This window comes from Novosphingobium sp. MD-1 (assembly GCF_001014975.1).
Classification (GTDB): Bacteria; Pseudomonadota; Alphaproteobacteria; order Sphingomonadales; family Sphingomonadaceae; genus Novosphingobium.
In genome coordinates this window covers 188,946-302,563 of the sequence record NZ_BBXA01000030.1, presented here as the reverse complement: position 1 = coordinate 302,563, position 113,618 = coordinate 188,946, and the positions used below count along the sequence as shown (strand labels likewise).

103 protein-coding genes and 1 tRNA gene (2 of these 104 cut by a window edge) are annotated in these 113,618 nt (G+C 64.2%); 40 read left to right on the top strand and 64 right to left on the bottom strand.

The features are described 5' to 3' along the window. The 4 genes in view from NMD1_RS14520 to NMD1_RS14505 are tightly spaced (each overlapping or abutting the next) and all read right to left on the bottom strand, a layout consistent with a single transcriptional unit that may run on beyond the window. Window positions 1-1,335 carry the 5' portion of a site-specific DNA-methyltransferase gene (locus NMD1_RS14520; RefSeq protein WP_125955291.1) on the bottom strand. 681 nt of this gene lie to the left of the window's left edge, so only the first 1,335 of its 2,016 coding nucleotides appear in the window; its start codon is at window positions 1,333-1,335; its stop codon lies off the left edge, out of view. Beyond that, window positions 1,328-2,095 carry a DUF4391 domain-containing protein gene (locus NMD1_RS14515; protein WP_125955290.1) on the bottom strand — a complete coding sequence of 256 codons (768 nt, stop codon included), beginning with the start codon at window positions 2,093-2,095 and terminating at the stop codon, window positions 1,328-1,330. The genes NMD1_RS14520 and NMD1_RS14515 overlap by 8 nt, the downstream gene beginning before the upstream one ends. Further along, window positions 2,092-5,361, bottom strand: a complete 3,270-nt coding sequence (locus NMD1_RS14510) for a helicase-related protein (protein WP_125955289.1) — start codon at window positions 5,359-5,361, stop codon at window positions 2,092-2,094. Before NMD1_RS14510 ends, NMD1_RS14515 begins: the two co-directional genes overlap by 4 nt. Further along, a complete protein-coding gene (locus NMD1_RS14505) occupies window positions 5,348-6,202 on the bottom strand; it encodes a WYL domain-containing protein (protein ID WP_125955288.1) in 855 nt (284 codons plus the stop codon). Before NMD1_RS14505 ends, NMD1_RS14510 begins: the two co-directional genes overlap by 14 nt. Before the next feature lie 408 nt (window positions 6,203-6,610). On the opposite strand from NMD1_RS14505, the gene NMD1_RS14495 reads away from it, so the two are divergent. The 5 genes from NMD1_RS14495 to NMD1_RS21570 are packed head-to-tail and all read left to right on the top strand — an operon-like array spanning window position 6,611 to window position 8,425. Further along, the gene (locus tag NMD1_RS14495; protein ID WP_007688341.1) at window positions 6,611-7,252 is read left to right on the top strand and encodes a S24 family peptidase; all 642 of its coding nucleotides are present in this window, start codon (window positions 6,611-6,613) and stop codon (window positions 7,250-7,252) included. 12 nt (window positions 7,253-7,264) lie between these two features. Further along, a complete protein-coding gene (locus tag NMD1_RS14490; RefSeq protein WP_125955286.1) occupies window positions 7,265-7,690 on the top strand; it encodes a thermonuclease family protein in 426 nt (141 codons plus the stop codon). Continuing rightward, the gene (locus NMD1_RS14485) at window positions 7,687-7,992 is read left to right on the top strand and encodes a DUF5818 domain-containing protein (RefSeq protein ID WP_125955285.1); all 306 of its coding nucleotides are present in this window, start codon (window positions 7,687-7,689) and stop codon (window positions 7,990-7,992) included. The genes NMD1_RS14490 and NMD1_RS14485 overlap by 4 nt, the downstream gene beginning before the upstream one ends. Next, the gene (locus NMD1_RS21575; RefSeq protein ID WP_125955284.1) at window positions 7,992-8,189 is read left to right on the top strand and encodes a DUF6961 family protein; all 198 of its coding nucleotides are present in this window, start codon (window positions 7,992-7,994) and stop codon (window positions 8,187-8,189) included. Before NMD1_RS14485 ends, NMD1_RS21575 begins: the two co-directional genes overlap by 1 nt. Then, the gene (locus NMD1_RS21570; protein WP_233497716.1) at window positions 8,123-8,425 is read left to right on the top strand and encodes a hypothetical protein; all 303 of its coding nucleotides are present in this window, start codon (window positions 8,123-8,125) and stop codon (window positions 8,423-8,425) included. Before NMD1_RS21575 ends, NMD1_RS21570 begins: the two co-directional genes overlap by 67 nt. Before the next feature lie 97 nt (window positions 8,426-8,522). Here NMD1_RS21570 and mobF read toward each other — a convergent pair whose 3' ends face one another. From mobF to NMD1_RS14460, 3 genes are read right to left on the bottom strand one after another with little or no spacing between them, the layout of a single operon-like run. Continuing rightward, a complete protein-coding gene (mobF, locus tag NMD1_RS14470) occupies window positions 8,523-11,450 on the bottom strand; it encodes a MobF family relaxase (RefSeq protein WP_125955282.1) in 2,928 nt (975 codons plus the stop codon). Window positions 11,451-11,487: 37 nt separating this feature from the next. Next, entirely contained in the window at window positions 11,488-13,884 is a 2,397-nt protein-coding gene (locus NMD1_RS14465) for a type IV secretion system DNA-binding domain-containing protein (RefSeq protein ID WP_125955281.1), read from the bottom strand. Further along, the gene (locus NMD1_RS14460) at window positions 13,874-14,206 is read right to left on the bottom strand and encodes a hypothetical protein (RefSeq protein WP_066275457.1); all 333 of its coding nucleotides are present in this window, start codon (window positions 14,204-14,206) and stop codon (window positions 13,874-13,876) included. The genes NMD1_RS14465 and NMD1_RS14460 overlap by 11 nt, the downstream gene beginning before the upstream one ends. Window positions 14,207-14,644: 438 nt before the next feature. Between NMD1_RS14460 and NMD1_RS14455 the strand changes: the two genes are divergently transcribed. Further along, entirely contained in the window at window positions 14,645-14,839 is a 195-nt protein-coding gene (locus NMD1_RS14455; RefSeq protein ID WP_011445834.1) for a hypothetical protein, read from the top strand. A gap of 102 nt (window positions 14,840-14,941) precedes the next feature. On the opposite strand, the gene NMD1_RS14450 is transcribed toward NMD1_RS14455, so the two are convergent. Next, on the bottom strand, window positions 14,942-15,178 hold the full coding sequence (locus NMD1_RS14450) for a hypothetical protein (RefSeq protein ID WP_030092316.1): 237 nt from the start codon (window positions 15,176-15,178) through the stop codon (window positions 14,942-14,944). 323 nt (window positions 15,179-15,501) lie between these two features. On the opposite strand from NMD1_RS14450, the gene NMD1_RS21565 reads away from it, so the two are divergent. Next, on the top strand, window positions 15,502-15,732 hold the full coding sequence (locus NMD1_RS21565) for a DUF6437 family protein (protein WP_233497653.1): 231 nt from the start codon (window positions 15,502-15,504) through the stop codon (window positions 15,730-15,732). A gap of 115 nt (window positions 15,733-15,847) precedes the next feature. Here the strand turns inward: NMD1_RS21565 and NMD1_RS14440 are convergent, their stop codons facing one another. From NMD1_RS14440 to NMD1_RS14410, 7 genes are all read right to left on the bottom strand, one after another. Continuing rightward, window positions 15,848-16,237, bottom strand: a complete 390-nt coding sequence (locus tag NMD1_RS14440) for a single-stranded DNA-binding protein (protein WP_007688363.1) — start codon at window positions 16,235-16,237, stop codon at window positions 15,848-15,850. A 361-nt stretch (window positions 16,238-16,598) separates the two neighbouring features. Continuing rightward, window positions 16,599-17,027, bottom strand: coding sequence for a DUF6915 family protein (locus tag NMD1_RS14435; protein WP_125955279.1), 429 nt, complete (start codon window positions 17,025-17,027; stop codon window positions 16,599-16,601). Window positions 17,028-17,037: 10 nt separating this feature from the next. Then, entirely contained in the window at window positions 17,038-17,499 is a 462-nt protein-coding gene (locus NMD1_RS14430) for a DUF6878 family protein (RefSeq protein WP_125955278.1), read from the bottom strand. Between the two features lie 121 nt (window positions 17,500-17,620). Beyond that, a complete protein-coding gene (locus NMD1_RS14425; protein WP_125955277.1) occupies window positions 17,621-18,574 on the bottom strand; it encodes a DUF2493 domain-containing protein in 954 nt (317 codons plus the stop codon). 300 nt (window positions 18,575-18,874) lie between these two features. Beyond that, window positions 18,875-19,297 carry a hypothetical protein gene (locus NMD1_RS14420; RefSeq protein ID WP_125955276.1) on the bottom strand — a complete coding sequence of 141 codons (423 nt, stop codon included), beginning with the start codon at window positions 19,295-19,297 and terminating at the stop codon, window positions 18,875-18,877. Between the two features lie 11 nt (window positions 19,298-19,308). Beyond that, a complete protein-coding gene (locus NMD1_RS14415; protein WP_125955275.1) occupies window positions 19,309-20,250 on the bottom strand; it encodes an ArdC family protein in 942 nt (313 codons plus the stop codon). A gap of 167 nt (window positions 20,251-20,417) precedes the next feature. Beyond that, complete coding sequence (locus tag NMD1_RS14410) at window positions 20,418-22,406, bottom strand: ParB/RepB/Spo0J family partition protein (RefSeq protein WP_125955274.1); 1,989 nt, start codon at window positions 22,404-22,406, stop codon at window positions 20,418-20,420. A 362-nt stretch (window positions 22,407-22,768) separates the two neighbouring features. Here NMD1_RS14410 and NMD1_RS14405 point away from each other — a divergent pair, with 362 nt between their 5' ends. From NMD1_RS14405 to NMD1_RS14385, 5 genes are all read left to right on the top strand, one after another. Then, window positions 22,769-23,785 (top strand): nucleotidyltransferase, encoded by a 1,017-nt coding sequence (locus NMD1_RS14405; protein WP_125955273.1) that lies wholly within the window; start codon window positions 22,769-22,771, stop codon window positions 23,783-23,785. After that, window positions 23,782-25,470, top strand: coding sequence for a ThiF family adenylyltransferase (locus NMD1_RS14400; RefSeq protein WP_125955272.1), 1,689 nt, complete (start codon window positions 23,782-23,784; stop codon window positions 25,468-25,470). The genes NMD1_RS14405 and NMD1_RS14400 overlap by 4 nt, the downstream gene beginning before the upstream one ends. Further along, window positions 25,448-25,912 carry a Mov34/MPN/PAD-1 family protein gene (locus tag NMD1_RS14395; RefSeq protein WP_125955271.1) on the top strand — a complete coding sequence of 155 codons (465 nt, stop codon included), beginning with the start codon at window positions 25,448-25,450 and terminating at the stop codon, window positions 25,910-25,912. The genes NMD1_RS14400 and NMD1_RS14395 overlap by 23 nt, the downstream gene beginning before the upstream one ends. Beyond that, entirely contained in the window at window positions 25,905-27,326 is a 1,422-nt protein-coding gene (locus tag NMD1_RS14390; protein ID WP_206065453.1) for an SAVED domain-containing protein, read from the top strand. The genes NMD1_RS14395 and NMD1_RS14390 overlap by 8 nt, the downstream gene beginning before the upstream one ends. A 121-nt stretch (window positions 27,327-27,447) precedes the next feature. After that, window positions 27,448-28,062 carry a DUF6933 domain-containing protein gene (locus NMD1_RS14385; protein WP_233497650.1) on the top strand — a complete coding sequence of 205 codons (615 nt, stop codon included), beginning with the start codon at window positions 27,448-27,450 and terminating at the stop codon, window positions 28,060-28,062. A gap of 65 nt (window positions 28,063-28,127) precedes the next feature. Here the strand turns inward: NMD1_RS14385 and NMD1_RS14380 are convergent, their stop codons facing one another. The 4 genes from NMD1_RS14380 to NMD1_RS14365 form a co-directional block, all read right to left on the bottom strand. Then, window positions 28,128-28,862, bottom strand: coding sequence for an RES family NAD+ phosphorylase (locus tag NMD1_RS14380; RefSeq protein WP_125955269.1), 735 nt, complete (start codon window positions 28,860-28,862; stop codon window positions 28,128-28,130). Beyond that, entirely contained in the window at window positions 28,859-29,272 is a 414-nt protein-coding gene (locus NMD1_RS14375; protein ID WP_094472550.1) for an MbcA/ParS/Xre antitoxin family protein, read from the bottom strand. Before NMD1_RS14375 ends, NMD1_RS14380 begins: the two co-directional genes overlap by 4 nt. Window positions 29,273-29,325: 53 nt before the next feature. Further along, window positions 29,326-33,567 carry a bifunctional class I SAM-dependent methyltransferase/DEAD/DEAH box helicase gene (locus NMD1_RS14370; protein ID WP_125955268.1) on the bottom strand — a complete coding sequence of 1,414 codons (4,242 nt, stop codon included), beginning with the start codon at window positions 33,565-33,567 and terminating at the stop codon, window positions 29,326-29,328. 75 nt (window positions 33,568-33,642) lie between these two features. Then, on the bottom strand, window positions 33,643-34,539 hold the full coding sequence (locus tag NMD1_RS14365) for a toprim domain-containing protein (RefSeq protein WP_125955267.1): 897 nt from the start codon (window positions 34,537-34,539) through the stop codon (window positions 33,643-33,645). 125 nt (window positions 34,540-34,664) lie between these two features. On the opposite strand from NMD1_RS14365, the gene NMD1_RS14360 reads away from it, so the two are divergent. Continuing rightward, window positions 34,665-35,321 carry a lytic transglycosylase domain-containing protein gene (locus NMD1_RS14360; protein WP_125955266.1) on the top strand — a complete coding sequence of 219 codons (657 nt, stop codon included), beginning with the start codon at window positions 34,665-34,667 and terminating at the stop codon, window positions 35,319-35,321. 96 nt (window positions 35,322-35,417) lie between these two features. On the opposite strand, the gene NMD1_RS14355 is transcribed toward NMD1_RS14360, so the two are convergent. Together NMD1_RS14355 and NMD1_RS14350 are read right to left on the bottom strand one after the other, a co-directional pair. Beyond that, window positions 35,418-36,329 carry a HEPN domain-containing protein gene (locus tag NMD1_RS14355; RefSeq protein WP_039337781.1) on the bottom strand — a complete coding sequence of 304 codons (912 nt, stop codon included), beginning with the start codon at window positions 36,327-36,329 and terminating at the stop codon, window positions 35,418-35,420. A 64-nt stretch (window positions 36,330-36,393) separates the two neighbouring features. Continuing rightward, on the bottom strand, window positions 36,394-37,269 hold the full coding sequence (locus tag NMD1_RS14350) for a hypothetical protein (protein ID WP_082013504.1): 876 nt from the start codon (window positions 37,267-37,269) through the stop codon (window positions 36,394-36,396). 395 nt (window positions 37,270-37,664) lie between these two features. On the opposite strand from NMD1_RS14350, the gene NMD1_RS14345 reads away from it, so the two are divergent. The 7 genes from NMD1_RS14345 (at window position 37,665) to NMD1_RS14315 (ending at window position 43,310) form a co-directional block, all read left to right on the top strand. After that, entirely contained in the window at window positions 37,665-38,435 is a 771-nt protein-coding gene (locus tag NMD1_RS14345) for a LuxR family transcriptional regulator (protein WP_125955265.1), read from the top strand. Window positions 38,436-38,494: 59 nt separating this feature from the next. Beyond that, window positions 38,495-39,136, top strand: a complete 642-nt coding sequence (locus NMD1_RS14340; protein WP_125955264.1) for an acyl-homoserine-lactone synthase — start codon at window positions 38,495-38,497, stop codon at window positions 39,134-39,136. Further along, the gene (locus NMD1_RS14335) at window positions 39,136-39,999 is read left to right on the top strand and encodes a phytanoyl-CoA dioxygenase family protein (protein WP_125955263.1); all 864 of its coding nucleotides are present in this window, start codon (window positions 39,136-39,138) and stop codon (window positions 39,997-39,999) included. The genes NMD1_RS14340 and NMD1_RS14335 overlap by 1 nt, the downstream gene beginning before the upstream one ends. Then, entirely contained in the window at window positions 39,996-40,631 is a 636-nt protein-coding gene (locus NMD1_RS14330) for a GntR family transcriptional regulator (protein ID WP_158453964.1), read from the top strand. The genes NMD1_RS14335 and NMD1_RS14330 overlap by 4 nt, the downstream gene beginning before the upstream one ends. 85 nt (window positions 40,632-40,716) lie before the next feature. Next, complete coding sequence (locus NMD1_RS14325; RefSeq protein WP_118074434.1) at window positions 40,717-40,848, top strand: benenodin family lasso peptide; 132 nt, start codon at window positions 40,717-40,719, stop codon at window positions 40,846-40,848. Window positions 40,849-40,914: 66 nt separating this feature from the next. Further along, entirely contained in the window at window positions 40,915-41,592 is a 678-nt protein-coding gene (locus NMD1_RS14320; RefSeq protein ID WP_125955261.1) for a lasso peptide biosynthesis B2 protein, read from the top strand. Then, complete coding sequence (locus NMD1_RS14315; protein ID WP_125955260.1) at window positions 41,589-43,310, top strand: asparagine synthetase B family protein; 1,722 nt, start codon at window positions 41,589-41,591, stop codon at window positions 43,308-43,310. The genes NMD1_RS14320 and NMD1_RS14315 overlap by 4 nt, the downstream gene beginning before the upstream one ends. A gap of 52 nt (window positions 43,311-43,362) precedes the next feature. Here NMD1_RS14315 and NMD1_RS14310 read toward each other — a convergent pair whose 3' ends face one another. The 7 genes from NMD1_RS14310 to NMD1_RS14280 form a co-directional block, all read right to left on the bottom strand. Next, window positions 43,363-45,387, bottom strand: a complete 2,025-nt coding sequence (locus tag NMD1_RS14310; RefSeq protein ID WP_125955259.1) for an Atxe2 family lasso peptide isopeptidase — start codon at window positions 45,385-45,387, stop codon at window positions 43,363-43,365. Continuing rightward, complete coding sequence (locus NMD1_RS14305) at window positions 45,381-48,317, bottom strand: TonB-dependent receptor (protein WP_158453963.1); 2,937 nt, start codon at window positions 48,315-48,317, stop codon at window positions 45,381-45,383. The genes NMD1_RS14310 and NMD1_RS14305 overlap by 7 nt, the downstream gene beginning before the upstream one ends. A 283-nt stretch (window positions 48,318-48,600) precedes the next feature. Continuing rightward, window positions 48,601-49,563 carry a FecR domain-containing protein gene (locus NMD1_RS14300; RefSeq protein WP_125955257.1) on the bottom strand — a complete coding sequence of 321 codons (963 nt, stop codon included), beginning with the start codon at window positions 49,561-49,563 and terminating at the stop codon, window positions 48,601-48,603. Between the two features lie 6 nt (window positions 49,564-49,569). After that, a complete protein-coding gene (locus NMD1_RS14295; RefSeq protein WP_125955256.1) occupies window positions 49,570-50,226 on the bottom strand; it encodes a sigma-70 family RNA polymerase sigma factor in 657 nt (218 codons plus the stop codon). A 438-nt stretch (window positions 50,227-50,664) separates the two neighbouring features. Next, window positions 50,665-52,188 carry an IS66 family transposase gene (locus NMD1_RS14290; RefSeq protein ID WP_125955255.1) on the bottom strand — a complete coding sequence of 508 codons (1,524 nt, stop codon included), beginning with the start codon at window positions 52,186-52,188 and terminating at the stop codon, window positions 50,665-50,667. A 31-nt stretch (window positions 52,189-52,219) separates the two neighbouring features. Continuing rightward, window positions 52,220-52,546: an IS66 family insertion sequence element accessory protein TnpB gene (gene tnpB, locus NMD1_RS14285; RefSeq protein ID WP_199558133.1), complete on the bottom strand. Its 327-nt coding sequence runs from the start codon at window positions 52,544-52,546 to the stop codon at window positions 52,220-52,222. A gap of 29 nt (window positions 52,547-52,575) precedes the next feature. Beyond that, entirely contained in the window at window positions 52,576-52,998 is a 423-nt protein-coding gene (locus NMD1_RS14280; RefSeq protein WP_125955253.1) for a transposase, read from the bottom strand. Window positions 52,999-53,112: 114 nt separating this feature from the next. Here NMD1_RS14280 and NMD1_RS21250 point away from each other — a divergent pair, with 114 nt between their 5' ends. After that, complete coding sequence (locus NMD1_RS21250) at window positions 53,113-53,364, top strand: DUF5818 domain-containing protein (RefSeq protein ID WP_125955252.1); 252 nt, start codon at window positions 53,113-53,115, stop codon at window positions 53,362-53,364. A gap of 73 nt (window positions 53,365-53,437) precedes the next feature. Here NMD1_RS21250 and NMD1_RS14270 read toward each other — a convergent pair whose 3' ends face one another. Next, entirely contained in the window at window positions 53,438-54,727 is a 1,290-nt protein-coding gene (locus NMD1_RS14270; RefSeq protein ID WP_125955251.1) for an integrase arm-type DNA-binding domain-containing protein, read from the bottom strand. A gap of 156 nt (window positions 54,728-54,883) precedes the next feature. Then, window positions 54,884-54,973, bottom strand: a tRNA-Ser gene (locus tag NMD1_RS14265). 163 nt (window positions 54,974-55,136) lie between these two features. On the opposite strand from NMD1_RS14265, the gene hspQ reads away from it, so the two are divergent. Next, entirely contained in the window at window positions 55,137-55,523 is a 387-nt protein-coding gene (gene hspQ, locus NMD1_RS14260) for a heat shock protein HspQ (protein WP_124809830.1), read from the top strand. Window positions 55,524-55,581: 58 nt separating this feature from the next. Here the strand turns inward: hspQ and NMD1_RS14255 are convergent, their stop codons facing one another. Next, window positions 55,582-56,451, bottom strand: a complete 870-nt coding sequence (locus tag NMD1_RS14255) for an ABC transporter permease (protein ID WP_125955250.1) — start codon at window positions 56,449-56,451, stop codon at window positions 55,582-55,584. A gap of 158 nt (window positions 56,452-56,609) precedes the next feature. On the opposite strand from NMD1_RS14255, the gene NMD1_RS14250 reads away from it, so the two are divergent. From NMD1_RS14250 to NMD1_RS14240, 3 genes are all read left to right on the top strand, one after another. Then, on the top strand, window positions 56,610-57,311 hold the full coding sequence (locus tag NMD1_RS14250) for a GcrA family cell cycle regulator (protein WP_125955249.1): 702 nt from the start codon (window positions 56,610-56,612) through the stop codon (window positions 57,309-57,311). Window positions 57,312-57,406: 95 nt separating this feature from the next. Then, the gene (locus NMD1_RS14245) at window positions 57,407-58,588 is read left to right on the top strand and encodes a diguanylate cyclase (protein ID WP_124809819.1); all 1,182 of its coding nucleotides are present in this window, start codon (window positions 57,407-57,409) and stop codon (window positions 58,586-58,588) included. 195 nt (window positions 58,589-58,783) lie between these two features. Then, entirely contained in the window at window positions 58,784-61,696 is a 2,913-nt protein-coding gene (locus NMD1_RS14240; protein WP_124809818.1) for a TonB-dependent siderophore receptor, read from the top strand. Window positions 61,697-61,864: 168 nt separating this feature from the next. Here NMD1_RS14240 and NMD1_RS14235 read toward each other — a convergent pair whose 3' ends face one another. The 5 genes from NMD1_RS14235 to NMD1_RS14215 all read right to left on the bottom strand — a co-directional run bounded on the left by NMD1_RS14235 (window position 61,865) and on the right by NMD1_RS14215 (window position 67,318). Next, window positions 61,865-63,070, bottom strand: a complete 1,206-nt coding sequence (locus tag NMD1_RS14235) for a type III PLP-dependent enzyme (RefSeq protein ID WP_125955248.1) — start codon at window positions 63,068-63,070, stop codon at window positions 61,865-61,867. 173 nt (window positions 63,071-63,243) lie between these two features. Continuing rightward, a complete protein-coding gene (locus NMD1_RS14230) occupies window positions 63,244-64,470 on the bottom strand; it encodes a serine hydrolase (RefSeq protein WP_125955247.1) in 1,227 nt (408 codons plus the stop codon). Between the two features lie 70 nt (window positions 64,471-64,540). Then, on the bottom strand, window positions 64,541-65,734 hold the full coding sequence (locus tag NMD1_RS14225) for a carboxynorspermidine decarboxylase (RefSeq protein ID WP_125955246.1): 1,194 nt from the start codon (window positions 65,732-65,734) through the stop codon (window positions 64,541-64,543). Between the two features lie 10 nt (window positions 65,735-65,744). Next, the gene (locus tag NMD1_RS14220) at window positions 65,745-66,107 is read right to left on the bottom strand and encodes a hypothetical protein (RefSeq protein WP_125955245.1); all 363 of its coding nucleotides are present in this window, start codon (window positions 66,105-66,107) and stop codon (window positions 65,745-65,747) included. Next, window positions 66,107-67,318 (bottom strand): saccharopine dehydrogenase family protein, encoded by a 1,212-nt coding sequence (locus tag NMD1_RS14215; protein WP_125955244.1) that lies wholly within the window; start codon window positions 67,316-67,318, stop codon window positions 66,107-66,109. The genes NMD1_RS14220 and NMD1_RS14215 overlap by 1 nt, the downstream gene beginning before the upstream one ends. A 75-nt stretch (window positions 67,319-67,393) precedes the next feature. On the opposite strand from NMD1_RS14215, the gene NMD1_RS14210 reads away from it, so the two are divergent. The 5 genes from NMD1_RS14210 to NMD1_RS14190 all read left to right on the top strand — a co-directional run bounded on the left by NMD1_RS14210 (window position 67,394) and on the right by NMD1_RS14190 (window position 71,320). Then, complete coding sequence (locus NMD1_RS14210; protein WP_125955243.1) at window positions 67,394-68,395, top strand: threonine/serine dehydratase; 1,002 nt, start codon at window positions 67,394-67,396, stop codon at window positions 68,393-68,395. Window positions 68,396-68,473: 78 nt separating this feature from the next. Further along, window positions 68,474-69,691 (top strand): DUF3419 family protein, encoded by a 1,218-nt coding sequence (locus NMD1_RS14205; RefSeq protein ID WP_124809811.1) that lies wholly within the window; start codon window positions 68,474-68,476, stop codon window positions 69,689-69,691. Then, window positions 69,688-70,353 carry a class I SAM-dependent methyltransferase gene (locus NMD1_RS14200; protein WP_125955242.1) on the top strand — a complete coding sequence of 222 codons (666 nt, stop codon included), beginning with the start codon at window positions 69,688-69,690 and terminating at the stop codon, window positions 70,351-70,353. The genes NMD1_RS14205 and NMD1_RS14200 overlap by 4 nt, the downstream gene beginning before the upstream one ends. Window positions 70,354-70,431: 78 nt before the next feature. Beyond that, window positions 70,432-70,860: an MAPEG family protein gene (locus tag NMD1_RS14195; RefSeq protein WP_125955241.1), complete on the top strand. Its 429-nt coding sequence runs from the start codon at window positions 70,432-70,434 to the stop codon at window positions 70,858-70,860. A gap of 31 nt (window positions 70,861-70,891) precedes the next feature. After that, complete coding sequence (locus NMD1_RS14190; protein ID WP_124809808.1) at window positions 70,892-71,320, top strand: MAPEG family protein; 429 nt, start codon at window positions 70,892-70,894, stop codon at window positions 71,318-71,320. A 4-nt stretch (window positions 71,321-71,324) separates the two neighbouring features. Here NMD1_RS14190 and NMD1_RS14185 read toward each other — a convergent pair whose 3' ends face one another. From NMD1_RS14185 to NMD1_RS14155, 7 genes are all read right to left on the bottom strand, one after another. Continuing rightward, complete coding sequence (locus NMD1_RS14185) at window positions 71,325-72,530, bottom strand: class I SAM-dependent RNA methyltransferase (protein WP_125955240.1); 1,206 nt, start codon at window positions 72,528-72,530, stop codon at window positions 71,325-71,327. After that, window positions 72,527-73,936 (bottom strand): NAD(P)H-hydrate dehydratase, encoded by a 1,410-nt coding sequence (locus NMD1_RS14180; protein WP_125955239.1) that lies wholly within the window; start codon window positions 73,934-73,936, stop codon window positions 72,527-72,529. Before NMD1_RS14180 ends, NMD1_RS14185 begins: the two co-directional genes overlap by 4 nt. Window positions 73,937-73,972: 36 nt before the next feature. Beyond that, complete coding sequence (gene ilvD / locus NMD1_RS14175) at window positions 73,973-75,838, bottom strand: dihydroxy-acid dehydratase (RefSeq protein WP_124809805.1); 1,866 nt, start codon at window positions 75,836-75,838, stop codon at window positions 73,973-73,975. A gap of 121 nt (window positions 75,839-75,959) precedes the next feature. Beyond that, the gene (locus NMD1_RS14170) at window positions 75,960-76,682 is read right to left on the bottom strand and encodes an N-formylglutamate amidohydrolase (protein ID WP_125955238.1); all 723 of its coding nucleotides are present in this window, start codon (window positions 76,680-76,682) and stop codon (window positions 75,960-75,962) included. Next, a complete protein-coding gene (locus tag NMD1_RS14165) occupies window positions 76,679-77,503 on the bottom strand; it encodes a 4-(cytidine 5'-diphospho)-2-C-methyl-D-erythritol kinase (RefSeq protein ID WP_375600803.1) in 825 nt (274 codons plus the stop codon). Before NMD1_RS14165 ends, NMD1_RS14170 begins: the two co-directional genes overlap by 4 nt. Next, a complete protein-coding gene (locus NMD1_RS14160) occupies window positions 77,500-77,931 on the bottom strand; it encodes an endonuclease domain-containing protein (RefSeq protein ID WP_125955236.1) in 432 nt (143 codons plus the stop codon). The genes NMD1_RS14165 and NMD1_RS14160 overlap by 4 nt, the downstream gene beginning before the upstream one ends. Window positions 77,932-77,991: 60 nt before the next feature. Beyond that, the gene (locus NMD1_RS14155) at window positions 77,992-79,641 is read right to left on the bottom strand and encodes an electron transfer flavoprotein-ubiquinone oxidoreductase (RefSeq protein ID WP_125955235.1); all 1,650 of its coding nucleotides are present in this window, start codon (window positions 79,639-79,641) and stop codon (window positions 77,992-77,994) included. Window positions 79,642-79,751: 110 nt separating this feature from the next. Between NMD1_RS14155 and NMD1_RS14150 the strand changes: the two genes are divergently transcribed. The 4 genes from NMD1_RS14150 to NMD1_RS14135 all read left to right on the top strand — a co-directional run bounded on the left by NMD1_RS14150 (window position 79,752) and on the right by NMD1_RS14135 (window position 84,139). Next, entirely contained in the window at window positions 79,752-80,531 is a 780-nt protein-coding gene (locus NMD1_RS14150; protein WP_125955234.1) for a uracil-DNA glycosylase family protein, read from the top strand. A 66-nt stretch (window positions 80,532-80,597) separates the two neighbouring features. Continuing rightward, window positions 80,598-82,319 (top strand): lytic transglycosylase domain-containing protein, encoded by a 1,722-nt coding sequence (locus NMD1_RS14145; RefSeq protein WP_124809829.1) that lies wholly within the window; start codon window positions 80,598-80,600, stop codon window positions 82,317-82,319. After that, complete coding sequence (gene moaB, locus NMD1_RS14140) at window positions 82,309-82,836, top strand: molybdenum cofactor biosynthesis protein B (RefSeq protein ID WP_124809800.1); 528 nt, start codon at window positions 82,309-82,311, stop codon at window positions 82,834-82,836. The genes NMD1_RS14145 and moaB overlap by 11 nt, the downstream gene beginning before the upstream one ends. A gap of 223 nt (window positions 82,837-83,059) precedes the next feature. Beyond that, window positions 83,060-84,139 carry a PA0069 family radical SAM protein gene (locus NMD1_RS14135; RefSeq protein ID WP_125955233.1) on the top strand — a complete coding sequence of 360 codons (1,080 nt, stop codon included), beginning with the start codon at window positions 83,060-83,062 and terminating at the stop codon, window positions 84,137-84,139. Window positions 84,140-84,305: 166 nt separating this feature from the next. Here NMD1_RS14135 and NMD1_RS14130 read toward each other — a convergent pair whose 3' ends face one another. From NMD1_RS14130 to dnaE, 5 genes are read right to left on the bottom strand one after another with little or no spacing between them, the layout of a single operon-like run. Continuing rightward, window positions 84,306-84,596, bottom strand: coding sequence for a hypothetical protein (locus NMD1_RS14130; protein WP_124809798.1), 291 nt, complete (start codon window positions 84,594-84,596; stop codon window positions 84,306-84,308). Beyond that, window positions 84,593-84,913 carry a YbjQ family protein gene (locus NMD1_RS14125; protein WP_125955232.1) on the bottom strand — a complete coding sequence of 107 codons (321 nt, stop codon included), beginning with the start codon at window positions 84,911-84,913 and terminating at the stop codon, window positions 84,593-84,595. The genes NMD1_RS14130 and NMD1_RS14125 overlap by 4 nt, the downstream gene beginning before the upstream one ends. A gap of 4 nt (window positions 84,914-84,917) precedes the next feature. Continuing rightward, window positions 84,918-85,331 (bottom strand): DUF1330 domain-containing protein, encoded by a 414-nt coding sequence (locus tag NMD1_RS14120; protein ID WP_125955231.1) that lies wholly within the window; start codon window positions 85,329-85,331, stop codon window positions 84,918-84,920. Window positions 85,332-85,334: 3 nt separating this feature from the next. Beyond that, a complete protein-coding gene (locus tag NMD1_RS14115) occupies window positions 85,335-86,939 on the bottom strand; it encodes a long-chain fatty acid--CoA ligase (protein WP_233497644.1) in 1,605 nt (534 codons plus the stop codon). 21 nt (window positions 86,940-86,960) lie between these two features. Continuing rightward, complete coding sequence (dnaE, locus tag NMD1_RS14110) at window positions 86,961-90,551, bottom strand: DNA polymerase III subunit alpha (RefSeq protein ID WP_125955230.1); 3,591 nt, start codon at window positions 90,549-90,551, stop codon at window positions 86,961-86,963. Between the two features lie 186 nt (window positions 90,552-90,737). Here dnaE and NMD1_RS14105 point away from each other — a divergent pair, with 186 nt between their 5' ends. After that, entirely contained in the window at window positions 90,738-91,910 is a 1,173-nt protein-coding gene (locus NMD1_RS14105) for a Yip1 family protein (RefSeq protein WP_125955229.1), read from the top strand. Between the two features lie 151 nt (window positions 91,911-92,061). Here the strand turns inward: NMD1_RS14105 and NMD1_RS14100 are convergent, their stop codons facing one another. The 5 genes from NMD1_RS14100 to NMD1_RS14080 form a co-directional block, all read right to left on the bottom strand. Then, the gene (locus tag NMD1_RS14100) at window positions 92,062-92,550 is read right to left on the bottom strand and encodes a glutathione peroxidase (protein ID WP_125955228.1); all 489 of its coding nucleotides are present in this window, start codon (window positions 92,548-92,550) and stop codon (window positions 92,062-92,064) included. Continuing rightward, window positions 92,547-92,783, bottom strand: a complete 237-nt coding sequence (locus NMD1_RS14095) for a hypothetical protein (protein ID WP_233497643.1) — start codon at window positions 92,781-92,783, stop codon at window positions 92,547-92,549. The genes NMD1_RS14100 and NMD1_RS14095 overlap by 4 nt, the downstream gene beginning before the upstream one ends. 46 nt (window positions 92,784-92,829) lie before the next feature. After that, a complete protein-coding gene (locus NMD1_RS14090; protein WP_124809792.1) occupies window positions 92,830-93,096 on the bottom strand; it encodes a hypothetical protein in 267 nt (88 codons plus the stop codon). A 94-nt stretch (window positions 93,097-93,190) separates the two neighbouring features. Then, window positions 93,191-93,880: an ABC transporter ATP-binding protein gene (locus NMD1_RS14085; protein WP_125955227.1), complete on the bottom strand. Its 690-nt coding sequence runs from the start codon at window positions 93,878-93,880 to the stop codon at window positions 93,191-93,193. A 7-nt stretch (window positions 93,881-93,887) separates the two neighbouring features. Then, complete coding sequence (locus tag NMD1_RS14080; RefSeq protein WP_125955226.1) at window positions 93,888-95,129, bottom strand: lipoprotein-releasing ABC transporter permease subunit; 1,242 nt, start codon at window positions 95,127-95,129, stop codon at window positions 93,888-93,890. Window positions 95,130-95,330: 201 nt separating this feature from the next. On the opposite strand from NMD1_RS14080, the gene NMD1_RS14075 reads away from it, so the two are divergent. Beyond that, entirely contained in the window at window positions 95,331-97,091 is a 1,761-nt protein-coding gene (locus NMD1_RS14075) for a methyl-accepting chemotaxis protein (protein ID WP_158453962.1), read from the top strand. A 12-nt stretch (window positions 97,092-97,103) separates the two neighbouring features. On the opposite strand, the gene NMD1_RS14070 is transcribed toward NMD1_RS14075, so the two are convergent. Next, window positions 97,104-98,855 (bottom strand): sensor domain-containing diguanylate cyclase, encoded by a 1,752-nt coding sequence (locus NMD1_RS14070; RefSeq protein ID WP_125955224.1) that lies wholly within the window; start codon window positions 98,853-98,855, stop codon window positions 97,104-97,106. A gap of 203 nt (window positions 98,856-99,058) precedes the next feature. Between NMD1_RS14070 and purF the strand changes: the two genes are divergently transcribed. After that, entirely contained in the window at window positions 99,059-100,543 is a 1,485-nt protein-coding gene (gene purF, locus NMD1_RS14065; protein ID WP_124809786.1) for an amidophosphoribosyltransferase, read from the top strand. Beyond that, window positions 100,544-101,263: an SDR family NAD(P)-dependent oxidoreductase gene (locus NMD1_RS14060; protein WP_125955223.1), complete on the top strand. Its 720-nt coding sequence runs from the start codon at window positions 100,544-100,546 to the stop codon at window positions 101,261-101,263. 4 nt (window positions 101,264-101,267) lie between these two features. Here NMD1_RS14060 and NMD1_RS14055 read toward each other — a convergent pair whose 3' ends face one another. The 6 genes from NMD1_RS14055 to NMD1_RS14030 all read right to left on the bottom strand — a co-directional run bounded on the left by NMD1_RS14055 (window position 101,268) and on the right by NMD1_RS14030 (window position 108,296). Beyond that, window positions 101,268-102,527, bottom strand: a complete 1,260-nt coding sequence (locus NMD1_RS14055) for a cyclopropane-fatty-acyl-phospholipid synthase family protein (RefSeq protein ID WP_125955222.1) — start codon at window positions 102,525-102,527, stop codon at window positions 101,268-101,270. 57 nt (window positions 102,528-102,584) lie between these two features. Continuing rightward, window positions 102,585-103,955 (bottom strand): deoxyribodipyrimidine photo-lyase, encoded by a 1,371-nt coding sequence (locus NMD1_RS14050; RefSeq protein WP_125955221.1) that lies wholly within the window; start codon window positions 103,953-103,955, stop codon window positions 102,585-102,587. A gap of 80 nt (window positions 103,956-104,035) precedes the next feature. Continuing rightward, entirely contained in the window at window positions 104,036-104,995 is a 960-nt protein-coding gene (locus NMD1_RS14045; protein WP_125955220.1) for a metal-dependent hydrolase, read from the bottom strand. A gap of 28 nt (window positions 104,996-105,023) precedes the next feature. Then, entirely contained in the window at window positions 105,024-106,052 is a 1,029-nt protein-coding gene (locus NMD1_RS14040) for a 2-oxoacid:ferredoxin oxidoreductase subunit beta (RefSeq protein WP_124809782.1), read from the bottom strand. 3 nt (window positions 106,053-106,055) lie between these two features. Further along, window positions 106,056-106,397 (bottom strand): hypothetical protein, encoded by a 342-nt coding sequence (locus NMD1_RS14035; protein WP_124809781.1) that lies wholly within the window; start codon window positions 106,395-106,397, stop codon window positions 106,056-106,058. Between the two features lie 12 nt (window positions 106,398-106,409). Beyond that, window positions 106,410-108,296 (bottom strand): 2-oxoacid:acceptor oxidoreductase subunit alpha, encoded by a 1,887-nt coding sequence (locus NMD1_RS14030; protein ID WP_124809780.1) that lies wholly within the window; start codon window positions 108,294-108,296, stop codon window positions 106,410-106,412. A gap of 240 nt (window positions 108,297-108,536) precedes the next feature. Here NMD1_RS14030 and NMD1_RS14025 point away from each other — a divergent pair, with 240 nt between their 5' ends. Continuing rightward, window positions 108,537-109,505 (top strand): alpha/beta hydrolase, encoded by a 969-nt coding sequence (locus NMD1_RS14025; protein WP_125955219.1) that lies wholly within the window; start codon window positions 108,537-108,539, stop codon window positions 109,503-109,505. Then, window positions 109,502-109,987: an RNA pyrophosphohydrolase gene (locus tag NMD1_RS14020; RefSeq protein WP_124809778.1), complete on the top strand. Its 486-nt coding sequence runs from the start codon at window positions 109,502-109,504 to the stop codon at window positions 109,985-109,987. Before NMD1_RS14025 ends, NMD1_RS14020 begins: the two co-directional genes overlap by 4 nt. A gap of 18 nt (window positions 109,988-110,005) precedes the next feature. Here the strand turns inward: NMD1_RS14020 and NMD1_RS14015 are convergent, their stop codons facing one another. The 4 genes from NMD1_RS14015 to NMD1_RS14000 all read right to left on the bottom strand — a co-directional run. Then, on the bottom strand, window positions 110,006-110,512 hold the full coding sequence (locus tag NMD1_RS14015) for a tetratricopeptide repeat protein (RefSeq protein WP_223806657.1): 507 nt from the start codon (window positions 110,510-110,512) through the stop codon (window positions 110,006-110,008). Window positions 110,513-110,574: 62 nt separating this feature from the next. After that, window positions 110,575-111,756, bottom strand: coding sequence for an RsmB/NOP family class I SAM-dependent RNA methyltransferase (locus NMD1_RS14010; protein ID WP_125955217.1), 1,182 nt, complete (start codon window positions 111,754-111,756; stop codon window positions 110,575-110,577). Then, window positions 111,753-113,210, bottom strand: coding sequence for an IMP dehydrogenase (gene guaB / locus NMD1_RS14005; RefSeq protein ID WP_125955216.1), 1,458 nt, complete (start codon window positions 113,208-113,210; stop codon window positions 111,753-111,755). The genes NMD1_RS14010 and guaB overlap by 4 nt, the downstream gene beginning before the upstream one ends. Window positions 113,211-113,275: 65 nt before the next feature. Further along, a protein-coding gene (locus tag NMD1_RS14000) for a M28 family metallopeptidase (protein ID WP_125955215.1) crosses the window boundary here: on the bottom strand, window positions 113,276-113,618 show its 3' end. Its footprint extends 1,205 nt past the window's final position; 343 of the gene's 1,548 nt are visible here — the last part of the coding sequence; the start codon falls outside the window, past its right edge; it ends in the stop codon at window positions 113,276-113,278.

The following is a 113,618-nucleotide window of genomic DNA, read 5'->3' as shown; positions in this document are numbered from 1 at the left end:
GTCCAGAACAATATCCTGCTCTTTTACCTGCATTGCCTTAAATAGATCAGCCAAGAGATTTTCGTCTTTGGGGTTTGTGAAGACTTTATCTCCAAACATGTCCTTCAGGCGGTTGGACGCCGCCCGGCCATCGACATACCTCATGCTGGTAAGGCTTTGATTTTCAGTGTTTTTAAGATAAGTTTTATTGTTTGGGACGGTCGTGTGATCTTTGCCAAAGTGAATACGTTTCTCTTTGATCCGTTGCTTCATAGTTTCTTCGGGGAAACGCCAGCCGGTTGATGGCGGCTTGCAAATTTCACCAGTTTCGGGGTGTTGGACATCATAAACGTACTGCCCGTCGTTCGGCCCTGCGATGTTATCTGGGAAGTACACCCCGCGCTCATCCATCCAGCTGTAATGCTTGCTGTCGCTAATTGGATTGGAAGGCGGAAACGACTTGAACCAATCTAGTGCGGCCTGATGTATGGCGCCCCAATCATCGCCGTGCTCGTTCCGGAAAACTTCGAAAGCTTTGTAGATTTCCTCCAAGCCCTGCTTGCGCTCTGTCCATTCACCTGAGTTTGTATTTTTATCTTTCACGTAAACAACAAGATACTCATGCTGAATAGAAACGTAGGCTTGGTCGTTTTTGCTGCTGTTCTTCCAGACAATTTCGCCACAAAAATTACCCGCGCCAAATACCTCGTCGCAAATCTTCTTCAGATTTGCATGCTCTTTCTCGTCGATTGAAACGACGACGATCCCATCCTGCCGCAATAGGTTGCGGGCGATAACCAAACGGCTGTAGAGCATACTCAGCCACTCTGAGTGGAAGCGACCTGCGGCCTCGCGATTGGCAAGCAACCTGTTGCCTTCGTCGTCCTCTTGGAGAGATTTTTTGAGGAACTCGGATGAGCCCTGAGTGAAATTATCCTGATAAACAAAGTCCTTACCGGTGTTGTATGGCGGATCGATGTAAATCAACTTGACCTCCCCAAGGTATGCTTCCTGCAGAAGCTTGAGCGCCTCGAGATTGTCACCCTCGACAAAGAGGTTCCTTGTCCTTTCGAAGTCGACGCTTTCATCGACAGCAGGAAGAAGGGCTTTTCCGATTGGCGCGTTGGCGACAACCAGCGCCTCCCGCTTACCCGGCCAGTCCAACCGGTACCGCTCCTGCGGCCCGTCCACGATATGGTCGCTTAACTCCTGGCGTAGCTGATCGAAGTCCACCGCTAGACGCAACGCCCCCGTCGCCTCGTCCCGCGCCTCGGTCACGCAGCCTGGGAACAGCGCGCGGATTTTCGCGATGTTGTCCTGGCTCACGTCGAGGCTATGCATCTTAAGCTTATCCATGGTCGTCCTCTTGGTAGTTCGCTACAGCAGTGCCGGCAGTCCCCGCCGTCAGCCGCTCAAATTCCTGTTTGGCCACCCGCAGCTCCGCATTGATCGCCACACGCTTGTTGAATTGCTTTTCGCGCACCAGTCGCGATTTGATCCGCTCGACCTCGCGCAACTGCGCCTTGATCGCCTCTGCGTGCGCGATGCGGTCTTCCAGCGACACGGAGTGGTCCGCCTCGCCAGAGGTCAAGGGTTTCTGCGGCGCCTGGCCTATGCTTGGGATCAGTCGAGCCGTCTGCCCCGCCACCAGCGGCTCGAGTAACCGCTCGTACAGCGCGCCGATGTTTAGAGCCACTGGAAGCGGCGTTCGCGGTGCGCCCTCGGGTAGCCAGCCGCCTAGGAAATAGTCGCCCACCACCCAACGGGTACCATCGGCCTCGCTCGGCCGCTTGTAGGCTGCGGCGAGCCTTACCCGACCAGCATGGACCACCTCGAAAATGAGCGGGAAAGGAATGGCCTTGTCGATCGCCCGTAGCACTTCGTGGTCCAGGGACGGGGTGCGGGTAGTAATGCGGAAGACCTGGATCTCAGTCACTGACTTCGTTGCCGTCAGGTTGACCGTCTCCGGCGCTAGCTTGTGCGACCAGACGATCTGATCAACCTCGCGCACAAAGAGGTCCTTCAGCGCCGTGTTGGCACCAGCATGTTCGTAGATCTTGTTCTTGGGGATCACGCGTCCGAAAGCGGCAGCGCGAGGCCATTCGTAAGGGATCATGACCCACCTTCGATGACCAGGAACGCGATCAGCTCGAAGTCGTCCAGACCCTTGATAGTATGGGTGAGCGCCGTAGTGCGACCGCCGCTGAACAGGCTGTCGATGTCCTTTTCTTCCTTCACCTCGATCATGGACCGGATCGCGCTAGAGAGCAGGTCGGAATAGAGGCGCATCTGGCGCCCATCATCAGTCCGCTCATTGAACACCCGGCAAACCTCGCGGATCGGCTCTACCTGCCCCTTACAGCTGGTGCGGATCAGATCGAGCAGCCTTTTGACTTCGGTATGGTCGACGGCGATTTCGCCATCATCACCGATATAGACCAGGTAGAACGGGTGAAGCCGGTTCTGCTGGTTCACATTCACGCTGTCATGGATGTTCTTCAAGGCGAAGATAACGCCCGGATGCAATCCAAGCTCTGGCTGTGCCGGGACGATGGCGTGCATACCGAAGGGCACGTTGTCGAGCTCGCCATGCTCCTTGACGTAGTTGAGCAGGTCCATGCGGAAGTCGTTCAGGCCGAGATCGGTGATGGAAATGCCGGCCTTCACGTCCTCGAGCTCGATCACCTCCTCCTGCATCCGTTTCAGCTGTTCCTTGCGGTATGCAATGTCGCTCGACTTGGCGGTCAGCACATTGTCGTCGCCCGTCGCCGTGACGTCCGCGATCACCATCCGGTTTTCGACGCGCTCCTTGAGGTTGATGTACTCGTCCAGCGTGATGTCCGGCCAATAGTTAACCAGCTGAATCTGGCTGTTGGGTGAGCCGATGCGATCGATCCGGCCGAAGCGCTGGATGATGCGTACCGGGTTCCAATGGATGTCATAATTCACCAGGAAGTCGCAGTCCTGAAGGTTCTGGCCTTCCGAGATGCAGTCGGTGCCGATCAGGATGTCCAGCTCGCCCGGCTCATTGGGCAGAACAATGACCTTGTCTTTTGAAAGAGGGGAAAACAGCGTCAGCACACCCTGGAAGTCGTAGGATTTCTTCAGGGTGGTCTTCGGTGAATCTGATCCGGTGACCTTGCCGACGTGCAGCCCCAGCTGGTGCGCGAAGGGCGCGAGATTGTCGTATAGATAATTGGCGGTATCGGCGAAGGCCGTAAAGATCAGGACCTTGCGGTTACCGGTATTCAGCGGCGCTTCGACCTTCTGACCGATGAGCGAAAGCAGGTGCTGAAGCTTCGTGTCATCTGCGGGTGTCACCTTGTCCATCGACGCGATCAGGTCGTCGATCAGAACAAGGTCGGCAGCAAGGTCGTGCTTCCACGACGGCAAATCCATGTCGCCAAGGCTGATCTGGACTTTCTTGCCCACGGTGAACTCATCAAGGCCGGCCAGATCGTCGTCTTCAGGATCGAAGGCGCTCATCTCCGCGAGATGGTCGCTAACGCTGTCCGCTCGCCCAGTTCGCTCAAACTCTTCGATAGCGCTCAACGTGCGTGAAATGTTGGCGCCGAGGGATCGCAGCGTCAGTCGGAATGCAGCGACCGAACTCTCGAGCCGCTTTAGAAGATTGGTGGTCATCAGCGCCTGGAGGCTGCGCTCCCGGTCTGCCTGACGCAGTTTGCCGCGGCCACCCTCGACCTGCGTGTCGTAGATTTCTTCGTACTTCCGCAGGCGGCTAGGTAGGATGTAGCTGATGGGCGCATAGACCGCGAGCTTCAACACCGACAGCTGCGTGAAGATGTCGTTCAGCCCCATCACGTCGGGCCGCTGGGTAATCGGGCAATGGAACGAGAGCGGCTTCCGGCGCTGCGGGAATTTGCCGATATCTTTCGTGTCGTAGAAGGTCTCGATGTGCTTGCGGGACCGGGCAATGGTCACGGAATCAAGCAGTTCGAAGAAGTCGAAGTCCAGCGTCTTGAGGATTGAGGCCGCCGTCCGCTCCTCGGGAGGCAGCGATGTCCATTCGTTGAATGCCTTCTGAGCCCGGCGGAAGATCTCTTCAATGCTGGTGTCGGTCTTCAGGTTCTTGCTGAGCGCCTCGGACTGCCCCTCGTAGGCCAGTGCGAGCTGGTTGCGCAGATCGGTGAAGCGGTTGTTCACCGGCGTTGCCGAGAGCATCAGGACCTTGGTCTTCACGCCCGCGCGGATGACCTTGTTCATCAGCTTCTGGTAGCGCGTCTCCCGATCCTTGAAGACGTCATTGTTCCGGAAGTTGTGGGATTCGTCGATGACGACCAGGTCGTAATTGCCCCAGTTCACCCTGTTCAACGGGATGCCGAAGGATTCCCCGGAGGTGCGGGACAGATCGGTGTGGCATAGGACATCATAGTTAAGCCGGTCCCTGGCGAACATGTTAGTGGTCAGGTTGGTGTTGTAGTTGCGCCAGTTGTCCGCGAGCTTCTTGGGGCAAAGCACCAGGACAGACCGGTTCCGGAGCTCATAATATTTGATCACTGCAAGCGCGGTGAAGGTTTTGCCTAGACCCACAGAGTCAGCCAGAATGCAGCCGTTGTAGGTCTCGAGCTTGTTGATGATGCCGGTCGCTGCATCCTTCTGATAATTGAACAGCTTATTCCAGACCACGCTATCCCGGTAGCCGGTAAGGTCGTTTGGCAGGACATCTTCATCGACCTCCTCGAGGAAGTCCCGGAAGATATTGTAGAGCATCATGAAGTAGATGCGCTCGGGCGCATTCTCCTGATAAACGGACTCGATATGGTCGCAGATGGCGTTCGTGACGTCCTGCAACTTCTCCGGGTCTGCCCAGATCTGGTCGAACAGCTGCAGGTACATCTGCGCATGGCTCGGGTCGTCAAATCGCGTGACGAAATTCGAGACGGCATCGCCCTTCTGGTAGCCCAGGTCGACCGCAGTGAATCCGCTGATGGGCATGTAGGCCACAGCATCAGCCGCGCCGCCCACATGCATGAACTGCTGCATCGGCGCCTTGGTCCCGTTGGACCGGAACTTTGCCTTCTTGCGGATCCAGTCGGCGCATTCGCGTGCCACGGCGCGCTGCGTCAGCTTGTTACGAAGCTGGATCTCAAATTCGGTTCCATACAGCCCGCTCTCTCGCCGAGCTTTCGGGATGAAGAACTCCCGTCGTTCCTTGGTGAGCCGATCGGTTGCACCGTTCGGAGTGAACGTAGGTGCGGTAAAAATGAACTGTAGACTGTCAATCCTGGAGAGCTCGGACTTGAGCGCCTCGAAGGCATAGATCGAGAAACAGGAGGCGGCGATCTTCACCCGCGAGCCCTTGGTCAAGGCCCGTTTGAGATCGTCACCCCACAGATGGGAACTGTTATCAATGATCTGCATGGATCGCCTCCCGATTTAGCAGGACGATTTGCTGATCCTGTGGTGACCTGGCAGCTGGGTCGGTGTCGAGGCCCAGACGCTTCAGTGCATAGTAGAGAAGAGCCCTTCGGACCGGGATGGTCGTCACGCCCCTTTCCATTCCGTAATCGAGCTCGATCGCCTTGCGCTGACCGGCACTCAATGCGGGATGAGGCGCGATCTGGAGCTCGACCTGCTCTTCCCATTCGCTATCGCCGGAAGGCATAGCATCTGCCGGCTTCGATAAGCGCGTATCGGTGATGCGCGAGAGAACAAAGTCCTTGAAGGTGCTGCTGCGTGGGCAATGCGCCCGAGCATGCCATCTGAAGCCGTCAAACACCAAGGCATGAGGTTCGATCCACCGCCAAGCAGGCTCAGGGGATGACATCGATTGGTAGAAGACCTCAATCGCCTCGTGCCGCTTGATCGCCGTTACGATGGCCCTCAGAATTTTGGGCGAGACACCACGGGCGGGCGCCGGTGCACAGGCGAAACTCGGCAAGCCCCCAATCCAGCTGTCGTCGGCGGCAATGATCCCATCCGAGAGCGATCTGAGCTGGGAGAGATATTGGGCTGCGTCGGGCTGGTGGAATACGGGAGTGAAAGACGAGGTACGAACGTAAGTTCTGGCGCTCTTGTCGTAGACCATGTTGGCTTCGGCCAGGCCGAGATATCTGTTCAGATCCGTCGAAGCCTGGTTGATCGAAACGCCGAAAACGTCGATCAAGTCACTGCGGTTGACATGCCCTTCCCAGAAGAGCCTGAATTCGATGAATTCGAGGCGGCTCTCAACCCCGCGCCTCAATCCCGAATCGCTGTCCATCCCCAGATCCCCCAAGAAACTGGGCTAAACCAGTTTCTGTATGGGTAGGCGTAATGGATGCTTGATGGCAAGGCAACGAGATTCGGAAAGCTGATGGCCCCGGTTTCGCTAATCTACCTGCGGCTAACTGCCTCTGAGCTAGCAAGAAATTCGGACACTTTCTGGCAGGTCTTGCGGCGCGGCCTGCGCCCATCCCGAAGGTCGTGAACGAAGCGAGGATCTGCCACGACGTGCCGACCAAAGGTGCTCGGCGACGTCCGTGTTTGCGCCAGATATGCCTCGATCTGCTCCAATAGCTCCATCGCCATAGACTCGCTTTAAGCTTGCGTTCTTGTTATGTTCTTACTAGGAAGGCTTCCTAGAGTCTAGGATCGTTTTTCCTAGGTGCCCGCGATAGGACTAGCAGTCATGGACGACGCACGCAGAGCCCTGGACGAACTGATCCAGCAACGAGGGGTGAATTACTCTTCGGTTTCGCGCCTGTTGGGGCGCAATGCCGCTTACATCCAGCAGTATATTCGGCGCGGCAGCCCGAGGCAGCTGGACGAGCAGGACCGCTCGGTTCTGGCACGATTTTTCGGGGTCGATGAGAAGGTTCTTGGAGCCCCTGCCCGCCGCTCAGGCCCGGTGGTCGAACTGGTCCATGTGCCTTTGCTCAATGTCGAGGCATCGGCCGGCCATGGCGCTCTGGCCGAAATGGAAGCCAAATCCGCGCAGTTCGGCTTCGACGAGAAGTGGCTTCGCCGACTGACCGCGAGCAAGGCATCGAGCCTCTCGATTATCGCGGTCCATGGGGACTCCATGGAGCCCACCCTCCACGATGGCGACGAGGTTATGGTCGATCTCGGAGATGGCCAGTCGCGGCTGAGAGACGGGATCTATGTCCTGCGGATGGACGACATGTTGAGCGTAAAGCGCATTGCCCTCGAACCGCAGGGCAAGCGGGCGTCGGTTCTGAGCGACAACCCGGCCTATCCAAGCTGGCGCGGCCTCGAGAAACGCACGCTCAATATCGTCGGACGGGTTCTCTGGTTCGGACGGGCGCTCTAAGGTGGTTCTCTGATGCTTGCCCTCCTTGCCGCTTCGATCGTCGCTTCCGGACAGACCTTTACCTGCACACCGACTCATGTCTGGGATGGAGACGGTCCGGTCTGGTGTGCGGAAGGCCCTCACCTGCGGATCGCCGGCATCGCGGCCCGGGAAATGGACGGCACCTGCCGCACCAATCAGCCCTGCCCAAATGCCAAGGCAATTGAGGCGCGCGACGCCCTTGTACAGCTAATGGGCGGCGCGAAGGGAACAATTTCGACCGGTCATGTGGTGGTCAGAGGTCCGCGGCTGACATGCCGCTCCGAGGGGTCCGCAGGCGGAAACAGGACCGCTGCCTGGTGCCGTCTGCCGTCAGGTGCCGATCTGTCATGCGCCATGATCAAGACCGGCACTGTCCTGCGCTGGGATCGCTACTGGAAAGGCCCGGCTTGCCGGTGAGCAGCACCACGCATCTGACCGGCATCGTCGAATGGGCGGCCAACGGTCCGGTGCTGCGCACCGATGGTGGCGGGACTTGGGAACTCGACAACACCCGCCAGGTACGGAAATTCATCGGTGCCCGCGTCGAAGTGGTCGGGGAGCGTTCAGGGTTCAACGGATTTGCCTGCGACCAGATATGGCCTGCCGGAAAGCCTCGACCGACTGCATTCAAACTCCGGCTCGAATTCCTCCTTGCCGCAGCCTTCGTCGCCTATGGCCTATATGCGACGGTTGGCGGTGTCGTCAGCCTGCTGGGCTGATGCTGAGCGACTGGGAGCTCTGGGCCTGCGCCAACGATGTCTTGCAAACTCATGGGGACAAGGCTCCCTTGCACGTCGCCGAGCAGATTGGGGCGCTCGCACTTGCTGGCGACGAGGCGGGCATTCGGACATGGCAGGCTATCGCCGAGCGAATTGTCCAGCTGAGCTCCAACGCCCCGGACCGGCCACTACAGTAACCCTCCTCGACAAGACGACCAGTTCATCCGATCGGCGACAGATCGCCCGGAAACAGGCACGGCTGCGCGCCTGGGCAGCCCTGGCTGTCGCCTTCGATGGTGAAACCGCGCATGCGTTCGACCAGATGACGAGCCAGATCGACCCTGGCGCTGCGCTGGGCGCGTGGATCATCGGCATTGAGACGGACGAGCGTGTGCTCCGGCGCAACGGCCAGCGCGACTTCGAGATGAGTTAGGAGGATATCATCGGAGATTCGGGGCATGGGTCAATGAGAACAAATAAAGAACTTCACGTCAACCGGCCATGTGCGGACGCATGAGGCTAGTGGGACGCTAGATGCCGATCTCGAACGGCTTCGTGATCGACCGGTCAAGTTCTGGCGGCTTGCGTTCCGGTGCTGGAGCCACACGATCTTTGGCCTGCCCTTTGGCTGCCGCATCGCGGAGAAGATCGACCGTTTCGAGTGCCGAGCGCTTCATGCCGGCATTGTGCTCGACCGCCGCTTCGAGCTTGCCAGCATTATCGACATATAGCGTGAGACCATCGCGCAGGCGCGTGACTGTCACCAGGAACGTCTGCTGATTGGCCAGATTGCGCTCGCGGCTGTCCATGACAGCAATGCCGCGATCAGAGGTCAGCCCCTGAGCCATATGGGCATTGAGCGCATAGGCAAGATCGAGACGGCGAAGCATCGGGTCGCCCTGTTCCAGCCTGTGCTCTGCGCCCAAGGATGTCTTTACCACGACAGCCTCATTGTCGATTGCGACAATCCGGGCCTGGTCGGCATTGAGGAGGCCCCGCTGGTGATCGGTCTCGGTCCACCGGACCTTGTCTCCGGTGTAAATGTCGAGGGCGCGAACTTCGAACAGGCGCAGCGGATCCTGCTCACCTTGCGGCCTGATCTGACCGGGACGAAACTCGAACTGGCGGCCACGCGCGTTCTCCAGCGTGACCCGCTCGCGTGCCACATCGGTTCCGACCACACGGTATTCGCCTGCTGCAAGGCCCTGGCTGCGCTGACGCCGCGCGACATCGACCACCATGCCGGGCGCATAGGTGCTCGCATAGCGCAGCTCCTCGCGGGTCACATTGACGCGCGAAAGGGTCCGGAGCTGCATGGTTTCAGGACCAAGCTCGCCGCTGGATTTGAGGCCGGTCTGCACCGCATCGTTCACGGCGCTGCGCAGGTTTCGGCCTGAGGCATAGATTGCGGTTGCCTCGCGCTCGGCTGTCGACAGGGACAGCCAGGCTGCGGCAGCTTCGACAGCAGCATCATTCCCCGCCTCAATCACCTGGGGTGCCAAATGGCGCATGGCGTCTTCGATGCGCCCTTCTTGCGCTGCCAGTTGGGCTTCACGCAGGCCTTCGCTGCGCGCGCGAAGATTGGTGCCCATCACCGCAGTCTCGATGCCGGCCTGCTGCATCACATCGAATGGCTTTCCAGCATCGACGGCACCCAACTGCTTGCGGTCGCCAATGCTGGCAAAGCGGCCGAGCTCGAGCAGGTTTGCCAGCCGCACGAGCTTCTCCTTGTCGGCATTGCCGACCATTGATGCCTCATCGAGCAGCACGACGGTGCCGCGCATGTCGGCCCGCGCCTCGGCGAGACGGTCCGCATCGGCCCCTTCAAGGAGATCGCGGTGCCGGGCGAGGAACCGCGACACCGTCATCGATGGAATACCCGTGTCGCGCTCGAGCATCTGGACCAGCGTGTTCTGCACCGCGAGCCCAAGCACACCCCTGCCCTCCTCGCGCAGGATATCGGCGACAGGTTTGAGGACCGTGCTCTTGCCTGCCCCCGCGACGCCCTGGATCGCGACGATGCGGTTGTTCGAGCCAAGCAGCAAACGCCCTGCCCCTTCCTGTCCCGCGTTCAAGGTCATGCCGTATTTGATCTGGGACAGGGCCTGCAGACGGGCCCCGGCGAGGTCGGGAGAAACAATCGCCGGAGCGGCGCCGCGCCCGTCTTCAACCCCGGCGATGATGCGCTGTTCGAGGCTGATGGCATCGCGTGTCGTCAGCAGTTCCCGGTCGGCGCCCCTGCCCTTCTCCAGATGTCCCTGGCGGAGCAGCTGGTCGACGCGGTGCTCAATGTCTGCAAGTGAAGTCGGGAGCGCAAAGCCAAGCGCTGCGCGGAAGATCTCGGCCCGGGTGAAGGCCGCCTCCCGCTCGCCCAAATGCCGCACAGCCGAGGCGACTGCATGAATTGCAGCGACCTGCTCGACACTGCGATTTGTCAGCCGGGCCGGTATCAGCGGGTCGCCTTCCCGCAGGCCGAGCCGTTCGGCAAAGGTGGTTGCGAGGGCCTGAACATTGCGGACGAGCGCGCGCATCGTGGACCCAACACCAGTCAAATTGCCAAGGTCCTGCGCGCTGCGGGCATTGGCCCTGGCAATGACCATGGCGGGATCAAAGCCCAGCCTTGTGGACGTATCCCGCCACTGCTGCCGCAGTGCATCGCGATCCTCGATCCGCCCCTTGTCGGCCCGGGTCATGAGGTTTGCTGCGTTGCGAGCAGCGAGCCCCCTTCCTTCCATCGTTGCCAGGCGGTCGAGAATCTCCACCCGCCGCGAACTGAAGGCATCGCGCACGTCTTTGGGTACACCGACGGCCTCGAAATTGCCGTGCTTGCCGAACTCCCCGACCTCGTAACCGAGCTTCTCGACGCTTAGCCGAAACCGCGCCATCGTCATGGCATTGAGCAAAGTATTGTGCTGCCAGAGCTTGTCATTGCGCAGCGCCCGCCATTTACCATCGGCCCCTCGCGTCACATTGGCAATGACGGCATGGAAGTGGGCGTTGGGCTCCTGGTTGCGGTTGGTGTCGTGCTGGAAGAGCGCGATCGCAAGGTTGCCGGTCTGGACCGCACGCTCTCTGCCTCGAACCTCCATCCGGGTCTCGGCAAGGTTCTTCTCGGCCCAGCGCAGGGTTTCCCGGATGGCCGACGCATAGACATCGAGGATCCGTTTGTCGCCACCCACCAGAGCGAGGACTGACCAGCTTTTCGGCATCGAAAAGGTGAGGTCGGTCCCCGCCCGGTGCGCCCGGTTGTCACTGCCGACGCGGCTACCATCGGGCAGCAGTCCTTTAAGGACCGCCTCGAACTGCCGCGCGTCTACGGAACCAGTAAGCCCGAGCGCCGCAGCGCCCTTGCCCAGCCATTCACCCGAACGATCTGCATCAGCCCGCGTGTAGTAATTGTCGGCAGCGAAGTAGTTGGCCGCACCGCCTGCGGTGCGGACATTGGCTACCGACAGCATCGATCAATCCGCCATCCCGAGGCAGTCAGCGACATGTTCACATCTCCATGTCGCCAAGATCGGGACCAGTGATCGGCGGAGGCTCGTGCTCCCGCAGACCATCCTCGATCATCAGCTTGCGCGCGGCGGCATCGCTGGAGCCTTGGCTCTTCGGGTTGTCCGGCTTGCCCTCTTGCAGCGCCTTCGTGTCGGGCGTGCCGGGCCGGGCAGCGCTCTTTGCAGCAGCCGTCTGATCCGGGACTGCAGCGGCTTCGCCTGTCGGGAGAAGTGGGCGGGCGGAAGGTCCAGCCTTTTGCGGCGGAGCATCGGTTCTGGTATTCGATCGCTCCTTCCTGGCCTTGCCCGCCTTCTCCTGCCCGGAACGAGCTGCCGGTTCCCGCTCTTTGGTCCGCTTGCCGGGTGGGTGTTCCACTGCTCGACCAAGATCCTTGGCAGGCGCGTCAGGCTCCTGTCTCGGCGCGGCTTTCGGTCCCTGATCCAGGGCCAGTTCTCCCTGCTTCGGGACGACCGGCTTGCCCGCTCCGTCATCGTTGGACGAGGGATGCTCGCTGCCTGTTGGCGCTGCCTTCTGCTCGGCCTGCTCCACCGCCGGATGGGGCACCGTGACCCTTGCCTTCGGGCTTTCCTTGACCCTAGCAATGAAGGTCTCCGCCCGCTTGGGTCGGTCGACGGGCTTCAGCTTGATCGGTGCGGCGGGAAAGCCGTCGGGGAACTTGATGTACCCTGACAGGCGCGGCAGGTTCATCAGCTGGTCGGGTAGCAGGAGCGGCTCGATGTGCTTGCGCGGGGTAAGGCTGACCGCATCACGGGCATTGTTGTAGCCGTAGGTGTAGCCCTCTTCCATGTCCCTGACCTGGCGATGGCCAATGAAGTCGGAGCACCAGGTGGCCGTTTCGCGGTCGGCGGTTCCAAGGATCAGTTTGGTCCGGGCAAGCGATGCCAGCGTCATCGCCATGTTCTCGCCGTAGACCTCCTTGAGCTTGGCATAGGCGTGCAGGCCAAGAACAATCGCGCCGCCGAAATTGCGCGCCGTCTGCAAGCCTTTCTCGAGGGCCGGCAGGCGGTGCAATGCGCCCAGCTCATCGACGAAGAACCAGCACTTGAGATCGCGGGTGCGGGGCATCGTCATCAGCGTGTTCATGGCCGTGTCGAGCCAGAGCGTAAGCAACTGCGCGCAGACGCTCATGTCGACATAGCGAGCCGAAATGAACAGGATCGAGCCTTTGCCTCGAGCGCTATCGGCCCCGTCCTCGATCCACTGGCGAACCGAGAAACGAGGTCCGGCAGCCGGCAGCAGCTTGAGCGCCTTGGCGTTCACGTTGAAAACGGCCCGGATCGATTCCGCCATGCGGGCGGCTTCCGGCGCGGTCAGCGGATCGGCGATAGTACCGCGCATCATGGCATGCACGCGCGACAGGTCCGCAGTCATGAGCTCACGGGCCAGGGCGTCGTTAGTCGCTCTGCCCTCGGCCACGAGTTTGAGGCAGAATTCGACGAACAGGGCCCGTGCAGCGATCACCCAGAACTGGGCTTCACCGCCCCCGTCGTGGGGCACGAGGGCGTCCGCTGCGGCCCAGAACTCACCTTCAGAACGGCATTCGTCAAACAGGCTCCACTGGGGGCAACGCGCATCGAGCGGGTTCAGGATGATGTCGCAATGGGCCGCATGGAAGTGCTCGATAAAGGCGCCGGTCAGGTCGAAGACCACGCAGCGCTGGCGCTTTGCTCTTGCCTCCGCAATCATGTCGGAGATCGCCACGGTCTTGCCCATGCCGGTGGTGCCAATGAGCATTGCGTGGCTTTGTTCGAGCCGCCACGGATAGGAGACCGTGGCGATATGCGATGGCCGATAGGGAAAGACCTGGGCGATCTCTCGCGGCAGACTGAGCCGCCATTTCCAGCCCAGCGCGGAATCGAGCTCACGGGTGCGCTCGCGCCGGTTGTGCGCGGTCAATTCATCGACGAGTTCGGGAAGCGTAACCAGCATCGCGCCGCGCTCATGTTTGCGTTCCTTGGAGCGGCCGCCGAACCGCTCGGCGAACCAGTAAAAGACGGCAAAGGCGGGGACCAAGAGGAAGCCGGACCGCCATAAGGCACTGGTCAGAAGCGCAGTCAGCTTCTCCCACGCATGGACCACCGGCGGATAGCTTTCGAGCTGGGCAATCGGAAACTGGATGGTCGCGCCAAAGGCAGTTTCCAGGGTGATCCGCTTGGCGGGATCGAACTCCATGAAGCCGTAGATGGCAGCATAGATCCGCATCCAGACGAGGTAGACTTCATGGTCGGTGAGGCCTGCCGAAATGGTCCACCAGGAGGTCCATGAGATCACGAGCGCGGCGACAATCAATGGGCCCTTGAGACCCGCCGCGAACATGAAGCTGAAGTGTCCGAGCAGCTGGCTGCCACGAGTGAAGTTGACGAGATTACGCTTCATCGGAGCCTCCCTCGCCAGCGGCTGTGGAAAGACCGAGTTCCTTACATTTGCGCACGTACGCCTGGTGAGCCCGACCGCGCAGCGCGTGGTCGGGGTGCCCTGCCAGCAGCGCATCAACCCCGACCATGAGGAACACCGAGCGGCGGGAAATTCGCTCAATGGAAGCGTCGAGCCGCGAGGCAAGCTCGTCCTCGGTGCAGGCATTGGCGAGCAAGGCGCGAACCCACTCGCTCATGCTGATCCCTTTGGCCTTGGCAGCCTTGCGGATCATCGAGCTGAGCTCGCTGGAGATGTAAACCTGGAGACAGATTGGCCGTGTCATGCACGGACTCCTTGTGGTCAGGAGCCCGGTTCACACTGCGAAAGGCGAGGTAGAAGCTAAGTCAGATTCAAGAACATGTCAAGAACATATAGGACTGCCGAATTCCGCCATTCTCGGCCTCGCTTTGGTCAAATCCACGTAACTCCCCTCGCCCACGTCATTTTTGACGGAGAAGCTGCCATTTCGCAGATTTCGATCCATGCATCTGGAATTTCGTGTTTTTCTGCCAGTTGATCCAGCGATTTGTCGCGTACGGTGTGCCCAACTGTCCCCAACTGCGAGGACAGGAACCAGCTATTGATCCTGTAACGGATGATGCGTTTAGCGATCCCCATTCCCAGGGTCCTCGGCAACTAGCCGATCAGCGGATCGCGATAGGCACAGACGGGATCGACGCCTATGTTGCAGCCAATATTCCGGACAGAAAGGAGGCGCCGCATGGGCCAGGTCACATTGAGTGCGACACCGAAGGGCAACGGCTTCCAGGCGACAGTCACTTACCCGAACGGGGTGTCGATCAGTTCTTCCGAGGCCTTCCCGACACAGGCAGAAGCCATTGAGGCCGCAGCGTTGAAGGTTCTGGGTATGCCGGAACGGCTCGCCGATCTCGACCGTCCCGATACCCCCGACTGACGCTGGTAATCCGCCTCCCCGTACCGGCCGAGGGATGCCGAAACGGTCTACGAGCAAAAAGAAAGGAGGAAGCCCTGACGGACTTCCTCCCAAACCGGCGAGTCAGAATTCATCGCTGAGACGGCCCGGCACAGTATCGATGACACGGTCCAGCATGGCCTTGGGCAAGGCGCCGTAGTCGCCTTCATCGACCGCGATATAGCCTGCCTCGTCATCGGTCAGGACGTACTGTGTGAAGTAGCTGTGAAGGGACCGGGCATGGGCCTGATCCAGGGCAGCAACGAAGGCTGCCTGATCGGCGGCGGGACCAGCAGCGGCAATGTTCAGTGAAGCGTACATGTTCTTTCCTCCTGATGTTCGATGCGTCGCATCAGGAGCTGCGAAGGATGTGGGTGACGGGCTGGGTCAGGGACCGCGATAGCGGCCGCGAAGCGGCGATGGGGGCAACGATTTTTGCCGGGCTTGCCCGGTAAAAATGGTGGGGCCCCGTCGTCCTTGACGCAGCCCCAAAGCCCGCATCACACTTGGTCTTTCTGCGAGAGAGACCTCTCCAACGCCTGCGCAGAAGCGCAACGCCTGCCCCACAAAACATTTTCCTACATGCGCCCGCAGTGCCAAGATCGGCAGCGGAGGGGACCAACGGCCAGCAAGAAGGAAGCACTATGGCCAGGTCCAAACCTACTGCCCGCGATGCCTTGAAGAAGCTGCGTGAACAGCGTGCCCAACTCGAGAACGAGGAGGCGCGTCTCCGCGAAGAAGCAGCGACCGAACTCGGAAAGCTACTGATCGAGTGCGGCGCGGAGACGATCGATCCGGCGCAGTTGCGCCAGATCGTTCGCGCATCGATGGCGCTCGGGGTCGAGGAAACGCTGAAGCGGATTGCTCCCTCGTAAAACCCATCCGGCGGCGGCAAGGGGTTCGATGCCCCGCGCCGCCGCATCGCCGGCGTACAAAAGAAAAGGCCCCGATGGCGTCTGCCACCGGGGCCTTGTCGTGAGGCAAGGACATTCAGTCCTCATCGATATCGGGAGCACCTTCGTTGCTGCCGGAGCGGCCCTTGGTGAGGAAGTCGACCTTGTCGGCGATGATCTCGCAGCCGTAGCGCTTGGTGCCGCTCTGATCTTCCCACTGGGTGTAGTGGATGCGCCCTTCGACCGTCACGAGCTGGCCCTTGGTGCAATACTTGGCCACATTCTGGCCGAGGCCGTTGAAGCAAGTGATCCGGTGGAATTCGCTGTCCTTGGCGGTGTAGCCGTTTTCGTCCTTGTAGGTCTTGCCATCCTTGCGGGCGGGACGGTCGGTCACGACCGAGATCGAGGTGATGCTGGTTCCACCCTGGGTGGTGCGGGTTTCGGGGTCGCGAGCGATGCGGCCAACGAGGATAACGAGATTGGTCATGGGCTTTCTCCTGATCGAGCAATCCGGGGCCATCCCGGCTGCAAAACCCGAGCAGAAGCGCCCCGCGGCGAAGCGCACCGAAGGGAAACCCGGAACTGGTTCGGGTGGTGCGGGCAGTCGGGCACGCAGCATCGCGCCGAAAAGTGGGAACCGGTTTTCGGCACCAGCGATGCGCAAAATCGTGCCCGGCAACTCGGTCGGACCTGATCCGGGTTGCGCGTCTCGACGGGGGGTGGTTCAGGGACAGGTTTGCATCGAAGCCGGGTGGAGCTGGATGCCTTGAACAGGTTTGCCCCGACTCGTTTTCCATCCGGTCTTGGCTGGATCATCCCTTTCCGACCTTCCACGGGAGAACCCCTTCCTAGATTACGGTACTGACCGCTCCTCCAACCGGTGTCTCATTCCTGGACGAAACTGCTTCGTCGGGGAGAGGCATGTCGACCGTCACCCCTTCAGCGCCGTCCAGATGGTTGCCTCGAAGCATCCAGGCCTGCGGCGTGATCAAGCGCGCCCAATCGGCAAAGGAGGGGATCGAGCCCAGGTCTTCGCGTACGTGCTGTTCGCCGACCAGACGCACCGGAACGACCCGGCCATCGGCATTGACGAGGGTCTCGCCGAACAGGGTTTCGAGCATGAATATCCCCTCGGCATGGTGCCGCAGCGCGCGGTGCCGTGGGTCTGCCAGGATTGCCTTGGACTGGTCGAACCACTGGTGCAGCGGGAGATAGTCATCGACCGTGCCGCCCCATTTCCGGACCGACGAGAGAGCGTGGTAGTAGCAGTGGGCCATGCTTGATCTCCTAGAGCTCGGTCGAATGATCATCGGTGGCGATGAAGCGCAGACTGCAGTCGAGCACGAAAGTCGCCTCAGCCACATCAATCACCAGTTCGCCGCAGGCACCGTCGTTGATCTCCCAGCCAGGATGGTGACGTTCGAGCGCCAGGTAGGTCAGCTGTTCGAGTGCCTGCCCGAGTGATTGCGGCTCTCTGGAACCGGTACGATCAACGCTGTCTGCTTCGCCTTTCAAGAGGGTCACATCCGGGCAAGGGATCCCCGCGCCGGCTGCATCGAGGCATGCACATTCTTCAACGGCACCGCTGTCGCCGCAGCCGTCAAAGCGGATCTCGACACGGGCGATGCCGGCATCCTGCAAGCGCGGAAGAATGGCGACCTTGAGCTGCTGAATCTCTTCAGCAACCTGCATCTGCCGCTCGGCCTGGCGAACGGCAAAATCGGCCATCACAGCCTCGATATCGATCATGAACTGCCTCCTGTAGAAAGGAGCCAACGACCTCCGCTGGCTCAAACTGACAGGCGCGCGCCTTTCCTCTGATGGGCGACGCCAGCACCGACCCGGCGCTGGCGCGAGGAATTGCATGACCTCAGTCAGTGGCTGCCGAAGTGCTCTTCGGATTGGTGCCAAGGGGCCCGCGCCGATCGACCACGGTGATCCGCCGGGCCTTGGCTTCGATGACCAGACGTTCGAGCACGCCGTTACCGGGAAAGGCGATGACGTAGCGCGGATCGAGGGAGAGCATCCGCTCGTTGCGCTTGAAGCCAGCACGAGCGCCCAGCCGCATGTCGAGCGAGAACGTGACCTGCGGGATGCCGCGCCGTTCCGCCCAGCTCGATGCCAGGCGGTCGACGCCTTTGGTGTCGCCGCCATGGATGAGCACCATGTCAGGCACGCGGTCGCGGACCTTGTCGAGGGTGGCCCAGACGTTGTTGCCGAAGATCAGTGCATCGTCTTCGGTGGCATGACGGGTGCGCCCACCAGCGAAGACGACCGGGGTTCCTTCGGGCATCGCTGCACGGCACTTGGCCTCGGCACGGGCGCGCAGGAAGTCGCGCCCTTCGACGAGCGCCGAGGTCAGCATGGCGCTGTGATTGAAGCGCGAACTGGAGACCGGCTTCCAGGAGGAACCGAACTCGTTGAGGTAAAGGGCTGCTGCGACTTCGCGCATCTCCTCGAGCGCCAGCATCGAGCTCTCGGCGCATTGCGCCCGCTCGACCTGGGTCTCAAGGTCATGGGTGTGGACCTCGGATCCGTCGGCCGTAGCAATCAGCGCGCGGACCTCGTCGGTCGCCCGGTCGAGAGCTGTCGATTTGCGTTCCGCCGAGCGGTGGAAGATGTTGACGAAGGCCCAGCCAAGATCCTCGGCGTCGGCTTCAAGAGCGGTGCCGGACACCATGGCGAAAAGATCGGACCAGACCGCTTCGAGGGTTTGGACGACCGCTTCGCGGACCGGGAAATCGCTTGTCGATACGGGAGCAGGACCGATGGAAAAGCCGGCAAGATCGAGCCCGGCGAGTTGATCGGCAAATGACGTGTGCATGGGGAAGTCCTCCTGACTGGCGTGAGGCCGACGCACCCGTTCATGGCTGCGCCAGCGAGAGCCCGTCAGGGCCAGCTTCAGGCAGGATTGCGCACCCGCGAGGGGAAACCCGGCTTGGCGGGCTGGCGCGGGCAGGCCTTGAGCCTGAAGGGCCAAGGCCAACACGGGCCCGCCCAAGCCGGGTTGCGCAAGACTGGCGGCTGGCCCAGGGCCTCTCTCGCATGGCGACAGACCATGAGCGGCCGGCAAAGTGCAGTCAGGGATGGCAACCCAGCACTGCGCCTCACCAACTCGCAAACCTCAAGCTGCGCGCTTGGTGTAGACCCCCTCGCCGTTCGACATGTGCCCGAGGCAATCGTAGTCGCCGAACAAGGCATCGAAACGGGATGCGATCTGCGACAGCCAGCGCTGTGCCCGCGGTGAGCGGGCCGTGCGCCAATCGGCGTCCCAATAGGCCCCATCATCGCGTTCGACGATCCAGACGGCAACCAGCCCGCCATAGACCGACACGCCGAAATCCGCATAGGCGTTGTGCATGAGGATCCGGTCCTCCCGTCCGCGCCAGCCATCATGCGGGATCAGCGACGGGAAGGCTTTGGCGGCCCGCTCGCACAGATCGTTACGCAGCCATTCGTACTCGAATTCCCAGTCGTCCTCGGCTTCGACCTCGAGCACTGTGAAGGCGACGATTGCGCCGCTGGGATAGCTGACCGAACGGCCCATGATATCCTCCCTCAGGCCGCGAGCGCAGCGTCGTCTGACGCATCGTCAAACTGGTCAGGGGTGACCCTCCCGCCAAGCTTCAGCAGCAGACTCGCGGCTTCTTCGGCCTTGGTTGCAGCGGTCAGGATGGCGCGGTCATCGTCTTTCAGAAGCTTGAGCCAATGCTCGATATAGCTTGCGTGGCTGTCGAGGTGCGTGACCGGCAGCCCCAGCTCGGCGCCCAGCATGGCGCTCGATAGTTCGGCGACAAGTTCCTCGGCGGCATAGGCTGCCGTTCCGAAACGGTTCTTGAGATCACGCCCCAGGCGGCTGGTATGTCCGGTCCAGTGCGACAGTTCGTGGGCGAGCGTGGCGTAGTAGTGATCGAAGCCGCCAAACAGGCTGGCCGGCGGCATCGTGACGCGATCCGCGGTCGGCTCGTAATAGGCTTCGCAGCCCTGATGACGCAAATTGACCGGGATGGCAGCAAAGAAGGCGTCGAGGTCAGCCTCGCGCCCTTCAGGCTCGACCAGTTCCAACGTCGCGGCCGGATGAAAGCGCTCGGGCAGACCCTCGACCTGATCGGCATTGAAGACCGGATAGGCCTTCAGTACCCGGCGGGCCTCGTCGGTCTTTTCGCCGGTATCGGGGGCTTCCACCTCCTTGGTGTAGCTCTTGTAGAAGATCGCGATCGTCGACTTTTCGCCCTTGCGGACCTGGGCGCCGAGCGATTTTGCCTGGTTGTAGGTCATCCAGAACGGCGAGGCGTAGCCGCACATGTCGGCGACCATCCACAGCCAGAACACATTCATGCCCCGGTACGGAATTCCGCAGGCCCGCAGGGGCCGGGAAACGGGCACGCCGCGCCACGGCTTTATCCACGGCTTCGTGCCTGCTTCCAAACGGGCGATGATTTCCTGGGTGATACGGGTGGCGGGCGACAGGCCGCCGCCCTGCTCCTTGCGATAGGCCATGATGGTTCTCCTGATTGCGGCATCTGGACAATCGGCGACGGGTTCGCCGGTCAGTACCACAGGGTCCCGAGCCCCCTCTGCTCTTCTCCCAAAAAGGAAGCGGCCCTCCGGCGTGAGACGAAGGACCGCTTCTCGAGGTGCGAGTGGCCGAGCCTGTCAGGAGGAGGTCAGGCGGCCAGTTCGCGGGGGGTATGGATTTCGCCGTCGACACCAGGCTGAGCGTCGCTTGCGTCGATGTCGACTTCGCCAGCCTCCGGAGCAGCGGAGGCAAACCGCATGACCTCAGGCACCCAAGCCAGGGCCTTCTCGCGAACTTCGACTTCGGTGATGTAGGTGCCAGCGAAGACGCGCTCGGCGCTCATCGCGAGGTCACCCTTCTTGACCGAGGCAAAACGCGAGGAGAGTTCGAGACCGCCGACATCGGTCAGCGCATCGAGGATCACCTGCTTCGACACCCGATCGAAATAATTGGTCGCCGTCGGGCGCCACCACTGGGCCATGTCGATACCGATCAGGCTGCCAAGGTGATCCTGGAACGGCAGCTGACGCTCACCGGCCATGTTGAGGCTTGCCTCGAGCGACCGAGCGACGACATAGCCCAGCCAGGCGGCGCGACAGTCATCGGGCAGTACACGGAAGAGATCGAAGCGGGACGTCGCATCATTCCCGGCGCGCCAGCTTTCGTCGAGACTGGACCTGAGCTCGGCAAGCGCGCTGCTCGCCGGCGCATCCTTGGATTCAAAGCCGATGATCGGGCCAGCCGGAACAGGCGCACGCAGCGTAGTCGCAGCCCGCGCCCGCCAGTCGTGGGTGTCGGCATCGGCAAGCGTGAAGACCATGATGTCGAGCGCCAGACCAGGATCGGATGCAACGTGCAGCGCCAGCACATCGCGGCGCTGCATGGCGAGCTCGTCGACCAGGCGCTTGGACAAGGTGGTCCGGCGCTTATCCGAACCTTCATCGCCCGTAACGACTTCGATCCCACCGTCGGCTCCGACGGGTTCAGCCTGACGCTCGCCGTAAAACACCGGCTGGAGAACCGGCGTGCCATCGCGCGAGAGCACCAGGACCATCCCCGCCTCGGCCTTGAGTTCGGTCGCGATGACGGGCGGGCGGGCCCGGATTTCCTGGCACTCGCGTTCGATGGCCTCGATTGCCGCTTCGGCCGCAGCCACAGCCTCCTCGGCACTGTCCTGATCCTCGAGGATCGCCGCATGTTCGTCATAGGAGGCATCGAGTTCGTCGAGCCTTGCCAATTCGGCTTCGGTCAATGGCGCTGGTTCGGCAGGAAGCCGGACCAGCCCTTCGACCAGGTCGTGGCTGGCATAGGGATCGAGCGTCGGCTTGACCCAGGCGAGACCCTGCTCGGCGGCGAGGGCTTTGGCCTGCTCTTCCATCTTCGCGGCGGCAAGGCTTTCGAGCAGCGCAACATCGACCCAGGATTCGCTGTCGTCGTCATCGAACAGTTCGCGCTCGATCCGGCCGCCTGCAGCGATGTAGGCGTCGCGGCCAACGAGCCGGGCGCGCGGATCGCTGCCTCGTACCGTCCCGGACAGGACCATACGCCGGACACTGTCGGGGTTAGGCGCATAATAGCCCGAGGAGACCTGCTCGAAAACGCGGGCCTGGATTTCCTGGTCGGAAGTCGCACCAAAGGCCTTGGCGATGTCGAGCGTGATTTGGCCGGAGGCCAGTGCCTCGAATACGACGGGCGCAAGCGTCGAGAGGCGCAGACGTCCCTCGACAAAGCGGACCGTCAGGCCGAAACGGCGCGCAACGTCTTCGACGGTCGCGCCGCATGCGACAAGCGCGGCAAAAGCTTGGGCTTCATCGGCTGGGTTCATGGCGAGGCGGTGGAAATTCTCGGCGAGGCTGGTCTCGACGGCGGCTTCGGCGCTGTCTTCGACGACCAAGCACATGACTTCGTGATCGCGGGCGAAGATCTTTTCGTCTGCGAGCGCAAGCATCGCGCGGCGACGACGCTCCCCAGCTTCGACCTCGAATTTGCCCTTGGCAGCGGGGCGGACGATCAGGTTCTGCAGCAATCCATGCGCTGCAATGCTGGCTTTGAGTTCGGCATCTGCCGCCGGATCGCTGTGACGACGGACATTGCGGGGAGACTGGACGAGTTTGTTCAGCGGGATCGACTTGATCATGGGACACACTCCTGACTGAGAGCCTTGTGCATCGACCTTCGACGCCCAACTGGCTCGATCAGGGCAAAGCCCACTCCACTCTTAATACGTTCGCAGCAAACCTGCCGATGGCAGCGGGCAATGACGAATGATCATGATTGCGGGCTCTGGAGCATTTTATGTTGTTCGCGCCAATCGTTCAGCTGACCTAATTTCGCCGATGCGCGACTGCTCCGTCGGGCGATGCCGCAAATCAGAATCTTGAGCCGCAACTTCTACCCCATTGTGCACCACAACTTTCCACCAAGTTTGAACCGTGCATCTTGCGCGACCGAAGGAGCACTCCCATATTGAAACGAATAGGGAACACCTTGGGGGGATCCATGCCCGTTCCGAATACACGATTCATCGAACTGCTGCAGGATATTGAGCCGAGCACGACAACCAAAACGCGGGCGTCCGGCGGACATACCGGCATCCGCGACCATCTGCGCACGCAGGCGAAGTTCAAGGACCGATATGTGACCAGCTTCCTTTCAGGAAGCTATGCCCGCGACTCTGCCATCCGCCCGCGCTCGACGTCGAATGGTCAAGAGCGGCCCGATGTCGACATCATCATCGTGACGAACTTTTCGACCGACGACCATCCCGACACGGTGCTGAAGGAGGTCTGTAAGGCCCTCGAAGACGGCGGCGACGGCTATGAGGTCGAGCGAATAAATAAACGCTCTGTGCGGGTCGAGACCTGGCAGGCGGAGATGGACATCGTTCCGGTCGCATCGACATGGAACGGCTACATGATCCCCGACCGCGACACGGGCACTTGGAAGTTTACCAATCCCCCGGTCCACACGAGCTGGAGTTCGGCGCAGAACACGCGGTTCGGTGGCCGGTTCAAGCCGCTCGTGAAGCTGTTCAAATGGTGGCGTCGAATCAACCCGCTAACCGGTCGGCGCCCCAAGGGTTTCGTCCTCGAAGTGCTCGTCGGGCTGCACGCGCCCACCGGCGAGACGCATTACGGCGAGGCATTCGCTCAACTGCTTGAGAATATCTACGACGCCTATGGCTATCATACCTCGATTGGCCAAAAGCCATTCATCGCCGACCCCGCGGATGGCTCGAACGACATCTTGGGAAAGGTGTCGGTCGCCCAGTGGACTGAATTCATCGAGAAGGTTCGGGTCTATGCCGGCATCGCCCGCCGGGCGCAGGACGCCGACGATATCGAGGAAGCAACACGGCAATGGCGCCGGGTGTTCGGCGATCGCTTCAAGGCCACTGCGACGCCGGCCAAGGCCTCGACCTATGGCGGGTTCGCCGCAGCGGTACCGGTGGCCGCCGGATACACCTTCCCCAATGCGATGGCTGCGCCTCCTACCAAGCCGCGCGGCTTCGCTTGAGGTTCTGGTGGCTCACCGACTCTGCCCGGCTCGCTGCCGAGCGCGCGGCGGTCGAAGCGCTGGCGCGCGACGAGGACTGGCTGGAGTTCACCCGATGGAAGTTCGACGACGCGCGGTTCGCTGCCGAAGCCATCATCTCGGCTCACGGCCGGCGCTATCCGGTCCGGCTGATCTATCCTGACCAGTTTCCGCAGGTCCCACCCTGGGTCGAGCCGCAGGATGAGGCGCGCTGGTCCACTCATCAATATGGCAAGGGCGTGCTCTGCCTTGAGCTGCGACCGGACAATTGGACGGCAGAAGCGACCGGGGCGGATGTGCTACGTAGCGCACACAATTTGCTCGTGACCGAGGACCCGCTGGGCGAAGGCGGCGAACGCGCGCCTTCGGATCATCGGATTGGACAGGTCCAGGCCTATGACTGGGGCCTCAATCCCGTCCTGATCGGCCAACGGTGCGCCGAGCGGATCGAAGCGGGAATCGCCTTGGACTTGGTGGGACTGCGCTGGATGGCGGCTGACGAAGTCTGGCCGATTCTCGTCCATGACGCCGAGGACCGGCTCTTGCTTCGCCGGCCGCCAGGCGCAGACATCCACAACTGGCGCTTCGATATTCCGGTATTTGTCTCTACCCGGTCTGCGCCCGCAGGGGTGCCAGATCGGGCCGCGTTGGTGGCAGCCGCCGACCTGCCGTCGGACATGGCCAACTTGGCCCTCGAAACGAACGCTGCCATCATTCTCTTCACGGGCGAGGCGGACATTGCCGGGTTCCACCTGATGGCGGATGGCGCCACACACCGTCGCCGGGTTCTTGTGCTTCCGGACGAGAGCGGTGCGCGGTCCGCGAGATCGACAGCGGCTGAGTGCAAGCGCGTCGCGATCGTTGGCGCAGGTTCTATCGGTTCCAAGCTCGCCGAATCTCTGGTCCGATCCGGCCTCGGCCTCCTGACGCTAATCGACGGCGACGTACTCCTCCCCGACAATCTCGAGCGGCACGCGCTCGAGTGGCGCGACGTAGGGTTCCGCAAAGTCAATGGCCTCAAGCGCCGCCTTCTTGCCATCGCGCCCGGCGCCGACATCCGCGTGGTCGACAACAATCTCAACTGGCAGCGTTCGGCCAAATCACACGCTTGGCAGGTCGAGGCCGTTGCCGACTGCAGTGTCATCGTCGACGCCACCGGCGATCCGGCAACTGCGCTCTTCCTCGGTGCTCTTGCCGACGCGAACGAGCGCCCGTTCGTGTCGGTCGAGGTCTTCGAGGGCGGGCTTGGCGCGCTTGTGGCGACGGCGCTGCCCGATCGAGATCCGCCGTTCGTTAATGGGCGGGCGACCTTTCTTGCCTGGTGTGATGAGCAAGGCGTGGCCCCGCCAGAGCCCGGTCCCCGGCGCTACGAGATGCTCGCCGGCGACGGTGCGCCGATCGTTGCGGACGATGCCGCAGTCACCATGACCGCCGGGCATGCGGCGCGCGTCATCCTAGACATAGTCGACGGAGCGCCCGCTCCGTCGGACTCCGCTTGGCTCCTTCTCGGTTACAGCAGGCACTGGCTGTTCGACGGCCATGGTCACACGATCCGGCTGAGCGTCGGCGAACGGTGTCCGGGCATCAGCGGAGAGGATGCCGAGGCCCGGGCCTTCGCACTCGATTTATTCAAGGAATGGCTCGATGCGGCTAAGGCTGCCGGTTGATCAGACCGCCAGGCTCGTCGCGGCGCTGGAGAAGGCCGGCAAGCGCGAGATCGGCGGACAGCTGTTCGGTGAGCAGCTTGCGCCGTCCGACTTCGACGTGACCGAGCTCACCATCCAGGCGCGTCGCGGGAGCTTCGCGCGCTTTATGGTCGATCTGCTGCAGGCCGCACGCGATGCGATGCACTTTTTCGATCGCACCAAGCATCGCTACACACGCTACAATTACATTGGCGAATGGCACAGCCATCCGAGCTTCGCGGTGTATCCGAGCGGCACAGACCTCGCGACGATGCGGGCGCTGGTGGGTGATGCCCGCTTCGCCGGCAGCTTCGCGGTGCTAATGATCGTTCGGCTTGACGGCGGCACACTTTCTGCGGCCAGCTGGGTGTTTGATCCGCAGGGCAATGAGTTCGAGGCCAAACTGGAGATGGATGTTGTCTGATAAACCTCCCGCGCCGGCCCTGACCGATGCCCGCGGCATGGGGGGCGTGATCGCCCAAGGCGGTTTCGACTATCAGCTTTGGGACGGCCTCGCGCGGTTACCCGCATGGCTCGCCAACCCGGCCTTCGAGGAAATAATCTTCGAAGGACTTGAAGATCTGGAAGCCCGCTTCTTCGCACCCCAGTCTCCCCGCCACCGTCTGCTCGAACGCTATCAGGCTAAGGCCGGCGCGCTTTCGCCAGGCGAGGTCCGCGACGTACTCAAGACCTTCCACGGCTTCGAAGAGCGGTTTCCAAACGCGACGCGCATCCACGCGTTGGTCACGCCGCGGTTACCGCCAACACTCGCTTGGCTCGCTCGGGACCCGCTTCGCGTACGCCGGGCACGTCCCTTCTATGCGCCTTTCGCGGACATCATGGCGGCGAGCGATGCGGCACTACGCGATAGTCTTGTCGAAACTTATGGCCTGGAACTCGGTGAATTCGTAGCGTCCGCGGTCGAAGTGAGTGAGCGCAGCCTGCCCGACGCCGCCACTGCGCTCGCCACCTTCGGCGCCGCGCTCGACCAGGCCTTCCCAGCACTGGAAGCACCGTCCCGCAAAGTTGCCGATACGTTCGAGGTGCTATCCTCCCTCGCACGCCGTTCGCTTGGCACCCCGCTCGGCCGTTCAGAACTAAGAAGAGCGATGGAGCAGACGTTGGGCAAGCCGCTTCCACTCGGGCAAACTTGTGCGCTCCACATCCGATCCGATCGCAACGAAGCCGATGAGACCGCGCTGGAATTGGACGCGAGCCAGTTCTCGGGCGGCGATGCCGGCTTCCCGCCCCCGGACATCTGGGCCGAGCAGCTGCTTGGTCCGCTTGACCGCACGGCGCGATGGCTGCGCGCACATACTATGTCGAGAGTCGCGTTGAGTGGTTCCTACCGGCTCAACACAGCGTTAGCGGTCGGCTGGTCGTTACGGTCCGCTCATGGTTTCGAGCTTGAAATCCAGACACGCGCTGGCAGCTGGTCGACTGACGATCGCCCTACGACTGGCGAGCCTGCTCCACCGTGGTGTATCCATCAGCCCTCTCGATTGGAAGGCGACGCTCTCATCGTCACGGTCGGGGTACTGCGCGACCCGTCTGCCGACCTTGATGCCTCAGCGGGAATTGCGGCGGACGCGGTGCTAGGCCTTCATTTACCAGAGGCGATAGCCTCGGGGAGAGCGGCGCAGGCGAGTGCTTCGCTAGTTAAGCAGACGGTAGATGCGGCGGTCGCGCGGCTCGGTGCACGACAAATACGCCTCTATCTGGCCGGCCCCGCAGCCTTCGCCGTCGCGCTTGGCCACCGCTGGAACGCGATGCCGCCCACCCAGCTGCACGAATATGTGACGAGCGAAAGGCACTATGAGCCAACTGCGCTCTTGTGATCAGGAGTGGCGGACGAGATCTTGACCCATGCCATAAGCTCGCTTGCCCACTCGGTCCGCTGCGAACGCACGGGGACGGAGGTTCGAATGAAAGACGGGAAGGTTTCACACGACCCAAAAAATGTGGCTAAGCAACCGCTACGGTTGCGGAGATTGCCATGCCCATGGCAAGGCTATTAGCGTCGATGGACTCACTGAGCGCCGAAAACTATCGTCCGCCCTGATGTTCCACCTCCATTGCACCAAGAAGCTACTCGATCGGATCAAACCGGAAGTCGCTGTGCCTGGGCAAAGCGACACGGCGCTGGGCAACTGGTACGCCACCGCCCTGTTCTGGAGGCCGCAATTAGCTTTGCTGGTTTCTGAGCGCACGCTTCTTCCCGTGCTAATGCCGCTGGCTCCAGCGGCCACGCTTGCTCGACGCTTCCCGGCGCAGCTGGCGCTTGTCCTGAAAGAGTACGGCGCCCCAAGCGAATTCATCGCGCAAGAAGTCTGGCGAATGGACCAGGTCCGCTACGCAAAGACTGTGAATCGGAGCGTTGTTGGCATCCTCAATGAGTTCGTTAAGCAGGCCGAATTCTGGCTGGCTGCCTATGCCTATGAGAAGGGTGATGACGACGACCTTCTGGCGATTTCCGCCAAGCTCGCGGAGACACCGTGTAGCCCGCTGTACAAGGGACCAGTTTCGCCGGACAAAGCCCTTCATGAACTCGTGAAGGCTGGTTCGCGGGCATGAGCCTGCAGGCGGTTCACTGCGCTCGGATATCCTACAACACTTGCCTGGAAACCCGGCTCGTTCGGTCAGGCGGGATGGGGCGGCAAATCGACAATCCGGAAGACAGCGCCGGATCCCGCATCACGGACCAGATCAACCCGCGCGCCATCCCAGTGATAGTCCAGGTGCCGCCCCTGGAGCGGATTTGATGCGCAGTCAGGGTAGAAGAGCGCCACGCATTCTCCTCCGTGATGCCGGATGCTCGGATAAGCAATCCCGTCCGATCCCGCGTCCCTGAGGTGCCACGCGAGCGCTTGAGATGCGACATAACTGTCGGGATCGAGCGCCGGAACTGGCTCCCCTGCCGGAACTCGCAAATCATGCAGGTCTGCATCGACCGACATGACGATCTCCCGGAATTGCGACGTCCAGCCAGGCGCTTCGTGCGTTCGGGCCATGAAGCGGGCGTGATGGTAAATCGTCTCGAACAGTGCGGTCTCAAAACGGTCCCCAACGTAGAGCACACCGTAGCTCCCATCGGTAAAGCGGCTCGGTCTATCGGTGCTAACGTGGGTGAATGGCGCCATGAGGTGGGAGGCTCCGTTACCGCCGACGCGTCGGTCGACCGGAACGAGGTCGAGATTGCCAATCGTCGCCATGATGCGTGGATTGGTTTTCTGCTCTGCCGAGATCAGCAGCGGCCAGTCCGCGGGATCGGCGATGTCCTCGAACAGGTCGATTGGCGGAAAGGCGCTGCGGATGATCCTGACAGCGCCCTTCCACTCAACTCTAGAAACGGGGATTTCTGGTGCTTCGCTCACCAGCCACCGCGCTCGGCGTCGAGGTAGCGACGCACCCGCATGATGTCGGTCAGCTCGCCTCCCAGCATCACGTCGAGCGCACTGGCTCCGCCGAACGCTTCATTCGCTGCTCTGATCCAAGAATACCCGCGGGTCGCTTCGGAGAAGATGATCCGGAGCGCCTTGTGGATCCCCATGAGGTTGGACAGGCGCGCACGACCGTCACGCGATACGCGCCCGGGCCCTTCCGCCTTCCATCGCCGATAGGAGCGCACTGGCATGTCGAGCAGCGTTGCAGCCTGCTCGTCGGTCAACTCCCATTTGCCAAACAGATTGAGGACTGCCCGGAACATGGCAGCTGCCTCGTCCTGCGTAATCGGATCGGGACGGAAGGCGGTAACGGCAGTATCAACGGGTTGCAGAGCCAACATGGCAGTTCTCCATATGGCAGCATATATTCAAGATAATGCCATTTGGCAAGGAACTATGCCGATGATGCCAGTCTGGCAATCACGCTCGCTGCGCCTTCTATCGGCACGAAAAGCCGGGTCTGGTAGCGGATGATCTCGGTGAAGCAGCCTTGGGCCTTGTACCAGTCGAGCCGAACAGAGCTCCATCCCGTAAGCTCAATTCGCTGTGAGCCATTGACCAGACTGCGCTTGACCATGAGCTGCTCGCGGCCCGCAAATTCCATGGACCGGCCCGTCGCCAGGACGGTCTGAACAATTTCATCAGCAGAGAGCGTTTGTTCCCGTTCCAGACCCATCGCCCGGCACAGTTCGGGCACGCAGTGGACGGGAACCTCCCGGCCGAGGAGCGAACGGCCATCCGCCGCCGAGATGCGACTGACCCTCACGAAATCCGAAGGGAGCTTGTCCCAGACCGGAAGCAGGAGGCCCGTCGCAAGATAGAGGCGCTCGCGCTTGTGGCTGGAACGGGCTTCTTCGACCTCGGTCGCCCAGGAGTTTTGAAAATCGTCGAGGGAGATATCCTCCCAGCTGCTCTCACCCAACTGATCCGCGGTGATGTGGCTGCGCTTGAGGGGGCGAAGCAATTCAAAGCGGGTCACGCGCGTACCGTCATCGGCAAGGATGCTTCGGGCGGGCACCAGCAAGGCGACCCGACCAGAGCGGGCGTTCCGAACCGGTCGCTGCCGTGGCCCGGTGAGGCCGTGGATCTCCTCGAGCCGCTTAAGCGTAAGCGGCTTCAAAGCTCTGGCGATTTCCAGTTCGAGGAGATGGGTCGTCGCGCCCGATGCCGGATCGGTGCGCAGCAGCGTGTCCGACAGGACAGTGAAGTCCTCGACTGCAATCGTCTCGAGGCCGAGATCGAGCGTGCCAGCCTGCCGGGCGGCATCGATACGCGCTTCGACCAGCCCCATGAACTCATCGAAGATCGCGTTCTGCAAGGCTATGGGAAGCGCCAGGATGCGGTTGAGCCAGCGCTGGATCGACGGCAGATCATCGACCATCGACCCGTCAGGCGCCTCGATCCGCAGGCCTGTCAGCTCCTGGAAGCGCCCGAGGCTGACCGCTTCGAGCTTGCCGGTGAACAAGAGGCCGAACCAGCGATGGAGCGCCTCCTTGGCGTAGATGCTTTCGAGATTGTCGGCGGGATCGAACAGGTTCTGGCCACCGGTCTGGCGCTGTCCGCGGGTCAGAGCGCCGAGGCTGTCGAGGCGCCGAGCGATCGTCGAGATGAAGCGGCGCTCGCCGCGCACATCGGTGGTCACCGGCCTGAACAGCGGGGCCGATGCCTGATTGGTGCGATTGGTCCGCCCGAGCCCCTGGATTGCGGCGTCAGCTCGCCAGCCCGGCTCGAGCAGGAAGTGGACGCGGCGGGCCTGGTTCTTCGCGGCCAGATCGGCATGGTAGCTGCGCCCCGTTCCTCCGGCATCGGAGAACACCAAGATGCGCTTGGCGCCGTCCATGAAGGCCTGGGTCTCGGCGACATTGGCTCGCGGCGAGCGCGATTGAAGTTTCTGACGACCATCGAAGCCGACGATGAGCCGACGTGTGCGACCGGTGACTTCCGCTACCTGGTCAACGCCGAAGCGTTCGATGATGGCATCGAGGGCTGTGGCGATGGGCGGCAAGGCGCAGAGCTGCTCGATCATCCGATCGCGCGCGGCCAGCGCTGAGCGGCAAAGCACAGGTGCGCCATCCTCGTCACTCATCGGCTCGGAGCGAGGATTGCCGTTTTCGTCGGTGAACACCGCCATTAGGCGGACGGGGAAGCTCTTGGCGAGATAGTCGATGACATATTCCCGCGGGGAGAGATCGATCTCGAGAGCTTCGCGCTCATCTTCAGACAGGTCGGCAAGCCGCCGATCGAGCATGGCCTCTGCCGTCGAGACCAGCTGCACGACCACTGCCTGTCCTTCGCCAATCGCCGTGTCGATCGCGGGCAGCAAGCTGGGGAGCTTCATCGACAGAAGCAGCTGCGCGAAGAAGCGCTGCTTGGTTCCCTCGAAGATCGACAGCGCTGCGGACTTGGCACCCGAGTTGAGCGTCCCGCCGGTTTCGCTGTCGACGATGCGCGTGGCCTCCAGCGCTTCGCGCAGGTTAGCGTGGATGATGGCCCAGGCCTCGGCATAGGCATCGTAGACCGCGATCTGATCCTCGGTCAGGCAATGCTCGAGGATTTCATACTCGACACCGGCGAACGAAAGGGCCCGGGCCGTGTAGAGGCCGAGCGATTTGAGATCGCGCGCGACCAGTTCCATGGCTGCAATTCCGCCATCGCGAATATCGGCAACGAAGGCCTCACGATTGGCAAACGCGGTCTCCGGCCCCCAGAGCCCGAGGCGCGTCGCATAGGCCAGGTTGTTGACGTCGGATGCGCCTGTGGCCGAGGCGTAAAGCACCCTTGCCCGGGGCAGGAGGTTCTGCAGGCGCACCCCGGCAATGCCCTGCTCCGATCCTTTGACCTTGCCCCGCGATCCCTCGCCGCCAGCGGCGTTGGCCATGGCGTGCGCTTCATCGAACACGATCACGCCATCGAAATCTTCACCGGCCCAGGCGAGTATCTGGTCAAGGCGCGTTGCGTCGTTTCGGCCCGAACGGAGGGTCGGATAGGTGACGAAGAGTATCCCGTCGCGCATGGCGATGGGGGTGCCCAGCTTCCAGGACGCCAGCGGCTGGACGTCGATCGGGATGCCGCCAAGCGCAGCCCAGTCGCGCCGGGCATCTTCCAGTAGCGCCTCGTTCTTCGAAATCCAGATATGGCGGCGCTCACCGCGCACCCAGCGATCGAGAATGACGCTCGCGACCTGGCGGCCTTTGCCAGCGCCTGTCCCGTCCCCGAGAAAATAGCCTTGCCGGTAGACGTGACCTTCCGCCGACGCCTTGAGCGAGCAGCCCTTGTCCTCGGGCTCGAACCGGCCGGGAAGATCGCGGGCGTGAGCGCTCGCGGCATAGATGAGTGTCTCTGCCTGAGCAGCCGACAACAGTCCCTTGGCGATAAGCCCGTCAGGCAGCTGCGGCACCGCGTCTGGCTTGGGTGCCGAAATCGACCCCATGGCGACGGACTCGACGAGCGGCGTCGGATGCCCGGCCGCGCCATCGATGACGATCCTGCTCGGGCGATAGGGCAGATAGTGGCCGACCTGAGGGGCGACCGGCGCAGGGGTTTCAAGTGACTGGTAGGTAAGCGACCCGATGGCGGAGGCTGAAGGAGTGATCCTCGCTGGTGTAGGCAGCGGCCTGCGCGGCGCGGCCACCAGGAGGAACGGCGCACGAAGCGGGAGGCGCGATTGCTCGGGAACAGCCTCCAGGCTGGCGCGAGGCGGGATAGCATCGACAAGATCGGTCAGCTGGCGAAAGTCGTGTGTGCGGATCGCGACAGGCTCGTCGGAGCTTGCCACTTTATCGAGAACCAGCAACCGCGTGGTTATGCCGGTGCCCTGCCTGATGAACGCGCGTTCGACGGCGGCATTGAGCCGCAGCGAGATCGGTCCCTTCAGCCCCGCCAGGAACTTCGCACAGTCGAACCATTCAGGCATGATCGCGACAAGCCGCCCCCCGGACGCCAGACGGTTCCAGGCCGATCGCAGATGCCTCGCCCCAGTGCGGCCATCGTGGCCCCGCTCGATCCCGTGAGAATAGGGCGGGTTCATCAGCACGACGCTGGGGCTGATGGCCGGATCGAGCAATTCGTCGATCAGCTCGGCATCGTATCCAGTAACACGGGGAGCGGGGAACACAGCAGTCAGGCAGTCGCGGCGCAGCGGCGAGATTTCGTTGAGGGCAAGGCGCGCGCCAGCCTTTGCCGCCCAGACTGCGAGCATCCCCGTTCCGGCCGAGGGTTCAAGCGCGAGCTCATCGACTTCCAGCGCGCAAGCCCGGGCAGCAAGCCAGGCAAGGCGCGGCGGCGTCGCGAACTGCTGCCATTCGATCTGCTCGTCGCTGCGGTTGGTCTGGGTCGGAATTCGGGCATCGAGACCGCAGAAGAACTGTTCGGCTTCGTCGATCGGGCTCGTGAGCTGGATTTGATCTGATGCTTGCAGGTGTTGAACCTGCGCCAGCTCGAGCGCAGCGTGAGCATCACGGATTGACCATGCCCCGAGTGCATCGGTTCCGCCGAAGTGGTCCGTCATGATGCGGTTGATGTCGCTGCGCGAAATCGGGCGGCCTTCTGCAAACTGCGACGCCATTGCTTTGGCTGCCGTCACGACGAGCGGCGGAGATGGTGGATCGAACGCGAAGGCGAGGGAAGAGTTGGACATGGGAAACCTCCTGACGAGGTCCTGCGTCTCGCAGACCTCAATCAGCCGAAGGCTCCCTCCCCTCTGGCTCGCTGATCAGGTTTTCCGAGCAACCCTCGCCTTAAGTTCATCGTTCCAGTCGAAACCGATCGATTCTGGTGCTCGCGTCTGGATCACACGGCCTGATGGTGAATAGGCCCTTCGCGCGCGCTGATCTGCGAGCTCGCCTCCTGCATCATTGTCGATGAACAGGTGAAGTTCGCGCACACTCTCTGGAATCGTGACGAGGCCGAACCGCTCGTTACCGAGCGTTGCCCAGCAAGGGACGCCAAACAGCTGCATCGCTGAAAGGGCGCTTTCGATACCTTCGGCAAGACCCAACCGGCCCGCTGCTGGCGGGGCCAGTCTGACAGCACCACAGCCAAGGCTTCCCAGCGCACGCTTTGGCCGATCGAAACCGGCGAGCTTTGCGTTCGGCGCGTCGAGAAATGTCCTGTGGATCGCGATTATGCCAATGTCAGTCGTGACCGCCGCCAACATGGCCGGCAGGAATTGGACAGCCCCGCGCGGCCCGAGGGGCGTTCGCTCGAGATAACGGAGCTGATCAGAGGCACGCAGGATCCCGCGCTGCGCGAGGTATCCTTCGGCAGGGCCGTCGGAGATCGCCGTCGCCGAGTGCCACAAACGCCGCGCGTTGGAATTGAAGGTCCTTTCTTCCAGTCGATCAGCGGCAACCGCACCCGAGCCATCGAACAGGTCACGGCTGCGAACACCCTGGCGGTCAAGCGCCGCTATGACCTCCTCGTTCGAGCATCCCGCGAAGCAATGAAACAGGATCGCCTTTCGGCCCAGTGTCACGCTCAGTGAGGGAGTGCGGTCGTCGTGCGCGGGGCAGCAGCACATGCCTATGCCCCGACTCCATGTACCCTGAAGGCTTTCGACGATCGTGCGGGCGCGGCGTTCGAGTTGATGAACTTTGTCTAACGGGGGCATCGACCTTCTCCGGTTGAGGTGCCCTCCGCGCGCAGCCTCCGCTCTGCACTTGCGCCATTCCAGTTTTCCTACATCTCTTGTTCTTTATATGTTCTCACTCGATTCGACTAGACAAGGATCGAGAAATGACAATCAGAACTCTCTTGATCGCGGGCATCGCGATCACTTCTGCTATCCCGGCCGGTGCTCAGGACATAGCAGCGCCAGCCACGAACGGCGCTGCGGCGATCCCATCCGAAGGCATTCGGATTGCGGAAGCATCAAACGGCTTCCAACTGGTCGAGCATGGGCTCTGGCGTTCCGCGCAGACCGCCCCAGCACCGCGCCTGTCAGTGTCGGACGATGGCCGGGTCAACCTGCCATACAGATACGAACCCAATGCCAAGCCGGCCCCATCCGGGTTTCGGCGAGCGAGCTACTTGCCTCACATCTATGCCGCTGAGGCGAAGTACTCATTGCCTGCGGGCCTGCTTGATGCGCTCGTATGGACAGAATCTCGTTACAACCCTTTGGCTGTCAGCCCGGCGGGTGCCGCGGGCCTTGGGCAGCTGATGCCCGCTACGGCAAAAGAGCTTGGGGTCTTCAATCGCTTCGATCCAATTGCCAACATCTTCGGCGCAGCGCGATACCTGCGGCAGATGCTCGACAGGTTTGGCGTGGTCCACCTCGCGGTAGCTGCATACAATGCAGGTCCCGGCGCCGTTGAGCGTGCAGGCGGCATTCCCCGCAATGGCGAGACGCCGGAGTATGTTCGCAATGTACTGCAAAGTTGGAAGTTCTAGCTTCCACGAAGCCTCTTGCGCGACAGAACTGGAAGCGGAAGCTTAGGTGATGAGATCGCAGCGCCGGTACACTTTCGGCGGAACGGTCAACTGGCGTCAGGCGGCTTTAGCGAGGTCATCGATGCGCGCTTCGCAGGTGCTCTTCACCAAAATCTGCAACTCTTTCACACGCCCGGCGATCCATGTGAGTTCGTCGGCGGAGATCCGGTATGAAGGTGAATAGCGGGCTTTGACGTAAGCATCTCGCAGGAGGGCGTAGCAGCGCTTTTCGAAGCGCCCGGTACGCGGCCAGACGTCCTTTAGCGAGGGCTCAAGTTCCTCGGCCATGTCGCGCAGACGATTAAGATTGTGGGATTTCGGACTCCAGAGCGTCCGGGTGAGGAAAAGGCAATGGTAAAGTCTCTCGACCGCCTGATGGAAAAGGAACGCAGCTTCCTTCGGCATGCCACTGGCCTGAGCATTTGCGGCTAGATCTTTGAAGTTCGACGCGCTGCTGAACCAGTCATCGAAGTAGTCTCGTGTTTCCTTGAGAGCTTGCTCAGGCGACAACGGCATCGGCTCGACGAAGTGAAAGCCGGGCTCTTCGAACAGGACAATGCCATCCTTGAGAATGTCCATGAAGAAGTAGCGACCGAGCCGCAGCTTGTCGTTCACGTCTTCAAGGCTGTGGTAGATCAGGCTGACCGGTGTACGCAGGACGGTCCCAGCGGAAAGATCGGCAAGCAGCCTGTTCTCGGTCGCCTCCCAGAATTCGGCAATATCCGTGAGATCGTCGTGGTTCACCACGACGAGAAGATCGTAGTCGGAGAAATAGCGTCCCACCGGGTCCTCGACCCAATCACCACGGGCATAGGAGCCGAACAGGACTATCTTGAGCAACTTGCCTGCGCGGAAGCGTGGCTGCGTACGCGTGGAAATTGCTTCGGCAAAGCCCGTGCGCACGGTCTCGACCACATGTGCAAGTTCGCGCCGCTTGCCTTCGGGCAGGTGATCGAGGCCGGAGTTCATGGAATGCAGATTCGACGGTTTTGCTTCTCGTGCCAAGGGCAAAATGAACAAGGCATCAGGAAGGCTAAGATAAGTCACTCGTCGGTAGCAGCGCTACTCTCGGCTGGTAATCCAAGCCGAACAGACGGAGCCCCGGAGATGATCGATCCCAGCAATGACGTCGGGTTATCGCGGCCATCACCGGGCAACGGATAACAAACCTTTCGTCATATCGGGCGTATAGCGCGGCAAAGAATGTGTCGAAGTGCAGCCCGCTCTCATCGCTTGGAAAGCCCGGTACCAACCTTGTCCGGCATTCCTCTTCCATGGCAACCATGGCAAGTGCCGCCGCCTCGCATTGTCCGGCTTGATCCATGAGGTCACGGCGCCGCCCCAAAACCTGCAGGGCATCATGAAACCGCCGCACTGGCGACACCGGCGCCCCATCCTGCGCTAAAGCGGCATTGCCGCCACCTCGCCGCCAGTCCGGTGCGGCACTGTTGTGTGCTGCCGAGTTCTGGTCCGTAGCTCGGTTGCCGCGCAACAGCACCAGATGTCCGATAACCAGTGCCGGATGCACCATGTGGAGATTAGTGCATTCGCCGACAATTTCCTCGAGGCGGTTGCCGAGATTGCGAAAGGCCCCGGTGACGCCCTTGCACGACACCGAAAGCACAGGCCCGATCCGGGCAAGCGAAACCAGAACGTCGACATGCTTGGCTCTGATCCCTCCGAGAACAGTCCCTTCCCCACATCCGCCAAGGGTCGGATCGAAGTAGAGCAGTGGCGGCTTGCGTTTACGACGCTCCACACGAAATGGTGGCCGCGGAATGATATCATCAGGATCGAAGCCACCTTCCACGACCAGCCGGCACGCCACATACCAGTGCAAGGGGAGTATGTGGCGTTCCGATTGGACGCGTCCATCGAACTCGGCAAATGCCGCGAGCGCTGTTGCCATGCTGGTCCAGCGGCATGTGTGATCGCCCAATTCGGCCTGGGCGTAGCGCCGTAAAGCTACGGCACTTTGCCGAGCTGGCTTGCGGAACCCGTGAATCCGGCGAGGTCGAGTGCAAACCGGACGAGCGCTCATGTGCCTGTCTCGCTGCTAGCCGAGCTTGTGTATTGTCTGCAATCGAAGCAGCGCACCTTCCTGCAAGGCAAATAACCTTCTGACATATTGATCGAATTTGGCAGTTCACGGTATTGAAGCGGGACTGAACCATGATACAGGTTGGACAGTTTCAACCGGATCGCCTCCGATCCTGAGAAGTTGGATCGCGGTCCATAGGCAGGAGAAAGGGCGCCCTGCTGGAGGCCGGCTGCCAAGAATGCCGGTGGGCGCAATGGCACCTCATGGCGGCTCGTGCGCTTGGGGAACTTCTGGAAGAGATGTCTGAGCGCGCAGGATCGATCATCGAACTCGATGCGCTGCTGGGCGAAGTCACCAACAGGCTTGGCTTCGACTACTATGCTCTCACCCATCATTGTCAGCTTGCGAGCAAGGATGATGGAGCGATCAGGCTGCACAATTACCCGCAGAGCTGGGCAGAAAGTTACGACTCCCATGCGCTGGGCATGGTTGATCCGGTGCATCGGGCCAGCCACGTGACGGCAAAGGGCTTCTCCTGGTCTGACATCGGTCGCCTCATTCCGCTCACGGCCCAAGACCACAGAATGCTTGCTCTTGGTGAAGAGCAGGGCTTGCGTAGTGGCTTTACAGTACCAGCGCATGTGCCGGGCGAAGCGCGCGGATCCTGCTCGTTTGCATGCCGCAATCCGCGAGAAGGTGCCCCGATTTCGCTCATCGCCCATTGCGCTGGGACATTCGCCTTCGAAACCGCGCGGCGTCTCTGGCTGAAGAGAGGTCATAGCCTTGCCTTGCGCAAACCGGTTCTGACCGATCGCCAGCGCGACTGCGTGCTTCTCATGGCCCAGGGCAAGACTGATCCGGAAATCTCGACAATTCTGGGCATATCGCGCGAGACGGTGACCGAGCATGTTCGCACGGCATGTCAGCGCTACGGGATCTACAAGAGACAATTGCTGATCACCCTGACCCTGTATGACGGAACGCTCACGTTCGGGGATGTCCGACCTTGGCGATACCCCCATTTCTGGGGGTAGCGAGGACGTCACCGCCGTTTGATCCTTGGCTGACCAGTTCGGTTGAGGAGCGATCCGTCATGTTGAAAGTCACCACGCCCGGCACAGAGCCGGACGCTGCGCTGCTGCGCGCCATGTTTGCCGCACGAAAGGCGGTCTTCATCGATCTCTTGAAGTGGGACCTACCGGTCCTTGCCGGTCAATTCGAAATGGACCAGTTCGATGATGAGCACGCACGCTACCTGATCCTCAGTGACAACGGCGATCATCTCGCGTCTGCCAGGCTCCTGCCGACTACACGGCAAGGAATCCTGTCGGGCCTTTTCCCGATGCTCTGTGCCGGGCCCCTACCTTGCGCACCCGATACCTTCGAAATCACCCGATTCTGCCTCGACCGGTCACTCAATGCCCGTGAGCGGCGCGACGTCCGCAATGCGCTTGTCCACGCGCTTGCCACCTATGCAATCGACGCCGGGATTTCGCGGTACTGCGCAGTCGCAGGCCTTGGCTGGTTCAGGCAGATCGAACGGTTCGGCTGGAGCTGCCGGGCCCTGGGCGCGCCCATCCGGACAGGGGGGCAGGAGCTGGTCGGCCTTGAAATTGGCATCACTGCCGACACACAGCAGCTGCTCGAAGCGGCCGGGATCCATTGCGGCTACGGTGAAAATCTTGCGCGGGCCATACCCAGCTCCCTGCCCGCCGGGCACAAGGGGTGGCACTGATGGAACCGGCAAACCAGATCGGCATGGCCGTCCGTCAGTTGCAGACTGATGGCTACGCGATCCTGCATGAAGCCCTGCCCGTTTCCGTGATCGAGCGAGTCCATGAGGATCTCCTGGACGACTTTGCAGCCACGCCGTTCGGGACCGGGATGTTCTATGGCGAGCGGACCAAACGGTTCGGCAGGCTTCTTCGACGGACCGCTGCCACGCAGTGCCTGGTCCTGCATCCGGTCATTCAGGATGTCGTGAGCCGGATTCTCGGGCCCTGGTGCGACCGCATCCAGCTCAACACGACCCAGGCCATCGCGGTCCATCCCGGCGCCCCTGCGCAGTTGCCCCATCGCGACCAGGACATGTGGCAGGCCGATTTCGGCAAACGCGAATACCTCGTCAATGTCATGTGGCCGCTCACTCCCTTTTCGGAAAAGAACGGAGGCACGCGGATCTGGCCGCAGAGCCATGGCAGCAACGCCCTGTCGGCCGTGGCCCAGGACGATTTCATCGCGCCCGAGCTTGTCCCGGGATCAGCCCTGCTCTTCCTGGGCTCGACGCTTCATGGCGCGGGCGCCAACGCGAGTGCACAAGAGCGGCGCGGCATCGTGATTGGCTATTCGCTGGGCTGGCTCAAGCCCTACGAGAACCCGTGGCTCGCCTACCCCCCGGACATTGCCAGGACATTTCCTCCCGAGCTCGCGGCACTTGCAGGTTACGTGCAGCACCGACCGAACCTCGGGAACTTCGAAGGGCAATGTCCTTCGATCCTGCTCGGAGACTACAAGGGCGAGCCCCTGGGAGCAATCGATGCCTTGCGTCCCGACCAGGTGCAGCAGGCCCGTGTTTTTGCCCATGGGAGAAGCGGATGAGCGCCGGCCCCATAGCAGAACGCATCTATGACGCCTTGCGCGCCATGATTCTGTCTCGCGCATTCATGCCGGGTGACAGGCTCGATCCCGCAGTCATCGGCGAACAGCTCTGTGCAAGCGTCACGCCCGTGCGCGAGGCCCTGCATGTGCTGTGCGGAGAGCAGCTTGTCGTGACCCATCGCGCGGGCGGCTTCTTCCTCCCGACGCTCGACGAGCCAAGGCTCAAGGACATGTACGCTTTCAGCAACGAAGTGCTGGGCCTTGCGCTCCGCCTCTGGCGGCCATGGACGATCGTGGACTGGGACAGGATTGCCGAGCGTCGGACGGCTTATGCCGAACGCGTCGCCGATGCATTCGAGGGAGTGGCACGCGCTTCGGCCAACTCCGAGCATGGTCGGGTCATGGCCCTCTTCAACGCACGCCTCCATGCCGTTCGCATGATTGAACCGGCCGTGCTTGACGGCTCCATCGCAGAAGTGCGCGATATCGAATGCGCGCTGGACAGTGGCGACAAGGATCATCTGCGACGGTTGCTGGGCGCCTACCACCGCCGGCGCATTCGCAGCTCTGCCGAGATCCTGCACGCCCTGCACCGCCCGGCGAACCCGTCCGCGCCAACAATCGGCATATAGAATTCGTATAAATTTCAGATCAAACGGCGCCTTCCATAGTCTGATCCTGCCGCAATCACGCGGCGAGGTGAAAAGGAGAAGACCGATGGAACGCACGTTCGATCTCGTCGAGGACGTCGAAGACCTGGGCACCGCCAGCATCGAAACGCTCGGCCCTCCGGGAGACCGGATCGAGTTCGGTGTGCTCGCGCAGCTGCCGGGCCTTGATCGCGACTGATCCACTGGCAGGTGCGCAAGGCCTTGCTGGCCCGGCGCACCTGCCTTGTGCTTGTGCGAGGCGGACATGACAGCGCCTGGGTCCTATCTTTCCTCATGCCGGATCGCAGCCGGGGTCGGTGTTGCGCAGATCGGCGACAAGGCAGTCGTGCTCGATGTCCGGCATGATCGCTACACGATGTGGAGCGGGTCTTGCGCATCAGCGCTGCTGGACCTGCGCTGCGGCAAGCCATGTCCATTGTCTCAGGACGACTGCCGCACACTCGTAAGACATGGCCTGCTGACGAAGGGAGAACAGGGCTCAGGACCCTGGCTGACGGCTGCAGATATCCGGACACCGACCGCGAGCGCAGTGGAAGGTCCCGAAGCCGGTTGGTTGCGACCGCTGCATTTGCTCGCAAGCGTCTGGAACTGCATCCGCGCCAGAATGGATCTGCGCTCGGCACCGCTCGACCAGGTGCTGATCGACCTGCCTGCAGTGTCTGGTGGACGTACGACACGTGACCTTGTGACCCACGCCCGTGCGTTCGACCGGGCGCGACGCTGGGCGCCGGTTCGGCCAAGATGCCTCCCCGATGCGCTGGCCTATACGCGCATGGCAAGGCGCGAGGGTTTTGCGGTCGATCTTGTCTTCGGGGTAAAACTCCATCCCTTCGAAGCCCATTGCTGGGTGCAATCGGGCAGCCTCGTGCTGACCGATCCACTGGACAAGGTGCGCCGCTTCGTCGTGGTACTGGCACTGTGACCGAAGGCTATCTCGTCGCATGCGACCTGGATGGACAGTCGGATGTGCGACCAGATTCGCGATCGGCCGAAAATCTCGTTCACCGGCTGCCCGGTCCATGGCGCGCACGAAGGTTCGAAGGGCTGACCATTCATGTCTCGCCATCGACCGAACTGCGGCAAATCGGCAGGACTGTGATCATCGGACAGATCTTCGGCGATCTTGCGGTGTTGCAGCGCGCCGATCTTCATCCCGACCTGCTCGTGGCGCATTGCTGGGGCAACTACCTTGCTCTGCACATGTCCAAGAGCGGGCGTCCATCGTGGTTGCTGCGAGCGCCGCTTGGCCATCTCCCAGTCTACACGGCCGCTGTGGCCGGCAGACTGTGGATCTCCTCGCATGTCCCGGAGCTTGCGGCGGCACGCGCTGCAAGGCCCCAGATCGACTGGTCTTTTGTCGCGAACCATCTTGCTTTCCTGCACCTCAAGACCGCGCAGACCGGCCTTGTCGGCATCGAAGAACTTCTGGGCGGGCAATGGCTTGATTTTGCCGTGGAGCCGGCGCGGCGGACAATGGCCTGGTCCCCGGGCATGTTCGTGCGCACAGATATCGAGATCGCGGACTTCGCTGACGCCAGCAGGCGCCTTGCCGAGATCATAGACGAGGCTGTCCGGTGCCTGGCAGGCGATGGCGCGGTCCTGCTCGAACTGTCGGGTGGGCTTGATTCCTCGATCATCGCAGCAGCCCTGGCAAGGTGTGAGGGCCAGGGACAAGCGGTCAGCCTTTCGACGGGCTCGGCAGAGAGCGATGAGCGCATCTATGCGCAGGCCGCCGCCGATGCTGCAGGCATCGCACTCACATTGCGCGAAGTCGGAAAATCCAACCTGGTTGGCCCGGCCCGCAGCCGCGAAGCCCGTCCGGGCCTGCCAGCGATCCTCGGCGCTGCCGATGCAGTGCTGTCAGAGGAAGGCACGGCGCAAGCGATCACGGCATTCTTCAGCGGTGCGGGCGGTGATTGCGTTTTCGCAACGCCCAACGCTGCCGGGGCCGCAGCGGATGCCGCCAACAGGTCGGGTTGGGCGGCCAGGACCACCTGGCGCACCATCGAGGCGCTGGCCCGCTATCACAACGCCAGTGTCTGGTCGGTCGCTGGCAGGGCCTGGCAGCTGGCACGAGGCGCAAACGATCCGGGCAGTTGGCCGCGCGCACGCGGATATCTCGCCGATACCGTGCCCCTCCCCGATGCACCGCCACACCCCTGGCTCGCGGAAACCAGCAGCATGTTGCCCGGAAAGCGGGACCATGTTCATGCCATCCTCGCCAGCCTCGCCCACGTCGACGGTTATCCTCGCCACACCATAGCCCCGACATGGTTTCCGCTGCTCAGCCAGCCCGTCGTCGAGACTGCCTTGCGCATACCAAGCTGGCTCTGGGTCGAGGGCGGGCAGGACCGGGCCGTAGCCCGTGCCGCGTTTGCAAACCGCCTGCCAGACCTGATCCGCGATCGACGCAGCAAAGGAGCACTCGATGGCTATGCCCTGGCTGCGATAGAGCAGCAGGCGGAAGCGCTTATGCCGTTTCTGCTCGATGGCCATCTCGCGCACCAGGGCCTGCTTGATCTGGCCAGAGTGGAGAGCGCGCTACGGGAGAAGGCAAGGCGCGCCGATCCTCGGGCACATCTTCTTCTGCCGCTGATCGACACCGAGGGCTGGCTTCGCGCATGGCTTGGCGACCCTTGAGTTGCTGACCGGCGCAATCGTTCAGCAATGGCGATGGCGGACCGATGAGCGCTCAGGGCTTCATATCCCGCCAGCGTTGCCAGGATGCCGGATCAGCAGGCTTGCTGCCCGCGTCTCCCAGCAGCCAGAACCTGAACCAGTCGAAGTTGCGCAAGTTGGCCGCCAGCTGGTGACGCGGTTGCCACTTGAGGTGCATTTCGCCGGGAAAAGCCCAGAGTTCGACTGGTTTCCCGGCGTGCTGCAGCCGCGCAAGGAGCTCGACGTTGGCGCGATACTCCTGTTCGGGCAATTGCATCAGCAAGGGCACCGAGATGCGGTCGGCATTGAAGGAAGGGGATACGCGCCTCCACCCGGCCTGATCCGTATCGGGATCACCCAGGCCCCAGGCCGACTTGAGCATGGCGGGCACGTCGCGCCCCGCGACGGCATTGAACCAGTAGTAGGTTGGCGTCACCATGACGTTGGCTACGGCTGCGACCTTCAGCAACTTTGTGTGCATGGCGAGCCAGGCTGTGACTTCGCCGCCGAAGCTTACCCCGCCCATGCCGACGCGCGAGGCATCGATCCTGCCCTGCCCGGACAGTTCTCCGATGATCGCCTCGATCCCGCTGGCAGCGACCCTGTAGGCTTCGACGTTGTCCCCGCCGCCCGCCAGGCCGGGATGACGATTGATGCACAAAGCCGCGATTCCCGATGCCGCGAGATCGCGCAAGGGATACTCGTCCCCCGTTCCTCCGCGCAGATACCCCTCGCAGGAATAGTAGGTAATGAACAGCGGCACCGGCCCGGTTTGGCCTGGCGGCAAGGCCAGATAGCCCGAGAACGTTCGCCCTGCGCGGTCTTGCCAGACCCGCCGGTCGAAGCGGATAGTTGGGTTCTCGAGTGGCGGATTGGGCGCGCTTAGGACCTGCTCATGGCGTGTTGCCAGATCAATTGCCACCACGCGCGGCGGCGCGTTGGCCGAGGAGGCGACGCAGATGAGCCTGCGGGTCGAAGCTGCGCAGGCCTTGCCGTTGTCTCCGCCATTGCGTTCGCCCGAACTCTGGAACACCTCCTCGACCTGCCCACTGGCCAAGTCCCATCTTGCCAGAGTGCTGCCACCGTCGCGATTGCGGCTTTCGAAAATCAGGGCATTGTCCGTGCCAGCCCAGGCGACTGAGCGCGCCCGGGCGGCTGTGCATTGCACGGCTTCGCAGCGCGCAAGTTCCTTCCCTTCGGCATTGATCACGGCCAACCGCCACGAGAGGCCTTTCGACAGGACAACCGCCATGCCCCTGGCATCGCCGGAGGGCTGGCGCAGGGCGACGTACCAGTCAGCCAATCCTTCGAGCGAGCGCGGGCGGGAGGCGTAATTGCGAGCTTCTTCGGCTGTTGCGTCGCGGATTGTCGCGAGGTCTTGTCCAAGCACCTTGAGCCTGGGCTTGCCCGCGGCGATGACGCCGCCTTGCTCGAACCAGACACCCTGGAGACGTCCGCTGGCCCAGCGGCCATCGATGCGATCGCCACGATACAGCGGCCGTTGCGGGTCGACCGACGCATCGATCCGCGTTCCGCTATCGTACTCGGCCTGCTCGGCTGCCTCGATCGCGGCGCGCTCCGGGCCAAACCCGAGCAACCATGTCTTGCCACCTGCAAGCGGGATCATGTCCCTGACATTGCCAGCCTCGCTGGTAACTTGCGCAGCGCCTGAACCATCGGTCGCCGCCTGCCAGACCTGGACTTGCCCGCCTGCGATCTTGCGAAACAGCACGGTTCTGCCATCGCGCGTCCACTGCGCGCCTGAAGTCAGGGGAAAGCCGTTGAGCCATTCGATTTCCCCAGCATCAGCGATGCGTCTGGCAGGCGCTGAACCGTCAGACGGCGCCACAAGCCATGCGACATCATAGTCGTTGCGGTCGACCGAGGCGCGGTACTCGCGCCAGAGGGCAAGCGTGCCATCCGGCGAGATGGAAGGGCTGTCGATCCGCGTGATTTCTATGGCGGGCCGGATCCCGGCCCCGTCCGCAGCCTGCGCTGCAAACGGGACCAGGGCGGCCAGGGCAAGCGACAGCGGGGCTGGATGCCATCGCTTCACCATGACTTGGTCACCTGCACCGCGACAAACCGTCCGACCGCGCTTGCCTGCTCGGGATCGAAGCCGGCTGCGCTGAACGGGGTGCGATTGTTTACATAAGGCGGGTCGCGATCGAACAGGTTCGTGATGCTCAAGGCAAAGCGCGTGCCCGCCAAGGCCCCGGCTTCATCTCCAAACCGCTTGGAAAGCGTAAGATCGACTGTCGTCCAGCTTGCAACCGGCTCGACCGGTGCCACCGCCGTGTTGCGATAGCCCGCCATGTGATTGACGAAGGCTGTGGCCCCGAAACCGTCCTGCTCGAACCCGGCGCGCCCGCGCAAACGATAGCGCACCGGGTTGCCGATCGTCCCGAGCGCCTGCGTGCGCGGAGCAGCCGACGTCAACTGCTGCGTCAGGTGGAACAGCCAGCTCCCCGATGCACCAAGCGAAAGCGCACCTCGGGCTGTCTCGTGGCGATAACTGAGATCAAAATCGATCCCGTCGAGATGGTTGCGTGCCAGGTTGGCGTTGCGCGCATCGATCACGTAGCGGATCGAGCCTGCAGCAATGCCGAAGGGATTGCTGAAATCGGGGCTCGCATAGAAGCTTGCCACTTGCGCTGGCGACGGATTGGCCGTGATCAGCGGCTCGTAACGCGACCGCTGGGCCAGGAACGTGAAAGCATCGACCGCGGGATTGAAGATGCGATCCTTGTAAGAAATGTCGAAGTACGTGGCGCTCATCGAAAGCCACGGGATCGCAGGCGGTTTGAAGTCAAAACCTGCCGTCCAGGTCCGCGCGCGTTCCGGTCCGATCCCCGGATCATTGCCGAACAAGGCAATGACATTGCTGCTGCCGGAGGGCGAACCGGGGTCTGTAACGGGTATCGGCACGACCTGGCTGAGCCCCGGGCCCTGGCGCACGTCGAAGAAGCCGGGTGCTCGAAACGAGGTGCCATACGACCCTCGCAGCGCAAGGCCTTGCACAGGCTCCCACGTTAGTCCGACCTTGGGGTTGGTCGTCGTCCCGAAATCCGAGTAGTGCTCAATGCGTCCTGCGACCGACAGGTCGAGCCGATACACGCCCGCAATGCCCTGCTCGGGGCCAACCAGCGGTGCACGAAGTTCGGCAAATCCCGCAATCACGTTACGCGCAAGCGGATATCCATTGTCGCCACTCGCGACAGGAACGAGCGTCGTTTCATCCGCAAGGCTACGCGAGCCGTAGCCCTCCTCGCGATACTCTCCCCCGAATGCCAGCGTCAGCGCTCCCCCTGGAAGCGTCAGGAGCGGCCCGTCGAACTTGAGACCGGTGGTCGTCTGGCGCGCTCGCGCACTTGTCCGCGATGATCCGCGCACATAGTCGATCGTGGCTGCGCTGGTGTAAGAGCCGTCACCGAACAGATTGAAGGCCTTGGCCGGATCGGGATCTGCGAGAGCCTGCGCGAGCCGGGCGCGATTGACGAGATTGTCCCGCAGCAGCTCTTCATGCTGGACGCCATGATTGCCGTAAGCCTCGGCCCGCCATGCCCCGAAGCGTGCTTCCAGCGCACCCGCAACCGTCCAGTTGGTGACATGCGAACGATTGACCGTGGCCCCGAGGTCGTCCCGGAAATCATAACCGACGCTTATGGGCTGCCCCGTTCCGATTGGATCGACATAGAACGGGTTGCTCGCGGGCACGGTAACCTGCGATCCGAAGACGATGTAACGCTGGTCCGAGCGGCGGTCGGCCGCAAAGCCCTGAAGCCGCATCGTCAGCCACGACGACAGGTCCTGTTCTAGCGCGATAAGCCCTGCGTGACGTCGTGTGCGTGGCAGGATGTCGGTCAGGCGCCGACCGTCGCCAAGATTGCGCACTCCGGCAAGCAGATCGCCTGGCGCAAGTGCCCTGCCATCCTGTCCGGCCGGTATGCCGAAGATAGCGCCGTTGGCTGCAGTTATCGTGCCGGGGTTGGCGAAGGCCTGACGATAGTCAGGGCCCCCAAAGCGGGTAAGGTCCTCTGTTGCGTAATCACGGTCCTGGGCCCCGAGGCGGTCGCGCCGGTAGAACTCGTAAGCCGCCATCAGGCTGCCGCTGTTCCAGCGCAGACCTGCCAGCTGACTTGCCTGGACCTCGCTGAAGCCGTCAGCCATACCCACCCGAAACGATGTCTCGGCACCTTCATATCCGCGCCGCAAGCGTACGTTGACCACGCCTGCAACAGCATCGGAGCCGTAGATGGCTGACGCACCATCTGCGAGGACTTCGATGCGTTCGATGGCACTGGCCGGTATCAGTGAAATGTCGACGATGGAGCTCGCGGCTCCCAGCGCCAGCCGATTGCCATCGACGAGCGTCAGGGTCGAGGTCGTGCCAAGGCCGCGCAGGTTGATGCTGGCACCCGAACCGATATTGGCATTGGCATTGTTCCGCTGGGTAAAGCCGAGCGTGCCTTCATTGGGGCCCCCGCCGAAGTTCTGCGGAAGGACCGATACCAGGTCCTGCACTGTGGCCCTGCCGCTTTCCTGGATCGCCTTTCGGTCGATCGCGATCACGGCAGCGCCCGCCGGCGCCGAACCGCGAATGCGCGTGCCGGTTACCACGATATCGTCAGCCGTGCTGTCTGCGGATGCCCCGCGCATTGGCGTTGACGATCCTTCAGAGCGGATTGCGTAGCCTTGGCTCGTCGCGATGCCCTGAAGCCCTGAGCCTTCGAGGATTTTGCCCAGCGCGCCTGCGAAAGTGTAGGTCCCCTGCACTGCAGGAGCGGTTCGGCCCGCCACAAGCTTGTCGTCTGCGACGATGGTTGCACCGGCCTTGGCGGCAAGATCGTGGAGCGATCGCGCCATGGCCTGCGCCGGCAGGTCCAGCGCAAGGGTATCGGCCTCCTGCGCGCCCGCAGGTGCTGCCGCCAACAGAGGTGCCGCCAGCATTGCGATGACCATGGCATGCGTTGATGTCTTGAACGTCATGATTGCCTCCCTCGCGTCCATCTCAGGGGACGCGCATCGGTTGGGACGACGTCGCGCGAGAACACCCGCCAGAATTCTTTTCGGCGGGCATCGTCGCGGACGGCCCGCAGCCGGTCAGCCGGTCACCCCGTGACTGTGGAGATCATGCCGAGCCGTCAGCGCGCACCGATCCACCGCCGCCTTTCCTCTGTCCGGGAAGCGAATGAGGTCTCTTGCATCCAGAGGAGCCGCCGGTCGGACGGCACGCGGATCTTTCACACGGTCCGCGAGGGGGCAGGAAGCTTCAGGCCGTGTCGATCACCAGCATGCCGGGGTGCTGCGTCACCCTGATTCCGCCCAGGGCCTCGAGAATGCTCGCAAAGCCTACCGGATCGTCGAGGCGGATGGCACCTGCCAGAGTCCTGTTGGCCAGTGCAGGACTTGCGAGGCGAAGCTGAACAGCATTGCGCGCGTTGAGCAGGCTGACCGCCTCTCCCAGGGATATGCGGTCACCGGTGGTCATTGGAGGTTGTGCAGAAGAGCTTCGCTCGGAGCGATGCTCGGTCCCGGATGGCCCGGCTTCGATCATGTGCGCCCCGCGACCAAGGGTGTGCCGAGCGCCATCGGTGTTCTGCACCTGCACTTGGCCATCTACGACCTCGACGCGCAGACCATTTGCGGCGAGCGCAATTTCCACCGTGCCTGCAGCACTGTCGATCCTGGTGCCTGCACTCATGATCTGCATCGCATCCGTGCCGCGCCGGGCCACACGGATACGAACGCGACCGGCATCAATCGTAACCAGGCGGTTAGCGGGAGTGATGTTGGTTCGTGCCTTGCTTGGCCCGTTGAGTGTCAGGGAGCTTCCATCGACAAGCTGCCATGTCCGTGTTTCACCTGTGGCCGTAGTGTATGTCCTGGCCTCAACGGTGGTTCCAACGCCGATTACCGGGTGGTCCCCTGAAAACCGCATTGTCAGCAATCCCATGCCAAGCAACAGGCACGCGCCGACGGCGGCAAGCTGTGTGCTGCGTTGCAGGTGCAACGGTGCACGGGTCAGCTTGCGCTGCTGGCCAAGGGGGCTCTGATCGAGCGCCAGGCTATCGCGCCACGCGCGCTCCACTTCGGCATACGCGAGACGATGTCGCAGATCGCTGGCAAGCCAGGTCTGAAAGCCGGGCGCACGCGCTTGACCGGCGTTCTCGTTGCGCGCCAGCCACTCTGCCGCTTCATCGCGGATCTTGCCGGGAATGGGTTGCCTCTTCACGCGCGGTCAATCCTCGGCGAGATGCCGCGCCAGGGCCTTGAGCGCCCGGCTCATCTGTTTCTCCACGCCCCGCACGCTCAACCCCGTCTGTTCTGCGATCTCGGCATAGCTATAGCCATCGAGCCGACGGGCAAGGAAGATGTTTCGCGTGAGCGGCTTGAGACGGGAGAGTGCCTGCTCTAGCCGGGCGAGGCGATCGCGCGCTTCGAGTTGCGATTGGAGATCACATCCAGGATGGATATCCTCGAACGGCTCATGGCTGTACTGGTGCTGACGCAACTCCTGCCTGACCAGGTCCTTGCGCGCATTGTCTGCGGCAACCCGTACGTACCCGGACAGATTCTCGATCTGGCGCTGACGGTTCGCCATGAGCCGCACGAACACCTGCTGGACGAGATCTTCGGCCAAGGTCATTCCGGTCTTTCGAGCAAGTTTACGGAGCAGTGCGGGGCACGAGTGGCGGTATTCCGCCTCGATCGCCGCCACGTCGGGTGGATGCGCTTGTGCGGTGTTCTGACTATGGCTGTCATGGCCTGCCTGTGCTGCAAAAGGATTCGTCAATCGCCAAGCCCCAGCCTGCGAGGCATTCCGGTGGTTGGCCGGATCCTGAGAACACGTCTGGAGACATGCGCCTTTGCCTTTGGCCCCGAAGGGCTTGGACATGGACAAAGGCGATCCGGCCGTATGCGACGGCAGAAACGGGAAAGCTACCAGAGCAAGGTTCTCAGGCCTCGACGCAGCACATCTACGCTACGCCTTTGAAAACTATGACAGTGCGGTTTCGATTGCAACGACAAAGCTTCTGTTGGGATGACATTGGATACGGTAGCGTTGCGCCCTCCAGCGGTGTCGCCGTTGGACGAAATCGGCTGCAAACTCTTTTGGCAGGGTTAGTGACGGAGGAGCGTGGACGATGTTGTTGACGTTGCCGGAACAACAATCGCTAATTGTCGGAGGGCCGATAGCGTGACGCCCCTTTGTCTCAGCGGTCTTGGCGCAATCTCTCTAACCGAAACCAAGGCCAGATCAGTTTGCGACTGTCCATCTGGCTCCTGCGTCTTACATTCCACGCCTAAGCCGGATAGATGGTAAGCGCTGTCCTCAGGCCACGGTGGTCCAGGGCATGAGCTCACCGACGGCGTTGGCCGGGTGACCACCGGCGAGCCTGGAGAGTGCCTCGGCCAGCCAGGCATGCGGGTTGATGCCGTGGATTTTGCAGTTCTCGATCAGCGTGGCGATCACCGCCCAGTTGTCGCCGCCCTCGTCAGAGCCGGCGAAGAGCGCGTTCTTGCGATTGAGGGCCAGCGGCCGGATTGATCGCTCGACGGTATTGGAATCCAGCTCGACACGGCCGTCGTCGAGGAACAGCGACAGCCCGGCCCAGCGGGTCAGCGCGTAGCGGATCGCATCGGCAAGCTTGCTCTTGGCGCTGACCTGACGGAGCCGCGCCTCGAGGTAGATATGCAGGTCATCGACGATGACGCGGGCCTGTTCGGCGCGGACAGCGCGGCGCTGCTCCGCCGAGGTGCCACGAACCTGCTCCTCGATCGCATAGAGCATGGCGATCCGGCGTAGCACCTCGGTTGCGACCGGGGAGCTGTCAGCCAGCTCGTAGAACTTGCGCCTCACGTGTGCCCAGCAGAAGGCCAGGCCCACCTGCTGGCGACGCTTGGCCAGGGCGGCATAGCCGCTAAAGCCATCGACCTGCAGGATGCCGGCGAAGTCACCCAGATGCGCTTCTGCGCGCTCGCCCTTGCGGTCAGCGGCATAGACATAGGCCACCATCGGCGGATCTTCGCCGCCCCATGGTCGATCGTCGCGGGCATAGGCCCAGAGCTGGCCCGTCTTCGTCCGCCCGCGCCCGGGGTCAAGCACCGGCGCCGTGGTCTCGTCGGCGAACAACCGCTCGGATCGTCGCAATCGCTCGAGAATGTGATCGCGCAAGGGGCGCAGATACCAGGCTGCCCGGCCGACCCAGTCCGCCAGGGTCGAGCGGTCGAGCTGGATACCCAGGCGGGCGTAAATCTGGGCCTGACGGTATAGCGGCAAGTGATCGGCGTACTTGGCGACGAGCACCTGCGCGATCAGCGCCTCGGTGGGGATACCGCCCTCGACGATCCGCGCCGGGGCCGCTGCCTGGACGATCGCGCCCTCGCACGAACGGCAGCCATAGCGCGGGCGGCGCGTCACCAGCACCCGGAAGGTGGTCGGCACCACGTCGAGACGCTCGGCCACGTCCTCACCGATCTGGTGGAGGGCGCCACCACAGCACGGGCAGGCCTTGTCTTCGACATCGACAACCTGTTCAATCCGCTCCAGGTGAGCAGGCAGCGAGCCGCGGTTGGCCTTGCGCGGGCGATCCGCCGAGGCCCGGCTTGCCTTATCCACGGCGTGCTGGGCCTCGGCCAAGGCCGTCTCGACCTCCTCAAGGGCAAGCTCGAACTGATCGGGGTCGAGTTGCTCGGAACGGCGGCCGAAGCGGTGCCGCTGCAGGGCCTCGATGATCGCCTTCAGGCGTTCGACCTCGGCCTGGAAAACCTTCAGTGCATCAAGCTCGCGGGCCTGTTCGAGGACGAGCGCACGGAGCGCTTCGACGTCGGTGGGGAGGTCCGCTTCCATGAGCATGGAGGCAGTGAATCAGGAGGCGGAACCCCCGTCAACCGGCAATCTGCGGGGCGATTGGGCGGCGTCCGCCATGCACCCGGCGCCAGTCCAGACCCTCCAGTAAGGCACCCAGCTGCGCCGCTGTCAGCCGCATCACGCCGTCCTGGATTGCCGGCCACTTGAACCCGCCGGACTCCAGCTTCTTGGCCATCAGGCACAGTCCCGTGCCGTCCCACCAGACGAGCTTGATCCGGTCGCTGCGCTTGGCCCGGAACACGTAGATCACGCCGGAATAGGGATCGCCGCTGTACTCCGCACCGACCAGCGCCGCCAGCGCGTCGGGGCCCTTGCGGAAATCCACTGGGCGGGTTGCCACCATCACCCTCGCACCCGGGCCGATCCCTATCATCAGGCGGCACCAGCCTGCAGAGCTTGAATGATCGCCACGACAAGATCGGCCCGGGCCGCTTGGCTGATCCGAACCACGGCGCCACCAACTTCGACCTCAATGCTATCGCTCGAGTTCGGCTGCGATCCACCCACGACCGGCACAAACATGGGCTCGTCTCGTGGGGGAAGCTTGGCGGCCTCCATGGCGTAACGCAGCTCCCTGCGCCACGTGTACAGCAGCGCCGTGCTGATCTCTCGCTCACGAGCAAAGGCCGCGACGTTATCGCTGCGCTCCATCTCCGCGACCAGCTCCAGCTTCTGCTCAAGCGTCCAGACGCGGCGCCGGCCTGACAGACGGCCAAGGACCTCGACGCGCCCACCAGGCTTCAGAGGCACTCCAATGTTGGTGTCCAATGCGGTCGTAAGGCGGGTCTCGTCCATCCCCGCACTTCACCCACAGCACCCGAAACAGGCAAGGTGGCGCCCGAACACCGCTTACGATAGATGCCCACAGAGCGTTCGATTGGTACACGCGGACACTAGGGTTTGGTTTGCATGGACGTAGTGCGCAAGCGCCCACTCGCGCGCCGGGAGAGTACGGTGACACGACGGCTTAGAGCATCAGGAATTTTGCTAGAGAGTCGTCGTGGCTGGCTATTGAAGACGGACGACGATGCCATCTGGGTCCTAGATCACGAGCACGAACAGGACTTCGCAGCAAATCTCAGGGTGATCGTCGAAGGGCAGATCTTCGGTCTAGATCGCTTGCGCGTTGATTGGATCGGCCCGCAAGAAGAAGTTTCCTGACCTGCAGGCCTACGCGCTAAAAAAACAGCGCTTTAGACAATACGCACCAAACGCCATCCAGGTCGCACATTTGTCACCGAGATGGATATGCGAGCAACTTCGAAGGATGACAAAAATCGTTAATGAGCATTTCTGACCATGCTTCGGCAATCTCTCGTCGCCTGCTCAGATACCCGGCTCGGTTATAGACACTTTCGGAGCCGGACACACCGTCCGGCACATGAGCAAGCATGAGATCGATGACATGTCGATCGGCAGGCGTACCGTTCCTCTCTGCCCATTCGTTCATGATGGTCGAGAAGGATGCGCGCCATCCGTGCGGCACGTGGCGGCCTTGGTACCCGCAGCGATTGTAGAAGTAGCTGAGGGTGTTTTCACTCATAGGTTTACGGGTATTCCGGTTGGTCGGAAAAACCAGTGGTCCGTCACCCGAAACAGAATGAGCTGCCTGAAGGACCGCTACCGCTGCTTTTCCGAGAGGAACGATATGATCATATGCCATGTCCCCCTTTAGCTCGGTAACCAGCTTCATCCGTGCTGCCGGGACGCGCCAAATTGCGTCCGGGTGAACTGTCTCTGCATCGTACCAGTCAATGCCTTCAAGCTCGGACCAAGGCATGCTGCGGATCATGCCAGGTCTTTGCGCCGTGAGGGCAAGAAAGCGCGATGCAAGCTTCGTGAGCGGCGAGGCAGGCTCTACCTCTGTCTTCCGGATCATATCATGAAGCTCGGCGAGAGTTAAGAGAGCAGGCCGCTTCCGCGATCGTGGCACTGGCTTCAACGCTTTGGCAACAATCGCGGCCGGGTCGCGATTGGAGGCTCCCTCCGCAATCGAGTGAACGAAAACAGCGGACATGCGCTGCCTCACGCGATGTGCAGTCTCGATTGCGCCACGCTTTTCAATTTTTCGAAGTACTGCGAGTACAAGCGGTTCATCGATCTGCGTGACGGGTACATTGCCGAGCCACGGGAACACCTCCTTTTCAAGGCTGGTGATGACATCCTTGGCATGTACTGCTGTCCAGCGCTTCTCCTGCAACCCAAACCACGTTCGCGCCATCGCCTCAAATGTGTTCGCCGCTGCTGCCGCATTTCGAAGAGCTTGCTTTTTCGCTTCCAGACCCGGGTCTCTGCCTTCTCTGAGAAGCTTTCTAGCGTCAGCTTTGCGATCTCGCGCCTGGGCTAAAGTGACCTCTGGATAAGGGCCAAATACCAATCGCCGCTCTTTGCCCGCAAAACGATACTTCAAACGCCAACTTTTGTGGCCCGATTTCGATACGAAAAGGTAGAGCCCCTCCGAATCCGCAAGCTTGTAATCACGGTCTTTAGGCTTCGCGTTGCGAACTGCCATATCGTTGAGCATGGATGCCCCCAAATCTGATTTTCGCTGCCCCCAAAATGCCCCCATTTCTCTCTGGAGGCATACGGAAGCATTAGAACAAACAGGGAACTGTATAGCTCAAAAAGCGCCGAAAATCAACATTTTCTGGGGTTTAGCGGAAGCTTGTAGACAGGTGGCTGGCGGAGAGGGTGGGATTCGAACCCACGGTACGGTTGCCCGTACACCGCATTTCGAGTGCGGCGCATTCGACCACTCTGCCACCTCTCCATGAAGCGCCAAGGGACGGTTTAGAAAGCCGTCCGGTCGAGGAAGCGCGCCGTTAGCGCATGGATTGGGGCTTGCCAAGCAGAAAGATGACGCAATGCACAAGGGCTCGCTTGTTTCGCCCTGCGCCGCGCCCTATATTGCTGCCATGCCCCATATTCCCTCCATGGACACGGATCAGGCCCGCTACTTTTCGCAGCAGGCCGGTCGGCATGTTTCGGCACCTCACGTCGCCACGGCGCGCTTCGCGATCGGTGATGTCGTGAAGCACCGGCTGTTCGATTTCCGTGGCGTGATCTTCGATATCGACCCGGTCTTCGCCAACAGCGACGAATGGTATGAATCCATCCCGGCCGACATGCGCCCGCCGCGCGACCAGCCTTTTTACCATCTCCTCGCCGAAAACGAGGAGAGCAGTTACGTGGCCTATGTCAGCCAGCAGAACCTGATGGCCGATCCCGACACCGGACCGGTGGAGCACCCTTCGCTCGACGAGATGTTCGATGGCTATCGCAACGGCCGCTATCGCCTGCGCCGGAGCCTTTCCCACTAAGTGGATCGGCGGGGGCGGGCTGGCGCATCGGCGCCTCGCCCGCGTTCCCCCGTCGACGTCAGCTTTTCAGCTTCCAGCCTGACCGCAACAGCGCATACGTGACGCCCGCCAGCGCTACGTTCAGCACGCCCAGGCCGATCGCGCCGTGCAACACGGCAAGGTTGCTGTCGCCAATGTCGCTTGCCCCGAGAAAGCCGAAGCGGAAACCGGAAATCACATAGAATATCGGATTGACCCGGCTGATCGCCTGGAACGCGGGGGCCAGCCGATCGATCACGTAGAACGTGCCCGAAAGCATCGACATCGGCGTAATGATGAAATTGGTGACCGCCGCGTTGTGATCGAACTTTTCCGCCCACATCGAGGTCAGCACGCCGATGAGCGCCAGCAGCGTTGCGCCCATCAGCCCGAACCACACGATCGCCCAAGGGTGCTTTGCCTCCAGATGCACGCCCGGCCACAGCATCATCGCCGCCGTCACGGCAAGGCCGACCAGGACGGCGCGCGTAACCGCCGCGCCGACCAGCGCCAGCAGCAGTTCTCCTTCGGAAACCGGCGGCATCAGATAGTCGATGATCGTGCCCTGGATCTTGCCGGCAAGGAAGCTGAAGCTCGAATTGGCGAAGGCATTGTTGATCATGCCCATGGCGATCAGGCCCGGCGCCACGAAGCTGGCGAACGGCACGCCCAGCACCACGCGCCCTCCACCGCCAAGCGCGAGCGTGAAGATCGCCAGATACAACAAGGTGGTGACGGCCGGCGCCCAGATCGTCTGGGTCTGCACCTTGAAGAACCGCCGCACCTCCTTCATATAGAGGGTCCACAATCCCAGCCGGTTGAAACCGCGGAAAATCGGTTGCCCAGGTTGCGGAAAGCTGCCGTGATACCGGTTGTCGCCCCCTGCGCGGGACGTGATTTGATCTGCCATGGCAGATGCGGTATCGCGCCAGCCTGCCTCTGACAAGGGCTGGCGGCAACGGCGTGACAAAGCTGGCGCGGGGGCGTCCCCGCGTTGGGGAACACGATTGGGCGCCGATGGCGGAAACGCGGATCGCGCAAGGTTTTATACGAAGGATTGGCACGGGCATGAGCTGGACCGAAGAGCGGATCGAGAAGCTGACGAAGATGTGGGAAGGCGGCGCAACCGCCAGCCAGATCGCCGAGGAACTCGGTGGCGTCAGCCGCAATGCCGTGATCGGCAAGGCCCATCGCCTGGGGCTGAAGGCGCGGCCGTCGCCGGTGAAGGCGAATGAAAAGGCCGAGACTCCTTCGACGCCCAAGGTCGTCCGCCCGGCATCGGCCGAACCGCGTGCCGCCGCGCCAGCGCCGCGCCCCGCTGCCGTCGCTCCGCCCAGCGCTCCCGTCGCCGCAGCCGCTCCGGCTCCGCGTCCTGCGCCAGCCGCGCCCGCCGGTGCCACGCCAGACGCGCCTGCAGCTCCCGCCGCTCCCCAACCACGGATCGTGTCGGTCGGCCCCGGAGGCTTCCTGCGCCAGGGCCCTGGCGATCAGCAGGCCCCCATTCCGCCGGCTCCGCCCCGCCGGCTCGTTCCCGCCCGCCCCAGCCCCGAAGTGGCGGAAAAGACCAGCCTGCTCGACCTGAACGATCGCATCTGCCGCTGGCCAATGGGCCATCCGGGCGAGCCCGATTTCCATTTCTGTGGCGAGAAAGTGAACCCCGGCTTCCCCTATTGCGTCGAGCATTGCGGACGCGCCTATCAGGCGCAGCTTCCGCGTGGGCATCGCCGTCCGCCGCCGCCCATGCCATTCGGCGGTCCGCGGGTGCGCTAACCTTGAGGAACCGCATTCTTCCGATGCGGTGGCGGAATCAGGGAAATCCGCATCGGAGGGATTAACTATAGCGCGATCCCGCCGTCCTGTGGGGCATGACCGATCATGACCCCAGCTTCCCCCGTAAGGCGCGATGGTTGGCCTGGCTTGGCCTTGCCCATGAAGAGCATGCTGATGCTTCCTCAACCGGATCGCACCCGGAAGAAGGCGCGGCGCACTTCTATCGCGATCCGACCCCGCAGGAAGTCTGGCTGCCCGCCAAGCGGCGAATGCTGGGCAAGATCACCGATTTCCTGATCGATCATGATCTCGATGTCCTGCCGTTCACGCTGGGCGTCGCCTATGACTGCGTCACGGGCGCGAGCCCCCGCCTGGCGCAATTGATCCTCGAACGCACCGAAGCCGGTCAGCTGGTGAACCTGCGCTGGCTGGAAGAAGTCGCGCGCGAGCACGACAACGACAAGAGCACCGAAGTGCTCACCTCGCTGATGAACCGTCTCGAGCGGAGCCTCGACGAGCTGGGTGAGACAACGGCGGGCGCGCGGTCGGCGACCAGCGAATACAACAGCGCCCTGCGCGAGCACTTTGACGAACTCGAGGAAGCGAGCGAAACCAACGCCGTCATCTCGCGCCTGGCGAAGCTGACCGAAGCGATGATCGACCGCACGCACCAGATCGAGAAGCAGCTGAGCGAAAGCGAACAGCGCACGCGCGAACTGCAGCGGACGCTGGACGAAACGCGCCAGGTGGCCAATCACGATCACTTGACCGGCCTGCCCAATCGCCGCGCGTTCGAACATCTCCTGGAGCGCGAATATCGCGAAGCGCTGGCATCCGGCGAGGCGCTGGCCATCGCCTTCTGCGACATCGACCACTTCAAGCGGATAAACGACGTACACGGCCACCCGGCCGGTGATCGTGTGCTGAAGTTCGTCGCGGAATCGCTCGACAAGATTTCGGATGCGCGCTGCTATGTCGCGCGGCACGGCGGCGAGGAATTCGCGGTGCTGTTCCGCGGCATCACGGTGGAAAAGGCCTTCAGGAAACTCGACGCGACGCGCGAGGAAATCGCGCAGCGCCGGCTCGTCAACCGCGTTACCGACCTGCCCTTCGGCAGCGTGACCTTCTCGGCCGGCTTGGCGGACCTGTTCTCCTACGCCGACAAGAGCGCGGCGCTGAAGGCAGCCGACGAAGCGCTCTATGTCGCCAAGGAAAGCGGTCGCAACCAGATCGTCATCGCGCGCGGCGGCGGCCACGGGTTCGAAGCCGCGGCCTGACGATCGGCTTCAGCCGAAAGGACAAGGGGCGTTCAACGGCGACGGCATTTTTGTGCCCAATCGTGTCTGGTTAACATCAAATTGTGTCTCGCGTTTGCAACAGGTTGCCACGAGCTTCACGCGCAACGGTCTTTTGCGTTGCAAAATTGCCGTCTTTCCCAGCAAAATCATATATCCAAAGTTTCAGAGGCAACCATGAAAACCCATCTCAACGCCCTGGCCAGTGGACTGGCCCGGTCCGCCATTGCTGCCGCCTTGCTGGCTCCCGCTGCCGCGTTTGCGCAGGAGGCGCCACAGACGGCGGCCGAAAACGGTGCAACCGAAGCGGCCCAGCCGGAAATCGTGGTGACCGGATCGCGCCTGCGCCGCACGACGGACTACGCGACCGCCAGCCCTACCGTATCGCTCGGCTCGCAACTCCTGCAGCAGTCCGGCACCACCAACCTCACCGACTTCCTCACCGGCCTGCCCGCGCTGGTTGGCTCGTCGACGTCGCGCGACAACTCGGGCGATCGCGCCGGCATCGGCACGACCGGTCTCAACCTGCTCAACCTGCGCAATCTGGGTGTCGATCGCACGCTGGTGCTGGTTGACGGCCGCCGCCATGTCTCGGGCCTCGAAGGTTCGCAGGCGGTAGACATTAACACCATTCCCGAAGACCTGATCGATCGGATCGACGTGCTCACCGGCGGCGCTTCCGCCGTCTATGGCGCCGATGGCGTCACCGGCGTGGTCAACTTCGTGCTCAAGAAGAACTTCGAGGGCATCACCGCGCGCGCGCAGGCCGGCATCAGCAAATACGGCGATGCCGGAAACAGGCTGATCGGCATCACGGCTGGCCACAATTTCGCGGGCGGACGTGGCAATATCTCGATCGCCTACGAATATGGCGGAGAGGATCGGCTGAATTCCCGACAGCGGCCCGAACTGAGCGGCACGGATGCCGTGAGCTTCGTGCGCAATCCCAACTACGTGGCGGGCCAGCCTGGCTCCTACTCCCGCATACCAATGAAGGATGTCCGCTATCAGTGGACCGCCCGCGGCGGGGCGGTGGATGTCGATTTCGATGGCGTTCCCGACTTCAACGGCGATGGACGGCCCTACAATCTCGGAACCGCAATTCCCGGCGGCTATTCGGTCGGCAGCGACGACACGCTGGTTTCCGACTATCGCAACGACCTGCGCCCTTCCACCAACCGCCACGTCGTCAACCTGCTCGGCCACTTCGACGTGTCCGACAAGCTGCAACTGTTCGGCGAGGTCAAGTACGCCAACGTCAAGGCCTATTCGCTGGCCCAGCCTACGTTCGACTATTACCTGTTCGTGCCGGAGGACAACCCCTACATCCCGGCCGCGATCAAGTCGGCGATCGATCCGGCAAACGGCGGCGTGCTCGTCACGCGCGACAATTTCGACCTTGGCCAGCGCGGCGAAAGCATCAAGCGCGAAACCTGGCGGACCGTGGTCGGCGCGCGGGGCGATCTGAACGAAAGCCTGCACTACGAAGTCAGCTATGTCTTCGGGCAGACCAACGTTACCAACCATTACGTCAACGATCGGTACACCGACCGGTTCATGGCCGCGATCGATGCCGTGGACGACGGCACCGGCAAGATCACCTGCCGGGTCAATCTCGATCCTACGGCGGCGCCGGCCATCACGTTCAAGCCCGGCGCATGCGTACCGTTCAACCTGTTCGGCGAAGGCAAGTCCTCGCAGGCCGCGCTGGATTTCATCCACGCCAATACCACCGAGCATTCGCGCATCACGCAGCATGTGGTGAACGGCTTCGTCAGTGGCGATACGCGCAGCTTCTTCTCGCTTCCGGGCGGCCCGGTCGGCTTCGTGCTGGGCGGCGAATACCGCAAGGAAAGCTCGCGCTTCGACCCCGATCCGCTGGAAGTGCAGGGCCTGACGTTCTCGAACGTGCTGAACCCCAGCCGCGGATCGTTCGACGTGAAGGAAGGCTTCGCGGAAATCGATGTTCCGGTGTTCAAGGACCGGCCCTTCTTCCAGACGCTCGATTTCAGCGCGGCGGTGCGCCTGTCGGACTATTCGTCGATCGGGCACACCACCACCTGGAAGTTCGACGGCAACTGGGCACCGGTGCGCGACATCCGCTTCCGCGGTACCATCTCGCAAGCCGTTCGCGCGCCGAACATCTCGGAACTCTACGGCGCATCATCGCAGACTTTCGCGTTCTTCGATGATCCCTGCATCGTCGCCAACCGTTCGGCGGGCACGTCAAGCCGCGCGGCCAACTGCCAGGCTATCCTGTCGCAAGCCGGGCTGACGCCGGCGCAGATCGCCGCGTTCGATGATACGCGATCGACCAACATCGCGGGAACGCAGGGTGGCAACTCGGGCCTGCGTGCTGAAGTCGCGCGGACGTGGACGGCCGGTGTCGTGCTGACTCCGCGCTTCGTGCCGGGCCTGCAGGTGTCGTTCGACTGGTACGACATCAAGCTGAAGCAAGCGATCAACACGGTCGAAGCGCAGCAGCTTGCCGAACTGTGCGTCGACCAGCCGACGATCAACAACCAGTTCTGCTCCGCGATCCATCGCGCCAGCGGCACCGGCCTGATCGACGACTTCACGCTGCAGCCCCAGAACGTCGCGAATTTCCGCACTTCCGGCCTCGACGTGAACCTGAATTACCGCTTCGCGGTGAAGAAGATCGGCGCGTTCGAGCTGAAGCTGATCGGCAGCTATCTCAACAAGCTGAGCACCATCGGCACGCCGGGCGCCGAGCCGACCGACGAGCGTGGACAGGCTTACTATTACTCGCCCAAGTACCAGCTCTATGCGAGCGCGACCTATTCCACGGGCCGCTTCGCGTTCAACTACAACATGTCTTGGTGGGACAAGACGCTGCGCTACACGCTGGTGCAGCAGGCAAACAACCCCAACTACGTCGCGCCGGAATACAAGTATTTCAAGCCGCGCGCCGTCCACAACATCTACGCCAGCGTCGATGTGCAGAAGAACTTCCAGTTCTATGGCGGGATCAGCAACCTGTTCAACCAGAAGCCTGACCTCGGATCAATCCTCTATCCGACCGAGGACATCGGCACGTCGTTCTACGCCGGCGCGCGCGTGAAGTTCTGACCATGTCCGGGGAGGAGGATGCCCTGCACCACGCAGGGCATCCTTCCCGGGCGGCCTTGCCAAACTGCAGGGGCCGCTCCCCGCATCCGGCCTGTCACGGACGGCAAACGAAAAAGGCCCCGCCATCGGCGGGGCCTTTTCTTTCCGGTCCGCAGCGGCGGAACGGTATCAGCGCAGCGAGACGACGTTATCCGAAACGCGCGGATCGCGCCGATCGCCGCGATACTGGCTGGCCATCGGTTCGTCCGACACCTCGAACACCTCGGTCGCGCCGAAGCCGTTGAACGCGGTCTTCATCGCCGCACCATAGGCCCCGAGCATACCGATCTCGATGTAGTCGCCCGCCTTGATGTCCGCCGGCAGTTCGAACGGACCGTCCATGTGGTCCATGTCGTCGCAGGTCGGGCCATAGAAGCTGAACGGCACGAATTCGTCCGAAGCCTCTTCGCGCAGCAGCTTCACCGGAAAGCGCCAGCCGACATGCGCGGCATCGAACAGCGCACCATAGGCGCCATCGTTGATGTACAGCTCGTCTCCGCGGCGCTTTTCGACGCGCACGATCATCGAATTGTATTCCGCGCAGAGCGCCCGGCCCGGCTCGCACCACAGTTCGGCCGAATAGGACACCGGCAGCGATTCATACGTGCGGTCGATCACGCCGAAGTAGTCCTCCAGCGGCGGCGGCTCCATGCCCGGATAGATCGACGGGAAACCGCCGCCCACGTCGATGATGTCGACGAGGACCGAGGCATCGACGATCGCCGCGCGCGCCTTTTCCAAAGCCTGCACATAGGCATGGGGGCTCATCGCCTGGCTGCCCACGTGGAAGCACACGCCCAGCGAATCCGCCGCCTGGCGCGTGGCCTGGAGCAATTCCGCCGCATCGGCCAGATCACAACCGAACTTCGAAGCGAGGCTCAGTTCCGAATATTCCGACGACACGCGCAGCCGCACGCACAGCGTGAGGTCTTCGGCTGCGTTGCCGGCGTCGTCAGCCGTGGCCGCCTTGATCTTCTCCAGTTCCTCGAGCGAATCGAGGCTGAACACGCGCACGCCATGATCGCGATAGGCCTCGCGGATCGCGCCGGATGCCTTGACCGGATGCATGAAGCACAGCGTGGCTTCGGGCAGCGTCGTGCGCACCAGCCGCGCCTCGGTGATCGAGGCAACGTCATAGTGCGTCACGCCGGTATCCCACAGCACGCGCAGAAGCTCGGGCGAAGGATTCGCCTTCACCGCATAGAGCGACTTGCCCGGAAACTTCTCGACAAAGAAGCGGGCAGCGCGCGCAGCAGCGTGCGGGCGATTCAGAATGGCGGGTTGGTCAGGCGCCGAGGCGCCAACTACAGCCAGTGCGTCAGGATAGATGTGCAACTCAAGGGACCCCCAAACGGAACAGTTGAACAAAGCTGCCTTGCGGTTTGGAAGTCCCCATGGGGCAGCGAGAGGGGGTACATAAGGCTACCGTTGTGAACTTCAAGTGAAAATCTTCGCGCTTCAAATCCTTGTCACTGAACTGAAACACAAGCTGCCGGAATCCAGTGTTTTCAGGGTTTCAGCGCCTGCGCAAGCGCGCGCCAGGCGGGCAGCGAAACGGCGGCGTTGGCGCTGTTCGCGGCCACGGGGTGCGAGGCGAATCGTGCGATCACCATCTCCGCCTCCGGGTCGATCCACAACGTCTGCCCATGGATGCCCCGCGCCGAGAAACAGCCGTGTTCGTCGTGGCTGATCCACCACTGGCTGCGATAGCTCCAACCCGGCAATTCGGGGTAACGCCCGGCGAGGTTGAACTTCGCCGGATCGCCCCCTGCGCGGATGCGCGCGATCACGGCTGGTGGGATCACGCCCGCCCCGCCGGTGCGGATTGCCTCCCCGAACCGTGCCAGGTCTTCCAGCCGCAGGTTGAGCCCTCCCCCGGCGAACGGCGTCCCCACCGGGTCCAGCAGCATGTCCGCGTCGCCCGGCAAGCCCAGCGGCCGCCACAGGCGTTCCGACAGCGTTTCATGCAGGCGCCGGCCCTCGATCCGGGCGATGATCCAGGCGAGGACATCGGTGTTGGCGGTGCGATAGACGAACGCCTCGCCGTGCTGGCCCGCCTTGCGGATGGTGGGCAGGAAATCGGGCAGGCACGAGGGGCCGGCGTAGCCCGCGGGGCGGGGCGTGAGCGCCAGCGCAGCACTGAGCGCGCCGATGCCCGAGGAAGGATCCGCATAATCCTCGGAAAAATCGATCGCGGTCGTCATGTCCAGGATCTGCCGCACCGTGGCATCGGCAAAGCCGCTGCCGGCCAGTTCCGGCACATAGTCCAGCGCGGGAGCGGCGGGATCAAGTTGGCCCTCCTCGATCAGCATCTCGGCCAGCGTACCGACGAAGCTCTTTGTCATGGAAAAGGCGATGTGGCGCGTTTCCGGTCCGGTCACGCCGAACCAGCGTTCGAACACCACCCGGCCGCGATGGAGCACGAGGATTCCATCGGTGAAGGCCTCCAGCAGCGCCTCTCCGATCGTGATCGTTCCCTCGCGCCCCAGCGGCGCGAAGCGCACCCCGTCCAGATCATCATCGACGGCGCGGGGCAGCGGCGTTCCGCCCGCGCCGGCAACGCGCGCGGTCGGCGTGAACTCGCGCATATGGGAAAACGCCCAGCGCGTGGTGGGAAAACGCATGTGATCGGCGCGCGCGGCCAACAGGCGCTTGTCCGGCGCAGGGGGCGAACCCTGCATCCAGCCCATCGTCACGGGATCGCTGGTGATCGCATCGAGCAGCTTGTCCGGCATTCAACCCTCTCCGTTTTCGTTTTCGGAAAGGAACATGCCCCAGGGTGCCCGTTCAGGCCAGCCCTCCCGATCAGGAAAGCCTGTCGCGAAAATCCTCGTAGGCGAAGCGCCGCACGCATTCGAGCGCGTCGGTTTCGCTGTCCCACAGCCAGATCGATGGCAGCGGCACGCCGTTGAACGTCGTGGTCTTGACCATCGAGTAATGCGCCTGATCGAGAAACGCGAAGCGCGCGCCGGGTTCGGCCCGCACCGGCAGGCGGAAATCGCCGATCACGTCGCCGGCAAGGCACGAAGGACCGCCCAGCCGCACGGCTTCCCCTTCCCCGCCTTCGTATTCGTCCGTTGGCCGCTCGCCCAGCATGGCGGGACGGTAGGGCGCTTCCAGCACGTCGGGCATGTGGCAGGTCGCGGAAATATCGGTGATGGCGATCGGCATCCCGTTCCAGTGGGTATCAAGCACGGTGCCCACGAGGATTCCGGCATCCAGTGCCACCGCCTCGCCCGGTTCGAGATAGATTTCACACCCGGTTTCGGCCTTCACCTGCTGCAGGAACGCCACCAGATCATCGCGCTGGTAATCGGCGCGGGTGATGTGGTGGCCGCCACCGAAGTTCAGCCATTCAAGGCGCGGGAAGAACCGTTCGATACGCGGCTTGAGTGCTTCCCACGTGCGCTGCAGCGGCTCGAAGTCCTGCTCGCACAGCGAATGGAAGTGCAGCCCGGTCACGCCTTCCATATGCGCGTCGGTCAGTTGATCGACCGGGAAGCCCAGGCGCGAATGCGGCGCGCATGGGTCGTAGCGCGGCACTTCGCCTTCGGCGTGGAGCGGGTTGATGCGCAAGGCCACGTCGAAGCGCTCGCCAGCGCTGCGCGCGGCGGCAAGCTCGCCGGAGAAGCGCGCATGCTGGCCCGGCGAATTGAAGATCACATGGTCGGACAGGCGCAGGATCTCGGGCAGGTCCTCCGCCTTGTAGGCCGCGCAATAGGTCGCGATCTCGCCGCTGTAGTGCTCGTCGGCGAGCTTGGCTTCCCACAGGCCGGAAGTGCAGACGCCATCGAGGTACTGGCCGACGATGGGCGCGACGCGCCACATCGAGAACGCCTTGAGCGCCGCCAGAACCTTGATCCCCGCCCGGTCGCGCACGTCGGCCAGCACCGCCAGATTGGCGCGCAGCCGGGCCGCGTCCACGACAAACGCGGGGCTATCCACGCGCGACAGGTCAAAATGGGCGAACGCGCCCGGATCACCGGCTCTGGTTTCCATGGGCAGTCCTTCAGTCGATGCAGAGGCCGGGCTGCGCCTTGCCGTCCCGCACTTCGGCGAAGCAGCCGAACAGCCGGTCATCGGCTTGGCACTTCCCCGATGCAGGTTCACCGGCGGCGGGCAGTCCGCCCTCGCGATCGGCAATGCAGCGTCCCTGGCAATCGGCCTTGTCGTGGCAGGCCTTGCCCGCATCGGCATAGCGATGGACGCACAATTCGGCGCCTAGGCGCCCGCGCCGCTCGAGGAACCCGCCACTCGCCGCGCACGACGGGCCGGATTGCGCCACGGGTGCGGAAGGCGCCGCCGGCGCCTTGGCCGGCGCGCAAGCCGCCAGCGCCTGGCAGGCGACAAGGCTGATCAGCAGACGGCGCATCAGAATGCCAGCGGTCCTTCCAGTTCCTTCACCTGCCAGGGCAGGCCGTGCTTGTTCAGCATGTCCATGTAGGGATCGGGATCGAACTGTTCCATGTTGAACACGCCCTCCCCCTTCCACACGCCCTGCACCATCAGCGCGGCGCCGATCATCGCCGGCACGCCGGTGGTGTAGCTGACCGCCTGATTGCCGGTTTCGGCATAGGCGTCCTCGTGATCGCAGATGTTGTAGATGTAGAAGGTCTTCTCGCCCGAACCGTCCAGCGCCTCGCCCGTGGCGATGTCGCCGATGTTGGTCTTGCCCTTGGTGGTGGAACCAAGGCTCGACGGTTCAGGCAGCACGGCCTTCAGGAACTGGAGCGGGATAATCTCCTTGCCTTCGTAGATCACCGGGTCGATCCGCGTCATGCCCACGTTCTGCAGCACGGTGAGGTGCGTGATATAGGCATCGCCGAAGGTCATCCAGAAGCGCGCGCGCTCCATTTCCGGAATGAACTTCGCCAGGCTTTCCAGCTCCTCGTGATACATCAGGTACATGTTCTTCGGGCCGACCGCCTCGAAATCGAAGGTCTGCTTCACCGCCATCGCCGGGGTTTCCACCCAGTCGCCGTTCTCCCAGTGGCGCGCGGGCGCGGTCACTTCGCGGATGTTGATTTCCGGGTTGAAGTTGGTGGCGAAGTGCTGGCCGTGGTCGCCGCCGTTGCAATCGAGAATGTCTAGCGTGCGGATGGTCTTGAGCTTGTGCTTCTTGAGCCACATCGCGAACGCGCTGGTCACGCCCGGATCGAAGCCCGAGCCCAGCAGCGCCATCAGGCCGGCGGCCTTGAACTTTTCCTGATAGGCCCACTGCCACTTGTATTCGAACTTCGCTTCCTCGCGCGGTTCGTAGTTGGCGGTGTCCATATAGTTGACGCCGGCGGCAAGGCAGGCGTCCATGATCGCCAGGTCCTGATACGGCAGCGCCAGGTTGACGACGAGGGCGGGCTTGACCTCCCGGATCAGCGCGGTCGTCGCGGCCACGTCGTCGGCATCGATCTGGTAGGTCGCCACGTCGCGCCCGGTGCGCTGCTTCACCGAAGCGGCGATCGCATCGCACTTGCTCTTGGTGCGGCTGGCGAGAACCACTTCGCCAAAGATATCCGGGTTCATCGCCATCTTGTGGACCGCGACCGAGCCGACGCCGCCTGCGCCGATGACGAGTACTTTAGCCATGGGTTCTCCAAACATTTTCAACCGCCGCGCGGCACGGCGCGGGACATTCATGGCAAGCGCCTTTAGGGGATAGGAATGACAAACCCAAGTCCTCCTTCTTCCTCAGGCCCCGCTTCCGTCCGCCGCCCCACCCGCGATGGCGTGCGGCGAGCGAGCGCGAAGATCGCGGACATCCTGCCACAAACCCCGATGCTGCCGCTCGATGTCAACGGTGTGACAATCTGGTGCAAGGTAGAGAGCCTGCAACCCGTCGGCGCGTTCAAAATCCGCGGTGCGTGGCACCGGATGAGCGATCTGACGGCGGAGGAGCGCACCCGCGGCGTGGTGGCGGTATCGAGCGGTAACCACGCGCAGGGCGTGGCCTGGGCCGCGCGCAGGCTGGGCGTGGCGGCCACGATAGTGATGCCGTCCGACGCGCCGGGGGTGAAGCTGGAAGCGACGCGGGCACTGGGCGCGCAGATCGTGCTCTACGAACGGATGCGCGAATCGCGCGATGCCATCGCCGCCGATCTCTGCGCGAAAACCGGGGCCGTGCTGGTCCACGCCTATGGCGATCCCTGGGTGATCGAAGGGCAGGGTTCGGCCGGCATCGAACTGGCGGCGCAGATGGAAGCGCGGGCCGGCGGCGCGCCCACGCGGATCGTCTGTCCTTGCGGTGGCGGCGGGCTGACTGCCGGCCTCGCCCTCGCCTGCCCCGATGCGGAAATCGTACCGGTGGAGCCGGAAGGCTGGGACGACGTCACGCGCAGCCTGGCGGTGGGGCATATCCTGCCGCTTGACGCCAACCCGCCGCCAACCGCCTGCGACGCCTTGCAGACCCCAGTGACCTTCCCCGTAAATTTCGAGGTGATGACGGCGCGCGGGCTGAAGGGCGTGACCGTGAGCGAGGCCGAGGTGCGCGCCGCGCAACGCCTGGCGTTCACCAAACTGCGACTGGTAATCGAGCCGGGCGGCGCAGCGGCGCTGGCGGCCGTGCTGGCGGACAAGGTGCCGGCCGACGGGCGCACCGCCGTGCTGCTGTCGGGCGGAAACGTCGATCCCGCCTCTTTCCTGCAGGTGATCGACTCATCCGGCTGAACCGGACCTTCTGCCACAATACCGCAACGTCCGAAGCCTAATCGCGCGTCACCCATTGGCGATGTCCGAGGTTTCGCAATGCTGGAGAGAGCGCGCGCTCATCCGATTACCCGTTCGGTGGTCCGCAAAGGTTCGGGAGTGGCCAACCGCCTGCTGGATCACACGTTTGCCCTCGCGTTTCGGGGCCTCGTCTATGCCCAGATCTGGGAAGATCCCGAAGTGGACATGGAGGCGCTGCAGATTCGCCCCGACAGCCGGATGGTCGCCATCGCCAGCGGCGGCTGCAACGTGCTGTCCTATCTCGTTGCCGATCCGCAGGCGATCACCGCCGTCGATCTCAACACCGCGCATATCGCACTCAACCGGCTCAAGCTCGCCTCGGCCCGGCATCTGCCCAGCCACGCGCTGTTCCGCCGCTTCTTCGCCGATGCCGACAGCCGCGCCAACATCGCCGCCTACCGCGAATGGGTGGCCCCGCACCTCGACGATGTCAGCCGCCGCTACTGGGAAGGCCGCGACCTGACTGGACGCCGCCGCATCGGCGGCTTCAGCAAAGGCATCTACAAGCGCGGGCTGCTCGGCAACTTCATCGGCGTGGCGCACCTTCTGGCGAAGCTGTACCGCATCGACCTTTCGGAAATCCTCGCCGCGCCGACGCTGGAGGAGCAACGCCGCGTGTTCGAGGAAAAGCTGGCCCCGGTGTTCGACCGCCGTTTCGTGCGTTGGCTGACCGACCAGCCGGCCTCGCTGTTCGGTCTTGGTATTCCCCCGGCGCAGTTCGATGCGCTGGCCGGCGACCAGCCGATGGCGGCCGTGCTGCGCCAGCGGCTGGAAAAGCTGGCCTGCGGCTTCGCCATCAACGACAACTATTTCGCCTGGCAGGCCTTTTCGCGCGGGTACGGCAAGGCGCCGGAATGTCCGTTGCCACCCTACCTGCAGGAAGCGAACTGGAACGCCGTGCGCCAGCGCGCCGAACGGGTGACGGTGCGCCACGCCAACATGACCGAACACCTGGCGCAGCAGGACGCGGCCTCGCTCGATCGCTACGTGCTGCTCGACGCGCAGGACTGGATGACCGACGGCCAGCTCAACGCGCTGTGGCAAGAAATCACCCGCACCGCCCGCCCCGGCGCGCGGGTGCTGTTCCGCACCGCCGCGGCACCCAGCCTGCTGCCGGGCCGTGTCGATGACGCGCTGCTGGCGCGCTGGCGCTATCACGATGCCCTGTCGCTTGATCTGACCACGCGCGATCGCTCGTCGATCTACGGCGGCGTCCACCTCTACGAACTGGCATGAGCACGATACTCACCCGCCCCACGACGGGATCGCACGGCGCGCTGATGGATTCGATCTATCGCCGCCAGCGCCACATCTATGACGCGACGCGCAAATACTACCTGTTCGGCCGCGATACGCTGATCGACCGAATGGGCTGCACACCGGGGCAAAGCGTGCTGGAAGTCGGTTGCGGCACCGGGCGCAATCTGGACCGGATCGGATCGCGCTGGCCGTGGGTGCGACTGCACGGTTTCGACATATCCACGCAGATGCTGGAAACGGCGCAAGCCCGGCTTGGCACCGATGCGCGGCTGGCGCTGGGTGATGCGACCGACTTCGATCCGGCCGCCCTGTTCGGCATCGGCCAGTTCGACCATGTGATGATTTCCTTCGCGCTGTCGATGATCCCCGACTGGCGTGCGGCGATCGATCAGGCGGCGCGCGTGCTGGCGCCGGGCAGCAAGCTCCATATCGTCGACTTCGGCGATCTGGAGGGCCTCCCCCGCCCCTTACGCGCCGTGCTCAACGGCTGGCTGGCCCGTTTCCATGTCACGCCCCGGCTCGATCTGGTGGAATCCGCCGAAGCCGTGGCCCAGGCGCGCGGCCTTACGGTGCGCTCCCGGCGCGGACCGCTGGGTTACTACCGCATCATCACGCTGCGCCGGCCGGAAACGGACTGACGCCGCATACCGGTTGCATTTGACAATCGATCCCGCTGTCCACAGTCTTCCTGCTTGAAACGGGTGGAGAGGACAACGATGCAACAGGCAATGCTGGCGCCGGCCGCCGTTCTGGTGGCGTGGTCGCTGATCATGCTGGGATGGGCCGCGGCCACGCGCCTGCCCGCGCTGTCGCGGATCGGCGGCATGGCCAATGCCAAGCCGGGCGGACGCGGGCAGGATCTGGAAGGCGTGCTGCCGCCGGTGGTGAACTGGAAATCGCACAACTACACGCACCTGATGGAGCAGCCGACGCTGTTCTACGCGGTGGTCGCGATCCTCGCGATCGCCGGGGCTGACCGGATCGATGTGGGGCTGGCCTGGGGCTATGTCGGCCTGCGCGTGATCCATTCGCTGTGGCAAGCGACGGTCAACCGCGTTCCGGTGCGGTTCGTGCTGTTCAGCCTTTCCACGTTCTGCCTGATCGGCCTTGCGGTCCGGGCCGTGCTGGCAACCGTCGTCATCTGACACGCAAATTCAAAAGAGGGGGAGAATGCCAATGATCGGAATGACCATCCTGAAACCGGTGGTGCTGCTGGCGGCGTGGACCATGGTGATGTGGCTGTGGATGTACGCCAAACGCATCCCCGCGATGAACGCCGCGAAAATCGACAGCGCCAACCTCGTTGGCGGCACCGGCAAGGATCTCGATGCCGTTCTGCCACCCAATATCCAGTGGATCGCCCACAACTACAACCACCTGCACGAAGCACCGACCGTGTTCTACGCGGTGGCGCTGGTGCTGGCGATCACCGGCCATGGCGATGGCCTGAACGCCACGCTGGGCTGGAGCTATGCCGGCCTGCGCGTGGTACACAGCCTTGTGCAGGCAACGGTCAACCGCGTGCTGGTACGGTTTGCGCTGTTCGCGCTGTCGACGTTCGTGCTGATGGCGCTGGTCGTCCACGCCGCGCTGGCGGTGTTCTGACCGCTCAACCCTTGAGGAACAGGCTGGCCAGTTCGACGTGAGTCGACCAGCGGAACTGGCCCACCGGGCGCAGTTCGGCCAGCCTGTATCCGCCGGCGATCAGCGTGGCCGCATCGCGCGCCCAGCTTGCCGGGTTGCAACTGACATAGACCACGCGCGGCACGCGGCTTTCGGCGATCTGCGCCACCTGTTCGCGCGCGCCGGCACGCGGCGGATCGAGCAGCACCGCACCGAAGCGATCGAGTTCCTCGGCGCGCAGCGGGTTGCGGAACAGATCGCGGTGCAGGGCATGGACCGGCCGCCCGTTCATCCGCGCGGCGGACTGGCAGGCCAGGTGCGCATCGCGCGCGGCTTCGACGGCCAAAACCTTGGTGCCCGGCCCGGCAAGGGCGAAGGCGAAGGTCCCCAACCCGGAAAAGAGATCGGCCACCGTCAGCGCATCGGCCAGCCATGCGCGCGCAGCCGACGCCAGCACGGCTTCCCCATCCTGCGTGGCCTGAAGGAAGCCGCCCGGCGGCAGCGCGACCGGGGTTCCGCCCAGCGTGATGGTAACCGGCTCCGGCTCCCAGGCCGTCTCCGCGCCATAACCGGAATCGAGCGTGAGGCGCGCAAGGCCATTGTCGCGCGCGAAATCCAGCAGCGCTTCGGTCTGGCGCAGACCTTCGGCGACCAGGCCCTGCAACCCCACCGCAACGCCCTGATCGGCCAGCGCCAGTTCGATATCGACCGCGAGCTTGCGATCGTTCCAGCCTTCCAGCAGCTTGCGCAACGGCGCCACCAGCGCGAACAGTTGCGGTGCCAGCACCGCGCATTCGCGCATGTCCACGATCCGGTGCGATCCCTGTTCGCGGAACCCCAGCACCACGCGCCGGCCGATGGCTTGCGCGTGCAGCGTGGCGCGGCGGCGCGTGTGCGGCGGGGAGAGGTGCGCGGGCAGGATCGCTTCGGCCTCAAGCCCCTGCCCTCGCGCAGCACCAGCAACGCGATCCTCCACGTAGTCCACCAACGCCTTTTCGGAGAGGTGCTGCAACTGGCAGCCACCGCACGCGGGAAAGTGGCGGCAGGCCGGATCGACATGCTCCGGCCCCCGCGTCAGCGTGCCATCGGCCTCCAGCACGTCGCCCGGAGCGGCCAGCGCCACATAGCGTCCGTCGGCGGTGGCGCCTTCGCCTTTCGCGGCGACGCGGACGATCAAGGCCGGGCCGGTCATGCGATCGCCGCCCGCACCGCCAGCCGCGTCGCACGGGCCAGATCGAGCGCGGTAAAGGCGGGGCCAGCAAGCCGCGCCGCCTCACCGTGAAGCCACAGCCCCTCCTGCGCGGCGCGCACGGCATCGCCATGCATGGCTAGCCGGCTCGCGATCATCCCGGCGAGCACGTCACCCGATCCGGCCACCGCCAGCCAGCTCGACGCGCGCGGCGCGAGCGTGATCGAGCCATCGGGGGCCGCAATGAGGCTGTCCGGTCCCTTGAGCAGCACCACGGCGCCACTCGCGCGCGCCAGCGCCCCGGCGCGGTCTCGCCGAAGGGCCGCGCCCGATAAGCCGAAGGCCCGTTCCAGCGCGGCCATCTCGCCCTCGTGCGGCGTCAGTACGCACGCCGCGCGCAAGGGCAGGTCCGGCCCCAGCAGCATCAGCGCATCGGCATCGATCACCGTGGGCAATCCGCGCGAAACCACCGCGCCCAAACGCGCGCGGGCGGTCTGCCCCCGGCCCAGCCCCGGCCCGACCAGCAACGCCGCGATGCGTTCATCGGCGATGCCCGTGGCAACGTCTTCCGCGCAGACCAGTTCGGGCGGCACGCCGTCGGGCCGCCAATCGGCCAGCAGGCGCACATAGCCGGCGCCCGCCCGCAGCGCCGCTTCCGCCGACAGCAGAGGCGCACCGGGCATCTCGCCCGCCACAATGGCCAGCAGGCCGCGCCGGTACTTGTGGGAATCGGCGGGCGGCGCGCGAAACGCGGGCTTGTCCAGCACCGCCGCCGCGCCCGGCACCGCCGCCACGCCGATATCGACCAGCCGCAAATGCCCCATCGCCGCCACCGCCGGCATCGCGAAATGCGCGTGCTTCCATGCGCCCAGCGCCACGGTCAGGTCCCAGTCCGGCAGCCCCTCGTTGAGCGGCCGGCCGCTGTCGCTCTCGACCCCGCTGGGCAGATCGACCGTGATCCTGAAATGATGCGCCGCCGCCAGACGCTGCAACAACGCAAGAAGGTCGTCGGGCAGCGCGCGCGTCAGGCCGCTGCCGAACAGGCAATCGACAAATACCTCGCCATGCACGGCCGCGTCCGGCCCCAGCACCGTGCCGGTAAACAGGCCACGCGCGTTGCGCGCGGCGTCCGTCCCCGGATCGCGCGCGGCGATCACGGTGACGGGGGTGCCATGCTCCTGCAAATGGCGCGCGATGACATAGCCGTCGCCACCGTTGTTGCCCGGTCCGCACAGCACGGTCACCGGACGGCCCGCCGCGATCCGGCGGACATATTCCCCCGCGCCGCGGCCGGCTACGTCCATCAGCGCTTCCACGCTGGTGCCAGTGGTGATCAGCGCTTCCTCGGCCGCGCGCATCTGCGCGACGGTGAGCACCTGTCTCAGGACGGATGCACGGTGTTGCGGCATGGTTGGCCCCGCCCCCCTTCAACCCTGCCGGCCCGCTCAGCCGCGCGGGGCAGGCTTGAGCTGCGAAATGTCGCGCACCGCGCCTTTCGCGGCGCTGGTGGTCATCGCGGCATAGGCCTGCAGCGCCACCGAAACCTTGCGCGCACGCGGCTTCAGCGGCTTCCACGCTGCATCGCCCGTCGCTTCCATCTCCGCGCGCCGCGCCGCCAGTTCCGCGTCCGACACCGCCAGGCTGATCGTGCGCGCGGGGATATCGATGTCGATGCGATCGCCGTTGCGCACCAGCCCGATCGCGCCGCCTTCGGCCGCTTCGGGCGAGACATGGCCGATCGACAGGCCCGACGTGCCGCCGGAAAAGCGCCCGTCGGTGATCAGCGCGCAGGCTTTGCCCAGCCCCTTCGATTTGATGTAGCTGGTGGGATAGAGCATTTCCTGCATGCCCGGCCCGCCCTTCGGCCCTTCGTAGCGGATCACCACGACATCGCCGGCCTTGACCTGCCCGGTCAGGATGCCGGTAACGGCCGCGTCCTGGCTTTCGAACACCACCGCCGGGCCGGAGAACTTCAGGATCGATTCATCGACGCCCGCCGTCTTCACGATGCAGCCGTCGAGCGCGATATTGCCGGTCAACACCGCCAGCCCGCCGTCCTTGCTGAAGGCGTGTTCGGCCGACCGGATCACGCCGCTCTCGCGATCGAGATCGAGCGAATCCCAGCGGCGGTTCTGGCTGAAGGCGGTCTGCGTGGGCACGCCACCGGGCGCGGCCTTGAAGAATTCCTGCACCGAAGGCGCATTGGTGCGCGCGATGTCCCACTGGTTGAGCGCATCGCCCAGCGTGCGGCTGTGGACGGTCGGCAGGTCGGTGTTCAGCAGTCCCGCCCGGTCAAGCTCGCCCAGGATCGCGAAGATACCACCGGCACGGTGGACGTCCTCCATGTGAACATCGGCCTTCGCCGGCGCGACTTTCGACAGGCAGGGCACCCGGCGCGAGAGGCGATCGATGTCCGTCATGGTGAAATCGACGCCCGCTTCCTGCGCGGCGGCCAGCAGGTGCAGCACGGTGTTGGTCGAACCGCCCATCGCGATGTCGAGGCTCATCGCGTTCTCGAACGCGGCGAAGCTGGCGATCGCGCGCGGCAGCGCGGTCTCGTCCTCGTCCTCGTAATACCGCTTGCACAAGTCCACCACCAGGCGCCCGGCTTCGCGGAACAGGCGTTCGCGATCGGCGTGGGTGGCCAGCGTCGATCCGTTGCCCGGCAGCGACAGGCCCAGCGCCTCGGTCAGGCAGTTCATCGAATTGGCGGTGAACATGCCCGAGCACGAACCGCAGGTGGGGCAGGCGGACCGTTCGATGGTCTGCACTTCCTCGTCAGTGTAGGATTCGTCGGCGGCGGCGACCATGGCGTCGATCAGGTCCAGCGCGTGTTCCTTGCCGCGCAGCACCACCTTGCCGGCTTCCATCGGCCCGCCCGAAACGAACACGACCGGGATGTTGATCCGCATCGCCGCCATCAGCATGCCCGGCGTGATCTTGTCGCAGTTGGAAATGCAGACCATCGCGTCGGCGCAATGGGCATTGACCATGTATTCCACGCTGTCGGCGATCAGATCGCGGCTGGGCAGCGAATAGAGCATGCCATCGTGGCCCATGGCGATGCCGTCATCCACCGCAATGGTGTTAAATTCCTTGGCGACGCCGCCCGCCGCCTCGATCTCGCGGGCGACGAGCTGGCCCAGATCCTTGAGATGGACGTGGCCCGGCACGAACTGGGTGAAGCTGTTCACCACCGCGATGATCGGCTTGCCGAAATCGCTGTCCTTCATGCCCGTCGCGCGCCACAGCCCCCGGGCCCCCGCCATGTTGCGACCATGGGTGGACGTGCGCGAACGATAGGCTGGCATGGGTAGGAACTCCGGCAACTGACTCGAAAATCACAGGCTCAAACCCGCCCCCTACTCCACGCGAGAGGGCCAGTCGAAGGATAATTTTCAAGGCCGCCCGGCGCGGCGAGGCCCGGAATCCCTAGCTGATTTCAAGCGCAACCTGATTGGCGACACGCGCCAGCAGATCGGCCCAGCGCGCCTGCCCTTCCGCCGTGCCAACCTGATCCTGCCGCACTTCCACGCCCAGATAGGGCCGGCCTTCCGCTTCGGCGTGGCGGTTCATCGTGGCATTGAGCAGGCGGCCGGAATAGGGCTCCTGATCGCCCACGATCAGCCCTTCGGCCTCCAGCAGCGGAATCGCGATGCGCGCAGCGCGATCATCCTCGTTGTAGAGTACGCCGATATGCCATGGTCGCGGTTCGTCGCTGGTTGCCAGCCGTGGCGTGAAGCTGTGCAGCGACAGGATCAGCGCGGCGGGCGCGGCATCCAGCGTATCGGCCAGCGCCGCGTGATAGGGCCGGAAGAACCGCGCCAGCCGCGCCTCGTGCCCCGCGTGATCCAGCGCGTTGCCGGGAATGGCGTGCCCGTCGCTGGCGATCGGAATGACGGCGGGCGCGTGTTCCTCGCGGTTGAAATCGCACACCAGCCGGCTGACATTGCCGAGGAATGCGGCGATGCCCGGCCGCTCCACCATCCGTTCGGCAATGCCGGCGACGCCGATGTCCACCGCGATGTGCTGGTCGAGCAGCGCGGGATCGATGCCGAGGTCGATATCATCGGGCACGCGGTTGGAGGCATGGTCCGACACCACCATGATCCCGCCGAAACGCGGCGTGCCGAGAAGACGGAAGGCGTCGGTCATCGCAGTTTCCCCGCCAGTTTCCACCACTGCGGATGCGCCCTGTCGAGCCGGTCGACCGCCGCCGCCAGGGCGGCCTCGCTTTCGTACAGCGCGAAGCAGGTCGCGCCGGAGCCGGACATGCGCGCCAGAAGCGGACTAGTATCCCCCAGCACGCGCAGCACCTCGCCCACCTGCGGCACCAGCGCCAGCGCGCTCGGCTCCAGATCGTTGCGGCCATCCAGCGCGATGGTGCGGACATCGCCCGTGGGCATCGGCCCGCGATCGCGCCCGTCCCAGCCCCGGAACACGGGGCCGGTCGCAAGCGGCACGCGCGGATTGACCAGCAGCACCGGAACGCCAGCCAGATCGTTGGCGATCGGCTCCAGTTCGGTGCCCGTACCGCGCCCGATGCAGGCCGTGCTGGCGACGCAGGCGGGCACATCCGCTCCCAACCGCGCGGCGAGTGCTTGCCAGCCTTCGGGCAGGCCGTGATGCCGCTCCACCATGCGGAAGATCGCACCCGCATCGGCCGAGCCGCCGCCCAGCCCCGCCGCCACCGGCAGGCGCTTGTCGAGCGACACCGCCCAGCCGCCGCCATGGGGCAACGCGGCCAGCGCCTCCAGCACGATGTTTCCATCCCCACCGGAAAGCTGCGCGGCGAACTCGCCTGTCAGGGCAAGGTTGTCGGCATCGGCCGGACCGGCCCGCAGTTCATCGCCCGCATCGACGAAGGCGAACAGCGTTTCCAGTTCATGATACCCATCCTCGCGCCGCCGACGGACATGCAGCGCAAGGTTGATCTTGGCATAGGCGGTTTCACGCGCGGTTTCACGCATCGTCATTCCTCCCCGAAACGGGGAGGGGGACCATCCGCAGGATGGTGGAGGGGCACCCGCGCTTTCGCGGCAAGCCTTGCCGAGCGCTCTTCACAAACAACGACAATCCGCGTCACCACAAGGTTCAGGTCTTCCAGCACCACTCTGGCAGGTATCCTGAGCGTCGCGATACCCTGCGAACGTAAAAAATGCGAGCGGACAGCATCATGTTCGATCCGACCAGCCGCATCGTGAACCACGCCATCGATTTCGATCGCAAGGCTCAAGCGCGCGCAATAGAAATCCAGGATATAGTTTCCTGCCGGATGCTGGCGGCGAAACTTGAAGCCGCCCGGCCGAAGGCGCAAGGCTCGCCACAGAATAACCTCGGGCAGAGTCATCTCGCTACGCAGTTTCCGCGCGAGTTTGACTATCCGCCCGGGTCCGGTGATCATGCCCGTGCCCCTCCACCATCCTGCGGATGGTCCCCCTCCCCATAACGGGGAGGACCATAATTACATGTTCGGGTAGTTCGGCCCGCCGCCACCTTCGGGCGTCACCCAGTCGATATTCTGGGTCACGTCCTTGATGTCGCAGGTCTTGCAGTGGACGCAGTTCTGCGCGTTGATCTGCAGGCGCGGTTCGCCTTCCTCCACGCCGACGAACTCATAGACCCCCGCCGGGCAATAGCGCTGCTCCGGCCCGGCATAGAGCGGCAGATTGATCCGCGTCGGCACCGTCGGGTCCTTGAGCACGAGGTGGCACGGCTGGTCCTCCTCGTGGTTGGTGTAGGAGAACGACACCGAGGTCAGGCGGTCGAAGCTGATCACGCCATCGGGCTTGGGATAGGCGATCGGCTTGAACAGATCGGCGCGCTGCGTCGCTTCGGCATCCTTGTGGTGCTTGAGCGGCTTCCACAGGCCGAAGCCGGCAATCGTGCGCAGCCACATGTCCGTGCCCGCCAGCACGGTGCCGAGTTCGCCGCCGAACTTGGCGATCAGCGGCTGGGCGTTCTGCACCTTCTTCAGTTCGGTGGCGATCCAGCTTTCGCGCACGGCCGCATCGTATTCGGCCATCGCGTCCTTCTCGCGCCCGGCCGCGATCGCGGCGGCGGCGGCTTCGGCCGCGAGCATCCCGCTCTTCATCGCGGTGTGGCTGCCCTTGATGCGCGGCACGTTGACGAAGCCGGCCGAGCAGCCGATCAGCGCGCCGCCGGGGAACGCCAGCTCCGGCACGGACTGCCAGCCGCCTTCGTTGATCGCGCGCGCGCCATAGGACACGCGGCGGCCGCCCTCGAGTATCTTGCGGATTTCCGGGTGCTGCTTCCAGCGCTGGAATTCCTCGAACGGATAGACATAGGGGTTGGCGTAATCGAGCGCGGTGACGAAGCCGAGCGCGACCTGGTTGTTCGCCTGATGATAGAGGAACCCGCCGCCCCAGGTGTTGCTTTCCGAAAGCGGCCAGCCTTGCGTGTGCAGCACGCGGCCCGGAACGTGCTTTTCGGGATCGATGTCCCACAGTTCCTTGATGCCGATGCCATAGACCTGCGGTTCGCAGTTCCGCTCCAGATCGAAGTGCTGCTTCAGCCGCTTGGTCAGGTGCCCGCGCGCGCCTTCGGCAAAGAAGGTGTACTTGGCATGCAGTTCCATGCCGGGTTGGTAATCGGCCTTCTTCTCGCCATCACGGCCGACGCCCATGTCGCCGGTGGCCACGCCCATGACCGCGCCGTTCTCGTCAAACAGCACTTCGGCCGCCGGGAAGCCGGGGAAGATTTCGACGCCCAGTTCCATGGCCTGTTCGGCCAGCCAGCGGCACAGGTTGCCCAGGCTGCCGGTGTAGTTGCCGTGGTTCGACATGAACGGCGGCATCGGCCAGTGCGGGATCGCCATCTTGCCAGTGCGGGTCAGCACCCAGTGCCAGTTGTCCGTAACGGGCACTTCCGCCATCGGGCAGCCTTGGTCACGCCATTCGGGCAACAGTTCGTCCAGCGCCTTCGGATCGACCACCGCGCCCGACAGGATATGCGCGCCGATCTCCGACCCCTTTTCCAGGAGGCAGACGGACAGTTCGGGATTGATCTGCTTCAGGCGGATGGATGCCGCCAGCCCGGCCGGACCGCCGCCGACGATGACGACGTCATAAGGCATCGATTCCCGTTCGCTCATTCCCCTGCTCCGTGTTCTTAATTGCGCGCTGAACGTGTTAGTGCCTTGAAAGCTGGCTTGTGCAAGGTCAAGACCGCAAGCACTGTCCCATGGAATAATGCAGAGACCTGATGGCGGAAAGCATCGCGGATATTCGTGCTCGGGCGCCAGCGCTCGTTGCGGCCGCCTTCGACTGGTGGCGCGACGCGGGTGTGGATTGCGCCTTCGTCGATGATCCGCAGAACTGGCTGGCCGAAGCCCACGCGCGGGATCAGGCGGAAAAGGGAGGCGCTCGACCGGCACCGGCCCGGAAAGCGCCCGAAACGCCAGCCGCGGCCGAAATTCCGCGCATCGGCGGCCCGCGCGATCAGTGGCCGGCCACACTGGCGGAGTTCCCGTCGTGGTGGCTTTCGGAACCGTCGCTGGCTCCCGCCGGCCTGCCGCGCGTGCCCCCTGCCGGGCCCGTGCAGGCTGATCTGATGGTGCTGGTTGCGATGCCCGAAGAGGACGATAGCGAGGCTCTTCTATCCGGGCGCTCGGGCCGGCTGCTTGACGCCATGCTGGCGGCGATGGGCCTTTCCCGGTCCCAGGTCTACATCGCGGCCGCGCTGCCGGCACGAATCGCCGCGCCGGATTGGGCGCGGCTGGCGGGAACGGGAATGGGCGCCATTCTGGCGCACCATGTCACCCTGGCAGCGCCGCGCAGGATGCTTGTGTTCGGGAGATCGGGCATTTCAACGCTGATGGGCAACGATTCACCGAATAATGCTGCGAATTTGGACTCGTTTAACCATGACGGAGGCAGGGTTCCGGCGGCTTCGGCCCATGACCTTGAGGCAATGCTGGCGCGGCCGGCGCTCAAGGCGGGCATTTGGAGCCGCTGGCTTGAATGGACGACGGACGGGGACTGAACCTTGGTGATCAACAGGCGCCTCACCCGCGCAGCCCTTTTGGGATTGGCGGCGGTGGCCGGCTCAATGGCGGGCACGGCTCCCGCGCACGCCAACAGCGCGGCGGTCGACTATTTCCGCAGCCGCGCGGATCGAACTGCCGTTCCCTCGCTGCTGAGCCAGGACGACCGCCAGTATTACCGTGACCTGTTCGGCGCGATCGAGCGCGAGGATTGGGCGTCGGTCCAGTCGATGTTCGTCAAGCGCGCCGATGGCCCGCTCCATGCGGTCGCCCGCGCGCAATTCTATCTCGCCGCCTCGTCGCCGCGCATCGAACTCGATTCGCTGAACCAGCTTCTGGCGCAAGCGCCGGAACTGCCATGGGCCGAACAGATCGGCCGGCTGGCGATCAAGCGTGGCGCCACCGCTCTGCCGGTGCCGCTGCCCAGCACGCAGCAGCTTTTCGCGATGCCTTCGGTATCCAAGCGCATCCGCCCCCGCTCGATCGCCGATGGAACGATGCCGGATTCGGTCGCCAGCGCGATCCAGCTCCGGATCAAGAACGACGATCCCATGGGCGCCAAGGTGCTGCTCGACGGCATCGATGCCTCGCTATCGTCCGACGCGCGCGCCGAATGGCGCCAGAAGGTCGGCTGGGCGTTCTACATCGAAAATCAGGATGCCGACGCGCGCGCCGTTTCGCTGAGCGCGGTTGAAGGCTCCGGCCCGTGGATTGCCGAGGCGCTGTGGACGGCAGGGCTTGCAAGCTGGCGCATGGACGATTGCCTTGCCGCCGCCGATAGCTTCGAAAAAGCCGCCGGGCAGGCGCAGAATCAGGAACTCTCCTCGGCCGCGCATTACTGGGCCAGCCGCGCGTGGCTACGTTGCCGCAAGCCCGAAAAGGTGACAGCGGCGTTGCGCGCCGCCGCCCGCAGCCGCGATACGCTCTATGGCATGATGGCCGCCGAGGCGCTGGGGCTGCGCGAAGGCCAGCTCGCCACCACGCCCGATTTCAGCAACGATGACTGGCAGAAACTGCGCGCGGTCAACAACGTGCGCCTGGCCGTGCAGCTTGCCGAGATCGGCCGCGATGGTCTGGCGGACGAAGTGCTGCGCTATCAGGCGCGGATCGGCGATCCCGGCCTCTATGCGCCGCTGTCGCGCCTCGCGCGCGATCTGGGCCTGCCCTCCACGCAATTGTGGATGGCCTACAACGCCCCGGCCGGCGCGCGGGCCGACGAAGCCGCGCGCTTCCCCGCGCCGAAGTGGGCGCCGGCCAACGGCTGGAAGGTCGATCCGGCGCTGGTCTTTGCCCATTCGCTGCAGGAATCGAACTTCCGCACCGCCGTCACCAGCCCGGCCGGCGCGCGCGGGCTGATGCAGGTGATGCCCGGTACCGCGCGCGACATGGCGCGCAACGATCCGGCGATGGCGGGCCGTGACCGGCAGCTCGATCAGCCCGACGTCAACCTTGCCTTCGGCCAGACCTACCTCACCCAGCTGCGCGATTCGGGCGCGACCGGCGGGCTCCTGCCCAAGGTCATGGCTGCGTACAACGCCGGACCGCTGCCGATCGCGCGCTGGAACACCGAAATCCATGATGGCGGCGATCCGCTGCTGTGGATGGAATCGATCCCCTATTGGGAAACGCGCGGCTACGTCGCCATCGTCATGCGCAACTACTGGATGTACGAACGGCAGGCCGGCGGCCCCTCCGACAGCCGCATCGGGCTGGTGCAAGGGCTGTGGCCCAAGTTCCCCGGCCTTGCGGGCGCGGAGAACGTGCGGGTCGCCTACAATGGCCATTGATCCCTCGCGGACGTTCAAGCCGATCAACATCGCCCTGCTCACCGTGTCCGACACGCGCGGGCCGGAAGACGATACCTCCGGCGATATCCTTGCCGGGCGCATCGCCGCGGCCGGCCACGCTCTGGCCGCCCGCGCGATCGAAAAGGACGACGCCGCCCGCATCGCGGACCGGCTGAACGCCTGGATCGACGATCGCGCGATAGACGCGGTGGTCATCACCGGCGGCACGGGCCTGACCGGCCGCGACGTGACGCCTGAGGCGCTCGACCGCGTAAAGACGCGCGACATCCCCGGCTTCGGCGAACTGTTCCGATGGATCAGCTACAAGACTATCGGCACCAGCACGATCCAGTCGCGCGCCTGCGCGGTGGTAGCCCGGGGAACCTACATCTTCGCCCTGCCCGGCTCCAATGGCGCGGTGAAGGACGGTTGGGATGGCATCTTGGCCGAACAGCTCGACAGCCGGAACCGCCCCTGCAACTTCGTGGAACTGATGCCGCGCCTGCTGGAAGTGTAACGCTCCGCAACTTTCCAAACCCCGCTCGCCCTGAGCCTGTCGAAGGGCGCGCGCACCACTTGCCTCATGGACAGAGTCCGGGCTCCCAGCCCGCCGTCAGCGTGCGTCCTTCGACAAGCTCAGGACGAACGGGTGTAAGCAGAATTCGATATCATAGGGGATGCGTCCGCTGCGCGCCCACCATCCCCTTGCAAATATGTTCTACATATGTTCCAAATACGACATGGTCCGCCCCCCTCCCGTCCACGGCCGAGGCGCCCAATCGGGCGCCGTGCCGACGCGCTTCGGCCTGGCCACGCGCGAGGAGGACGGGGACTGGCTTGACGCGCGCGAAGGGATAGACGGCGCGCCGGGCAAGCTGCGCACCACGGTGATCGATCTGCACCCGAAATCGATCGTCACCTTCAACCAATCCCCCGATATCGCCTTCGACCGCTCGCTCAATGCCTATGCCGGCTGCGAGCACGGCTGCATCTATTGCTATGCGCGGCCAACCCACGCCTATCACGACCTTTCTCCCGGCCTCGATTTCGAGACCAGGCTGTTCGCCAAGCCGCAGGCGGCCGAGCTTCTGCGCAAGACATACGCCAAGCGGGGGTACCGCCCCCGGCCGCTGGCCATGGGGACCAATACCGATCCCTACCAGCCGATCGAGGCGCGCTACCGCATCACGCGGCAGGTGCTGGAAACCTGTCTGGAAACGCGCCATCCGGTGACGATCACCACCAAATCGGCCCGCGTGCTGGACGATCTGGACCTGCTGGCCGAACTGGCGCGCCACCGGCTGACCGCCGTGAGCATCTCGGTGACCAGCCTCGACCCGCATTTGTCGCGCCTGCTCGAACCGCGCGCTTCGGCCCCCGCCAAGCGGCTGGCGGCGCTGGGCCGGCTGGTGGAAGCCGGTGTGCCGGCGCATGTCTCAGTCGCGCCGGTCATCCCTTCGATCACCGATGAATTCATGGAAGGCATTCTCGAACGCGCCGGCGCGCTGGGCGTGCGGTCGGCCAGCTGGATCATGCTGCGCCTGCCGCACGAAGTGGCGCCGCTGTTTCGCGAATGGCTGTCCGTCCACTTCCCCGATCGCACGGGCAAGGTCATGGGCATCGTGCAGGACGTGCGCGACGGGCGAGACAACGACCCGGGTTTCTTTACACGGATGAAGCCGCAAGGGGTGTGGGCCGATCTGATCCGCACCCGCTTCCGCCTGGGCTGCAAGCGCGCGGGGATAGGCCGCGTGGATATCGATCTCGATTGTTCGGCGTTCCGCCCGCCCAGCGTGGATGGGCAGCTCAGCCTTCTCTAGGGCGTTTAGGTTTTTTTCAAACTCACCATCGTCATTGCGAGGAGACAAAGTCGACGAAGCAATCCAGAGTCACGCTCAAGCCGCTCTGGATTGCTTCGCTACGCTCGCAATGACGAACGCGTAGGGTAAGAGTGTGCAAGCGATATAATCGACTTCTCTAGGGTCATTAGGCCCGTTCCGCCGGTTCGTAGCGCCGTTCGCCGGTCAGCGGATCGTACCAGACCTCGATGATCGCGCCCGTCTCGTGATCGATCTCGCGCTCGCCGGTGCGCTGCCACTGGCCGTGCGAGGAGCCCCTGCGCCCGCGATACCCGGCGTCGAACACGGTGCCGATCACGATCAGCGCGGCGAACACGAACAGGCCGGCTCCGCCCCCGGTGCTCCATTCCAGCGCCACGCCGCCGCCGGCCATCGCGACCGCCAGCACCAGCGCGGCGATCCGGCCAGTGCGCGTCATTGCGGTTTCAGCCTCACCGCCGTGCCATAGGCGACGACTTCGTTCATCGTCTGCCCGATCGATCCGGAATCGAAGCGCATCATCACCACGGCATCGGCACCCATCAGCCGCGCGTTCATCACCAGCCGATCGATCGCGTGCCGCCGGGTGTCCTCCACCAGCGCCGAATATTCCTTGATCTCGCCGCCCACGATCGAGCGCAATCCGGCCAGGATATTGCCGCCCAGCCCCCGGCTGCGCACGACCACGCCGAACACCTGGCCCAGCGCTTCCTGCACTTCGCGCCCGGCCACATTCTCCGTCGTGGTCACGATCATGCGCCTATCCTTTCGTCGATGAAAACCGCACCAGCCGGCTGTCCCGCACCGCCGCCTGGCGATGGACGACGACCGGCTTGTATTCGGGGTCCGTCACCATGGCGAGGAACGCCGCCGCATCGGGATAGCCCATGACGAACGTGGCATCCCACGGCCATTCCTCAGGCCCGGTGACGACGCATTCGAAGCCGCCTTCCCAGACCATGCTTGCCCCCACCTTGGCCAGCACCGGCGCGATCGCGCGGTGGTATTCGGCATAGGCCTGCGCGCCCGTCCAGCCCTTGTCCGCCAGCGGATGCCCTTCGGGATAGGTCGCCTCGTCCTTGAAGCGGACAAGGTTCAGCATCCGGATGGGTGTGTCGCGCGGCAGCGCCTTGAAGCGATCGAAGTTCGCGCGGTCGGGATCGATGTAGTCCATGGCTCAGGCGGCCCACTGGAAATCGCGGAACTGGTCGCGCAAGTCCTTCTTGCTGATCTTGCCGGTGCCGGTGTGCGGTATCTCGTCGACGAACACGATGTCGTCGGGCACCCACCACTTGGCGACCTTGGTGGCCAGGAACGCGCGCAGATCATCGGAGCCGACATCGACGCCAGCCTTGCGCACCACGACCAGCAGGGGCCGTTCGTCCCACTTGGGGTGGAACACGCCGATCGCGGCGGCTTCGGCCACGGCGGGATGGCCGACGGCGGCGTTTTCCAGCTCGACCGAGCTGATCCATTCGCCGCCCGACTTGATGACATCCTTGGTCCGGTCGGTCAGTTGCAGCGTGCCGTTGGGATGGATTACCGCAACGTCGCCCGTATCGAACCACTGGCCGGTATCGACGGCTTCCTTTTCGCCCTTGAAGTAGCGCTTGACCACCCACGGGCCGCGCACCTGCAAGGCGCCGGCGGTCTTGCCGTCGCGCGGCAGGACGATACCGGGATCGCCCAGATCGACGCAGCGCATCTCAACGCCGAACGGCACCCGCCCCTGCATCGCCTTGATGCCGATCTGTTCGGCGAAGCTCAGGTCGTCCCAGTCCCAGGTTTCGGTGCCGGTGGTGCCGATGGGCGAGGTTTCGGTCATGCCCCAGGCGTGTGCCACGCGGATGCCTTCGCCCATGAAGCGTTCGATCATCGAGGACGGCATGGCCGAACCCCCGCAGACGACCTGCTTCAGGCTGGGCGGCATGCCCATGCCGGACCTGTCTATTTCCTGGAGAAAGGCCAGCCACACCGTCGGCACGCCGGCCGAAGCCGTCACCTTCTCGCGCCGGAACAGATCGCACAGCACGGCCGCATCGTTCACCGCCGAATAGACGAACTTGGCACCCGCCGCCGCACCCGCCCAGGGCAAGCCCCAGCTGGCCGCGTGGAACATCGGCACGATCGGCATCATCACGGTGCGCGCGTCCATGCCGAACACCGCCGGCTGGAGCGAGGAGATCGCGTGCAGCATCGTCGAACGGTGCGTGTAGAGCACGCCCTTGGGATTACCGGTGGTGCCGCTGGTGTAGCACAGCATGCACGGATCGTTTTCGTCGCCGTCCGCCCAGGCGGCATGGCCGTTCTCGGCGCCGATCCAGTCCTCGAAATGGATCGCAGGCTCGTCGGAATCGAAACAGACGTAACGTTCGATCGTCGGCCACCGCGGCCTCATCCGCTCCACGATCGGCGCGAACGCCTTGTCGAACAGCAGGACGCGGTCTTCCGCGTGGGCCACGATATATTCCAGCTGGTCGTCGAACAGGCGCGGGTTGATCGTGTGCAGGATGCCACCCGCACCCACCGCGCCATACCAGGTGACAAGGTGCCGGTGATGGTTCATCGCCAGCGTGGCGATGCGATCGCCGGGCTGGATGCCGATCCGCTGCAGCGCCTGCGTCATTTTCAGCGCATCGCGGCGAATGCCCGCCCAGGTGGTGCGGCTTTCCGTGCCGTCCGCCCAGTGGCTGACCAGTTCGCGCGCGCCATGTTCCCGCGCGGCATGATCGAGCAGATGGGTAACGCGCAGCTTCCAATCCTGCATGGCTCCAAGCTGCATCGTTTTCCTCTCCCGGTTGTTCTATTCCACCAGCCGCAAGTGCCGTTCCGCGCGCGCGGTCAGCGCCACATTGGCAAGCCCCTCGATGGGAATCAACCGTTCGATTAATTCGCTGTCGAGCCGGAAATCACCGCCCAGCCGGATAAGGGGCTCCTTCGGACTGCCGGTCCGCAGGCGCGCCAGCACTTCGCCTTTCGCGTCGCCGCCGCGCGGCAGCAGCATGGCCAGCTCCGAAATCGCCTCGGGCTTCGTGACATCGAGCTTCAACTGCATCCGCGCCGCGCTGGTGACGGAGGACAGCGGCCGCGCGCCACGCACCGTCACACGCGGCGGCTCGTCGGGATTGGGCCGGTCCAGCTCGACATTCAGCAGCACGCAGGTTCCGTCGCGCGCCCACTGCACGAAGGAATCAACCAGCGCCTCCTCGAAGCACGAGGCGGAGAACAGCCCGCTGCTGTCGGAGAAATCGGCCATGACGAAGTCCTTGCCGCGCTTGGTCTTGCGCTTCTGGACGTTCTCCACCATCGCCGCCATCACCGCGCCGCTGCGTCCACCCGCTTCGCCGCCGCCCGACATCAGGCTGCCATAGGTGCGCGCGCCGTTGGCCGAAGCGACCGCGCGGTATTCCTCCACCGGATGTGCGGCGAAATAGAACCCGAAGTTCTCGCGTTCGGCGGCCATCTGGTCCGCGCGGCTCCACGGCTTCGTCTCGGCAAGGCGCGTGGCGGGCACGGCATGGTCGTCGCCCCCGAACAGGCCGCCCTGCCCGCTGGAGCGAGAACGCGCCGCCTCGTCCGCCACGGCCATCAGCAGTTCGGCGTTGGCGATCACTTGTGCGCGGTTCGGTTCCAGGCAATCCAGCGCGCCGCCGGCGGCCAGCGCTTCCAGCTGGCGTCGGTTCATCGATCCCGCCGGAATACGGCGGAACAGGTCGTCCAGCGTCTCGAACGGTCCTTTGGCCTCGCGTTCGGCGACAATCGCTTCCATCGCCTTTTCGCCCACGTTGCGCAGCCCCGCCAGCGCATAACGCACGGCATAGCCATCGTCGGTCCGCTCGACGGTGAATTCGGCAACGGAATGGTTGATGTCCGGCCCATGCAGCGCCACGCCGTTGCGTCGCATGTCGTCCACGAACACCGCCAGCTTTTCCGACTGGTGCATGTCGAAGCACATCGATGCGGCGTAGAATTCGTGCGGGTAGTGTGTCTTGAGCCAGGCCGTCTGGTAGGCGAGCAGCGCATAGGCGGCGGCGTGCGACTTGTTGAAGCCATAGCCCGCGAACTTGTCGATCAAGTCGAACAGCTCGTTGGCCTTGGCGGCCTCGATTGCCGAAACCTCCTTGCAGCCATCGACGAAGCGCTGGCGCTGGGCGTCCATTTCCGCCTGCACCTTCTTGCCCATGGCGCGGCGCAGCAGGTCGGCATCGCCCAGCGAATAGCCGGCCAGGATCTGCGCGGCCTGCATGACCTGTTCCTGATAGACGAAGATGCCGTAGGTTTCGGAGAGGATGCCGGCGAGCTTCTCGTGCGGGTATTCGATGCTTTCGAGCCCGTTCTTGCGCCGCCCGAACAGCGGGATGTTGTCCATCGGGCCGGGCCGGTAGAGCGAGACGAGCGCGATGATGTCGCCGAAGTTGGTCGGCTTCACCGCCGCCAGCGTGCGCCGCATCCCTTCCGATTCCAGCTGGAACACGCCCACCGTATCGCCCGACTGGAGCAGCCGGTATACATCGGCATCGTCCCACGGCAACGTGGACAGGTCGATCGCGATGCCGCGCTTGCCCAGCAGGTCCACCGCCTTGCGCAACACCGACAGCGTCTTGAGGCCCAGGAAGTCGAACTTCACCAGCCCCGAATCCTCGACATGCTTCATGTCGAACTGGGTCACCGGCATGTCCGAACGCGGATCGCGGTAGAGCGGGACGAGCTGCGCCAGCGGCCGGTCGCCGATCACCACGCCGGCGGCATGGGTGGAACTGTTGCGCGGCAGCCCTTCGAGCTGCATGGCAAGGTCGATCAGCCGCTTGACCTCGGGATCGCGGTCATACTCGCGCTTCAGCTCCGCCACGCCGTTCAGCGCGCGCGGCAGTGGCCAGGGGTCGGTGGGATGGTTGGGCACCATCTTGCACAGCCGGTCAACCTGGCCATAGCTCATCTGCAGGATGCGGCCGGTATCGCGCAGCACCGCGCGGGCCTTCAGCTTGCCGAAGGTGATGATCTGCGCAACGTGATCGTCACCGTACTTCTGCTGGACGTAGCGGATCACTTCGCCGCGCCGCGTTTCGCAGAAGTCGATATCGAAGTCCGGCATCGAAACGCGCTCGGGATTGAGGAAGCGTTCGAACAGCAGCCCCAGCCGGATCGGATCGAGATCGGTGATCGTCAGTGCCCAGGCGACGAGCGAGCCAGCGCCGGAACCGCGCCCCGGCCCCACCGGAATCGAATGTTCCTTGGCCCACTTGATGAAGTCGGCAACGATCAGGAAGTAACCGCCAAAGCCCATGCGGTTGATGATGCCGATCTCGAACTCCAGCCGCGCGCGGTAGTCGAGCACCTCCTCGAACACGCCCGCTTCCCCTAGCTGCGGAAAATCGCCGGCGGCCAGCTCCACGTCGGGCCCGGCGCACAGCACTTGCGCCAGCTCGGCATGGCAGGCTTCGGGGTAGTACGGCTGCAACCGCGCGACCAGGCCGGTGCGCGAATCCTCGGCGCACATCCGTGCTTCGCCTTCCTTGTCGCCGGCCAAGCTGGGCAGGATCGGCTTGCGCTTGGGCGGCATGAACGCGGTGCGCTGCGCCACCACCAGCGTGTTCGCCAGCGCCTCGGGCACGTCGGAGAACAAGTGCTCCATGATCTCGGCCGGCTTGATCCACCATTCCTGCGAGGAACGTGGGCGATCCGCGCTATCGACATGCGTCGAACTGGCGATGCACAGCATGGCGTCATGCGCGGCGTAGAACGTGCGTTCGGCGAAGCACGCCGGATTGGTGGCGATCAGCGGCAGATCGCGGGCATAGGCCATCTCGATCAGCGCTTCCTCGCCCGCTTCCTCCACCTTGTCCCCCCGCCGCACGAGTTCGAGGTAGAGCCGGTCGGGAAACAGTTCCTGCAGCCGATCGCAATAGGCATGGGCCGCCGGCATCTGCCCTTCGGCCAGCAGCCGCGTCAGCGCGCCTTCTCCGCCCGCCGTCAGACACAGCAGGCCATCGGTGTGACCCACAAGGTCCGCCAGCACGACATGCGGCGCGAACTCCAGCGGCCGTTCCAGATGCGCGCGGCTGACGAGATGGCACAGGTTGTCGTACCCTTCCGCATCCTGCGCATAAAGGCCAAGCCAGTCGATCGTCGGCGCCTGCGCGCCGAAGCCCGGTGCTGCCCCTTCCCGTTCGGGCCGCGCCACGGCGAGCATCGTACCGATCACGGGCTGCACGCCCACGTCCTTGCACGCCTTGGCAAAGGCGACGCTGCCATAGAGCCCGTTGCGGTCGGAAATGGCGATGGCCGGGAAGCCCCGCTCGGCCGCCGTCTTGGCGATCATCTTCGGGTCGATCGCGCCGTCGAGCATGGTGTAGGACGAGAAAATGCGAAGCGGAACGAACGGGGCGTGAGGCATAGATCCGAATATGCCCCCCGTTCGCCGCCTAACCAAGAGCGCCGCGCGCGCTTCCCACCGAAAAATCCGCCCTGCCACCGCCATCGTGACGCGCATCACTTGGTTTGCGACGCTGCCGGGCCTATCCTGCGGCAAAGAAGGTCAAAAAGGTCGCGTGAGTTTCGCCCGATAGGAAAGGACGCGGGAATGACCGACACGCCCGAACTGCCCCAGGCCGACGACCGCAGCATCGTGGAGCGCGCCAAGGCGATCTTGCTCAAGCCCGCGAACGAATGGCCCCGGATCGCGGCCAGCACCGAAACGCCGGGCGACCTGATCACCCGCTATGCCGTCCCGCTGGCGGCTATCGGCCCGCTGGCGACGTTCGTCCACGGGCAGGTATTCGGTTACGGCGCGCTGGGGTTCAGCTGGAAACCGGGGCTGGTGGCCGGTCTTGGCAGCGCCGTGGCGACTTACGTGCTCGGCCTTGTCGGCGTGATCGTGCTGGCGCTGATCGCGGACTGGCTGGCGCCGAAGTTCTCCGGTGTCTCGAACCGCACCGCCGCGTTCAAGCTGGTGGTCTATGGCTCCACCGCTGCCTGGCTTGCAGGCGCCGCCCAGCTCCTTCCCGGCCTGGGGCTGCTCGGCCTTGCCGGGCTCTACAGCCTCTATCTCTATTACCTCGGCGCGACGCCAGTGATGAAAGTCCCACAAGACAAAGCCGCCGGATATACGGCGGTTACGATCGCCTGCGCCGTGGTCCTGTACCTCGTGATCGGGGGCGTTTCCGGCGCGTTTCTCACGATGATGGGATCGACCACGGCGATCACGGCACCCGACAGTGGCAAGGTGTCAGGCGCGCTCAGCATTCCGGGCGTGGGCAAGGTCGATCTCGACAAGGTCCAGCACGCGGCCGACCAGTTGGAGGCGCAGTCGAAGGGCGAGGTGAAGGCCGTGGCGCCCGATGCCCTGAAAGACCTGCTTCCCGCCTCAATCGGTCCGTTCCAGCGCACCGGCGTGGAGAGCGGAGCGGTCGGTGGATTGGGCAGCAATGCCACGGGCACCTATGAAACCGGCGACAAGCGCTTCACCCTGCGCATCACCGACATGTCCGCCGTTGGTGCGCTGGCCGGGCTTGGCGCGGCAATGGGCGTCAGCCAGAGCAAGGAAGATGCCGACGGCTATGAACGAACCGGCGTCGTCAACGGGCAGATGCAGTCCGAAAAGTGGAACAACGCCGATCATAGCGGCTCGTTCGGCCGCGCCATCGCCAACCGCTTCATGGTGGAGGCCGAAGGCGATGCGGACAGCATCGACCAGTTGAAGGCGGCCGTCGCGACGATCGATGCCGGCAAGCTCGCGGGGCTGGCGGGTCAATGACCGCCTAAAGCAGGGCGACCGCATCCATTGGGAGTGCCCACCCCCGGCCCCTCCCGCTTGCGGGAGGGAGTGAGACTTGCGTCGCCGCAGGCGGCGTTAGTCGCAACGGGGTGGGCTTTGCGCGCCCAGCGTCCGCAAGCGACACAACTGCCTAGAGCAACGCTTCGATGTCCTTTTCCAGCGCTTCCGGCTTGTCGGTGGGGGCATAGCGGCGCACCACCTTGCCCTCACGGTTGATGAGGAACTTGGTGAAGTTCCACTTGATCCCCTTGGTGCCCAGCACGCCGGGCGCCTCCGCCTTCAGCCACTGGTATAGCGGCGTGGCATCGTCGCCGTTGACGTCGATCTTGGCCATCAACGGGAAACTGACCCCGAAATTGACCTTGCAGAAGCTTTCGATCTCTTCCGCCGTGCCGGGTTCCTGTCCGCCGAACTGGTTGCAGGGGAAGGCCAGTATCTCGAAACCCTGTTCGCGATACTTGCGCCATAGCGCCTCCAGCCCGTCATATTGCGGGGTGAACCCGCATTTCGATGCGGTGTTCACCACCAGCAAGACGGCGCCGAGCTTGTCGGCAAGGTTGATCTCTTCGCCGTTGGGCAACTTTGCCGTAAAGTCCGCGATGGTCAGGGGCGCGGTCATGACAAGCCTTCCCGTTCCGCCAGCGCCAGCATTTCGCCGACGTTAAGCGATCGCCCGCCCGGTACGTCGAGCACCAGCCGGGCGCGCTGTTCGGCGGTCATCGCCACAACGGAGCGCAGCAATTCAGCGATCGGACCTTTCTGGACCACGCTGAAATTGTATTGCATCTCAGACCCGCGATCGTCGCGTTCGTGCAGCGTGCCTTCCGCCTGCAGGTCGACCGATTCCATCATTTCTCCCTCCTGTTTGCGGAAGGAGTCGCACGACCACCGGAATGGATCAAGCGGGGAAGTCCGCCCGGCTGACCAGAGCCGCGATTTCCGCCGGATTATACTGCCGGTCACCGGCCTTTTCGATCACCAGCGCCGCCCGTTCATCGGCCGGCATGCGCGAAACCAGCCGGACCATGTCGGCAAAGCTGCCCGAATGCAGCGCGGCAAAACCGTGGAACAGGCCATCGGCCGCCTCACGACGCATGACCACGGCGTGGTCCGTCCAGAACCCCTGGCGATCTGATCCCGTTTCCGCGCGGATAGTCGTGTTCATTGAACAATCTCCTTCATGCAAGGAGAACGCGCGAAACTGCCCGGGTATCCCGCCAGCGGCCATTACAAATTGGCCATGAACGCGGCGCAGCCGCCTATTCGAGCATGCCTTCGTGCAGCCGCAGCACGCGGTCCATACGGAAGGCCAGGCGTTCGTTGTGCGTGGCCACCAGCGCCGCGCTGCCCTGCCCGCGTACCAGCTTCAGGAACTCTTCCAGCACCCGGTCGGCGGTGGCTTCATCCAGATTGCCCGTCGGCTCGTCCGCCAGCACCAGCGCCGGACGGTTGGCCAGCGCCCGCGCCACCGCCACGCGTTGCTGTTCGCCCCCGGAAAGCTGGCTCGGCCGGTGCTCCATGCGATGACCCAACCCGAGCGCGGTCAACAGCTCCTCCGCTCGCGCCCGCGCTTCTGCGGTGGTCTTCCCCGCCACGAGCTGCGGCAGCACCACGTTCTCCACCGCGTTGAAATCGGGCAGCAGGTGGTGGAACTGATAGACGAACCCCAGCGAATCCCGCCGCAGCGTAGTGCGGGCATCGCCGGACAGCTTCGAGGCATCGACGCCGGCGATCTCGATCACGCCTTCGAAGCCGCCTTCCAGCAGCCCGATCGCCTGCAGCATGGTGGACTTGCCGGAACCCGAAGGGCCGAGCAGCGCCACGATCTCTCCGGGGCGAATCTCGAGATGGATGCCACGCAGCACCTCGATCGTTTCGCCACCTTGCGAAAAGCTGCGGCGCAGGTTGCGCAAACTGGCGACAGGCTTGTTGGTGGCGGGCTGGTTCATGGTCACATCATTCATAACGCAGCACCTGCACCGGATCGGTGCTGGCCGCCTTCATCGCCGGATAGAGCGTCGCCAGGAAGCTCAGCACCAGCGCCATCACGCTGATCACCACGATTTCGACCGGATCGCTGCGGCTGGGCAGTTCGGTGAGGAAGCGGATCGAAGGATCCCACAGGTTCTGCCCCGTGATCCATTCGACGGCATGGACCACCGATTGCCGGAAATAGAGGAACACGAAGCCCAGCCCCAGCCCAACCATGGTGCCCAGCGCGCCGATCACGAAGCCGATGGTCATGAATATCTTGAGCAGGCTGCGCCGCGTGGCGCCCATCGTGCGCAGGATCGCGATGTCACGCGTCTTCGCGCGCACCAGCATGATCAGCGACGAAAGGATGTTGAACACCGCCACCAGCACGATGATCGACAGCACCACGAACATCGTCACGCGCTCCACCGCCAGCGCCTTGAACAGGCTGCCGTTGATGGTCATCCAGTCCGTCACCACGGCACGCCCGGCCAATTGCTGCTTGAGCGGCGCGAGCGTCTGGTTGACGGTATCGGCGTTGGTCGTGGTTACTTCGATCATGCCGATGGTATCGCCGGTCAGCAGCAGCGTCTGCGCATCGGGGATCGGCATCACGACATAGGCCTGATCGTAGTCATAGACGCCGATCTCGAAGATCGCGGACACGGTATAGGCGATCTGGCGGGGCACGGTGCCGAACGGCGTCGAACGGCCCGCCGGGTTGACCACCGTGATGGTATCGCCCACCCGCGCGCCCAGGTTCTCCGCCAGACGCGATCCGATCGCCACGTTGGACGATCCCGGCGTCAGCGCGGCGAACGAGCCGGCCACGCGCTTTTCCTCCAGCCGCTTGATGTCCTCGGCGGTGTTGCCGCGCACCAGGATCGCTTCCACCCGGCCGTTGAACGTCGCCAGCAGGGGTTGTTCGATCAGCGGCGAGGCCCGGGTGACGCCGGGCGTCGCGCGGACCCGTTTCAGGATGTCCTGCCAATCGTCCAGCCGTCCGCCGTAGGCCTGGATGATCGCGTGGCCGTTCAGCCCCACGATCTTGTCGAGCAGTTCCGCGCGGAAGCCGTTCATCACGCTCATGACGATCACGAGCGCGGCAACGCCCAGCATCACCGCGGCAAGGCTGATCCCGGCAACCAGAGCGATGAACGCCTCCCCTCGCCCCGGCAGCATGTAGCGCTTGGCGATGGTCCATTCGAAGGTGTTGAGGATCAAGCCGGAACTTTCCTGGATCGAGCGATATCGGCAGGGGATTTAGGCGCGGCGGCGCCCTTGGGCAATGGGGCGTTTTCCGCGCCCGTGCCGCGTCCGGCGATAACGGCATGCCCGGGATGCTACGTAGTGCCCCCGTAACCCCGTTTTGGCCACGCCGGGCGCACTAAGCCACGAACCATGCAGCTTTTCGGGAACAGACCGATGACCATCAGAAAGACAGTCTTCGCGGCAGGCCTCGCCATGCTCCTCATTCTGGTGGCGAGCGTCGCGATCAGCGCGCTGAGGATCAACGACATCCGCATCGGTGGACCGTTGCACACCAAATCGCGCGAAGCCGCCGATCTGGTCGCGGACATCCTGCCGCCGCCCGAATATGTCATCGAACCCTATCTCGAAGCATCGATGCTGATGCGCGATCCGTCGCGGGCCGAAGCCACCAGCCGGCGCATCACGGCGCTGAAAGCGGCCTACGACGATCGCCATCAGCACTGGCTGGAATCCGATATCGATCCGGTCGTGAAGCGGGCCGTCACCGTGGAGACGCACACTCCGGCGCAGCGGTTCTGGCAGGAACTGCAGGGCCGTTTCCTGCCCGCCGCACGGCAAGGCGATACGGCGGCGATGCAGCAATCGTTCGAGCGCCTCTCCGCGCACTACGCCGCGCACCGGGCGGCGGTGGACCGGACGGTGACGCTTGCAAACGGCTATGGCCAGCGCCTGAACGAGAAGGCCACCGCCAGCCTTTCCGAATCCATGCGCTTGCTCGGCGTGCTGGCGCTGCTGCTGCTGGCGCTGGTCGTGGGCTTCTGCGCGATGGTCATTTTCCGCATCGTTCGGCCGATCGGCAGCATGACCACGCTGATGCAGCGGATGGGCCGGGGTGAAATGGACATCGAGAACCCGCACGAACAGCGCAAGGACGAACTCGGCGAAACGGCGCGCGCGCTCCAGAGCATCGTGCACTACGTGGAGGAAAAGGCACGCGCGGATTCCGAGCGCGAAATGGCCGTGCAGCGCCGCGTCGTCAGCAGCCTTGGGGCGGCGCTCGCCCGGCTGAAGGACGGCGGGCTGAACCACCGTATCGCCGAGGAATTTCCGGAAGCCTACGTCCAGCTGCGCGACGACTACAACCTGGCCGCCGCCGCCATGTCCGAAGCGATCAGCACCGTCATGGCCTCGATCGGGCGCGTCTCGAACAGCGCCTCGGAAATCAACGCGGCCATCACCGAGCTTGCCCAGCGCACCGAGATCCAGGCCAACAGCCTGCAGGAAACCGCCACGGCGCTGCGCGACCTCAACGATACCGTGCAGCACACCGCCGGCGCGGCGCAGGAGGCCGCCTCCACCGTGACGTCGGCGCAGGCCGAAGCGCAGGGCAACACCATCATCGTTTCCGAAACGGTCGGCGCGATGGACCGGATCGCCAGCAGTACGCGGCAGATCGTGCCGATCACCGAAGTCATCGATCGTCTCGCCCACCAGACGCACCTGCTTTCGCTCAACGCCAGCGTGGAAGCGGCGCGCGCGGGCGAAGCCGGCAAGGGGTTCGCCGTGGTCAGCGACGAAGTGCGCAACCTTGCCACCAATTCCGCAGACGCCGCGCAGCAGGTCAAATCGCTGATCGAACAGTGCGCCGATCAGGTGGGCGAAGGGGTGACGCTGGTCGGCCGGTCGGGCGAAGCGTTCGACACGGTCATGGCGAAGGTCCTCGCGATCAGCGAGATCATCGGTCGGATCGCCACCTCCGCGCAGGAACAGGCCGAACGCCTTGCGCAAATCAGCGGTGCGATCGGCGGCATGGACCGGGTGACGCAGCAGAACGCCGCGATGGGCGAAGAGTGCAACGCCGCTGCGCGCATGCTGGCTAACGAGGCTGACCAGCTACGCCAGCTGGTCGGGCGGTTCGATATCGGACCCGCCGGCTTGCCCGGCAGCCCGCCCGCGCGGCGCCTTGCCGCCTGACGGGCGTCAGGATCAGGCGGCGACCGCGGTGCGATCGCGGCCCGCGCTCTTGGCCCGATAGAGCGCGGCATCGGCCCGCGAGAGCGTATCCGAAAGATCGCCATCAAGCACGGCGATCCCCGCGCTGACCGTTACCCGCACGATGATCGATCCCACCGGCACCGCCGAACGCGAAATTTCCTTGCACAGGCGGACGCAGATCTTTTCGGCATGGTCGATCCGGGTTTCGGGCAGGATCACCGCGAATTCCTCGCCGCCGATCCGCGCGATGTGGTCTGTCTGGCGCAGCGCGCGCCGCGCCGCCTGCGCGACCGAGGCCAGCACCATGTCGCCCGCCCCGTGACCAAACCGGTCGTTGACCGCTTTGAAATAGTCGATGTCGAACACCACGATGCAACCGATGACGCCGCTGGCGACGGTCCGTTCGGCCAGATCGAAGAACGCCCGGCGGTTCGACAGTCCGGTCAGCGGATCGGTCAGCGCGGCGATCGAAAGATCCGCTTCCAGTCGCTTGCGCTGTGAAATGTCGCGCGTCGCGCAGATCAGCGCGCCGTCTTCGGGCACCGCACGAAAATGCGTTTCGAACCAGCGCGGCTCGCCAAGCTTGGTCAGGGCAAGGTGTTCCACGCTGATCGGCGTGCCCGGCGCGTGGCGCGCGCGCAATCCGGCCTCATGCACCTGCTGCAGATGATCCGGGTGGATCAGTTCCGCGACATTCGTGCCGACAAGACCCGCGGGATCATAGCCGCTGACGTAGAGGATCGAGGGCGAGACATAGCGGATGACGCCATCGGCATCGAGATGCATGATGATGTCGCTGACATGATCGGACAACAGGCGATAGCGCGCCTCGCTTTCCGCCAGTTCGCGCATCTGCCGGCGTCGGCGTTCCTGCTCGAACTGGACCGGCAGCGCGAACAGCACCGTCACCGCGATGTAGATTTCGAAGAACTGCATCCGGTCGCCGAGATCGAGATGCATCATCGCCACCGGCCCTTCACCGCGCATCGTCAGCATGCCGCCGATCAACGCCAGCACGCAGGGCAGGAACGTGGTAACGACGCATGGCGCCCACACCGCGGCCGCAACCACCATCAACACCGGGAACAGCATCAGCGGCCGGTTGGGCTGGCTGAACACTACCGCCGTCAGCACGGTCATCGCCACCACGGCCAGAACGGCCGCGAGCCGCCTGTTGTCCGGCAGCACCGGCTGGCCGTTATGCACCGCGTAGGAAAGGCTGATCGTGAAGGGCAGGAACGTGAGCAGACCAACCGCGTGGCCGATCATCCAGTGCACGAAATTGGCGCCTGGATCGATCTCCAGCACCATGCCGGTCACCGCCAGGGCCGCCAGGCCGCTGACCATCGGCACGGCCAGCCCGATGCCGAGATAGTATCCCGCCAGCCATTCGAGAGTGTCGCCGGGCCAATAGGCGTCGAAGATGCGCTTGAGCATTATCGCGGCCATCAGGGCTTCCCCAACGTTGACCAGCGCGAGCTGCGCGGCGACGCGCCACCCGAACCCGAAGAAGCCCGTCGCCACGAAGCTGGCAAACGCGCAAAGAGCGATCGTCAACGGCCAGACGCGGCGCCCCGCCGTGAGCAGATATCCCGAGAGCAGCGCGCTTGATACCCAGATCATGGCGACGCCGCCGCTAAAACGGCTGATATGCACGGTCGTTGCCGCCGTGGCGAAATACAGCAGGGCCATGCCGGCAGGCCCGGCGATGGAGCGAGCAGCAAGGAAGCGGGAGGGGATCATGCACCCCCTTGTCTCTCGCAATGGTTAAATTCCGTCTAAGAGGAAGCCCCTATCGGGCGGCCGCACCGGCGGGAAACCGGCCCCAGAACGGCAACCTGGCGCGAATGTCGTGCCCGCCCCTTGCGTTCCGGGGCAATCGGGGCCACATGGGCGCCTTCGCTGGCCGGCGCTGTTGCGCCCTCGTGACGAGTCCTCGAGGACCCATGACTTTCACCGATCTTACACATGACCACGCACCCTGGGACGTGGATGGCGACAAGCTGCGCGAAGAGTGCGGCATCTTCGGCGTAATCGGCACGCGGGATGCGGCCGCGATGGTTGCGCTGGGGCTGCATGCCCTCCAGCATCGCGGGCAGGAAGCGGTGGGCATCACCAGCTTCGATGGGCAGGAATTCTATTCCCGCCGTGGCATCGGCCACGTTGCGCAGAACTTTTCCAGCGAACAAGCGCTGGCGGAACTGCCCGGGTCTACGGCCGCCGGCCACGTCCGCTATTCGACCACGGGCGGGTCGGGCCTGCGCAACGTGCAGCCGCTGTTCGCCGATCTTGCCACGGGCGGCTTCGCCATCGCGCACAACGGCAACATCTCCAACGCGATGTACCTGAAGCGCGACCTCGTGCGCAAAGGCGCGATCTTCCAGTCGACCTCCGACACCGAAGTCATCATCCACCTCGTCGCCACCAGCCGCTATCCCACCCTGCTCGATCGCTTCGTCGATGCGCTGCGGCTGGTCGAAGGCGCCTATTCGCTGATCTGCATGACACCGGCCGGCATGATCGCCTGCCGCGATCCGCTGGGTATCCGCCCGCTGGTGATGGGCAAGATCGGCGATGCGGTGGTCTTCGCCAGCGAAACCGTCGCGCTCGACGTGGTGGGTGCGGACTTCGTGCGCGAAGTCGATCCCGGCGAACTGATCCGCGTGGCGCATGACGGCGCGATCGAAAGCCACCGTCCGTTCGGCAACACCAGCGCCCGCCCGTGCATTTTCGAGCACGTCTATTTCAGCCGTCCGGATTCGCTGATGGGCGGCCGTTCGGTCTATCAGGTGCGCAAGGCGATCGGCGCGCAGCTCGCCATCGAAAGCCCCGCCGATGCCGATCTGGTGATCCCCGTGCCCGACAGCGGCGTACCGGCCGCGCTTGGCTACGCGCAGCAGTCCGGCATTCCTTTCGAGCTGGGCATCATCCGCTCGCACTATGTCGGCCGCACCTTTATCCAGCCGTCGGACGGCGCGCGCCATGCCGATGTGAAGCGCAAGCACAACGCCAACCGCGCGCTGGTGGAAGGCAAGCGGATCGTGCTGATCGACGATTCGATCGTGCGCGGCACCACCAGCATGAAGATCGTGCAGATGATGCGCGATGCCGGTGCCAGCGAAGTTCACATGCGCGTCGCCAGCCCGCCGACGGAACACTCCTGCTTCTATGGCGTGGATACCCCGGAACGGTCGAAGCTGCTCGCCGCGCGCATGAACGTGCCGGCGATGGCCGATTTCATCCAGGCCGATAGCCTGGCGTTCGTCTCGATCGACGGGCTTTACCGCGCGGTGGGTGAAGCGCAGCGCAACAACGGCTGCCCGCAGTATTGCGATGCTTGCTTCACCGGCGATTACCCGACGCGGCTGACCGACGTGGGCGATCGCGACGCCACCGATCAACTGCCCCTGCCGGTCGGAAAGGTCGCCTGAATGACGCAAGGCAGCGGCCCCCTGACGGGGCAGGTCGCGCTGGTCACGGGCGCCAGCCGGGGCATCGGCGCGGAAACCGCGCGCGCCCTGGCCGCCGCCGGCGCGCATGTGGTGCTCGTCGCGCGATCGGCCAAGGAGCTTGAGCAGGTCGAGGAGGAAATCTTCCAGGCCGGCGGCAGCGCCACGATCGCGCCGGTTGATCTGACCGAACCGGAAGGCATCGCGCGGCTCGCCACGGCCATCTCCAGCCGCTGGAGCGCGCTCGACATCCTGGTCATCAACGCTGCCACGCTGCCCACGCTGACGCCCGTGTGGCAGATCGATCCGCGCGAGTTCAACCTGGCCATGACGCTCAACGTGATGGCCACGCAGGCGCTGATCGCCGGGTTCGACGCCATGCTGAAACGCAGCGGCAACGCCCGTGTCATCGGTGTGACCAGCAGCGTGGGCGCGAAACCCCGCGCCTACTGGGGCGCCTATGGCGCCTCCAAGGCGGCGTTCGACAACCTGCTGGAATCCTACGCGCAGGAAGTCCGGGCGATCTCGAACATCCGCGTCACCGTGCTCGATCCAGGCGCCACGCGCACGAAGATGCGCGCTCGCGCCTATCCGGGCGAAGACCCCAATTCGGTGAAAGCGCCGGCCGTCGTCGCCGGGCGGATTGTGGCGCTGGTGCAGGAAACCCACGACAGCCCGCACCGCGAGCGCGTGGAAGCCTGATCCTTCAGCCCCGCTTCACCAGCGTGACCTGGCTGACGTCGATTCCGCCGCCCAGGAAGCCGCCCTCGCAATACATCAGGTAATAGCGCCACAGGCGCACGAAACGGGCGTCGAACGCCGGCGGCAGGCGCCCTTCCTCCACGGCACGGTCGAACGCCTCGCGCCACAGGCGCAGCGTGCGGGCATAGTCCGCGCCGAAATCCTGCCGGTCCTCCCACGCCAGTCCGCGTTCCGCCGCCAGCGCGCGGAACGCGCTTTCGCGGATCAGCAGACCGCCGGGGAAGACGTAGGCCTGAATGAAATCGGCGCTGGCGGCGTAGGCATCGAACAGGTCGTCGCGGATCGCAATGAACTGGATGGCCGCGCGTCCGCCGGGTTTCAGATGGCGGGCAATGCAATCGAACCACGATGGCCAGAACCGCCGGCCCACCGCCTCGACCATCTCCACGCTGGCGATCGCATCGAATTGCCCATCGACGTCGCGATAGTCCTGAAGGCGATAATCGGTGCCGGGCACAGCCCGTTCGCGCGCCCAGGCCAGTTGCTCGTCCGACAGGCTGATGCCGACGACCCGCGCTCCGTGGGCCTGCGCGAACCGACGGGCGAGGAAACCCCAGCCGCAACCGATCTCCAGTACGCTTGCCCCCGGTGACAGGCGCAGGCGCTCCGCCAGCCGATCGACCTTGTGGACCTGGGCGGTTTCCAGGTCGGCATCGGGCGCAAGCCCGGCCCACAGCGCGCTGGAATAGCTCATCGATGGATCGAGCCAACAGGCGTAAAAATCGTTGCCGAGATCGTAGTGCGCGGAAATGTTCAGCCGCGCGCCCTTGCGGCTGTTGCGGCGCAACGCGTGCAGCACACGGCCAGCCCAGCGCCAGGGCCCCTTGGCGCGCGCCATGTCCCCCATCGCCCTTGCGTTGCGCATGAACAGTGCGAACAGGGCCACCGGGTCCGGGCTTTCCCATTCGCCGGCTTCCCAGGCCTGATACCAGCCGACCGAGCCCGCCGTCGCAAGCCGCAGCAATCCGCGCCAGTCGTGCAGCGTGATTTCCGCCGCGTATCCCGGCGCACGCGCGCCGAACAAGCGGGTGGAACCATCGGGCAGACGGGCCAGCAGCGATCCTTCCGCCAGCCCGGTATCGATCCGGTCCAGCAGGCGGCTCATCGATCCGGTGATGAGCCGTGCCAGCAGCCCCGTGCCGGCGGTCATCGACCGGCCCCCCGCCACCAGATGCCCACCTCGTACCGGCGTTTGCGCGTTCATGGCGATACTATGCGCGGTTGATATCGGGACCGCAATCCCGGCCGGCGCGAGAAAGGATCAGATCGTCTTCAAAGCCGCATGGGCTTCCAGCGCGCGCTGGCGCCCGGCAGCGTGGCCAATGATCGGCGCCGGGTAGCCGCCGGGCCGCACCGGCGGATCGTGAACAAGGGGATCGGGCACGCCCGCCAGTTCGGGCACCCAGCGCCGGATATAATCCCCCGCGTCGAACTTGGGCGATTGCGTCAGCGGGGCCATGATCCGCACGAACATGTTGGAATCGACTCCTGTGCCCGCGCTCCACTGCCAGTTGACCGCGTTGGAGCCATAGTCGGCATCGACCAGCGTATCCCAGAACCACTGTTCGCCGCGCCGCCAGTCGATCAGCAAATGCTTGATCAGGAAGCTGGCCGCGATCATCCGCACGCGGTTGTGCATCCAGCCCGAAGCCCACAGCTCGCGCATCCCGGCATCGACAATGGGATAGCCGGTGCGCCCCTGGCACCAGGCGCGGAAATCGCGGTTCGCCTCCGGCCCGGTGCGCCATGCCATCTGATCGAACGGCGCGCGTGCGTTGCGGGCGCCATAGTCCGGGAACTGGAGAATCACGTTCTGCGCATAGTCGCGCCAGCCCACTTCCCCCAGGAACGTGCCGACCGATCCGCCCGCGTCGCGCACCGCATGCCAGATTGTCGCCGGCGATATCTCCCCGAAATGCAGGTGCGGGGAAAGCCGCGATGTCGCCTCCACCGAGGGCAGGTTGCGCCGTTCGGCATAGCGCCGCGCGCGATCGGCGAACGCCGCCAGCCGGTCGCGCGCGCCGGACTCGCCGGGCGTCCATTCGGCGCGGAAGCCACCGGCCCAATCCGGGGCGACCGGCAGCAATGCCCAGTCGGCCAGCGCGTCGCTTTCCGGCCATGCCTCCGGTGCGGGCAGGGTTTCGGGCGCGGCCAGCGGCGCGGGTGGTGGCATCTGTTCGGTCAGCGCCCGCCAGAACGGGGTGTAGATGCGATAGGGTTGCCCTGCCCCGGTTCGCACCGATCCCGGCGGGGCGAGGTAATTGCCGTGATGGAGCACCAGAGCGAGCCGCTGCGCCACCGCGCGCTCCGCATTGCGCCACCACGGCTCGTAATGATGCAAGGCGTGAACCCGCACGGCGCCGGTCTGCGCGGCAAGCGCCGCCAGCACGTCCTCGCAGCGCCCCCGCCGCAGCACCAGCCGCGATCCCCGCGCGCGCAAGTCCGCGTCCAGGCTGGCGAGGCTGTGGTGCAACCACCAGCGCGACGCCGCGCCCATGCGCCGATGCCGGGGCGTCTCATCGTCCAGTACATAGACCGGGATCACCGGCCCTTCCGCCGCCGCCGCGTGGAACGCCGCCTGATCAGCCAGCCTAAGGTCGCGACGCAGCCAGACAATGACGGGTGGTTTCATGAAAATGCGCAGTCCTTCATGCGGGGGACTCTCCTAGCGGACCCGCCCGGTCATCCGGAAGCAGCCCCAAAGGGCAGACGTCATCCGCCCCCGCACCCGGCTCCGTCCACGGGCAGCGTGACAACGGCGTTGAAGTTGCGGCTCATGGCGGGGCCGGTGAAACGGGCATCGCCAAACGTCACCACCGCACGGCAGTGCCCTTGTTCCACGCGCGCCACCGGCATTTGCGACCAGGCCAGGAACTTGCGTGCCGGCGCCGTGGCCTGCGCCGCGCGGCGGACAAGCGGCTCCTGCATCCGGTCGGCCATCGGCGCGCCGACGTCCACCAGCCCCTCAAGGCGGCGCAACGGATCATAGCGCCCCTGCACGATGAAGCCGTTTTGTCGCCAGACCACATCGCGCCGCCAGAACAGCAGCGGCTCGGGCCCGGCGAAGATCCGGTCCGGCGCGGCGTAAGGCGCATCGCGCGTCGGCGCGGCCCACGCCAGTGCGGAAATGCCGATGTTGCCGCCAATGAACAGCGCGGTTCCCGCCAGCGCCAGGATCGCCGGCTGCCTGCGTCCGTGCCGCCGGGCACGCCAGATGCCCAGCCCCAGCATCGCCAGCAGCCAGGGCGAGATAATGAACAACCCGTCGGTATGGAACCAGCGCGCGCTCGCCGGCGAAAGCAGCTGGATCGCATAGACGTTCTGCAGATCGAGCAGAGGGTGGGTCAACGCGCCGATCCAGCACAGCGCCAGCAGCCAGCCGAAGCGCATCGGCGGGCTATCGTCTGCCAGTCGTCCCCGCCGCGCCTGCCAGCGGTCCAGCAGCCACAGCAGGATCGCCAACACCGGCGGCAGCACCAGCACGCCGCCGATCAGGCCGTGGGTGAAGCCGCGGTGCATCGCCAGCGGCGGCCACGGCACCCAGCCGAAGAACACATCGATATCGGGCAGGTTGGCCGCCAGCACCGTGGCGGCCAGCCCCTTGCGCGTGCGGCGCTTCAGCCCGGTTTCGGCCAGCGCCCAGCCGACAAGGCTATGGGTCAGGTTATCCAACGCTGCCCCGCCGGCCCGTTCGCGCGATTCAGGCGTCCACCGTCCAGGTCTGGCCCTTGGCGAGCAGCTTGGCGAGGTTCGCGCTCTTGCCCGCCCGCGCCTGCGCGTCCTGCGCCAGCACGGTCGCTTCGTAGGTCGGGCGGGGATCGTCGTAGATCACGCCCAGCGCCATCGGGAACGGCCCGAACGGCATCTCTACCAGCATGTGCGCGATCGCCCGGTTCTTCACGTTGTGCACGATCACGCCCGCCGCCTGCCAATCGCCATCGACCACGTCGACGACCTTGAGGCTCAGCGTATCCATGTCGAGCGCGATGCCTCTCACGCCGCCGCTCTTCTCGCTGCCGAACAGCATCGGCTCGCCGTCCTTTACCCAAAGCTGGTTCTGGTCGGCCACGCCCTTGGCGGTGAAATCGTCGAAGCGGTCCTTGTTATAAACGATGCAGTTCTGGAAAATCTCCACGAACGCCGCACCCTGATGGCCGTGCGCGGCCTTGAGCACCGAGGACAGGTCCTTCGACACGTCATAGGCCCGCGCAATGAAGCGCGCGCCCGCGCCCAGCGCAAACGCGCAGGGTAGCGCCGGGCGATCGACCGAGCCGAGCGGCGTGGTCGGCGAATGCGTGCCTTCGCGGCTGGTGGGCGAATACTGGCCCTTGGTGAGGCCATAGATCTCGTTGTTGAACAACAGGATCTGCGTGTTCACGTTGCGCCGCAGGATGTGCATCGTGTGATTGCCGCCGATCGACATGCCATCGCCATCGCCGGTGACCAGCCACACGTCTAGTTCGGGATTGGCCAGCTTGATCCCGGTCGCGAACGCGGGCGCGCGGCCGTGGATCGTGTGGAAACCATAGCTTTCCACGTAGTAGGGGAAGCGGCTGGAGCAGCCGATCCCGGAAACGAACACGGTCTTGGCCGGGTCCGCGCCGATCTCGGGCAGCGTGCGCTGAACCGCCTTCAGGATCGCGTAGTCACCGCAACCGGGGCACCAGCGCACTTCCTGATCGGTTTCCCAGTCCTTGAGCGTGGTCTTGATGGGGGTCATGTCGTTCATAGTTCAATCCAAGTCGCAAATGCGTTTTGTGAAGCGCAGTCGGAGGCCATCTACCCCCAAAACAACATTCTCAACCGCAAAAACAGCAATATACCCAATCCGCCGCCATGGCATGCTTGAAGTATCGCTAGAGGTTAAAATCGCATAACCACTTGCTGCGAGCGCGTCTGAAACGTTCTTCCATTCATCATCGTCAGCTACCGCACCTTTGTCATGATAGTCCCTTGGGGGGCTCCACCAATACTGATGCAGGCAGGGTAACCGTTTGCCGTCTATATCCGGATAGCGGTTCGCATTCTCGATGACGGCGAACCAACTGCCTTGCTGACCAACGGCTCTAGGCACCCAATTATCCTCCTAAGCCAATACCTCGGCGATCGCAGCCTCGATTTCGGCGATGGTGAACGGCTGGCCGCTGGTCTTGTTGAGCGGTTTCGCGTCCAGCAGGAACTGGTCGCGCAGCACGGTCTTGAACTGGCCGGTGTTCATCTCGGGCACGAGGATGTTCTCGTACTGGCCAAGCAGGTCGCCCAGGTTGGTCGGCAGCGGCCAGACATGGCGGACATGGACGTGCGAGACATCCAGCCCCCGGGCGCGGGCGCGGCGCACGGCCTGGTGGATCGGCCCGAAGGTCGATCCCCAGCCAACGACCACCAGCTTGCCGCCTTCGGTGCCCAGCGTCACGTCCTGCTGCGGAATGCCGTGGGCGATGCCGTCCACCTTGGCCTTGCGCGCGTCGGTCATGGTCTGGTGGCTGGCCGGCGAATAATCGATGTTGCCGGTGCCGGGGTTCTTCTCGATGCCGCCGATGCGGTGCATCAGGCCCGGCGTACCCGGCTTGATCCACGGACGCGCGCCCTTTTCGTCGCGCGCGAAGGGCAGCAGTTCGCCATCCGGGCCGTTCTTCTCTTCGAGGAACTTGGCCGGGAACGGTGTGTAGCTGGCCGGATCGGGCACCTTCCACGGCTCGGCGGCGTTACCGATATAGCCATCGGTCAGCAGCATCACCGGCGTCATGTATTCCACCGCGATGCGGCAGGCCTCGATCGCGCAGTCGAAGGCATCGGCCGGCGAACGCGCCGCGATCACCGGCATCGGTGCATCGCCGTTGCGGCCATAGACGGCCTGGTAGAGATCCGACTGCTCGGTCTTGGTCGGCAAGCCGGTAGAAGGACCGCCGCGCTGCGAATTGACGATGACCAGCGGCAGCTCGGTCATGATGGCAAGGCCCATCGCCTCGCCCTTCAGCGCGATGCCGGGGCCGGACGACGAGGTGACGCCAAGCTGCCCCGCATAGGACGCGCCGATGGCCGAAGCGATCGCGGCGATCTCGTCTTCCGCCTGGAAGGTGGTGACGCCGAATTCCTTGAGCTTGGCCAGATTGTGCAGGATCGCCGAAGCCGGCGTGATCGGATAGCCGCCGAAGAACATGGGCAATTCCGCAAGCTGCGCGCCGGCCACGAGGCCCAGGCTCACCGCTTCCGCGCCCGTCACCGTACGATAGAGGCCCGGAGCGGTTTCCACCGGCGCGATGTGATACTGCTTGAGCGGCCCGGCGAGTTCCGCCGTCTCGCCATAGGCATGTCCGGCGTTGAGCGCGGCGATGTTGGCTTCGGCCAGCACCGGGGCCTTGGCGAACTTGGCGTTCAGCCAGTCCACCAGCGGCTTGCGGTCCCGATCGAACATCCACAGGGCCAGGCCCAGCGTCCACATGTTCTTGCAGCGCAGGGCTTCCTTGTTGCCCAGGCCGAACGGCTTGACCGCTTCGAGCGTCAGCGCCGAAATGTCGAACGCCAGAAGCTGCCACTTTTCGAGGCTGCCGTCCTCGAGCGGGTTCTGGTCGTACTTCGCCTTTTCAAGGTTGCGCTTGTTGAATTCGCCGGTGTCCGCGATGATGAGGCCGCCGGCCTTCAACTGGCCGACGTTGGTCTTGAGCGCGGCCGGGTTCATCGCCACCAGCACGTCGGGCGCGTCACCCGCGGTTTCGATCTCGGTCGATCCGAAATTGATCTGGAAGGCGGAAACGCCGAACAGCGTGCCCTGCGGCGCGCGGATTTCGGCCGGAAAGTCCGGGAACGTCGCCAGATCGTTGCCCGCCAGCGCGGTCGACAGCGTGAACTGACCGCCGGTAAGCTGCATCCCGTCGCCGGAATCGCCCGCGAAGCGCACGACGACCGCTTCGGGTGCGGCGGGCGTGGTCCCGCCAGTCAGTGCGTCCGGACCTTCTGCAAGTGCTGTAACCATTCTCTTCCTCGTCTGCGCAACCGCGCTCTGGCAGCACGATCCGCCTATGTCTCCATCAATCCGCACGCAAAGAAGAAAATCTCTTCGACGCGAAACGCTGGAACGTCCTTGATTCCCATCGGAGACGCTAGTCAAGTTGCAAAAGCAGACCTAGGCATGATGGCGAAAAACGATTCCCGATCTCAAATGGACCGGGAACGCCACCCGCCGCACCGGCAACCGGAAGAGGAACCCGCAGCCATGTCAGACAGTGAGACGATCGACCGCCCGCAGCACTTCGTCCGGCCCGACGTGAAGGGTTTCCTCGATTACCTCAACGGCACCGGTGCCCCGCCGATGAGCCAGCTGGGGCTGGAAGCCGCGCGCGCCAGCTATCTGGCCATGCAGGAACTGGCGGAGCAGGACCCGCGCGATCTGGCGGTGATCCGCGATCTGACCTGCCCCGGCCCGGCCGGCCCGATCCCGCTGCGCCTCTACGACGCGCGCGACACGCGCGAACCCGGTCCGGTCGTGATGTTCTATCACGGTGGCGGCTTCGTCATCGGCGATCTCGAAACCCACCACCGCCTCTGCACCGAAATCGCCGCCGAACTGGACCTGCCGGTCGTCGCGGTGGATTATCGCCTCGCGCCCGAAGCCCCCTTCCCCGCCGCGCCCGACGATTGCGAAGCCGCGACGCGGTGGGTCGCCGGCAGCCCGGCGGAACTCGGTCGCACGTTCACCGGCCTTATTCCCATGGGCGATTCGGCCGGTGGCAACCTCACCATCGTCACCACCCAGGCGCTGCAGGAAAAGCCCGCCGCTGTTCCAGTGGTCATCCAGGTGCCGATCTATCCGCTCAGCGACGACCGGCCCGACCACGACTCGTTCCTCTCCTTCGCCGACGGTTTCCTGCTGACGAAGGACACGATGGAATGGTTCGCCGATGGCTATCGCGCCGTACCGGGTGACAAGCGCGCCTATCCGCTCTACGGCGACCACTCGAACATGCCGCCCACGGTGCTGGTCACCGCAGGTCTCGACCCGATTCGCGATAGCGGCCGGGTCTATGGCGCTCAGTTGATCCTCGCCGGATCGGACGTGATCTTCCTGGAAATGAAGGGTACGATCCACGGGTTCACGCAGATCCGCAAGGCACTGCCGAGCGCGCAGGCTGACATGCGGTCCATCTTCGAGGCGGTCCGCCTGCTGCTGGAAAGGTTGAAATGAACGAAGAGTTTGCGGGGCTTCCCTACCGCCCCTGCGTCGGTCTGATGCTGGTCAACGCGCATGGTCAGGTTTTCGTGGGCCGGCGCATCGATGAACGGGCGGGGGAAGCCTGGCAGATGCCGCAGGGCGGCATCGACGACGGCGAGGAACTGCATCCCGCCGCGCTGCGCGAGCTGGGCGAGGAAACCGGCCTCACACCCGATCTGGTGACGGTCATCGCGGAAAGCCGCGAGGAATACTTCTACGACCTGCCCGATGAACTGCTCGGCAAGATCTGGAAGGGCCGCTATCGCGGGCAACGGCAGAAATGGCTGCTGCTGCGTTTCATCGGCCAGGATCAGGACGTACGGCTGGACGCGCACGAACACGCGGAATTCCGCGAATGGAAATGGATCGATCCGGAACTGCTGCCGGACGTGATCGTGCCGTTCAAGAAGCGCGTCTACCGTCAGGTTCTGGAAGAATTCCGCGACCTTATCTAACAGGCCGACGGGGCTGCGTCAGTTCGATTCCACCGTCGGCTGGGGCTTGATCGCCTCGGCCGAAACCACCTTCGGTGCCGGCCCCTTGGCAATCACGGCGGCCAGATCCTCGGTCTCGGCGCAGGTCTTGCCGCACAGCCCTTCCAGCCGCGACAGGTTGCGCCGCGCCTTGTCGACGGCGCCCTTTTCCACCATCGCGCCGCCTTCGCCCGAAATGGCGGCCAGGTTGTTGGGATCGCGCGACAGCGCCAGCCGGTAGTAATGGATCGCCTTGCCCTGCATCCCGCTGCGCCGCGCGGCATCGGCCAGCGCCACGAACGTGCCGGTGTTGCCCGGATCGACCGCCAGCGCGGCCTCGAAGCTGTTGGTCGCCCCTTCAACGTCGCCCGCCGTGAGCGCCTTGCGCCCGGCGTCCAGCAACGCCTGCGCCCGGGGGTCGATCGCCTCGGTCACCTTTGCCGTTCCCATGCTTCCGGTGACGCCGGCAAGCAACGAAAGGGCAAGGGCAACGGGTGTGTAGCGCATCACAAACTCCTTCAGCCGGGAGCCAGGGCGTGGTGATCCGGCGGTCATGGCCATATCATCTATCATAGGCGGCGAAGCGTCGAGAAGAAAAACCCGTCGGTCCCGTCATGTGCCGGCGTGAGGCGCCATCCCGCCCCCCGTGCCCGCCCGGCCGGCATCGTCGGGAGATCGGACCGCCAGTCCTGCCTTTCGGCCAGAAACGCAGCCACCCCGTCCGCGCCTTCGGCATCGAGCAGCGAACAGACGATATAGGTCAGCCGTCCGCCCGGACGCACCAGATCGGCCGCCACGCGCAACAAGCGCGCCTGCGTCGCCGCGTACCGTGCGATCGCGTTGGGCGACAACCGCCAGCGCGCCTCGGGATTGCGCCGCCAGGTGCCCGTGCCCGAACAGGGCGCATCGATCAGCACGGCATCCGCCCTGCCCGCCCAGTCCGCCAGCATCGCCGCTTCGCGGTCCGGATCGAGCAGCCGCGTTTCCGCGATGGCTCCCGCCCGCGCCGCGCGTTCGGGCAAGCGCGACAGGCGCGGCCGGTCGATATCGCAGGCCAGCAGATGCCCTCGGTTCTCCAGCGCCGCCGCCAGCGCCAGCGTCTTGCCGCCGGCGCCCGCGCACAGGTCGATCACGCTTTCGCCCGGCTGGACCGCCAGCGCCGCGCAGGCGAGCTGGCTGCCCGTGTCCTGCACTTCGAACAACCCTTGCGCGAATTCGGGCCAGCTTTCCGCCGCGGTGCCCGCCGGCAGGCGCAGCGCGTCCGGCGCGACGGTGCGCTCCGCCGCCACCGGCAGGCGCGCGGCCAGTTCCTCGCGCGTGGTCTTCAGCCGGTTGGCCCGCAGGTCCAGCGGCGCCCGGCCCAGCAACGCGCCCTGCTCGTTGGCGTCCAGGCCCGATGCCAGCAGCGCCTCCTCCAGCCAGCGCGGCGCAATGCCGCCCGCCGCCGCCGGTTCGCCCGGCGTGATCGGCGCGGGACCATAGGTGGAACCATCAAAAAGGGCGGCCAGCACGGAATCCTCCGCCGCCAGCCGCAGCATCGCGGCGCGGCCGCTCGCCGGCGCTTCACCGCAGGCGCGGATGGCGTTCCACGCCAGTTCGCGGATCGCGCGGCGGTCCTTCGATCCCACGAAGCGCCGCGCCCGGAACCACTCCGCCGCGATCCGGTCTGCCGACGCGCCCTGCCGGGCCGCCGCCGCGATCACCGCGTCAAGGATGTCGATCGCGGCCTGGACGCGCGCGGCGGGGGTCACCGCGTGGGGTAGTTCGGCGCCTCGCGCGTGATCGTCACGTCATGGACGTGGCTTTCGCGCAGGCCCGCGTTGGTGATGCGCACGAACTTGGCATTCTTACGCAGGCTCTCGATCGTGGCGCTGCCGGTGTAGCCCATCGCCGCCTTGATCCCGCCAACGAGCTGGTGGACCACGTCCTTGGCCGGTCCCTTGTAGGGCACCTGTCCCTCGATGCCTTCGGGCACCAGCTTCATCTGGTCCTTGATGTCCTGCTGGAAATAGCGATCGGCCGAACCGCGCGCCATCGCGCCGACCGACCCCATGCCGCGATAGGACTTGTAGGCCCGGCCCTGGTAAAGGAACGTCTCGCCCGGCGCTTCCTCGGTGCCGGCCAGCATCGAACCGATCATGATCGAGCTGGCGCCCGCCGCCAGCGCCTTGGCCGCATCGCCCGAGGTGCGCAGGCCGCCATCGGCGATTACCGGCACATTGCTGCGATCGGCTTCCTCGGCGCATTCCATCACGGCGGTCAGCTGCGGCACGCCCACGCCCGCGACGATGCGCGTGGTGCAGATCGATCCCGGCCCGATGCCCACCTTGATGCCGTCCGCCCCGGCATCGATCAGTGCGCGCGTCGCCTCGCCCGTGGCGACGTTGCCGGCGATCACTTGCACCGTGTTGGAAAGCTTCTTCACGGCTTCCACCGCGCGCGCGACATCGCGGTTATGGCCATGCGCGGTATCGATGATGATCACGTCGCATTCGGCCTCGACCAGCGCCTGCGTGCGCTCCAGCCCCTTTTCGCCCACGGTTGTGGCGGCGGCCACGCGCAGGCGGCCCGCCGCGTCCTTGGTGGCGCTGGGGAACGTCACGGCCTTCTCGATGTCCTTCACCGTGATCAGGCCGATGCAGTGGAAGGCATCGTCCACCACCAGCAGCTTTTCGATCCGGCGCTGGTGCAGCAGGCGGCGCGCATCGTCGCCGCTGGTGCCGAGCTTCACCGTGGCCAGGTTCTCGTGCGTCATCAGTTCGCGCACCGGCTGCGCCGGATTGTCGGCAAACCGCACGTCGCGATGGGTAAGGATGCCAAGCAGCTTGCCGCTTGGCTCCACCACCGGAATGCCGCTGATCTTGTTGGCGCGCATGATCGCCTGCGCCTCGCCCAGCGTGGCATCGGGCGCGATCGTGATCGGGTTGACCACCATGCCGCTTTCGAAGCGCTTGACCGCGCGGACCGCTGCCGCCTGTTCCTCCACGGTCAGGTTCCGGTGCAGCACACCAATGCCGCCCAGCTGCGCCATGACGATCGCCATGTCCGCCTCGGTCACGGTGTCCATCGCCGAGGACAGCACCGGAATGTTGAGCGAGATCGCGCTGGTCAGGCGGGTGCGGGTATCGGCCTGCGATGGCAGCAGATCGGACTCGCCGGGACGCAGAAGAACGTCGTCGAAGGTAAGGCCGAGGGGGATATCCATGGTGCTGCCACTTTCAGTCCGGGGAGAATCGTGGCGGCCCATGTAATCAAGCCGGGCGGTTTGCGCTAGGGGGTAGCGCCTTTGGTCGCACCGCCGCCCGATCCGGGCGCCGGAACGCGCTTCGCGTCGGCGAATTCGCGCACCAGTTCGGTGTGCAGCGTCACGTCATCGGCCATGCCGCCCACCTCGATCAGGTCCGCCTTGTCCGCCGGGGTGTGGTAGCGCTCCTTCATGAACCGGTCGAGCCGTTCGGGATCGCCATAGCTGCTGCTGACCATCACCGCCGGTACATCGTGCTGCATCAGCGCCCAGCTGTCCTGCCGCCGCACGAAGGCGTTCGCAGCATCGTCGTTCGCCAGCCTGCGCTTCATCCGCGCCACCACGCGGCCGATCCCCGCATCGAGCCCG

Coding starts and splice junctions, on each gene's coding strand:
- NMD1_RS14440 (WP_007688363.1), bottom strand. CDS start 16,237: ATGACCAATCTCGTTATCCTCGTTGGCCGCATCGCTCGCGACCCCGAA.
- NMD1_RS14310 (WP_125955259.1), bottom strand. CDS start 45,387: ATGGTGAAGCGATGGCATCCAGCCCCGCTGTCGCTTGCCCTGGCCGCC.
- NMD1_RS14270 (WP_125955251.1), bottom strand. CDS start 54,727: ATGCTCAACGATATGGCAGTTCGCAACGCGAAGCCTAAAGACCGTGAT.
- NMD1_RS14350 (WP_082013504.1), bottom strand. CDS start 37,269: ATGGCAACAGCGCTCGCGGCATTTGCCGAGTTCGATGGACGCGTCCAA.
- NMD1_RS14150 (WP_125955234.1), top strand. CDS start 79,752: ATGGCGGAAAGCATCGCGGATATTCGTGCTCGGGCGCCAGCGCTCGTT.
- NMD1_RS14220 (WP_125955245.1), bottom strand. CDS start 66,107: ATGCGCCGTCTGCTGATCAGCCTTGTCGCCTGCCAGGCGCTGGCGGCT.
- NMD1_RS14450 (WP_030092316.1), bottom strand. CDS start 15,178: ATGTACGCTTCACTGAACATTGCCGCTGCTGGTCCCGCCGCCGATCAG.
- NMD1_RS14230 (WP_125955247.1), bottom strand. CDS start 64,470: ATGCCGGACAAGCTGCTCGATGCGATCACCAGCGATCCCGTGACGATG.
- NMD1_RS14120 (WP_125955231.1), bottom strand. CDS start 85,331: ATGGACTACATCGATCCCGACCGCGCGAACTTCGATCGCTTCAAGGCG.
- NMD1_RS14245 (WP_124809819.1), top strand. CDS start 57,407: ATGACCGATCATGACCCCAGCTTCCCCCGTAAGGCGCGATGGTTGGCC.
- hspQ (WP_124809830.1), top strand. CDS start 55,137: ATGGACACGGATCAGGCCCGCTACTTTTCGCAGCAGGCCGGTCGGCAT.
- NMD1_RS21575 (WP_125955284.1), top strand. CDS start 7,992: ATGCTGAGCGACTGGGAGCTCTGGGCCTGCGCCAACGATGTCTTGCAA.
- NMD1_RS14210 (WP_125955243.1), top strand. CDS start 67,394: ATGACAAACCCAAGTCCTCCTTCTTCCTCAGGCCCCGCTTCCGTCCGC.
- NMD1_RS14425 (WP_125955277.1), bottom strand. CDS start 18,574: ATGCACACGTCATTTGCCGATCAACTCGCCGGGCTCGATCTTGCCGGC.
- NMD1_RS14095 (WP_233497643.1), bottom strand. CDS start 92,783: ATGATGGAATCGGTCGACCTGCAGGCGGAAGGCACGCTGCACGAACGC.
- NMD1_RS14075 (WP_158453962.1), top strand. CDS start 95,331: ATGACCATCAGAAAGACAGTCTTCGCGGCAGGCCTCGCCATGCTCCTC.
- NMD1_RS14495 (WP_007688341.1), top strand. CDS start 6,611: ATGGACGACGCACGCAGAGCCCTGGACGAACTGATCCAGCAACGAGGG.
- NMD1_RS14125 (WP_125955232.1), bottom strand. CDS start 84,913: ATGATCGTGACCACGACGGAGAATGTGGCCGGGCGCGAAGTGCAGGAA.
- NMD1_RS14250 (WP_125955249.1), top strand. CDS start 56,610: ATGAGCTGGACCGAAGAGCGGATCGAGAAGCTGACGAAGATGTGGGAA.
- NMD1_RS14365 (WP_125955267.1), bottom strand. CDS start 34,539: ATGCCCCCGTTAGACAAAGTTCATCAACTCGAACGCCGCGCCCGCACG.
- NMD1_RS14215 (WP_125955244.1), bottom strand. CDS start 67,318: ATGGCTAAAGTACTCGTCATCGGCGCAGGCGGCGTCGGCTCGGTCGCG.
- NMD1_RS14200 (WP_125955242.1), top strand. CDS start 69,688: ATGAGCACGATACTCACCCGCCCCACGACGGGATCGCACGGCGCGCTG.
- NMD1_RS14195 (WP_125955241.1), top strand. CDS start 70,432: ATGCAACAGGCAATGCTGGCGCCGGCCGCCGTTCTGGTGGCGTGGTCG.
- tnpB (WP_199558133.1), bottom strand. CDS start 52,546: ATGGTGGCAACCCGCCCAGTGGATTTCCGCAAGGGCCCCGACGCGCTG.
- NMD1_RS14405 (WP_125955273.1), top strand. CDS start 22,769: ATGCCCGTTCCGAATACACGATTCATCGAACTGCTGCAGGATATTGAG.
- NMD1_RS14055 (WP_125955222.1), bottom strand. CDS start 102,527: ATGAACGCGCAAACGCCGGTACGAGGTGGGCATCTGGTGGCGGGGGGC.
- NMD1_RS14040 (WP_124809782.1), bottom strand. CDS start 106,052: ATGAACGACATGACCCCCATCAAGACCACGCTCAAGGACTGGGAAACC.
- NMD1_RS21565 (WP_233497653.1), top strand. CDS start 15,502: ATGGCCAGGTCCAAACCTACTGCCCGCGATGCCTTGAAGAAGCTGCGT.
- moaB (WP_124809800.1), top strand. CDS start 82,309: ATGGCCATTGATCCCTCGCGGACGTTCAAGCCGATCAACATCGCCCTG.
- NMD1_RS14280 (WP_125955253.1), bottom strand. CDS start 52,998: ATGGACGAGACCCGCCTTACGACCGCATTGGACACCAACATTGGAGTG.
- NMD1_RS14430 (WP_125955278.1), bottom strand. CDS start 17,499: ATGATCGATATCGAGGCTGTGATGGCCGATTTTGCCGTTCGCCAGGCC.
- NMD1_RS14340 (WP_125955264.1), top strand. CDS start 38,495: ATGTTGAAAGTCACCACGCCCGGCACAGAGCCGGACGCTGCGCTGCTG.
- NMD1_RS14385 (WP_233497650.1), top strand. CDS start 27,448: ATGTGGCTAAGCAACCGCTACGGTTGCGGAGATTGCCATGCCCATGGC.
- NMD1_RS14330 (WP_158453964.1), top strand. CDS start 39,996: ATGAGCGCCGGCCCCATAGCAGAACGCATCTATGACGCCTTGCGCGCC.
- NMD1_RS14180 (WP_125955239.1), bottom strand. CDS start 73,936: ATGCCGCAACACCGTGCATCCGTCCTGAGACAGGTGCTCACCGTCGCG.
- NMD1_RS14085 (WP_125955227.1), bottom strand. CDS start 93,880: ATGAACCAGCCCGCCACCAACAAGCCTGTCGCCAGTTTGCGCAACCTG.
- NMD1_RS14105 (WP_125955229.1), top strand. CDS start 90,738: ATGACCGACACGCCCGAACTGCCCCAGGCCGACGACCGCAGCATCGTG.
- NMD1_RS14160 (WP_125955236.1), bottom strand. CDS start 77,931: ATGATCACCGGACCCGGGCGGATAGTCAAACTCGCGCGGAAACTGCGT.
- NMD1_RS14415 (WP_125955275.1), bottom strand. CDS start 20,250: ATGGCCTATCGCAAGGAGCAGGGCGGCGGCCTGTCGCCCGCCACCCGT.
- NMD1_RS14225 (WP_125955246.1), bottom strand. CDS start 65,734: ATGGAAACCAGAGCCGGTGATCCGGGCGCGTTCGCCCATTTTGACCTG.
- NMD1_RS14255 (WP_125955250.1), bottom strand. CDS start 56,451: ATGGCAGATCAAATCACGTCCCGCGCAGGGGGCGACAACCGGTATCAC.
- NMD1_RS14465 (WP_125955281.1), bottom strand. CDS start 13,884: ATGAAGCGTAATCTCGTCAACTTCACTCGTGGCAGCCAGCTGCTCGGA.
- NMD1_RS14030 (WP_124809780.1), bottom strand. CDS start 108,296: ATGGTTACAGCACTTGCAGAAGGTCCGGACGCACTGACTGGCGGGACC.
- NMD1_RS14020 (WP_124809778.1), top strand. CDS start 109,502: ATGAACGAAGAGTTTGCGGGGCTTCCCTACCGCCCCTGCGTCGGTCTG.
- NMD1_RS14490 (WP_125955286.1), top strand. CDS start 7,265: ATGCTTGCCCTCCTTGCCGCTTCGATCGTCGCTTCCGGACAGACCTTT.
- NMD1_RS14155 (WP_125955235.1), bottom strand. CDS start 79,641: ATGAGCGAACGGGAATCGATGCCTTATGACGTCGTCATCGTCGGCGGC.
- ilvD (WP_124809805.1), bottom strand. CDS start 75,838: ATGCCAGCCTATCGTTCGCGCACGTCCACCCATGGTCGCAACATGGCG.
- NMD1_RS14335 (WP_125955263.1), top strand. CDS start 39,136: ATGGAACCGGCAAACCAGATCGGCATGGCCGTCCGTCAGTTGCAGACT.
- NMD1_RS14070 (WP_125955224.1), bottom strand. CDS start 98,855: ATGATCCCCTCCCGCTTCCTTGCTGCTCGCTCCATCGCCGGGCCTGCC.
- dnaE (WP_125955230.1), bottom strand. CDS start 90,551: ATGCCTCACGCCCCGTTCGTTCCGCTTCGCATTTTCTCGTCCTACACC.
- NMD1_RS14345 (WP_125955265.1), top strand. CDS start 37,665: ATGGCGGCTCGTGCGCTTGGGGAACTTCTGGAAGAGATGTCTGAGCGC.
- NMD1_RS14505 (WP_125955288.1), bottom strand. CDS start 6,202: ATGGACAGCGATTCGGGATTGAGGCGCGGGGTTGAGAGCCGCCTCGAA.
- NMD1_RS14145 (WP_124809829.1), top strand. CDS start 80,598: ATGGCGGGCACGGCTCCCGCGCACGCCAACAGCGCGGCGGTCGACTAT.
- NMD1_RS14290 (WP_125955255.1), bottom strand. CDS start 52,188: ATGCTCATGGAAGCGGACCTCCCCACCGACGTCGAAGCGCTCCGTGCG.
- NMD1_RS14375 (WP_094472550.1), bottom strand. CDS start 29,272: ATGTTGGCTCTGCAACCCGTTGATACTGCCGTTACCGCCTTCCGTCCC.
- NMD1_RS14305 (WP_158453963.1), bottom strand. CDS start 48,317: ATGACGTTCAAGACATCAACGCATGCCATGGTCATCGCAATGCTGGCG.
- NMD1_RS14370 (WP_125955268.1), bottom strand. CDS start 33,567: ATGTCCAACTCTTCCCTCGCCTTCGCGTTCGATCCACCATCTCCGCCG.
- NMD1_RS14015 (WP_223806657.1), bottom strand. CDS start 110,512: ATGCGCTACACACCCGTTGCCCTTGCCCTTTCGTTGCTTGCCGGCGTC.
- NMD1_RS14510 (WP_125955289.1), bottom strand. CDS start 5,361: ATGCAGATCATTGATAACAGTTCCCATCTGTGGGGTGACGATCTCAAA.
- NMD1_RS14240 (WP_124809818.1), top strand. CDS start 58,784: ATGAAAACCCATCTCAACGCCCTGGCCAGTGGACTGGCCCGGTCCGCC.
- NMD1_RS21250 (WP_125955252.1), top strand. CDS start 53,113: ATGGACGTAGTGCGCAAGCGCCCACTCGCGCGCCGGGAGAGTACGGTG.
- NMD1_RS14090 (WP_124809792.1), bottom strand. CDS start 93,096: ATGAACACGACTATCCGCGCGGAAACGGGATCAGATCGCCAGGGGTTC.
- NMD1_RS14115 (WP_233497644.1), bottom strand. CDS start 86,939: ATGCAGCTTGGAGCCATGCAGGATTGGAAGCTGCGCGTTACCCATCTG.
- NMD1_RS14165 (WP_375600803.1), bottom strand. CDS start 77,503: ATGACGATGCGTGAAACCGCGCGTGAAACCGCCTATGCCAAGATCAAC.
- NMD1_RS14355 (WP_039337781.1), bottom strand. CDS start 36,329: ATGAACTCCGGCCTCGATCACCTGCCCGAAGGCAAGCGGCGCGAACTT.
- NMD1_RS14320 (WP_125955261.1), top strand. CDS start 40,915: ATGACAGCGCCTGGGTCCTATCTTTCCTCATGCCGGATCGCAGCCGGG.
- NMD1_RS14025 (WP_125955219.1), top strand. CDS start 108,537: ATGTCAGACAGTGAGACGATCGACCGCCCGCAGCACTTCGTCCGGCCC.
- NMD1_RS14420 (WP_125955276.1), bottom strand. CDS start 19,297: ATGGGCCGTTCGGTCAGCTATCCCAGCGGCGCAATCGTCGCCTTCACA.
- NMD1_RS14395 (WP_125955271.1), top strand. CDS start 25,448: ATGCGGCTAAGGCTGCCGGTTGATCAGACCGCCAGGCTCGTCGCGGCG.
- NMD1_RS14515 (WP_125955290.1), bottom strand. CDS start 2,095: ATGATCCCTTACGAATGGCCTCGCGCTGCCGCTTTCGGACGCGTGATC.
- NMD1_RS14185 (WP_125955240.1), bottom strand. CDS start 72,530: ATGACCGGCCCGGCCTTGATCGTCCGCGTCGCCGCGAAAGGCGAAGGC.
- NMD1_RS14050 (WP_125955221.1), bottom strand. CDS start 103,955: ATGAAACCACCCGTCATTGTCTGGCTGCGTCGCGACCTTAGGCTGGCT.
- NMD1_RS14170 (WP_125955238.1), bottom strand. CDS start 76,682: ATGACCGACGCCTTCCGTCTTCTCGGCACGCCGCGTTTCGGCGGGATC.
- NMD1_RS14190 (WP_124809808.1), top strand. CDS start 70,892: ATGATCGGAATGACCATCCTGAAACCGGTGGTGCTGCTGGCGGCGTGG.
- NMD1_RS14410 (WP_125955274.1), bottom strand. CDS start 22,406: ATGATCAAGTCGATCCCGCTGAACAAACTCGTCCAGTCTCCCCGCAAT.
- NMD1_RS14205 (WP_124809811.1), top strand. CDS start 68,474: ATGCTGGAGAGAGCGCGCGCTCATCCGATTACCCGTTCGGTGGTCCGC.
- purF (WP_124809786.1), top strand. CDS start 99,059: ATGACTTTCACCGATCTTACACATGACCACGCACCCTGGGACGTGGAT.
- NMD1_RS14295 (WP_125955256.1), bottom strand. CDS start 50,226: ATGTCCAAGCCCTTCGGGGCCAAAGGCAAAGGCGCATGTCTCCAGACG.
- NMD1_RS14135 (WP_125955233.1), top strand. CDS start 83,060: ATGGTCCGCCCCCCTCCCGTCCACGGCCGAGGCGCCCAATCGGGCGCC.
- NMD1_RS14060 (WP_125955223.1), top strand. CDS start 100,544: ATGACGCAAGGCAGCGGCCCCCTGACGGGGCAGGTCGCGCTGGTCACG.
- NMD1_RS14130 (WP_124809798.1), bottom strand. CDS start 84,596: ATGACGCGCACTGGCCGGATCGCCGCGCTGGTGCTGGCGGTCGCGATG.
- NMD1_RS14435 (WP_125955279.1), bottom strand. CDS start 17,027: ATGGCCCACTGCTACTACCACGCTCTCTCGTCGGTCCGGAAATGGGGC.
- NMD1_RS14360 (WP_125955266.1), top strand. CDS start 34,665: ATGACAATCAGAACTCTCTTGATCGCGGGCATCGCGATCACTTCTGCT.
- guaB (WP_125955216.1), bottom strand. CDS start 113,210: ATGGATATCCCCCTCGGCCTTACCTTCGACGACGTTCTTCTGCGTCCC.
- NMD1_RS14100 (WP_125955228.1), bottom strand. CDS start 92,550: ATGACCGCGCCCCTGACCATCGCGGACTTTACGGCAAAGTTGCCCAAC.
- mobF (WP_125955282.1), bottom strand. CDS start 11,450: ATGCTGTCGGTAGCCAATGTCCGCACCGCAGGCGGTGCGGCCAACTAC.
- NMD1_RS14460 (WP_066275457.1), bottom strand. CDS start 14,206: ATGACACGGCCAATCTGTCTCCAGGTTTACATCTCCAGCGAGCTCAGC.
- NMD1_RS14455 (WP_011445834.1), top strand. CDS start 14,645: ATGGGCCAGGTCACATTGAGTGCGACACCGAAGGGCAACGGCTTCCAG.
- NMD1_RS21570 (WP_233497716.1), top strand. CDS start 8,123: ATGGCAGGCTATCGCCGAGCGAATTGTCCAGCTGAGCTCCAACGCCCC.
- NMD1_RS14325 (WP_118074434.1), top strand. CDS start 40,717: ATGGAACGCACGTTCGATCTCGTCGAGGACGTCGAAGACCTGGGCACC.